The 112049-nt window shown below is 67.6% G+C and carries 110 protein-coding genes, 1 tRNA gene and 1 pseudogene (2 of these 112 cut by a window edge); 69 read left to right on the top strand and 43 right to left on the bottom strand.

Going from position 1 to position 112049, the window contains the following annotated elements; translation table 11 throughout:
- A protein-coding gene (locus CAL11_RS16925; protein ID WP_086093596.1) for a GNAT family N-acetyltransferase crosses the window boundary here: on the top strand, positions 1–733 show its 3' portion. 62 nt of this gene lie to the left of the window's left edge; the window shows 733 of its 795 coding nt (coding positions 63–795); its start codon lies beyond the left edge, outside the window; it ends in the stop codon at positions 731–733.
- Positions 734–904: 171 nt separating this feature from the next.
- On the opposite strand, the gene ppx is transcribed toward CAL11_RS16925, so the two are convergent.
- On the bottom strand, positions 905–2398 hold the full coding sequence (gene ppx / locus CAL11_RS16920; RefSeq protein ID WP_033460037.1) for an exopolyphosphatase: 1494 nt from the start codon (positions 2396–2398) through the stop codon (positions 905–907).
- A 235-nt stretch (positions 2399–2633) separates the two neighbouring features.
- On the opposite strand from ppx, the gene ppk1 reads away from it, so the two are divergent.
- The 6 genes from ppk1 (at position 2634) to CAL11_RS16890 (ending at position 8912) form a co-directional block, all read left to right on the top strand.
- A complete protein-coding gene (gene ppk1 / locus CAL11_RS16915) occupies positions 2634–4715 on the top strand; it encodes a polyphosphate kinase 1 (RefSeq protein WP_033460035.1) in 2082 nt (693 codons plus the stop codon).
- A gap of 194 nt (positions 4716–4909) precedes the next feature.
- Positions 4910–5950 (top strand): phosphate ABC transporter substrate-binding protein PstS, encoded by a 1041-nt coding sequence (pstS, locus tag CAL11_RS16910; protein ID WP_033460033.1) that lies wholly within the window; start codon positions 4910–4912, stop codon positions 5948–5950.
- Positions 5951–6084: 134 nt separating this feature from the next.
- Positions 6085–7101: a phosphate ABC transporter permease subunit PstC gene (gene pstC, locus CAL11_RS16905; protein ID WP_033460031.1), complete on the top strand. Its 1017-nt coding sequence runs from the start codon at positions 6085–6087 to the stop codon at positions 7099–7101.
- 21 nt (positions 7102–7122) lie between these two features.
- On the top strand, positions 7123–7980 hold the full coding sequence (gene pstA, locus CAL11_RS16900) for a phosphate ABC transporter permease PstA (protein ID WP_080699618.1): 858 nt from the start codon (positions 7123–7125) through the stop codon (positions 7978–7980).
- 44 nt (positions 7981–8024) lie between these two features.
- Positions 8025–8795, top strand: a complete 771-nt coding sequence (gene pstB / locus CAL11_RS16895) for a phosphate ABC transporter ATP-binding protein PstB (RefSeq protein ID WP_033460026.1) — start codon at positions 8025–8027, stop codon at positions 8793–8795.
- A gap of 40 nt (positions 8796–8835) precedes the next feature.
- Positions 8836–8912, top strand: a tRNA-Pro gene (locus CAL11_RS16890).
- A 68-nt stretch (positions 8913–8980) separates the two neighbouring features.
- On the opposite strand, the gene CAL11_RS24395 is transcribed toward CAL11_RS16890, so the two are convergent.
- Entirely contained in the window at positions 8981–9553 is a 573-nt protein-coding gene (locus CAL11_RS24395; protein ID WP_157668858.1) for a hypothetical protein, read from the bottom strand.
- Between the two features lie 403 nt (positions 9554–9956).
- Positions 9957–10904: a LysR family transcriptional regulator gene (locus CAL11_RS16885; RefSeq protein ID WP_086094609.1), complete on the bottom strand. Its 948-nt coding sequence runs from the start codon at positions 10902–10904 to the stop codon at positions 9957–9959.
- Between the two features lie 181 nt (positions 10905–11085).
- Between CAL11_RS16885 and CAL11_RS16880 the strand changes: the two genes are divergently transcribed.
- From CAL11_RS16880 to CAL11_RS16855, 6 genes are all read left to right on the top strand, one after another.
- Complete coding sequence (locus CAL11_RS16880) at positions 11086–13179, top strand: 3-hydroxyacyl-CoA dehydrogenase NAD-binding domain-containing protein (RefSeq protein WP_086093595.1); 2094 nt, start codon at positions 11086–11088, stop codon at positions 13177–13179.
- A gap of 31 nt (positions 13180–13210) precedes the next feature.
- On the top strand, positions 13211–14389 hold the full coding sequence (locus CAL11_RS16875; protein ID WP_086093594.1) for an acetyl-CoA C-acyltransferase: 1179 nt from the start codon (positions 13211–13213) through the stop codon (positions 14387–14389).
- Between the two features lie 30 nt (positions 14390–14419).
- Positions 14420–15595, top strand: coding sequence for an acyl-CoA dehydrogenase family protein (locus tag CAL11_RS16870; protein ID WP_086093593.1), 1176 nt, complete (start codon positions 14420–14422; stop codon positions 15593–15595).
- Between the two features lie 74 nt (positions 15596–15669).
- Positions 15670–16470: a crotonase/enoyl-CoA hydratase family protein gene (locus CAL11_RS16865; RefSeq protein WP_086093592.1), complete on the top strand. Its 801-nt coding sequence runs from the start codon at positions 15670–15672 to the stop codon at positions 16468–16470.
- Positions 16467–17624: a CaiB/BaiF CoA transferase family protein gene (locus CAL11_RS16860; RefSeq protein ID WP_086093591.1), complete on the top strand. Its 1158-nt coding sequence runs from the start codon at positions 16467–16469 to the stop codon at positions 17622–17624. Before CAL11_RS16865 ends, CAL11_RS16860 begins: the two co-directional genes overlap by 4 nt.
- Before the next feature lie 102 nt (positions 17625–17726).
- Complete coding sequence (locus tag CAL11_RS16855; RefSeq protein ID WP_157668857.1) at positions 17727–18710, top strand: tripartite tricarboxylate transporter substrate binding protein; 984 nt, start codon at positions 17727–17729, stop codon at positions 18708–18710.
- Here CAL11_RS16855 and CAL11_RS24665 read toward each other — a convergent pair.
- Positions 18707–18859: a hypothetical protein gene (locus CAL11_RS24665; RefSeq protein ID WP_432206087.1), complete on the bottom strand. Its 153-nt coding sequence runs from the start codon at positions 18857–18859 to the stop codon at positions 18707–18709. The two genes, CAL11_RS16855 and CAL11_RS24665, sit on opposite strands and share 4 nt — an antisense overlap.
- On the bottom strand, positions 18859–18978 hold the full coding sequence (locus CAL11_RS24650) for a TOPRIM nucleotidyl transferase/hydrolase domain-containing protein (RefSeq protein WP_347876358.1): 120 nt from the start codon (positions 18976–18978) through the stop codon (positions 18859–18861). Before CAL11_RS24650 ends, CAL11_RS24665 begins: the two co-directional genes overlap by 1 nt.
- A 20-nt stretch (positions 18979–18998) precedes the next feature.
- On the opposite strand from CAL11_RS24650, the pseudogene CAL11_RS16850 reads away from it, so the two are divergent.
- From CAL11_RS16850 to CAL11_RS16830, 4 genes and pseudogenes are all read left to right on the top strand, one after another.
- Positions 18999–19160 (top strand): annotated as a pseudogene (locus CAL11_RS16850) (integrase core domain-containing protein); the annotation flags it as partial.
- 369 nt (positions 19161–19529) lie between these two features.
- Complete coding sequence (locus tag CAL11_RS16840) at positions 19530–20228, top strand: gluconate 2-dehydrogenase subunit 3 family protein (RefSeq protein ID WP_086093589.1); 699 nt, start codon at positions 19530–19532, stop codon at positions 20226–20228.
- 3 nt (positions 20229–20231) lie between these two features.
- A complete protein-coding gene (locus CAL11_RS16835) occupies positions 20232–22001 on the top strand; it encodes a GMC family oxidoreductase (RefSeq protein WP_086093588.1) in 1770 nt (589 codons plus the stop codon).
- Between the two features lie 10 nt (positions 22002–22011).
- Positions 22012–23367: a cytochrome c gene (locus CAL11_RS16830; protein ID WP_086093587.1), complete on the top strand. Its 1356-nt coding sequence runs from the start codon at positions 22012–22014 to the stop codon at positions 23365–23367.
- A 78-nt stretch (positions 23368–23445) separates the two neighbouring features.
- Here the strand turns inward: CAL11_RS16830 and CAL11_RS16825 are convergent, their stop codons facing one another.
- Both CAL11_RS16825 and CAL11_RS16820 read right to left on the bottom strand, forming a co-directional pair.
- Entirely contained in the window at positions 23446–24084 is a 639-nt protein-coding gene (locus tag CAL11_RS16825) for a carbonic anhydrase (protein WP_244172823.1), read from the bottom strand.
- Positions 24085–24253: 169 nt separating this feature from the next.
- Complete coding sequence (locus CAL11_RS16820) at positions 24254–25192, bottom strand: LysR family transcriptional regulator (RefSeq protein ID WP_086093585.1); 939 nt, start codon at positions 25190–25192, stop codon at positions 24254–24256.
- Positions 25193–25355: 163 nt separating this feature from the next.
- Between CAL11_RS16820 and CAL11_RS16815 the strand changes: the two genes are divergently transcribed.
- The 9 genes from CAL11_RS16815 (at position 25356) to CAL11_RS16775 (ending at position 34513) form a co-directional block, all read left to right on the top strand.
- Positions 25356–26495, top strand: a complete 1140-nt coding sequence (locus tag CAL11_RS16815) for an iron-containing alcohol dehydrogenase (RefSeq protein ID WP_086093584.1) — start codon at positions 25356–25358, stop codon at positions 26493–26495.
- 40 nt (positions 26496–26535) lie between these two features.
- The gene (locus CAL11_RS16810; RefSeq protein ID WP_086093583.1) at positions 26536–28116 is read left to right on the top strand and encodes an aldehyde dehydrogenase (NADP(+)); all 1581 of its coding nucleotides are present in this window, start codon (positions 26536–26538) and stop codon (positions 28114–28116) included.
- A 98-nt stretch (positions 28117–28214) separates the two neighbouring features.
- Complete coding sequence (locus CAL11_RS16805; protein WP_086094608.1) at positions 28215–28673, top strand: cupin domain-containing protein; 459 nt, start codon at positions 28215–28217, stop codon at positions 28671–28673.
- Positions 28674–28747: 74 nt separating this feature from the next.
- Positions 28748–29491 carry a TenA family transcriptional regulator gene (locus tag CAL11_RS16800; protein WP_086093582.1) on the top strand — a complete coding sequence of 248 codons (744 nt, stop codon included), beginning with the start codon at positions 28748–28750 and terminating at the stop codon, positions 29489–29491.
- Positions 29492–29766: 275 nt separating this feature from the next.
- The gene (locus tag CAL11_RS16795) at positions 29767–30597 is read left to right on the top strand and encodes an ABC transporter ATP-binding protein (protein ID WP_086093581.1); all 831 of its coding nucleotides are present in this window, start codon (positions 29767–29769) and stop codon (positions 30595–30597) included.
- Positions 30590–31294 (top strand): ABC transporter ATP-binding protein, encoded by a 705-nt coding sequence (locus CAL11_RS16790; protein WP_086093580.1) that lies wholly within the window; start codon positions 30590–30592, stop codon positions 31292–31294. The genes CAL11_RS16795 and CAL11_RS16790 overlap by 8 nt, the downstream gene beginning before the upstream one ends.
- Before the next feature lie 3 nt (positions 31295–31297).
- The gene (locus CAL11_RS16785) at positions 31298–32185 is read left to right on the top strand and encodes a branched-chain amino acid ABC transporter permease (protein WP_086093579.1); all 888 of its coding nucleotides are present in this window, start codon (positions 31298–31300) and stop codon (positions 32183–32185) included.
- A 7-nt stretch (positions 32186–32192) separates the two neighbouring features.
- Positions 32193–33206 carry a branched-chain amino acid ABC transporter permease gene (locus CAL11_RS16780; protein ID WP_086093578.1) on the top strand — a complete coding sequence of 338 codons (1014 nt, stop codon included), beginning with the start codon at positions 32193–32195 and terminating at the stop codon, positions 33204–33206.
- A 104-nt stretch (positions 33207–33310) separates the two neighbouring features.
- Entirely contained in the window at positions 33311–34513 is a 1203-nt protein-coding gene (locus tag CAL11_RS16775) for an ABC transporter substrate-binding protein (protein ID WP_167382523.1), read from the top strand.
- Positions 34514–34541: 28 nt separating this feature from the next.
- Here CAL11_RS16775 and CAL11_RS16770 read toward each other — a convergent pair whose 3' ends face one another.
- The 5 genes from CAL11_RS16770 to CAL11_RS16750 are packed head-to-tail and all read right to left on the bottom strand — an operon-like array spanning position 34542 to position 39034.
- Positions 34542–35264 carry an ABC transporter ATP-binding protein gene (locus tag CAL11_RS16770; RefSeq protein WP_086093576.1) on the bottom strand — a complete coding sequence of 241 codons (723 nt, stop codon included), beginning with the start codon at positions 35262–35264 and terminating at the stop codon, positions 34542–34544.
- A complete protein-coding gene (locus tag CAL11_RS16765) occupies positions 35261–35995 on the bottom strand; it encodes an ABC transporter ATP-binding protein (RefSeq protein ID WP_086093575.1) in 735 nt (244 codons plus the stop codon). Before CAL11_RS16765 ends, CAL11_RS16770 begins: the two co-directional genes overlap by 4 nt.
- A complete protein-coding gene (locus tag CAL11_RS16760; RefSeq protein WP_086093574.1) occupies positions 35992–36939 on the bottom strand; it encodes a branched-chain amino acid ABC transporter permease in 948 nt (315 codons plus the stop codon). The genes CAL11_RS16765 and CAL11_RS16760 overlap by 4 nt, the downstream gene beginning before the upstream one ends.
- Positions 36936–37799, bottom strand: coding sequence for a branched-chain amino acid ABC transporter permease (locus CAL11_RS16755; RefSeq protein WP_086093573.1), 864 nt, complete (start codon positions 37797–37799; stop codon positions 36936–36938). The genes CAL11_RS16760 and CAL11_RS16755 overlap by 4 nt, the downstream gene beginning before the upstream one ends.
- A 26-nt stretch (positions 37800–37825) precedes the next feature.
- Positions 37826–39034, bottom strand: coding sequence for an amino acid ABC transporter substrate-binding protein (locus CAL11_RS16750; protein WP_086094607.1), 1209 nt, complete (start codon positions 39032–39034; stop codon positions 37826–37828).
- Positions 39035–39242: 208 nt separating this feature from the next.
- On the opposite strand from CAL11_RS16750, the gene CAL11_RS16745 reads away from it, so the two are divergent.
- The 19 genes from CAL11_RS16745 to CAL11_RS16655 all read left to right on the top strand — a co-directional run bounded on the left by CAL11_RS16745 (position 39243) and on the right by CAL11_RS16655 (position 59099).
- Positions 39243–40637, top strand: a complete 1395-nt coding sequence (locus CAL11_RS16745; protein ID WP_244172822.1) for an MmgE/PrpD family protein — start codon at positions 39243–39245, stop codon at positions 40635–40637.
- Between the two features lie 5 nt (positions 40638–40642).
- Positions 40643–41419, top strand: a complete 777-nt coding sequence (locus CAL11_RS16740; RefSeq protein ID WP_244172821.1) for an IclR family transcriptional regulator — start codon at positions 40643–40645, stop codon at positions 41417–41419.
- A 131-nt stretch (positions 41420–41550) separates the two neighbouring features.
- Positions 41551–42300, top strand: a complete 750-nt coding sequence (locus tag CAL11_RS16735; protein ID WP_033459997.1) for an SDR family NAD(P)-dependent oxidoreductase — start codon at positions 41551–41553, stop codon at positions 42298–42300.
- A gap of 66 nt (positions 42301–42366) precedes the next feature.
- Positions 42367–43341, top strand: a complete 975-nt coding sequence (locus CAL11_RS16730) for a Bug family tripartite tricarboxylate transporter substrate binding protein (protein ID WP_033459996.1) — start codon at positions 42367–42369, stop codon at positions 43339–43341.
- 48 nt (positions 43342–43389) lie between these two features.
- Positions 43390–44238: an alpha/beta fold hydrolase gene (locus CAL11_RS16725; RefSeq protein ID WP_086093570.1), complete on the top strand. Its 849-nt coding sequence runs from the start codon at positions 43390–43392 to the stop codon at positions 44236–44238.
- A 16-nt stretch (positions 44239–44254) separates the two neighbouring features.
- A complete protein-coding gene (locus CAL11_RS16720) occupies positions 44255–45769 on the top strand; it encodes a flavin-containing monooxygenase (protein WP_086093569.1) in 1515 nt (504 codons plus the stop codon).
- Complete coding sequence (locus CAL11_RS16715; protein WP_086093568.1) at positions 45766–46674, top strand: 3-hydroxyacyl-CoA dehydrogenase family protein; 909 nt, start codon at positions 45766–45768, stop codon at positions 46672–46674. The genes CAL11_RS16720 and CAL11_RS16715 overlap by 4 nt, the downstream gene beginning before the upstream one ends.
- 64 nt (positions 46675–46738) lie before the next feature.
- A complete protein-coding gene (locus CAL11_RS16710; protein ID WP_244172820.1) occupies positions 46739–47776 on the top strand; it encodes a Bug family tripartite tricarboxylate transporter substrate binding protein in 1038 nt (345 codons plus the stop codon).
- A gap of 36 nt (positions 47777–47812) precedes the next feature.
- Complete coding sequence (locus CAL11_RS16705) at positions 47813–48541, top strand: SDR family oxidoreductase (protein ID WP_086093567.1); 729 nt, start codon at positions 47813–47815, stop codon at positions 48539–48541.
- 298 nt (positions 48542–48839) lie between these two features.
- On the top strand, positions 48840–49607 hold the full coding sequence (locus tag CAL11_RS16700; protein ID WP_086093566.1) for an enoyl-CoA hydratase/isomerase family protein: 768 nt from the start codon (positions 48840–48842) through the stop codon (positions 49605–49607).
- Between the two features lie 37 nt (positions 49608–49644).
- On the top strand, positions 49645–50847 hold the full coding sequence (locus CAL11_RS16695) for a CaiB/BaiF CoA transferase family protein (RefSeq protein WP_086093565.1): 1203 nt from the start codon (positions 49645–49647) through the stop codon (positions 50845–50847).
- An 86-nt stretch (positions 50848–50933) separates the two neighbouring features.
- The gene (locus CAL11_RS16690) at positions 50934–52172 is read left to right on the top strand and encodes an ABC transporter substrate-binding protein (RefSeq protein WP_086093564.1); all 1239 of its coding nucleotides are present in this window, start codon (positions 50934–50936) and stop codon (positions 52170–52172) included.
- A 36-nt stretch (positions 52173–52208) separates the two neighbouring features.
- Entirely contained in the window at positions 52209–53084 is an 876-nt protein-coding gene (locus CAL11_RS16685) for a branched-chain amino acid ABC transporter permease (RefSeq protein WP_033459981.1), read from the top strand.
- Positions 53085–53984 carry a branched-chain amino acid ABC transporter permease gene (locus tag CAL11_RS16680; RefSeq protein WP_080699616.1) on the top strand — a complete coding sequence of 300 codons (900 nt, stop codon included), beginning with the start codon at positions 53085–53087 and terminating at the stop codon, positions 53982–53984.
- Positions 53985–53986: 2 nt separating this feature from the next.
- Complete coding sequence (locus CAL11_RS16675; RefSeq protein WP_080699615.1) at positions 53987–54748, top strand: ABC transporter ATP-binding protein; 762 nt, start codon at positions 53987–53989, stop codon at positions 54746–54748.
- Positions 54745–55470 (top strand): ABC transporter ATP-binding protein, encoded by a 726-nt coding sequence (locus CAL11_RS16670; RefSeq protein WP_033459978.1) that lies wholly within the window; start codon positions 54745–54747, stop codon positions 55468–55470. The genes CAL11_RS16675 and CAL11_RS16670 overlap by 4 nt, the downstream gene beginning before the upstream one ends.
- Entirely contained in the window at positions 55467–56849 is a 1383-nt protein-coding gene (locus CAL11_RS16665; protein WP_086093563.1) for an amidase, read from the top strand. The genes CAL11_RS16670 and CAL11_RS16665 overlap by 4 nt, the downstream gene beginning before the upstream one ends.
- Positions 56850–56928: 79 nt before the next feature.
- On the top strand, positions 56929–58323 hold the full coding sequence (locus tag CAL11_RS16660; RefSeq protein ID WP_033459974.1) for an NAD(P)/FAD-dependent oxidoreductase: 1395 nt from the start codon (positions 56929–56931) through the stop codon (positions 58321–58323).
- Positions 58324–58436: 113 nt separating this feature from the next.
- A complete protein-coding gene (locus tag CAL11_RS16655) occupies positions 58437–59099 on the top strand; it encodes a GntR family transcriptional regulator (RefSeq protein ID WP_230590178.1) in 663 nt (220 codons plus the stop codon).
- Between the two features lie 18 nt (positions 59100–59117).
- On the opposite strand, the gene CAL11_RS16650 is transcribed toward CAL11_RS16655, so the two are convergent.
- The 11 genes from CAL11_RS16650 to CAL11_RS16600 form a co-directional block, all read right to left on the bottom strand.
- A complete protein-coding gene (locus CAL11_RS16650) occupies positions 59118–59426 on the bottom strand; it encodes a Dabb family protein (protein ID WP_086093562.1) in 309 nt (102 codons plus the stop codon).
- Between the two features lie 19 nt (positions 59427–59445).
- Positions 59446–60225: an SDR family NAD(P)-dependent oxidoreductase gene (locus tag CAL11_RS16645; RefSeq protein ID WP_086093561.1), complete on the bottom strand. Its 780-nt coding sequence runs from the start codon at positions 60223–60225 to the stop codon at positions 59446–59448.
- 32 nt (positions 60226–60257) lie between these two features.
- Positions 60258–61040 (bottom strand): SDR family oxidoreductase, encoded by a 783-nt coding sequence (locus tag CAL11_RS16640; protein ID WP_086093560.1) that lies wholly within the window; start codon positions 61038–61040, stop codon positions 60258–60260.
- Between the two features lie 34 nt (positions 61041–61074).
- A complete protein-coding gene (locus CAL11_RS16635) occupies positions 61075–62355 on the bottom strand; it encodes a TRAP transporter large permease (RefSeq protein WP_086093559.1) in 1281 nt (426 codons plus the stop codon).
- On the bottom strand, positions 62355–62867 hold the full coding sequence (locus CAL11_RS16630) for a TRAP transporter small permease (protein WP_086093558.1): 513 nt from the start codon (positions 62865–62867) through the stop codon (positions 62355–62357). Before CAL11_RS16630 ends, CAL11_RS16635 begins: the two co-directional genes overlap by 1 nt.
- 78 nt (positions 62868–62945) lie before the next feature.
- The gene (locus CAL11_RS16625) at positions 62946–64007 is read right to left on the bottom strand and encodes a TRAP transporter substrate-binding protein (protein WP_086093557.1); all 1062 of its coding nucleotides are present in this window, start codon (positions 64005–64007) and stop codon (positions 62946–62948) included.
- Positions 64004–64399 (bottom strand): cupin domain-containing protein, encoded by a 396-nt coding sequence (locus tag CAL11_RS16620; protein ID WP_086093556.1) that lies wholly within the window; start codon positions 64397–64399, stop codon positions 64004–64006. Before CAL11_RS16620 ends, CAL11_RS16625 begins: the two co-directional genes overlap by 4 nt.
- A gap of 40 nt (positions 64400–64439) precedes the next feature.
- Positions 64440–65354, bottom strand: coding sequence for a fumarylacetoacetate hydrolase family protein (locus CAL11_RS16615; protein WP_086093555.1), 915 nt, complete (start codon positions 65352–65354; stop codon positions 64440–64442).
- 46 nt (positions 65355–65400) lie between these two features.
- Complete coding sequence (locus tag CAL11_RS16610; RefSeq protein ID WP_086093554.1) at positions 65401–66072, bottom strand: GntR family transcriptional regulator; 672 nt, start codon at positions 66070–66072, stop codon at positions 65401–65403.
- Positions 66073–66263: 191 nt separating this feature from the next.
- Positions 66264–66755, bottom strand: coding sequence for an Lrp/AsnC family transcriptional regulator (locus tag CAL11_RS16605; RefSeq protein ID WP_015064256.1), 492 nt, complete (start codon positions 66753–66755; stop codon positions 66264–66266).
- 234 nt (positions 66756–66989) lie between these two features.
- Positions 66990–68192: a diaminopropionate ammonia-lyase gene (locus CAL11_RS16600; RefSeq protein WP_086093553.1), complete on the bottom strand. Its 1203-nt coding sequence runs from the start codon at positions 68190–68192 to the stop codon at positions 66990–66992.
- Positions 68193–68564: 372 nt separating this feature from the next.
- Here CAL11_RS16600 and CAL11_RS16595 point away from each other — a divergent pair, with 372 nt between their 5' ends.
- From CAL11_RS16595 to CAL11_RS16570, 6 genes are all read left to right on the top strand, one after another.
- The gene (locus CAL11_RS16595; protein WP_086093552.1) at positions 68565–69749 is read left to right on the top strand and encodes a M20 aminoacylase family protein; all 1185 of its coding nucleotides are present in this window, start codon (positions 68565–68567) and stop codon (positions 69747–69749) included.
- Positions 69746–70756: an amino acid ABC transporter substrate-binding protein gene (locus tag CAL11_RS16590; RefSeq protein ID WP_086093550.1), complete on the top strand. Its 1011-nt coding sequence runs from the start codon at positions 69746–69748 to the stop codon at positions 70754–70756. Before CAL11_RS16595 ends, CAL11_RS16590 begins: the two co-directional genes overlap by 4 nt.
- 131 nt (positions 70757–70887) lie before the next feature.
- Entirely contained in the window at positions 70888–72099 is a 1212-nt protein-coding gene (locus tag CAL11_RS16585; protein ID WP_086093549.1) for an amino acid ABC transporter permease, read from the top strand.
- A gap of 14 nt (positions 72100–72113) precedes the next feature.
- Positions 72114–73268: an amino acid ABC transporter permease gene (locus CAL11_RS16580; RefSeq protein ID WP_086093548.1), complete on the top strand. Its 1155-nt coding sequence runs from the start codon at positions 72114–72116 to the stop codon at positions 73266–73268.
- A 77-nt stretch (positions 73269–73345) separates the two neighbouring features.
- A complete protein-coding gene (locus tag CAL11_RS16575; RefSeq protein ID WP_167382618.1) occupies positions 73346–74062 on the top strand; it encodes an amino acid ABC transporter ATP-binding protein in 717 nt (238 codons plus the stop codon).
- Between the two features lie 84 nt (positions 74063–74146).
- Entirely contained in the window at positions 74147–74491 is a 345-nt protein-coding gene (locus tag CAL11_RS16570; protein WP_086093546.1) for a hypothetical protein, read from the top strand.
- A gap of 19 nt (positions 74492–74510) precedes the next feature.
- Here CAL11_RS16570 and CAL11_RS16565 read toward each other — a convergent pair whose 3' ends face one another.
- The 8 genes from CAL11_RS16565 to CAL11_RS16530 are packed head-to-tail and all read right to left on the bottom strand — an operon-like array spanning position 74511 to position 82387.
- Complete coding sequence (locus tag CAL11_RS16565; protein WP_086093545.1) at positions 74511–75734, bottom strand: pyridoxal phosphate-dependent aminotransferase; 1224 nt, start codon at positions 75732–75734, stop codon at positions 74511–74513.
- 40 nt (positions 75735–75774) lie between these two features.
- Entirely contained in the window at positions 75775–76767 is a 993-nt protein-coding gene (locus tag CAL11_RS16560) for a hydroxyacid dehydrogenase (RefSeq protein WP_086093544.1), read from the bottom strand.
- Complete coding sequence (locus CAL11_RS16555; RefSeq protein WP_086093543.1) at positions 76764–78038, bottom strand: Zn-dependent hydrolase; 1275 nt, start codon at positions 78036–78038, stop codon at positions 76764–76766. Before CAL11_RS16555 ends, CAL11_RS16560 begins: the two co-directional genes overlap by 4 nt.
- Positions 78039–78042: 4 nt before the next feature.
- A complete protein-coding gene (locus tag CAL11_RS16550; RefSeq protein WP_086093541.1) occupies positions 78043–78840 on the bottom strand; it encodes a maleate cis-trans isomerase family protein in 798 nt (265 codons plus the stop codon).
- Complete coding sequence (locus CAL11_RS16545) at positions 78840–79634, bottom strand: HpcH/HpaI aldolase family protein (protein ID WP_033462143.1); 795 nt, start codon at positions 79632–79634, stop codon at positions 78840–78842. The genes CAL11_RS16550 and CAL11_RS16545 overlap by 1 nt, the downstream gene beginning before the upstream one ends.
- On the bottom strand, positions 79631–80425 hold the full coding sequence (locus tag CAL11_RS16540) for a creatininase family protein (RefSeq protein WP_086093540.1): 795 nt from the start codon (positions 80423–80425) through the stop codon (positions 79631–79633). Before CAL11_RS16540 ends, CAL11_RS16545 begins: the two co-directional genes overlap by 4 nt.
- Before the next feature lie 37 nt (positions 80426–80462).
- Positions 80463–81407: a tripartite tricarboxylate transporter substrate binding protein gene (locus CAL11_RS16535; RefSeq protein WP_244172817.1), complete on the bottom strand. Its 945-nt coding sequence runs from the start codon at positions 81405–81407 to the stop codon at positions 80463–80465.
- A 20-nt stretch (positions 81408–81427) separates the two neighbouring features.
- Positions 81428–82387, bottom strand: a complete 960-nt coding sequence (locus CAL11_RS16530) for a tripartite tricarboxylate transporter substrate binding protein (RefSeq protein WP_086093538.1) — start codon at positions 82385–82387, stop codon at positions 81428–81430.
- Between the two features lie 206 nt (positions 82388–82593).
- On the opposite strand from CAL11_RS16530, the gene CAL11_RS16525 reads away from it, so the two are divergent.
- A complete protein-coding gene (locus CAL11_RS16525) occupies positions 82594–83493 on the top strand; it encodes a LysR family transcriptional regulator (RefSeq protein ID WP_086093537.1) in 900 nt (299 codons plus the stop codon).
- Positions 83494–83661: 168 nt separating this feature from the next.
- Here the strand turns inward: CAL11_RS16525 and galU are convergent, their stop codons facing one another.
- Positions 83662–84495 carry a UTP--glucose-1-phosphate uridylyltransferase GalU gene (galU, locus tag CAL11_RS16515; protein ID WP_086093536.1) on the bottom strand — a complete coding sequence of 278 codons (834 nt, stop codon included), beginning with the start codon at positions 84493–84495 and terminating at the stop codon, positions 83662–83664.
- Positions 84496–84698: 203 nt separating this feature from the next.
- Here galU and CAL11_RS16510 point away from each other — a divergent pair, with 203 nt between their 5' ends.
- From CAL11_RS16510 to CAL11_RS16490, 5 genes are all read left to right on the top strand, one after another.
- On the top strand, positions 84699–85274 hold the full coding sequence (locus CAL11_RS16510) for a DUF4142 domain-containing protein (protein WP_086093535.1): 576 nt from the start codon (positions 84699–84701) through the stop codon (positions 85272–85274).
- A gap of 401 nt (positions 85275–85675) precedes the next feature.
- On the top strand, positions 85676–85942 hold the full coding sequence (locus CAL11_RS24390) for a DUF1488 family protein (protein WP_157668856.1): 267 nt from the start codon (positions 85676–85678) through the stop codon (positions 85940–85942).
- 169 nt (positions 85943–86111) lie between these two features.
- Positions 86112–87107 (top strand): SDR family oxidoreductase, encoded by a 996-nt coding sequence (locus CAL11_RS16500; RefSeq protein WP_086093534.1) that lies wholly within the window; start codon positions 86112–86114, stop codon positions 87105–87107.
- Between the two features lie 76 nt (positions 87108–87183).
- The gene (locus CAL11_RS16495; RefSeq protein WP_015064235.1) at positions 87184–88083 is read left to right on the top strand and encodes a manganese catalase family protein; all 900 of its coding nucleotides are present in this window, start codon (positions 87184–87186) and stop codon (positions 88081–88083) included.
- A gap of 234 nt (positions 88084–88317) precedes the next feature.
- On the top strand, positions 88318–90033 hold the full coding sequence (locus tag CAL11_RS16490) for an aspartate:alanine exchanger family transporter (protein ID WP_015064234.1): 1716 nt from the start codon (positions 88318–88320) through the stop codon (positions 90031–90033).
- Here CAL11_RS16490 and CAL11_RS16485 read toward each other — a convergent pair.
- Positions 90030–90920, bottom strand: a complete 891-nt coding sequence (locus CAL11_RS16485) for a LysR substrate-binding domain-containing protein (RefSeq protein ID WP_086093533.1) — start codon at positions 90918–90920, stop codon at positions 90030–90032. The genes CAL11_RS16490 and CAL11_RS16485 overlap by 4 nt on opposite strands.
- Before the next feature lie 107 nt (positions 90921–91027).
- On the opposite strand from CAL11_RS16485, the gene CAL11_RS16480 reads away from it, so the two are divergent.
- The 6 genes from CAL11_RS16480 to CAL11_RS16455 all read left to right on the top strand — a co-directional run bounded on the left by CAL11_RS16480 (position 91028) and on the right by CAL11_RS16455 (position 98956).
- Positions 91028–91618 carry a cysteine dioxygenase family protein gene (locus CAL11_RS16480; protein ID WP_015064232.1) on the top strand — a complete coding sequence of 197 codons (591 nt, stop codon included), beginning with the start codon at positions 91028–91030 and terminating at the stop codon, positions 91616–91618.
- Position 91619: 1 nt separating this feature from the next.
- Positions 91620–93221 (top strand): rhodanese-related sulfurtransferase, encoded by a 1602-nt coding sequence (locus tag CAL11_RS16475; RefSeq protein ID WP_086093532.1) that lies wholly within the window; start codon positions 91620–91622, stop codon positions 93219–93221.
- 30 nt (positions 93222–93251) lie between these two features.
- Positions 93252–94478: a cystathionine beta-lyase gene (gene metC, locus CAL11_RS16470; RefSeq protein ID WP_086094605.1), complete on the top strand. Its 1227-nt coding sequence runs from the start codon at positions 93252–93254 to the stop codon at positions 94476–94478.
- Entirely contained in the window at positions 94475–95506 is a 1032-nt protein-coding gene (locus CAL11_RS16465; RefSeq protein WP_015064229.1) for a M14 family metallopeptidase, read from the top strand. The genes metC and CAL11_RS16465 overlap by 4 nt, the downstream gene beginning before the upstream one ends.
- Before the next feature lie 53 nt (positions 95507–95559).
- Positions 95560–96555 (top strand): Bug family tripartite tricarboxylate transporter substrate binding protein, encoded by a 996-nt coding sequence (locus tag CAL11_RS16460; RefSeq protein WP_086093531.1) that lies wholly within the window; start codon positions 95560–95562, stop codon positions 96553–96555.
- Positions 96556–96616: 61 nt separating this feature from the next.
- Positions 96617–98956, top strand: a complete 2340-nt coding sequence (locus CAL11_RS16455; RefSeq protein ID WP_086093530.1) for a molybdopterin guanine dinucleotide-containing S/N-oxide reductase — start codon at positions 96617–96619, stop codon at positions 98954–98956.
- A 15-nt stretch (positions 98957–98971) separates the two neighbouring features.
- On the opposite strand, the gene CAL11_RS16450 is transcribed toward CAL11_RS16455, so the two are convergent.
- From CAL11_RS16450 to CAL11_RS16420, 7 genes are all read right to left on the bottom strand, one after another.
- Complete coding sequence (locus tag CAL11_RS16450) at positions 98972–99802, bottom strand: nitrilase family protein (RefSeq protein ID WP_086093529.1); 831 nt, start codon at positions 99800–99802, stop codon at positions 98972–98974.
- Positions 99803–99815: 13 nt separating this feature from the next.
- The gene (locus CAL11_RS16445; RefSeq protein WP_086093528.1) at positions 99816–100568 is read right to left on the bottom strand and encodes a branched-chain amino acid ABC transporter ATP-binding protein; all 753 of its coding nucleotides are present in this window, start codon (positions 100566–100568) and stop codon (positions 99816–99818) included.
- Positions 100561–101364 (bottom strand): ABC transporter ATP-binding protein, encoded by an 804-nt coding sequence (locus CAL11_RS16440; RefSeq protein ID WP_015064224.1) that lies wholly within the window; start codon positions 101362–101364, stop codon positions 100561–100563. The genes CAL11_RS16445 and CAL11_RS16440 overlap by 8 nt, the downstream gene beginning before the upstream one ends.
- Positions 101361–102365, bottom strand: a complete 1005-nt coding sequence (locus CAL11_RS16435; RefSeq protein ID WP_086093527.1) for a branched-chain amino acid ABC transporter permease — start codon at positions 102363–102365, stop codon at positions 101361–101363. The genes CAL11_RS16440 and CAL11_RS16435 overlap by 4 nt, the downstream gene beginning before the upstream one ends.
- Positions 102362–103234, bottom strand: coding sequence for a branched-chain amino acid ABC transporter permease (locus CAL11_RS16430; RefSeq protein ID WP_015064222.1), 873 nt, complete (start codon positions 103232–103234; stop codon positions 102362–102364). Before CAL11_RS16430 ends, CAL11_RS16435 begins: the two co-directional genes overlap by 4 nt.
- Positions 103235–103299: 65 nt before the next feature.
- Positions 103300–104439: an ABC transporter substrate-binding protein gene (locus CAL11_RS16425; RefSeq protein WP_086093526.1), complete on the bottom strand. Its 1140-nt coding sequence runs from the start codon at positions 104437–104439 to the stop codon at positions 103300–103302.
- A 149-nt stretch (positions 104440–104588) separates the two neighbouring features.
- Positions 104589–104909, bottom strand: coding sequence for a hypothetical protein (locus CAL11_RS16420; protein ID WP_086093525.1), 321 nt, complete (start codon positions 104907–104909; stop codon positions 104589–104591).
- Between the two features lie 359 nt (positions 104910–105268).
- Here CAL11_RS16420 and CAL11_RS16415 point away from each other — a divergent pair, with 359 nt between their 5' ends.
- Both CAL11_RS16415 and CAL11_RS16410 read left to right on the top strand, forming a co-directional pair.
- Entirely contained in the window at positions 105269–105472 is a 204-nt protein-coding gene (locus CAL11_RS16415) for a hypothetical protein (RefSeq protein ID WP_033462121.1), read from the top strand.
- 120 nt (positions 105473–105592) lie between these two features.
- On the top strand, positions 105593–106894 hold the full coding sequence (locus CAL11_RS16410) for a UDP-N-acetylglucosamine 1-carboxyvinyltransferase (protein WP_086093524.1): 1302 nt from the start codon (positions 105593–105595) through the stop codon (positions 106892–106894).
- A gap of 81 nt (positions 106895–106975) precedes the next feature.
- Here CAL11_RS16410 and CAL11_RS16405 read toward each other — a convergent pair whose 3' ends face one another.
- Both CAL11_RS16405 and CAL11_RS16400 read right to left on the bottom strand, forming a co-directional pair.
- Positions 106976–107509, bottom strand: a complete 534-nt coding sequence (locus CAL11_RS16405; RefSeq protein WP_086093523.1) for a YbaK/EbsC family protein — start codon at positions 107507–107509, stop codon at positions 106976–106978.
- A gap of 52 nt (positions 107510–107561) precedes the next feature.
- Complete coding sequence (locus CAL11_RS16400) at positions 107562–109394, bottom strand: ABC transporter ATP-binding protein (RefSeq protein ID WP_086093522.1); 1833 nt, start codon at positions 109392–109394, stop codon at positions 107562–107564.
- Positions 109395–109791: 397 nt separating this feature from the next.
- On the opposite strand from CAL11_RS16400, the gene CAL11_RS16395 reads away from it, so the two are divergent.
- From CAL11_RS16395 to CAL11_RS16385, 3 genes are all read left to right on the top strand, one after another.
- Complete coding sequence (locus tag CAL11_RS16395; protein ID WP_086093521.1) at positions 109792–110451, top strand: thiopurine S-methyltransferase; 660 nt, start codon at positions 109792–109794, stop codon at positions 110449–110451.
- 92 nt (positions 110452–110543) lie between these two features.
- A complete protein-coding gene (locus CAL11_RS16390; protein ID WP_086093520.1) occupies positions 110544–110690 on the top strand; it encodes a hypothetical protein in 147 nt (48 codons plus the stop codon).
- A 101-nt stretch (positions 110691–110791) separates the two neighbouring features.
- On the top strand, positions 110792–110959 hold the full coding sequence (locus CAL11_RS16385) for a hypothetical protein (RefSeq protein ID WP_003809770.1): 168 nt from the start codon (positions 110792–110794) through the stop codon (positions 110957–110959).
- Positions 110960–110970: 11 nt separating this feature from the next.
- On the opposite strand, the gene CAL11_RS16380 is transcribed toward CAL11_RS16385, so the two are convergent.
- Complete coding sequence (locus CAL11_RS16380; protein ID WP_086093519.1) at positions 110971–111651, bottom strand: DUF3313 domain-containing protein; 681 nt, start codon at positions 111649–111651, stop codon at positions 110971–110973.
- Between the two features lie 274 nt (positions 111652–111925).
- Here CAL11_RS16380 and CAL11_RS16375 point away from each other — a divergent pair, with 274 nt between their 5' ends.
- Positions 111926–112049, top strand: partial view of a flagellar brake protein gene (locus CAL11_RS16375; RefSeq protein ID WP_086093518.1) — the beginning only. It continues 593 nt past the right edge of the window; 124 of the gene's 717 nt are visible here — the first part of the coding sequence; it begins with the start codon at positions 111926–111928; its stop codon lies off the right edge, out of view.

Raw genomic sequence — 112049 nt, 5'->3', positions numbered from 1 at the left:
GCCGCGCACCCTGGCGGTCGGTCTGGCGCGCACCGCGGAGGAGGTCGAGCAGATCCAGCGTCTGCGCTACGACGTCTTCACCGAGGACATGGGCGCCGTGTTTCCCCAGGCGCAGGATGGCGTGGAGCAGGACCGTTTCGACCAGTGGTGTGAACACCTGATGGTGCGCGAACTGGACACCGGACGGGTGGTGGGCACCTACCGCATCCTGACGCCCGAGAAGGCGCGCGAGGCGGGCGGCTATTACTCGGAATCCGAATTCGACCTGTCCGGGCTGGGCGCCTTGCGCGAGCAGCTGGTGGAAGTGGGCCGCTCGTGTACGCATGCCGATTACCGCAACGGCGCGGTCATCATGCTGCTGTGGTCCGGCCTGGCCGAATACCTGCGCCGCGGCGGCTACGAATACGTGCTGGGTTGCGCCAGCGTCAGCCTGCGCGACGATGGCGTGACCGCCGCCGAAGTCTGGCGCAATGTCGCCCGCCACCTCGACGACCCGGCGCTGCCGCGCGTGCGGCCCCTGCACCGCTACCCGATCGAGCGACTGAACAGCACCCTGCCGGCGCGCGTGCCGCCGCTGATCAAGGGCTATCTCAAGCTGGGCGCCAAGGTATGCGGCGAGCCGGCCTGGGATCCGGACTTCAACGCGGCGGACTTCCCGGTGCTGCTGAGCATGGCCGGCATGGACGAGCGCTACCGCCGCCACTTCGGCCTGGACCGCGAAGCCAGGCGCTGACATGCGTCGCACGCTGCGTCGTCTGCGCATCAGGCTGGTGCGGCGGGTGACCCGCCAGATCCGCCTGGAGCTCAAGCAGCTGGAGCGGCAGACCGACCTGACCCTGGACTGAGCCGACGGGGTGCTCGGGAGCCAGTCCCCCTTCGGGGACAGGCTCCCGAAGATCGGGTTTCAGGTTTCCAGCAATTCGAACGAAAAACCGACCTTGCGCCATTCGCTGTCTTCGGCGCGCAGGGTGAAGTCGCTCAGGGGGTGGCGGTTGAGCCAGGCCTGCTGGGCGCGCACCACGATGGATGTGCCCTTGATGGACACGGCCAGCGGCAGCGGGGTGATGTCCTCGCGGCGGCGGAACAGCAGCGCGGCCAGGCGCAGGCACAGGATGGCGATCCACTGGCCGCGGTTGGCCACCAGCGGCTCCAGCTTGCTCAGCTTGCCGTGATGGCCCAGGGCCAGCAGCGCCAGCAATTCCTGTTCGTCGTTGGAAAAGCCCGGCATGTCGGCGTGCTCGAGCACGTAGGCGGTGTGCTTGTGATAGGCGTTGTGGGCGATGGACAGGCCGACCTCGTGCAGGTCGGCCGCCCAGCCCAGCGCCAGCCGCAGCTCGGCGCGTTCGTGGCCGTCGCCGTCGGGCAGCAGGACGTCGAACAGCGCCAGCGCCGCCTGGCGCACGCGCCGCGCCTGGTTGGCGTCGACGTGGTAGCGCTTCATGAATTGCTGCACGGATTCGTGCCGCTTGTCGTGCTCGTCGTCGCGGCCCAGCAGGTCGTACAGCACGCCCAGCCGCAGCGCGCCGTCGCCGGTGTGCATGACGTCGATGTTCAGCTCGTCGAACAGGGCGCTCATGATGGCCAGGCCGCCGGGCAGCACGTCGGCGCGTTCCAGCTTGATGCCGGGCAGCTCGGCCGGGATGACGCGGCCCGAACGGATGATGCGGTCTTTCAGCTTGGCCAGCCCGGCGCGCGTGATGCCGCGGGTGGAAAAGCCGCATTCGGTCAGGATGGCGTACAGCGCCTTGGCGGTGCCCGACGAGCCATAGGCTTCCTTCCAGCCGGTCTTGCGGTATTGCTTGGCGATGACTTCGATTTCGCGCCGCGCCGCCAGCTCGGCCTGCTTCATCTGGTGGCTGTCGACCACGCCGTCGCCGAAGAACTGGCGGCTGAAGCTGACGCAGCCCATGTACAGCGAGGACATCAGGTTGGGCTCGACGCCCTTGCCGATGATGACCTCGGTGGAGCCGCCGCCGATGTCGATCACCAGGCGGCGGTTCAGCGAGGGCGGCAGGCTGTGCGCCACGCCGGAGAAGATCAGCCGCGCCTCTTCGCGTCCGGCGATGACCTCGATGGGAAAGCCCAGCGCCTGTTCGGCGCGGGGCAGGAAATCGCGCGTGTTGCGGGCGACCCGGAACGTGTTGGTGGCGACCGCGCGCACCCGGCTGGGATGGAAACTGCGCAGCCGCTCGCCGAAGCGCTCGAGCACCGCCAGGGCGCGCGCCAGCGCGTCCTCGCCCAGGTTCTTGTCCTGGTCCAGGCCGGCGGCCAGGCGCACGGTCTCCTTGAGGCGGTCGATCTGGTAGATCTGGGCGGTGCCATCCTGCTGGACGACGCGGCCGATGGAAAGTCGAAAGCTGTTGGAGCCGAGGTCGACGGCGGCCAGAAGATGGTCCATGCGGCAGTTGTAATGGGCAGTCAGTTTGCTGGATTATAGAGATGCCATGTGACAGTCATGCCAATGCGGCGTTTTTCCCTTGCAGAACAAGGCATTGGGGGCGTACGCGGCCCTTCCATGCGTCCCCGGTTTGGCGTACGCTATGGGGCATGCCGGCACGCGCCGGGCAGAGCGTCACGGAACCGTCACGATATTGCAGTAAAAACAAAAGCTGTCTCCTTTGCCTGGGCCCTGTATGACCTCTCGACCGCCGTCCGAGCCGCTGCTCCTGAATCGTGAACTGTCGCTGCTGAAATTCAATGAACGCGTGCTGGCGATGGCCGAGAACCCGCGCGTTCCCCTGCTTGAACGGCTGCGCTACGTATGCATCGTCAGCTCGAACCTGGACGAGTTCTTCGAGATCCGCATCTCGACGCTGAAGGAGCAGCAGCGCCAGACCCCGACGCTGGTCGGGCCCGACGGCATGACGGCCGACGAAGCCTTCGAGCGGGTCCAGGTCAAGGTGCATGCGCTGGTTGCGAGCCAGTACGCGCTGCTCAACGACGATATCCTGCCGCGGCTGCAGGCCGAGGGCATCGTGCTGCACCACGCCTCCGAATGGAACGCGCAGCAGCAGGAGTGGGCGCGCGAGGTCTTCAACCGCGACGTCATGCCGCTGCTGACCCCGATCGGGCTGGATCCGGCGCATCCATTTCCGCGCGTCTACAACAAGAGCCTGAATTTCATCGTGGCGCTGTCGGGCGCCGACGCCTTTGGCCGCCAGGCGTCCATCGCCGTGGTGCAGGCGCCGCGCGCGCTGCCGCGCCTGATCAGGATGCCGCCCGAGATCTCCGGCCATCCCGACGGCTATATCCTGCTGACCTCGCTGTTGCGGGCCTTCGTGGGCGAACTGTTCCCCGGCCTGGAGATGCTGGGCTGTTACCAATGGCGCGTGACGCGCAACAGCGACCTGTTCGTCGACGAAGAGGAAGTCACCAACCTGCGCCACGCCCTGCAGGGCGAGCTGTCGCAGCGCAATTTCGGCGCGGCCGTGCGGCTGGAGATCGACAAGCTGACCCCGCCCGACCTGGAAGCCTACCTGCAGCGCGAATTCTCGCTGGCGCCCGAGGACACCTACCGGGTCAGCGGCCCGGTGAACCTGTCGCGCCTGATGCAGCTGTGCAATTCCAACACCCGGCCGGACCTGCTGTTTCCCGCCTACCTGGCGCCGGTGCCGGCGCCGTTCGACCGCGTGGGCGAGAAGCCGGCGGAACTGTTCGCCGCCGTGGCCGAGCAGGATCGCCTGCTGCATCATCCCTACCAGTCGTTCCAGCCGGTCATCGACTTCCTGACCGCCGCGGCGCTGGACCCGGACGTGATGGCGATCAAGCAGACCATCTACCGCACCGGCGAGGATTCCGAACTGATGCAGATCCTGCTGGCGGCGGCGCGCGCCGGCAAGGAAGTCACCGTGGTGGTGGAGCTGATGGCGCGCTTTGACGAGCAGACCAACATCAATTGGGCCGCACGCCTGGAGGAAGTGGGCGCGCACGTGGTCTACGGCGTGGTCGCGCACAAGACGCACGCCAAGATGGCGCTGGTGCTGCGCCGCGAGAAAGGACGGCTGCGCCGCTACGCGCACCTGGGCACCGGCAACTACCATCCGCGCACGGCCCGCCTGTACACCGATTTCGGCCTGCTGACCGCCGATCCGCGCCTGTGCGAGGACATGGACAAGGTCTTCACCCAGCTGACCGGCCTGGGGGCGCGGCGCTCGCTCAAGGCGCTGCTGCAGTCGCCGTTCTCGCTGCACGACGGCATGGTCAGCCTGATCCGGGCCGAAACGCGCGCCGCGCGCGCCGGCAAGCGGGCGCGCATCATGGCGAAGATGAACTCGCTGCTGGAAGTGCAGGTCATCGAAGAGCTCTACAAGGCCAGCCAGGCCGGGGTCAAGGTCGACCTGATCGTGCGCGGCGTGTGCGCGCTGCGCGCCGGCGTGCCCGGACTGTCGGAGAATATCCGGGTGCGTTCCATCGTGGGGCGCTTTCTGGAACACTCGCGCGTGTTCTATTTCTATGCCGATGGCGCCGAAACCGTGTACCTCTCCTCGGCCGACTGGATGGACCGCAATTTCTTCCGGCGCGTGGAGATCGCCTTTCCCGTCTACGACAAGGCGCTCAAGAAGCGCGTCATCGACGAGGCCTTCACCTACGCGCTGCGCGACAACCAGCTGGCCTGGCAGCAGCAGGCCGACGGTACCTATGCGCGGGTGCGCAACCGGCGCGAGGCCTACGACGTGCAGGAAGCGCTGATCCAGCGCCTGGGGCAGGGCGGCTGAGCCGGTCCGCCGCTGCCTGGCCGCCTTCGGGCGGCCATTTTATTTTGAAATATTTAGTTTCCTATGGATAAATTCAAGCTGAGTATGTGACTGTCACTATCCTGTCATTTTGGGCTTCTAAGATGCAATCGTTGGCCGAGACAGGCGCCTTGAAAGCCTGCCGGAATTCCTCAACGAGCACAGAAGGAACCCTGATGTTCAAACGTGTCTTCAAACAGATTTCGATCGGCGCCGCGCTGAGCGCAGCCGTCTTCGCCGCCCAGGCCGCCGATGTGACCGGCGCGGGCGCGTCGTTCCCGTACCCCATCTACGCCAAGTGGGCCTCCGACTACAAGGCCGCCACCAACAACGCCGTCAATTACCAGTCCATCGGTTCGGGCGGCGGCCAGCAGCAGATCAAGGCCAAGACGGTCGATTTCGGCGCCTCGGACGACCCGCTCAAGGCCGAAGACCTGGAGAAGAACGGCCTGCTGCAGTTCCCGGCCGTGATCGGCGGCACCGTGCCGGTGATCAACGTCGACGGCATCGCGCCGGGCCAGCTGAAGCTGTCGGGCGCCGTGCTGGCCGACATCTTCCTGGGCAAGGTCAAGAAATGGGACGACGCCGCCATCAAGGCGCTCAACCCCGATCTGAAGCTGCCCTCGGCCGATATCGTGGTGGTGCACCGCTCGGATGGTTCGGGCACGACCTTCGGCTGGACCAACTACCTGTCGAAAGTGTCGCCCGCCTGGAAAGAGCAAGTGGGCGAGGGCAAGGCCGTCAAGTGGCCCACCGGCCAGGGCGGCAAGGGCAACGAAGGCGTGGCCGCCTACGTGGGCCAGCTGAAGAATTCGATCGGCTACGTCGAGTACGCCTACGCCAAGCAGAACAAGCTGGCCTGGACGCAACTGCAGAACAAGGACGGCAAGTTCGTCCAGCCCGAGCAGAAGGCGTTTGCCGCCGCGGCCGCCAACGCCGACTGGAAGAGCGCGCCTGGCATGGGCGTGGTGCTGACCAACGAGCCGGGCGCCGATTCCTGGCCCGTGACCGCCGCCACCTTCATCCTGGTGCACAAGAACCAGGACAAGCCGGTCCAGGGCCGCGCGGTGCTGGAATTCTTCGACTGGGCATTCAAGAACGGCGCCAAGTCGGCCGAAGCGCTGGACTACGTGCCGTTGCCCGAGGCCGTGACCAAGGAAATCCGCGCCGCCTGGGGTGAAGTCAAGGGCGCCGACGGCAAGGCCGTGTGGCAGTAAGCCCGTATCGGCCAGGGCGCTGCGCGCCCTGGCCGGACCAGTGAACGGCGAGCGATCGCCGTCCTGTCTTCGCGGGGCGCCGGGCGCCCCGCCATTGCGCCGACCCCTGGCCCTATCTCAAGGAAAGCCTGTCCATGAGCGCGGTAATGGATAATAGTGTGCCGCTGCCGTCCTCCACGGCCGATTCGACCACTACCGGCACGCCTTCGCCTATGAAGCAAAACAATAACGCGCTGATGGATGCGCTGTTCAAGAACCTCACCCGGATCTTCGCCTTCCTGGTGTTCATCCTGCTGGCCGCCATCATGATCTCGCTGATCTATGGCAGCCGCGAATCGCTGGCCAAGTATGGCCTGTCGTTCCTGTGGCTGAACGACTGGGACCCGGTCCAGCAGAACTACGGCGCGGTCGTGCCCATCATCGGCACGCTGCTGACCTCGTTCATCGCCTTGCTGATCGCCGTGCCGGTGTCGTTCGGCATCGCCATCTTCCTGACCGAACTGGCGCCCACCTGGCTGCGCCGCCCGCTGGGCACCGCCGTCGAGATGCTGGCGGCCATCCCGTCCATCATCTACGGCATGTGGGGCCTGTTCGTCTTCGTGCCGGTATTCCAGCAATACGTGCAGCCCGCGCTGATCGCCACGCTGGGCAGCGTGCCCATCATCGGCGGCCTGTTCGCCGGCCCGCCGTTCGGCATCGGCATCTTCACCGCCGGCCTGATCCTGTCGATCATGATCATCCCGTTCATCGCCGCCGTCATGCGCGACGTGTTCGAACTGGTGCCCCCCATGCTCAAGGAGTCCGCGTACGGCCTGGGCAGCACCACCTGGGAAGTCATGTGGCGCGTCGTGCTGCCCTTCACCAAGTCGGGCGTCATCGGCGGCATCATGCTGGGCCTGGGCCGCGCCCTGGGCGAGACCATGGCGGTGACCTTCGTGATCGGCAACGCCTTCCGCTGGTCGGGCTCGCTGTTCTCGCCGGGCAACTCGATCGCCTCGGCGCTGGCCAACGAATTCAACGAAGCAGGCGGCATCCAGAAATCGGCGCTGCTCGAACTGGGCCTGATCCTGTTCCTGATCACCACCATCGTGCTGGCTTTCTCGAAAATGCTGCTGGTGCGCCTGTCCAGGGCCGAAGGCCGCCAGGCCTGATGCACGAGCAAGGATAACTACATGGCTCAATCGGCTATCTCCATGAACAACGGCGTCTACCGGCGCCGCCACCTGGTCAACAAGATCATGTTGACCATCTCGCTGGGCGCGCTGCTGTTCGGCCTGTTCTGGCTGTTCTGGATCATCGCGACCCTGCTGGTCAAGGGCGCGCCCGCGCTGTCGTTCACCCTGTTCACGGAAATCACGCCCCCGCCCGGGCAGGCCGGCGGCCTGCTCAACGCCGTGGTGGGCAGCGTGCTGATGGCCGGCGTGGGCACCCTGATCGGCACGCCGGTCGGCATCCTGGCCGGCACCTACCTGGCCGAGTACGGCCAGCGCGGCTGGCTGGCGCCGGCCACGCGCTTTCTCAACGACGTGCTGCTGTCGGCGCCGTCCATCATCATCGGCCTGTTCATCTATGCCGTGTACGTGGCCCAGGTCGGCCACTACTCGGGCTGGGCCGGCGCGCTGGCGCTGTCCATCCTGGTGATCCCGGTGGTGGTGCGCACCACCGACAACATGCTGCTGCTGGTGCCCAACAGCCTGCGCGAGGCCACCGCCGCGCTGGGTTGCCCCAAGTGGCGCATGATCACCCTGGTGTGCTATCGCGCCGCCAAGACCGGCATCATCACCGGCGTGCTGCTGGCGATCGCCCGCATCTCGGGCGAGACCGCGCCGCTGCTGTTTACGGCGCTGTCCAACCAGTTCATGTCGCTGAACATGAACGCGCCCATGGCCAACCTGCCGGTCGTCATCTACCAGTACGCCGCCAGCCCGTTCAAAGACTGGAACAACCTGGCCTGGGCCGGCGCCACGCTCATCACGCTGCTGGTGCTGGGCATCAACATCCTGGCCCGCAACCTGTTCCGCAAATCGTGATCGCCGCCGCCGGCGCCCGCGGGGCGCCGGCCATAGGAAGCAAAATGGAAAACACCGCTCCCAAAGCCAAGCTGGAAGTCAAGAACCTGAATTTCTACTACGGCAAGTTCCATGCGATCCGCAATGTGAACATGTCGATCCGCGAGAACAAGGTCACCGCCTTCATCGGTCCGTCGGGCTGCGGCAAGTCGACGCTGCTGCGCACCTTCAACCGCATGTTCGAGCTGTACCCCGGCCAGCGCGCCGAGGGCGAGATCCTGCTCGACGGCGAAAACCTGTTGACGTCCAAGACCGATATTTCGCTGATCCGCGCCAAGGTCGGCATGGTGTTCCAGAAGCCCACGCCGTTTCCCATGAGCATCTACGACAACATCGCCTTCGGCGTGCGCCTGTTCGAGCGGCTCAGCAAGGGCGAGATGGACGAGCGCGTCGAGTGGGCGCTGAGCAAGGCGGCGCTGTGGAACGAAGTGAAGGACAAGCTGCATCAGAGCGGCAACAGCCTGTCGGGCGGCCAGCAGCAGCGCCTGTGCATCGCGCGCGGCGTGGCCATCAAGCCCGAAGTGCTGCTGCTCGACGAACCCTGCTCGGCGCTGGACCCGATCTCCACCGCCAAGATCGAGGAACTGATCGCCGAACTCAAGCACGAGTACACGGTGGTGATCGTCACGCACAACATGCAGCAGGCGGCGCGCTGCTCCGACTACACCGCCTACATGTACCTGGGCGAGCTGATGGAGTACGGCGCCACCGACCAGATCTTCGTCAAGCCGGCGCGCAAAGAGACGGAAGACTACATCACCGGCCGCTTCGGCTGAGGCCGGCCGGCGGGCCGATTCTGGTATAGTTGCGATCCTTCGGGGCGTAGCGCAGCCTGGTAGCGCATCTGCTTTGGGAGCAGAGGGTCGCGAGTTCGAATCCCGCCGCCCCGACCAATAAAATCAAGGCCTTACAGAGATTGCTCTGTAAGGCCTTTGTCTTTTGTGGGTTTTTACCCCACCTTTTACCCCACCGGTTTGCTGGTGGGCATCGCTACGCCGTTGCGGCGCTTCATCTTTTCAAGCAATAGGTACTCCACGACCTCTTTCCTTGTCATGCGGCGATCTGCTGCAAGTTGGTCAAGCGCTGCCTTTGCTTCTTCCGACAGCAAAAGGTTGGTCTGCTTCTTTCCAACTTGATTTTTCTTTGTGAGTTGGATCTTCCAGTACTTCTGTATTCGCTCAAGATGGTATCGCCTTTCGTCCAAGCTCCAATTTTTAGCGTCCCGAAACGAGGCCACTTCCGCGTAGGTTTGGAAGGGCCGTAGGGTCGGTTGCTGTTCGCGGTAATCGCGGTACCAAGTCCAAGCGGCTACGCACCGTGCTTTCTCGTTGGTATTCCTTAGCCAGCAAAAATGTTGGTCATCTTGGAAGTGTCGAGCACATGTCCTCTCTAGCTTGGCGATCTCATATTGCTTGGAGTCCAGCCCACTGCCCGTGATGTCTATTAGTAGAACTAAAGTCTGCCACGGAGATAACTGCCTTGGGAGTTGGCGTGCGACGGGTGCCGGCGAGCGCTTTCTAATTTCGTCGATCATCCAGAGCACGGCTCTCTCGGAATGTTCAACATTCGGCAATCTGTCGACGGGGAGCGTTTCGTCTTGCTTCTTGTTGATGAGGGTCTGTGTACTGACCCAGTAAAAACCTGCTCACGTCATAATCAGGCATTTGCTTTAGCTGCTTAACCTGAGCAGGTTCTGCTGGGTCATTACAAGTTTGCGCGACGAACTTGAAACGTAACAAGTGTGTATAGGCTTGCCTGGGGCGGATTTGAGGCAGGTCGATGCGAAACGGCGTTTGCAAACAAAGAAATTCAAGTTGACAGGGGGGACCTTTACCGAGGGTTTGGGAAATCGCTAAAAATGAAAACCCGTGTGATGGGACCATCTAAGTTGAAATAGATGACGAATAATTCGTTTAAGTTGATGCTTAGGTGTTCGTTCAGCCGGGGATCTGGCCGGTCCAGGTGCCGTCGCGCACCTGCTCTTTGACGATCTCGACGATGAGAGCCTCTACCGCCAGCATCGCGCCGGAGGCGGGGACGTCCTGCAGGCGGCAGAGATAGACCTGTCGGAGTATCTGCGGATTCACGATGCGCGCTGCTGAAATCACGCCTTTGCGCAGATCGTCGCGCACCGCCGAATAAGTCAGGATGGTATACCCCAGCCCCTTGCCGACCAGTGCAACCAATTGCGCAATTCCGTCGAGCTCGGCCAGGACTTCCAGGGTGATCTTCGCCTGTTTCAAATAGCGCTCGATCAGTTGCCGCTGGCCTTGCCGGGGAGAGGGCAGGCAGAACTTCAGGCCGGCAAGGTCCTGGAACTTGATGGAGGGCATCCGGTTCAGGTCGTGGCCAGGGCCGAAGACGTCAACCGGCCCCAGAAGGACAAGTTCTTCTTCGATCAGCGAGCGGTAGCGCAGGCCGCTGTTCTTGTCTTCGAGAAACGTGAACCCCAGGTCCAGCGTCCTGTTCGCGAGCAGGGCAGGCGTGTGCCCGGTTGCGCTTTCGACGATCTGGAGCCGGAGCTTGGGCCATTTGTTCAGGGACTCCTGCACCAGCCTTACCGTCAGCGCGATGCCTGCGGATTGCGGCATGCCCAGCGCAAGCGTGCCCGTCGGCTCCGCACCCGTTTCTCGCACGTCCTCGCAGGCGGCCTTCATGCGGGCCAGGATGTCCCGCCCATGCGCCAGAAGCCGCAACCCGGCAGCGGTCGGCGATACGCCTTTTGCGGTTCGCTCCAGCAGTAGCACGCCGAGCTCGTCTTCCATCCTCTTGATATGCAGGCTGAGCGCAGGCTGGGCGACGTGCAGTTCGTCCGCGGCCTTGGTGATGGAGCCGATGGTGGCGATGGCGTTGAAGTATTTCAAGCTACGGAAATCGATGGTCATAGCGATGGCGATTGGTCTGCTGGTGAGGTGGCTGCAACCCATAACGACTAGATATGACTTTCATCTTAATTATGTATTGGATGTATGACTACCCGAATTTGATAATGGGCGTCACTTGGAACGCCGCTCTGGGCTCCAAGGCCGCGAATCGTAGGTACGTCTCTTCCCTTTGAGCCCACCAATGAGCACATGCCCGACCCGATACGAACTGCAGGATTCCATCGCAGTCGTCGTCCTTGACTCCCCGCCGGTGAATGCCCTGGGCCTGGCTTTGCGGACCGGCATCCTGGATGCGTTCGACCGTGCGATGCGCGACCCGGCCGTGACGGCCGTCGTGATTGCCGGAAGTGGGCGCGCCTTCTCCGCCGGCGCAGACGTCAACGAGTTCGGCACTGCCAGGTCGACCACGGAGCCGCGTCTGGCGACCCTGATCGAGGCCATCGAGGATGCGCCCAAGCCGGTAGTCGCGGCGGTCGCGGGCATTTGCATGGGGGGCGGCCTGGAGTTGGCGCTCGCTGCCCATTTCCGCGTGGCGCGCCGGGGCGCGCGGCTGGCCATGCCTGAGGTCAAGCTCGGATTGCTGCCGGGCGCCGGCGGTACGCAGCGCCTGCCGCGGCTGGTTGGCCTGGAGGCGGCCGTCAACTTCATCGTCGGCGGCGCCACGGCTCCTGCCGGTGAGTTCGCCGATACCCGGCTTTTCGACGAACTGACCGATGACGACGTGATCGCCGCTGCCGTGGCCTTTGCCGGCCGGGTGGTGAGCGAACGCCTGCCGTTGCGGCGGGTGCGGGATCTGAAAGTCGATGATCCTTACGGCGAACCCTATCTGCAGTTTGCGCGCAACTCGGTCGCGGCTTCCAGCAAAGGCTATCCCGCCCCGCTCAAATGCGTAGAGGCCGTGGGCTGGTCGTTCAGCAAACCTTTCGACGAAGCGCTGCAATTGGAGCGCGCCGCGTTCCTCGCGCTCATGGCCTCGCCCGAATCGCGTGCGCTGCGCCATGTCCGCGCGGCGGAACACCAGGCTGCGAAAATCGACGATGTTCCGCCGGGCACCGCCACGCGCGGCATACAACAGGTCGGGGTGGTCGGCGCCGGCACCATGGGCCGAGGTATCGCCATCAGCTTCCTGAATGCCGGATTCCGCGTCGCGATCGTGGAAACCGACGAACAGGCGCTGGACAACGGCTTGAAGGCCATCCGCGCCATCTACGAACAGGCGGACAAGAAGGGCAAGATCACGGCCGTGCAGGCCGCGGAGCGTATGGCGAGGCTCGTGCCCGGCCTGCATTACGGCGCCCTGGCCGACGCCGACCTGGTGGTCGAGGCTGTCTACGAGAACATGGACGTGAAGGCGCAGGTGTTCCGCGCGCTGGACGAGGTGTGCAAACCCGGGGCGATCCTGGCGTCCAACACGTCCTATATGGACATCGACCGTATCGCGACCAACACGGCGCGGGTACAGGACGTGATCGGCCTGCATTTCTTCAGCCCTGCCAACGTCATGCGGCTGGTCGAAGTGGTACGGGGCAAACACACCGCTATAGATGTGCTGGCTACGTGCATGGCACTGGCCAGGGCGCTGGGCAAGGTCGCCGTTGTTTCCGGTGTGTGCGACGGATTCATCGGCAACCGCATGCTGGCCCGCTACCGCGCCGCAGCGGATGAACTCGTGATTGCGGGGGCAATGCCGCAGCAGATCGATGCCGCCTTGCAGGACTTCGGGTTCTCGATGGGGCCGTTCCGGATGAGCGACCTGGCCGGCCTGGACATCGGCTGGGCGACCCGCAAGCGCAGGGCCGCGGAGGCCGGCGTCGAGATGCAGAGAACGGTGGCAGACAAGCTTTGCGAGGCCGGCCGCTACGGGCAGAAAGCGGGCGCGGGCTGGTACCGCTATGAACCGGGCAAGCGCGAGCCGCTGCGCGATCCCGCAGTAGAGGAGATCGTCCGGCAGCATCGGGCCGAAAAACAGGCCGTGCCCCGGGAGATCAGCAACCGCGAAGTGGTGGAGCGGTGTGTCTACGCGCTGGTCAACGAGGGGGCGCGGATCCTGGAGGAGGGCATCGCGGCGCGCGCCTCGGACATCGATACCGTGTACCTGAACGGCTACGGATTCTCCGCGCGGCGGGGCGGCCCCATGCACTACGCCGATGTGACGGGACTGCCGCTGATTGTGCGCAGCCTGCGCCGATTCGCGGCTGAGCCCGGCGCCGACCCCTGTTGGCAGCCCGCAGCCCTGCTGTCTCGCCTGGCGGACCAGGGCAAGAGTTTTACCTGAGCCTCCAACCCGTATTCCAGGATCGAATCCCATGACCGAAGCTGTCATCGTCGCGACCGCACGCACCGGCCTCGCCAAGAGCTGGAAGGGCGCTTTCAACATGACCTATGGCGCCACCCTCGCCGCCCATTCGATCGAGCACGCGGTGCGCCGCGCAGGACTCGATCCCGCCGAGGTCGAGGACGTCGTGCTCGGGGGCAGCATCTCGGAAGGCACGACGGGCGGCAATGTCGCCCGCGTGGCCGCGCTGCGGGCCGGCCTGCCGGTGAGCGTCGGCGGCGTGACGGTCAACCGCTTCTGCGGATCAGGGTTGCAGGCGATCGCCATGGCCGCCCAGCGGATCATCGTCGATCGCGTCCCGGTCATGGTGGCGGGCGGCGTGGAAAGCATCTCCTGCGTCCAGAACGAGACCAACAGGTATATGCGTATCGACCCCGCGATGCGGGAACGCAAGCCGGAAATCTATTGGAGCATGTTGCAGACCGCCGAACAGGTAAGCAAGCGGTATGGCATCGCCAAAGAGACCCAGGACGAGTATGGCGCCCGCAGCCAGCAGCGCGCGGCGGCGGCCCAGGCGGCAGGACGCTTCGCGGCCGAGATCGTGCCCATGTCCACGACCATGGGCGTGGTCGACCGGGCGACGGGGCAGATCACGCGCAAGTCCGTGACCATCGATGCGGACGAGGGCATCCGGCCGGATACCACCTTGGAGGCCGTGCGCCGCATCCGCCCGGCCTTGCCCGGCGGCGTCGTGACCGCGGGCAATGCGAGCCAGTTCAGCGATGGTTCTTCCGCCTGCGTGCTCATGGATGCCCAGCTTGCCGAGCGCCGGGGCCTGCAGCCGCTGGGCATTTTCCGCGGCTTTGCCGTGTCGGGCTGTGAACCGGACGAAATGGGCGTCGGGCCGGTGTACGCGGTGCCGCGCTTGCTGCAGCGGGCAGGCCTGGGCATCAAGGACATCGGGCTCTGGGAATTGAACGAGGCGTTCGCCTGCCAGGTGCTCTTCTGCCGCGACAAATTGGGAATTCCAGACGAGCTGCTCAACGTCAACGGCGGCGCCATCGCGGTCGGCCATCCCTACGGGGTGAGCGGATCCAGGATGACCGGTCACGCGCTGATCGAAGGCAAGCGCCGGGGCGTGAAGTATGTGGTCGTGACCATGTGCATCGGAGGCGGCCAAGGGGCAGCCGGACTGTTTGAAATCGCGTGATCAAGACGTTCTTAACTCAGGAGCCGAGAAATGGCAGTGGTTTGGGAAGATTGCCTGGATGAGGAAGCCCGCGAGTGGCGCGAGAAGGCCGTTGAGCTTTCCCGCAAGTACTTCGCACCCGCCGCGGACGCGATAGACCGCGAACAGCGCTATCCCGTGGAGCATTTGCCGCATCTCCTGGAAAGCGGCATCTGCGGCATGCTCGTGCCAAGGGAGTACGGCGGGGCTGGCGCGTCGCTGACCTCGATGGTGGCGGTGGTCGAGGCCATTGCCGAAAGCTGCGCCTCGACCTCCGCCATCGTCGCCGCCTTGTCGCTGGGCGCGTTTCCGCTGCTGCTCGGCGCCTCCGACGCGCAGAAGAGCCAACTGCTCGGCGGCCTGGCACGCGAAGGCAAGGCCGTCAATTTCGCGCTGAGCGAACGCAATGCGGGATCGGACGCGGGGGCGATCGAAACCGTGGGCGTCCGCGAGAAAGACGGGTGGCGCATCAAGGGCGAAAAGTGCTGGCTGGGTAACGGCGGCCACTCGGAAACCTTCATTGTCTTTGCGCGCACGGGCGAGAAAGGCGCCAGGAACAATATCTCCGCTTTCCTGGTCCCGCGTTCCACGCCCGGCGCCGTGGTCGATTTCTACGAAGACAAGATGGGAATCCGCGGGACGACGACCACCAATCTGAAGCTCGATGTCTGGGTTCCCGATGAAAGCGTGATGGGCCGCGAGGGCGACGGCCTGAAGCTGGCGCTGAAGACGCTGAGCATCGGCCGAGTGGTCGTCGCTGCGCAGGCCAATGGCATCGCGCTGTGCAGCTTCAGGGAGGCGAGCGAATTCGCGGTGGAACGCCAGACCTTTGGCCAGTCGATCATCGATCACCAGGGCGTAGGCTTTATGTTGGCGAATGCCGCGACCCGGCTTTCCGCGGCGCGGCTGATGACGTACGAGGCCGCCCGGGCATACGACCGCAATGGAGACATGGGCGTGCTCGGCATCATGGCCAAGCTCTTTGCGAGCGAGGTGTCTCATGATGTGGTGGACGATGCCCTGCAGATTCTGGGCGGCCGCGGCTACGTGAAGCCGAGCGCGGTCGAGCGCTGCTACCGCGACCAGCGCATCGTGGAGATCTACGAAGGTACGTCCGAGATACAGCGGGTGGTCCTGGCTCGCGCCATCAAGAAAGAGGTTGCGGAAAGGCGGAAGGTGGGCGCCTGACCTGAATTCAACCCTGTGGGCGCCCTTTCGGATCTTTCGTCGGTGGCATCGCATATCCTCGTTGGGACTTTTCCATGAGCTCAAAAATCATTATTGAACGGACAGGCGCGATCACCACGATCACGATCAATCGTCCTGCAGCGCGCAATGCGTGCGATCTCGAAACCTTGCATCTCCTGGTGGATGCCTTTGCCGAGTTCGAGCGCGATCCCGGCCAGCATGTCGCCGTGTTGACGGGCGCCGATGGCATGTTCTGCGCGGGCGGCGACCTGAAGGAGCTGTCCGTCGGCAAGGGCATCGGTTATGCATGGGCCGGCGACAAGGGGCCGCTGCAACGGCGCCCGAGCAAGCCGGTCATCGCCGCGGTGCATGGCCACGCCGTGGCGGCGGGCCTGGCGTTGGCGGTGTGGTGCGATCTGCGCGTGATCGACGACAGCGCCGTGTTCGGCGTGTTCTGCCGGCGCTTCGGCGCTCCCATGACCAACGGGGCCAGCGTGCGGCTGCCCCGGCTGATTGGCGAGTCGGCGGCCCTGGACATGTTTCTCACGGGGCGGCCGGTAGAGGCGCGCGAGGCCATGGAGATAGGGCTGGCCAACCGCCTGGCGCCCAAGGGGCAGACCGTGAGCATGGCGCAGGCACTGGCGGCCGAGATCGCTGCCTTCCCCCAGGTTTGCCTGCGTTCCGATCGCGAGTCGATGCTGGGGCAGTGGGGCATGCCCGAGGACGAGGCGATCCGGCGGGAGGTTCGGTTCGGACAGGCGGCCTTCCAGGAGGAAAGCCAGGCCGGCGCCGCGAGGTTCGTGCGGGGTGAGGGGCGGCACGGCGATTTTGGCGCGGCCGGGGGCGCATTGCCGCCTGGAGGGAATGGCGCATGAAGACCGAAGCATTCAACGAGAGGCGGGAAGCTGGCCACCAACCCTTGAAAGGCCTGCTTGTGGTGGCGGTGGAGCAGGCGGCCGCCGCACCCTATGCTTCGTGCCGCCTTGCGGATGCCGGCGCGAGAGTCATCAAGATCGAGAAAGCGCAGGGCGATTTTGCCCGCGGCTATGACGATGCGGTACGTGGCGAAAGCACTTATTTCGTCTGGCTCAACCGTGGCAAGGAATCCATCGTCCTCGACTTCAGCAAAGAGGCGGACGCCGCGCTCCTGCAGCGTTTGATAGCAAAGGCAGATGTGCTGATCCAGAACCTGGGGCCTGGCGCCGCGAAACGCTCCGGCTTCGGGTGGGAGGCCATGCGCCAGGCGCATCCCCGCCTCATCACCTGCGATATTTCCGGCTACGGCGAGGACGGCCCCTACCGCGACATGCGCGCCTACGACCTACTGGTGCAGGCGGAATCCGGGCTGGCCTCGGTCACGGGGACGCCGGACGCGCCCGGGCGGATAGGGGTTTCGGCGTGCGACATAGGAACCGGCATGTATGCCCACGCGGCGATCCTGGAAGCGCTGCTGCATCGGGAGCGCAGCGGTGAAGGAAGCGCCATCCACGTGTCGCTCTTCGATGCCATGTGCGACTGGATGACGGTGCCGCTGCTGCACTACGACTATGCGGACAGGGTATGGCCGCGAGTCGGTCTCAGCCATCCCACCATCGCCCCGTATGGCGAGTTCGCCACGGGCGACGGGCAGGGCATCCTGGTCGGTATACAGAACGATGGGGAATGGCTGCGGTTCGCGCGGGAGGTGCTTTGCCATGCCGGGTTGGCCGAGCGCGACGACTACAAGACCAATCTGTCGCGGGTGCGGCATCGGGCCGAACTGAACGCCGAAATTTCACGCGAGTTGGCAAAGCTCGACGGCAATACCCTGCGCGAGCGCATGGTCCGCGCCAAAGTGGCATACGCCAACATCAACGGCGTTGATGGCCTGTCCACCCACCCGCACCTGCGGCGGGCGCCGGTCCAGACGGAAAAGGGGGAGATCAACCTGGTTGCCGCGCCGGCCAGGTTCGCGGGCGTCGAGCGGCCGTTCGGGCCGGTGCCGGGCATAGGAGAGCATTCGGCATCGATCCGGACCGAATTCGCGTAGATTGCTGGCCGTGGTTTTCTGAGGTGGATGCAAACCTGTACTGGCCACCCGCTACGTCGAGGTGGCCGGTTTCGTAGTCAAACCAACGATCGAAGGACAATAATGAAAAAGCACTGGAGACATTTGCGCGCGTCCGCCGCGCTGGCGTTGGCGGCGGTTCTGGGCACGGCCCCATTGACCGCGCGAGCCGCGGACTATCCGAGCCGCCCCATCACCTTGATTATTCCTTCCGTGGCCGGGGGCATTCTGGATTCGATCGGCCGGTTCGTCTCGCGCGGGATGGCGACGATGGGGCAACCGATTGTCGTCCAGTACACGCCGGGCGCAGGCGGCTCGCTGGGGGACGCGGCGCTGGTTCGTGCGGCACCCGACGGCTATACCGTTGGCCTGGTGGCTTCCAGCCACGCGATCAACCCCTCGCTTTATTCCCGCCTGCCGTTCGATACCAAGCGGGACTTCATCGACGTGTCGCATGTGGTCGACCTGACCAATGTGCTGGTGGTGCATCCCTCGGTGCCGGCCAAATCGCTCGCGGAGTTCATCGCCCTTGCCAAGAAACAGCCCGGCGCGCTGAACTGCGGATCGGCAGGCAACGGCCAGTCGAACCACCTGTCGCTGGAGATGTTCAATGCCGAAGCCGGCGTCAAATTGCAGCACGTGCCCTACAAGGGCAGCGCGGCGGCTTTCAATGATGCATTGGCTGGCACGGTGAGCTGCATGTTCGTCGATATGCTGACCGCGAAACAGCACATCGCATCGGGATCCATCAGGGCCCTGGCCGTCACAAGCGCCAAGCGCCATCCCGACCTTCCCAACGTGCCGACGTTCGCCGAGCTGGGGATGAAGGACTTTTCAGGCAGTTCCTGGCTAGCCGTCGTCGTGCGGACGGGTACTCCGAAGGACGTCGTGGAGAGAATCAACGCCGTGGTGGGCCAGGTCATGAAAGACCCCGAAGTGGTGCGGCAGCTAACTTCGATGGGCGTGGTGCCCGTGGGTGCGTCGCTGGCGGATTCGCAGGCCTTCATGGAAGGCGAGATCGCCAGGTACGGCTTGGCCGTCAAGGCGGCGGGGCTGAAGGTCGATTAAACGTTCCGGTTCGTGCGGGGCCGCTCCAGGCTGTTGGTTTGCACTGGTGCCGCATGAACGACGTTCAGCGCATATTCGGCCATGTGATCCGCAATTTCACTTGCCGTCAGACGACCATGCGGGGAGTACCAGGTGTAGATCCAATTCATCATGAGTGCTCACGCAGCTTGATGCTCAACTTGGCTGCCATGGCGTCGACCAGAAAGCGCTCGGTCGCTCCTTCGACGAGGAGGAGCCGGCGCGCAAAGAGCAAGTCCGCTCGCGTCACGTCGAGGTAGCGCTGGAGCTAATGGTAAGGCAAAACGCTTCATCCAGTCGGCCGTGCGTGAGTGGGCCTACGACCAAACCTACCAGAACTCCCAACACCGAGCCGATGCCACGAAATCCTGGCTACTCCACTACAACTGGCATCGTCCCCACCAAGTTTGCCGGGCTTGGTCGGGTGCTTGAACTGGTGATGTGAACCCACGGTATGCACGCGATACGAGCCGTCGACCTTCAGTTGCCCGATCAGGTCTGCGCTGTTCATTTGTGTAAATCTACACAACACGCAAGCATGGACAATGCTTGGTTATCCACGCTTGCCCGACCTTGTACACCATTGCTTGCTGCGTGCCGGGCAGGCAGGGCTTCAGCGCCTTGTCAGGTCGCCCGGCGTGTATTCCTATATCCTGCACCTAGCCCATTGTTGCGTAGAAGCAGCGTTTCCCCGGGCAATTTGGTTGAGTTCCGAAAGCACATCCGTATACTGAAAAAGCAGGCACGCTATCGGTCCGCACGCGGGATCGATATCCCATGTCGCCAGACAGGAGCCGCAAGATGTCTGACTCGCCTCATTCAAGCCGCAGAGATTTTCTGCTCGCGTCCGGAGCCGGCGCCGCGCTCACCGGCATCGCGCTCACCTTCCATGCACACGCCAAGGCGCCGCCGGTCCAGCTGGCAGATTACAAGCCCGAATACTTCACGTCCGAAGAATGGGCGTTCGTGCTGGCGGCCACCGCGCGCCTGATTCCATCGGAAGGCGAGGGTCCGGGCGCGCTGGAGGCCCATGTGCCGATCTTCCTGGATCGCCAGCTGAAGGGCGATTACGGAAACGCCACCAATTGGTACATGCAGGGGCCGCACGATCCCACGGCCACGCCCGATCGGGGCTGGCAGACGCCCCTGAATCCGGCGCAGCTCTACCGCAAGGCGATTCCCGCGGTCAACGCCTGGTGCCAATCGAGGTGGAGCAAGGATTTCAAGGATCTGGCCCCCGAACAGCAGGACGAGACCTTGACGGCCTTGCAAAAGGGACAGGCCGGGATGGCGCCCGACATCAGCATTTTCTTTACGACCTTGCTGGCCAACACCAAGGAAGGCTACTTCGCCGACCCGATGCATGGCGGCAATTTCGGGATGCAATCTTGGGTCTATATCGGCTTTCCGGGCGCGCGCGCCAGCTATGCGGAATGGGTGGACCAGCACAACGTGAAGTACCCGTTGGGGCCGGTGTCCATCAAAGGCGAAAGGGCATGAACCATGGCACGTACCGAGAAAAAGAAGGACGTGGTCATCGTGGGCCTGGGCTGGACGGGCGCGATAGCGGGCATCGAGCTGGCGGCCGAGGGCCTGGAGATCGTGGCCTTGGAGCGCGGCCGCGATCAGAACACCGTGCCGGAATTCAAGTATCCCAATCAGATCGATGAGCTGACCTACGGCGTGCGGCTGGTGAACATGCAGCATCCCAGCCAGCAGACGGTGACGGTCCGGCGCAACGACGGTGAAACGGCGCTGCCGTACCGCTCCATGGGGTCGTTCCTGCCCGCCAATGGGGTAGGCGGGGCAGGCACGCACTGGAACGGCCTGCTGTGGCGACCCCAGCCGCAGGAGATCCAGCTGCGCAGCTATGTGAAGGAGAGGTGGGGCGAGTCCATCATTCCCGAAGGGATGAACCTCATGGACTATCCCGTCACCTACGACGAGCTCGAGCCGTTTTTCACGAGGTTCGACGAGGTCGCGGGCATTTCAGGCAAGGCCGGCAATCTCAAGGGCAAGATCCAGCCGGGGGGCAATCCGTTCGAGGGCTGGCGCTCGAGCGAGTATCCCATGCCCCCGATGCCGCCCACCTACGACGCCACCAAGTTCCGCGATGCCGCCCAGGCCATGGGCTACCATCCCTTCCCCGCGCCGGCGGGCGTCGCATCCACGGCCTATGTGAATCCTTATGGCATGCAGATGGCGCCCTGTAATTTCTGCGGTTTCTGCGAGCGCTATGGCTGTTATCAATATTCCAAGTCATCGCCGCAGACGGCCATCCTCGACGCGCTCAAGCGCAAGCCCAACTTCAGCTATCGCACGCACGCGGAGGTGCTGCGGATCGAAAGCTCGGCCGATGGCAAGACCGCCACGGGCGTGACCTATTTCGACGGCGCCACGCAGGAAGAGGTATTCCAGCCCGCGGACCTGGTCATTCTGGCCGCCTACCAGCTGAACAATGTCCACTTGCTGTTGCTGTCGGGCATAGGCGAACCCTATGACCCGGCCACCAACACCGGCGTGACGGGCAAGAACTACGCCTACCAGATGAACGGCGGCGTCACCATGTTCTTCAAGGACGCCAACTTCAACCCGTTCATCGGACACGGGTCCAACGGTTTCTGCATCGATGACTTCAGCGTCAACCAGAACGACTTCGGCGCGCTGGGCTTCATCGGCGGCGCTTACTGGCGTTCCGGCACGTTCAACGGCCAGCCGATCCGTTCCATGATCCTGCCGGCAGATACCCCGGTCTGGGGCGCGAGCTGGAAGAAGGCCATCGGCCAGTGGTATGGCCGTTCCATGGCCATCGGCACGCACGGCTCGCACATGGCATACCGGGTCAATCACCTGGACCTGGACCCCACCTACAAGGATCCGCATGGCCGCCCCTTGATGCGCATGACGTTCGACTGGCAGGACAACGACCTGAAGATGAACCAGTACATGAAGCTCAAGGCGGGGGAGGTGGGCAAGGCCATGAAGCCCGATCTGATGCAGCTGGGTTTCAAGGGCCCGGGGGCCAGGTACGACGTCAGGCCTTACCAGACCACCCACAATACCGGCGGCCACATCATGTCCAGGGACCCGCGCGAGGGCGTGGTGAACCGCTACTGCCAGGCCTGGGACAGGCACAACGTATTCGTCATGGGGGCGGGCAATTTCGTGCAGAACACCCAGTACAACCCCACTGGAATGGTGGGCGGCCTGGCCTACTGGACGATCCACGCGATCCGCACGCAATACCTGCGCGACCCGCGCCCCCTGGTTTGAGGAGCACGCCATGAAAAAGGCCCTTGCCGTCCTGGGCGCCCTGGTGTTACTGGCCGTGGTGGCGACGCTTGCCCTGATCTATGTGCCCGTCAGGCTGACGCCGCCCAATGAAGCGCTGGCGGCTGACTGGAAAGCGGAGCCGGGCCGGGGCAAGTACGTCATGCGCGCCGGCGACTGCATGGCCTGTCATACCGCCAGCGGCGGTTCGCCCCTGGCCGGCGGTCGCGGCATCGCCACCCCGATGGGCACGATCTGGTCGTCCAACATCACCCCCGACGAGGACACCGGCATCGGCAATTGGACCTTGGACCAGTTCCGCGCCGCCCTGGTCGACGGCATCGGCGTCAAGGAGGGCCACCTGTACCCGGCGATGCCCTACGAAAACTACCGTTTCATGAGCGAGAGCGACATTCGCGCTTTGTATGACTACCTCATGAAGGAGGTGCCGCCGGTCAGGAACGAAGTCCAGGTTACGCAGCTCAGTTTCCCGTTCAACCTGCGTTTTGGCCTGCGCGCGTGGAACTGGCTGGCCCTGAAGGGCGAGCCCGCGTTCAAGCCCGCCAGCGACGACAAGCTGCGGACCCGCGGCCAATACCTGGTGGAAGGCCCCGGCCATTGCGCCGCCTGCCACAGTCCGCGTACTGCCTACATGGCGCAGGACGGCACCGTCGCAAGCGACGCGGCGTTCCTGAGCGGCGGCGTGCTGGATGGCTGGACGGCGCCCGCGCTGCGCGGCGCCGACTCGGCGATCGCCGCGTGGTCCACCGCCCAGCTTGCCGACTACCTCGCCACGGGACGCAACACGTACGCGACCGCCAGCGGGGAAATGGCGCTGGCCATCGAGCACTCCTTGCAGTACCTGAGCGACGACGACCTGAACGCCATGGCCGCTTTCCTGAAAGGCATGGATGGCAAGCCGGTGCAGGACGTCCCCGCGCAGGTCGCCAAGCCCGGCCCCCGCGCCATGCCGGCGCTCCAGGCCGACCAAGCGGGGCAGGCGACCGCCAGGCTGCTGAGCGCCGCTTCGCCCGACATGCCCCTGGGCGCGCGCCTGTACCTGGACAACTGCGCCGGATGCCATTTCGTCACGGGAAAGGGCGCGGCCGAGATTTTCCCGCAGCTGCAGGGCAGCGCGGTGGTGCTGGGCAAGGATGCCAGCCCGCTGCTGTCGATCATACTGAATGGCACCGCCGTGCCATCGACAGACCGGCGTCCCATGAGGCTGGCGATGCAAGGCTATGCCGACCGCCTGAGCGACGAGGAAGTGGCGGCGCTGGCCAGCTTCGTGCGTTCGGGTTGGGGCAACCAGGCCGGCCAGGTTACGCAAGAGCAGGCGGCCGCCGCCCGCGCGGCCGGCCAGCACTGACCGGGATCCGCTCCGGTCGTGTTCGTCGCCGCCGCGGCCGGATGGGGCGATGCCGGCATCGCCCCATCCGGCCTGATCCTAAAGCCAGCTTACGCGCCCATCGGCCACGTCGTAGAGCGCCGGCAGGATCCGCAGCGCCCCCTCGTCGGCCAGTCTTGCCAGCACGGGCGAGGCCGAGCGCAGCAGCCGCGCCTGGTTGATGGCGTTCTGTCTTGTCATTTCGGCCAGGTCGGTGGGCGAACTGGCGTTGATCGCCGGACGGATATAGGGGTAGAGCGCGCTGATCTGCCCGGGCGCGCCCGTGTTCGCGGCCGCGGCCTTGACCGCGCCGCAATCGACGTGCCCCAGGACGACCATTGCCTTGACGCCCAGGATCGCGGCGCTGTATTCCAGGCTGGCGATGACGGCGGGGGTGGCGATGTTCCCCGCCACGCGGGTGACGAAGACCTGTCCGATCGATTGGTCGAAGACGAGCTCGACCGGCATTCTGGAGTCGGCGCACGCCAGGACGGCGGCGAACGGCTCCTGCTTCTGGGCCGTCCGACGCTGCAGAATGTCCAGGTCTTCCTGGAACGAGGTCATGGCGCGGCGGGCGAAGCGCTCATTGCCCTGCCGAAGTTTCTCCAGGGCCTGATCGGGCGTGAGCGTGCTTTGCGCCTGGGCGAGCGAGCCGATGCCCAGCCCGCCGGCCATGCCGGCCATCAGGCCAGCGCTCAACAGCCTCCGGCGGGATAGACGCAAGACTGCCTTTTCATCGAGCGGAAATTGATGCCGCAGGCAGCCGCATGCCTGCTTTGCTTTCTCGGACATGGAAACTCCTCGTTCGGCGGGGGGCTAAACCTATAGCACGAAGAGCGCGATGAATGGTAGGCCCCGCCCCGGGGCATCAATCGGCCTGGTGATCCTGCCGCTGCAACAGGCGCTCCTTCAGCAGGCGGGCGCCGATCGACATCAGCGAGCCGCGGCGGCGCACCAGTTCATAGGGCTCGCTGCGCAAGCTGAACTGGAAAGGAAGAATGCTGACCAGGCCGTTGCGGGCGAAAAAGGAAGCGACGTCGGTCGAGGCCAGCGCGACGAAGGACGAGTTCCTGCGCAGCAGGGCCAGCGTGGCGAACGGCGAGGTGGTTTCCAGCAGGTTGGTCGGAAACCGGATGCCGGCATCGTAGAACTCCCGTTCAAGCAGAATGCGCATCGGCATGTTGGCGCGGTAGACGATCCATTTGCACTGGGCAAGGTCCTGGAGGGTCAGTCCGTCGGCGAGCGCCAGCGGGCTGCCGATGCTGGCGATCACCCGCAATTCCTCGGGCTGCAGCATTTCGCTTTCGTATAGCTCGGGCGATTTGGTGACCACCGTGCGGCATATCGCCAGGTCCAGCCGGCCGCTGTCGAGCAGGCTGAGCAGCTCGGCGCTGGTGTCCTCGACGATCTCCACCGACATGCCGGGGTGGGTCTGCATCAAGTCCGAAACGGCGTCCGTCAGCAGCGGTATGGCTCCCATGATGGAGCCCACCGCCACCCGGCCGCCGTCGCCTTTCTGGATCGCGTCCAGCTCATTGCGAAGGTGGCCCAGGTCGGTGTAGATCATGCGCGCGTAGCGCACCACGCACAGCCCCAGGTCGTTGGCTTCCAGGCCGCGGTTGGTGCGCACGAAGAGCGCCGCGCCGAAGGTGGTTTCGATTTCCTGCAGCGCCTTGCTGGCCCCGGGCTGGCTGATCGACACTTCCTTGGCCGCGCCCAGCAGCGAGCCGTGCTCGTAGATCGCCAGCAGCAGGCGCAGGTGCTTGATGTGCAGGCGGGAAACGATGGACGTCAACGAGGGCGTCATGAATTGCCTTTTAGTTATAGCTGTATGAGCAGCTTTCAATATTCATTCCCCCCGGGCAGCCCTAGAATGCCTTCATAGAGCGGGCGCGGCCCTGCTGGCGGGAGGCGCCGGCGCGGGCGGTCTGTCCCGGTGTCGCTTCAATTATAACTTTCTCTCAATTCAGATGGCGCTCATCCAATATCTCACCCACATTCAGTTCGACTTCGGCGCGGTGCGCCTGCTGCAGGCCGAGTGCGATCGCATCGGGATCAAGCGCCCCATGGTGGTCACGGACCAGGGCATACGCGCCGCCGGCATACTGGATGAGGCCCTGTCGCATCTGGGCCGGGCGGACGCGGTGCCGGTCTTCGACGCGACGCCGCCGAACCCGAACGAGGAGGCTGTGCGCCAGGCGGTCGCGATGTTCGGCGCGCACGACTGCGACGGCATCATCGCCCTTGGCGGCGGCTCGTCCATCGACCTGGCCAAGGGCGTGGCCGTGTGCGCCACGCACGAGGGACCGTTGAAGCGCTTCGCCGTGATCGAGGGCGGGCTGAGCCATATCACGGCCGCCGCCGCGCCGGTCATCGCCGTTCCGACGACGGCCGGCACGGGCAGCGAGGTCGGGCGCGGCGCGATCCTGATTCTCGACGATGGCCGCAAGGTCGGGGTGATTTCGCCGTTCGTGGTGCCGCGCACGGCGATCTGCGATCCGGACCTGACGTTGCGATTGCCGCCGGCCTTGACCGCGGCGACCGGCATGGACGCCATCGCGCATTGCCTGGAGACGTTCATGTCCCCGCTGTTCAACCCGCCGGCCGACGGCATCGCGCTCGATGGCCTGGCCCGGGCCTGGCGCCATATCGAGCGCGCCACCAACGAGCCGGGCGACCGCGATGCGCGCATGAACATGATGAGCGCCAGCATGCAGGGCGCGCTGGCATTCCAGAAAGGCCTGGGCTGCGTGCACAGCCTGAGCCATTCGCTCGGGGGGATCGATCCGCGCCTGCATCACGGCACGCTGAACGCGATCCTGCTGCCGGCAGTCATCGAGTTCAACGCGCCGGCGCCCACGATGGCGCGGGAGCGCAAGCTGGACCGGATCGCCGCGGCGATCGGGCTGGCCGGCGGCGACGCGGTGGCCGGCGCGGTGGCCAAGCTGACCGCCAGGCTGGGCCTGCCCACGTCCCTGGGGCAGGTGGGGGTTGCCCGCGAGCGGTTTGCCCGGATCGTCGAGGGCGCGCTCAAGGACCACAGCCACAAGACCAGCCCCCGGGAGGCTTCGGCCGAAGACTATGCGCGGATGCTCGACGCCGCGTTTTGAGCGCCAGGCAGCCATGGCTCACGATGGAGGGGGACTGGACATGACAATCAGCGGCGAAATGATCATAGGGCGCGACATGGTGGCCGGCGACGGGCCACGGCTCTACGCCTTCGATCCCAACGAGAACCGCGAGATCGAGCCGGCGTTCTCGTCGGCCACCCGGGGGCTGGTCGATGCCGCCTGCGATCTCGCGGCGCGGGCGTTCGACCGCTACCAGGCGCTGCCGCTGCGGGCCAGGGCGGATTTCCTGGAGCGCATCGCGACCAACATCGAACATATCGGCGACGAACTGATCCAGCGCGCGCACAGCGAGACGGGGCTGCCGCGCGCGCGCCTGGAAGGCGAACGGGCCAGGACGGTCGGCCAGCTCAGGCTGTTCGCGGCGGTAGTCCGCAGCGGGCATTGGTTGCACGCCACGCTGGACAGCCCGCAGCCCGATCGCCAGCCGGCCCCGCGGCCGGACCTGCGCATGGTCAAGGCGCCCGTGGGGCCCGTGGCGGTCTTCGGCGCCAGCAACTTTCCCCTGGCATTTTCCGTGGCGGGAGGCGATACCGCCTCGGCGCTCGCCGCCGGCTGTCCGGTGGTCGTCAAGGCCCACAGCGCGCACCTGGGGACGTCCGAACTGGTTGCGCGGGCCGTGCGGCAGGCAGGCATCGAGTGCGATATGCCGGAGGGCGTGTTTTCGCTGCTGGTCGGACCGGGCGCCGAGGTGGGCGCCAGCCTGGTGGCCCATCCCGCCATCAAGGCGGTGGGGTTCACCGGCTCGCGGCAGGGCGGCCTGGCGCTGGCCGACGTGGCCGCCCGGCGCAAGGAGCCTATTGCGGTGTATGCGGAAATGAGCAGCATCAACCCCTTTTTCGTGCTGCCTGGCGCGCTGGCCAGGCGCGCGCCGGCGCTGGCGGCCGGGCTGGCCGATTCGATCGCCCTGGGGGCCGGGCAGTTCTGCACCAATCCCGGCTTGGTCGTGCTGCTCGATGGCGATGCGGCCAGGGGCTTCGTGGGCGAACTGGCGCAGGCGCTGGGCGGCAAGGCGCCGCAAACCATGCTGACCGCGGGCATCGCCAGGGCATACGGCGCGGCGCTCGAGCGCCGCCTGGACGAACCCGGCGTGGAGCAGGTCTTGCCGCCGGCGCGCGGCCCCTTGCCGTGCAGCGCCAGGCCGGCGCTTTTTGCGATCGATGCCGACGACTTCATGGCCGCCGCCTTGCATCGCGAGGAGATCTTCGGGCCGGCGTCCGTGGTCGTCTATTGCCGCGACTGGCCGCAGTTGCGCCGCCTGGCCGAGTCGCTGGAAGGCCAGCTGACAGCGACCCTGCATTTCGAGGACAGCGACCGGGACGAGGTCGGGCGGCTGTTGCCCATCCTGGAGAAAAAGGCCGGGCGCCTGATCGCCAACGGGTATCCTACAGGCGTCGAAGTCTCCCATGCGATGGTGCACGGCGGGCCGTTTCCCTCGACATCGAATGCCCGGGCGACGTCGGTGGGCGCCAGCGCCATCGACCGGTTCCTGCGCCCGCTCTGCTACCAGGATTTCCCGAGCGAGCTGATGCCCGCGGCATTGCAGGACGGCAATCCGCTTGCATTGTGGCGTTTGCGCGATGGGCGCATGCAGCAGGGCTGAGCGATGGCGCGGCCGTTCCATGGCCGCGCCGCGCACGAGACCCTGCACCGATTGAACGCAGCCTGACTGCTGCATTTTTGACTGGTATGGAGGATGACATGAGCGCAAGCAAGCAGAACGACAAGCAAGGCAAGGCCACCACCAACGATCCGCCTCCGCGGATCATGCACGTCGATGACATGGAATGGGAAACCATTCGCTGGCCGGGCGAAACGGGCAAGATGCTCAGCCACCCGACGCCGGAAGATCCGACGCTGCCCAATGCCGGCCTGCTGCGCCTGGAGCCCGGCGCCTACCACCCGTGGCACCGGCACGATTTCGCCCAGGTCTGGTACATCCTGGAAGGCGAATTCACCATCGGCGGCGTCAAGTGCGGGCCCGGCACCGTGCTGCAGCATGGAGACCCGCATTGCGAGCCCGAGCTGCATACCGAGTCCGGCGGCGTGATGTTCATCGTGCAATACCCCGGCCCCACCACCGGCGGGCGGGTGATCTATGACAAGCGCTTCAATATGGACAAGCGCGCGGCGGTCGAGGCCGAGCGCATCGATCTCTAGGCGCCGCAAGGGCGGGCGGCGTCCGCGGGCGCCGCCCGCTTCCTCACGTAAAACAACGAAGGCAGGAGGAAGAAATGACCGCTCTTCTTTCGAAGAACGATTTCCGCGCTGCGCTGCAGGAAGCCATCGTGGGCAAGGCCTCGGCGAAGGCGGCATTCAGCCAGGCGTGGATGGACGGGACGCTGCAACGCCATCATTTCGCCCGTTGGGCCGAGAACCACTATCACTACGTCGGCCCTTTCGCGGACTACCTCGGGTACATCTACAACAATGCCCGCGACGAGCAGGACGGGGTCAAGGACCTCCTGCTGCAGAGCATGTACGAGTTCCGGCATCTGCAGGAAGGCGAGGCCAATGTTTCCCACACGGACCTGCTGATCCGTTTCGCCGAGGCGTGCGGCACGACGCGCGAACGGGTCGAATCCCCGCAGGCCTGCAATCCGATCACCCGCGGCATGCAGGCATGGTGCTACGCCACGGCGATCCGCGAGTCCCCCGTGGTGGCGACGGCCGCCTTGCTGGTCGGCCTGGCCTCGCAGGTTCCGCAGATCTACGCCAGGCAGATCGTTCCGCTGCGCGACCCGCGCGTCTATGGGTTCAGCGAACATGAGGTCGCCTTTTTCGCCCTGCGGATCACTTCGGATGGCGCGCACGCCGAGCGCGGCTACCGGATCGTGCTCGATGGGGCGACCACGCCCGGGCTGCAGCAACGCTGCCTGCAGTTCGTGCGATGGGGCGCGGAAATGCGCTATGCCTATGCGCAGGCGATCTACGACCAGTATGTCGCGCCCGACCTTGGCGCCCGCCGCGTGGATTGATGCGCGCGGGCCCAGGCCGGCGGTGTCGCGGCCGCAATGTTATGGATTAGCTGCTGGTTATATCTGTATGAGCAGCTTTCAATATTCAGCCTCTTGAGAGCGGCCTAGAATCAACGCAAATTCAATAACAGCCCCAGCCGCTGGCTGGGCGCTGCGGGTCCTGGTGCCGCCTTGAATATAACTTTTATTCAATTCAAGACGCGTCGAACCCAGCGCTTCCCGGCGCCAGGCCCGGCCGCCGCAAAAAATACGATGACAAGACGGAGACAGATGTTGTGGAACACATTGCCAAACCAGATGAGAGCGCTTCCCCGGCCCATGCCCGGGATGGCGAAGCTCACGCAATGACCGCCGCGCACGGCCATGTGCTGGTTGCCCAGGGGCTGACGAAGGCATTCGGCGGATTCACCGCCGTCAACAACGTCGATCTGCGTGTGCGCGCGCAAACCATCCACGCGCTGATCGGTCCGAACGGCGCGGGCAAGACAACCTGTTTCAACCTGCTCAGCAAGTTCCTGCAACCCAGCTCGGGGCGCATCTACTACCAGGGCAGCGACATTACGCGCGCGGCGCCGGAGGACATCGCCCGCCGCGGGCTGGTGCGCTCGTTCCAGATTTCGGCGATTTTCCCCAAGCTGACGCTGGGCGAGAACGTACGGGTCGCATTGCAGCGCAAGCTGGGCACGTCCTGGCACTTCTGGAAGCCGCTGGCCAGCCTGCGCGTCCTCGACGAGCAGGTGGACCGCCTGCTGGAGTCGGTGGGCCTGGCCGAGCGGCGCGACGAGCCGGCGGGATTGCTGTCGTACGGACGCAAGCGCGCGCTGGAGCTGGCGACGACGCTGGCGCTGGAGCCGGATGTGCTGCTGCTCGATGAACCGATGGCGGGCATGGGCCGGGAGGACATCGAGACGGTCGCCACGCTCATCCAGAAAGTCGCCAAGGGGCGGACCGTGCTGATGGTGGAGCACAACCTGGGCGTGGTCGCGCGGCTGGCCGACACCATCACGGTGCTGTGCCGCGGCGAAGTGCTCGCGGAGGGCTCGTATGAAGCGGTGTCGAACAATCCCGAGGTCATCGCCGCCTACATGGGAGGGGCCCATGCCTGAGACGCATCTGCAGGTCAGCGATCTGCACGCCCAGTATGGCGAAAGCCAGGTGCTGCACGGCATGGCCCTCACGGTGGGGCGCGGCGAAGTCGTGACGCTGCTGGGCCGCAACGGCGCCGGCAAGACCACGACGCTGCGCGCCATCATGGGCCTGCTCGCCAGGCGGCGCGGCTGCGTGCGGTTCGAGGGACGCGAGCTGATGGGGCTCGCGCCGGAGGCGATCGCCCGCTCGGGCATCGCCTTGTGTCCCGAAGAGCGGGCGATCTTCTCGGGCCTGAGCGTCCAGGAGAACCTGATGCTTCCGCCGGTCGTGCGCGCGGGCGGGATGACGGTGCCGGAGATCCTGGCGCTGTTTCCGAACCTGGCCGAGCGCCTGAAAAGCCCGGGGACGAAGCTGTCGGGCGGCGAGCAGCAGATGCTGGCGATCGGCCGCATCCTGCGCACCGGCGCGACCCTGCTGCTGCTCGACGAGCCGAGCGAAGGGCTGGCCCCGGTGATCATCGAGCAGATCGGCCTGACCATCCGCAAGCTGAAGGACCGCGGCATCTCCATCCTGCTGGTGGAGCAGAACGTCAGTTTCGCCACCAGCGTCGCGGACCGGCATTACGTCGTCGAGCATGGAGAGGTGATCGACGCCTTTTCCAATGCCGAAATCGCAAGCAAGAGCGCTCGGCTGAGCGCCTACCTGAGTGTTTGAACCATGGGCATCGAATCCATCCTCGGCATTCCGAGCAACGCGTTCATGGGCCAGTTGCTGATGGGGCTGATGAACGGCGCCTTCTACGCCATGCTGAGCCTGGGCCTGGCGATCATTTTCGGGCTGCTCAACGTGATCAACTTCCTGCACGGCGCCCAGTTCATGGTGGGGGCCTTCATCGCCTGGATGCTGCTGGCGTGGGCGGGCCTGAGCTATTGGGTCGCCCTGCTGGTGGCGCCGCTGGTCGTGGCGATCGGCGCCGTGTTCGTCGAGCGCCTGTTCCTGCGGCACCTCTACCGCCTCGACCATCTCTACGGCATGCTGCTGACGTTCGGCCTGATGCTGATGGTCGAGGGGCTGTTTCGCAAGAGCTTCGGCTCGTCCGGGCTGCCGTATCCCAATGTCATCCCCGGCGGCATGGACCTGGGCTTCATGTTCCTGCCGTATTACCGCGCCTGGGTCGTGGCGGCTTCGCTGCTCGTCTGCCTGGCCATCTGGCTGCTGATCGAGAAGACGCGGCTGGGCAGCTATCTGCGGGCGGCGACCGAGAATCCGGACATGGTGCGCGCCTTCGGCATCAAGGTTCCCGTGCTGCTGACGCTGACCTACGCGTTCGGCGCCGGGCTGGCCGGCCTGGCGGGCGTCATGGCGGCGCCGATCTACCAGGTCAGCCCGCTGATGGGCTCCAACCTCGTCATCCTGGTTTTTGCCGTGGTGGTGATCGGCGGCATGGGCTCGATCCTGGGTTCGATCCTGACCGGCTTCTCGCTGGGCGCCATCGAAGGCCTGACCAAACTCTTCTACCCGCAGGCGTCGGCGACCGTGATCTTCCTCGTGATGATCATCGTGCTGCTCATCAAGCCGACGGGCCTGTTCGGCAAGGCGAAGTGAAACCACCATGAAAAAAGATACCTCTCCGATGCTGCGCCCGATGCTCGTCCTGCTGGCGTGCGCCATGGTGGCGCCGGCCATCGTCTATCCGATCTTCCTCATGAAGGTCATGTGCTTCGCGATCTTCGCCTGCGCCGTCAATCTGCTGGTCGGCTACGCCGGCCTGCTGTCGCTGGGCCATTCCATGTTCTTCGGCATGTCCGCCTACATCACGGCGCATACGCTCAAGGCGTGGGGCTGGCCGTTCGAGGCCGCGCTGCCGGCCGCGGTGCTTGGCTGCGCGGCGCTGGGCTTCATCGCGGGATCGATCGCCATCCGCAGGCAAGGCATCTACTTCGCGATGATCACGCTGGCCCTGGCCCAGATGGTTTATTTCTTCTGTCTGCAGGCGCCGTTCACCGGCGGCGAGGACGGCCTGCAGAACGTGCCGCGGCCCGTCATCCTCGGGCTGTTCGACACCGCCGACGACTGGACGCTCTATGTCGTGGTGCTCGCCATTTTCCTGGCGGCGGTGGCGGTCTATCACCGGGCGATCCATTCGCCGTTCGGCGAGGTGGCCAAGGCCATCCGCGACAACGAGCCGCGCGCCATATCCCTGGGCTACAAGGTCAATCGCCACAAGCTGCTGGCCTTCGTCATCTCGGCGGCGCTCACCGGCCTGGCCGGCGGCACGAAGGTGCTGGTTTTCCAGCTGGCTTCGCTGACCGACGTGGGCTGGCACATCAGCACCGAGGTGGTCCTGATGGTGCTGGTGGGCGGCATGGGGACGATCATCGGGCCGCTGGTCGGCGCCGTGCTCATTCTCGCCATGCAGTACTACCTGGCGCCGCTCGGAGAGTGGGTCATGGTCATCCAGGGGGCGGTCCTGGTCACTGTCGTGATGATCTTCCGGCGCGGACTGGTCGGCGAGTTCGAGGCATGGCGCGCCCGCATGGCCGCCAGGCCCGGCAAGCCGGCCCTGGCGCCGCGCCATGCGCCGGGCAGCTTTGTCGTGCATTCGGACGCGTGGTCCGGCAAATGAGCGCTTTTTTTCCTTCATCGCCAGGCACACGGCCGTGCCGCGGCTTGCCTGCTGTTTCCCTTTTCCATCGAGGATTCCACATGTCTGTGAACAAGAAAGCATCCATGAAATCCGCCGCCGCGCTCGCCATGCTCGCCGGCGCGCTATGCGCATCGCCCGCCGGCGCGCAGGTGTCCGGCGACGTCGTCAAGATCGGGATTCTCAACGACCAGTCGGGCCTGTATGCCGATCTGGCCGGCGCGGGCTCGGTACAGGCGGCGCGCATGGCGATCGAGGAGTTCGGCGGCCAGGTGCTGGGCAAGAAGATCGAGCTGGTCTGGGCCGACCACCAGAACAAGGCCGATATCGGCGCCGGCATCGCGCGCGCCTGGTTCGACCGGGAAGGCGTCGACGCGGTCGCGGACTTCTCCAACTCGAGCGTCGGGTTCGCGGTGCAGGGCCTGGCCAACGAGCGCAAGAAGATCACGCTGGTGGCGGCGGGGTCGTCCGATTTCACCGGCAAGGCCTGCAGCCCGTTCTCGACGCAGTGGGTCTACAACAGCTACAGCAACGGCTACGGCCTGGCGCGCCTGCTGGCCAGCCGGGGCATGGATTCGGTATTCCTGCTGACGGTGGACTATACCTTCGGCCACGCCTTCGCCAATGACGTGCGCAAGGCCGTGGCGGAGAACGGTGGCAAGGTGCTGGGCGAGGTGCGTTTTCCGTTGAATTCGTTCGACCTGAGTTCGTATCTGCTGCAGGCGCAGGCCTCGAAAGCCAAGCTGATCGTGACGGCAGCCGCCGGCAGCGACATGACGTCCACGGTGAAGCAGGCCAACGAATTCGGCATCACGCCCGGCCAGGCGCTGGCCGCGCCGGCGGTGTTCATCACCGATGTGCACAGCATGGGCCTGCAGGCCGCCCAGGGCCTGCAGTTCGTGACGGCATTCTATTGGGACCGCACGCCGGATTCACGGGCCTGGGCCGAGAAGTTCTTCGCGAGCCGCAAGGCCATGCCGTCCATGACGCAGGCCGGCGTGTATTCCGCGGTGCGCCATTACCTGAAGGCGGTGGAGGCCGCCAAGACGGACGACGCGGTGGCGGTGGCCGCCAAGATGCGCGAACTTCCGGTGCGCGACATGAATATCGAGAACGGGCGCGTTCGCGAGGATGGCCAGGTCATGCACGACATGTACCTGGTCGAGGTCAAGAAGCCCGGCGAGTCCCAGCGTGCGTGGGATTACTACAAGGTGCTGACGACGGTGCCCGCCGACCAGGCGTTCCAGACGCTGGCCGACAGCGCCTGCCCGCTGGTCACGAAGCCGTGAGCGGCAGGCCGTCCGGCGGACTGTGCGTTCAGATTCCCAGGTACGCCTGGCGGACCTTGGGATCGGTCAGCAGCGCGCTGGCCGGGCCGCTGTGCACGATGCGGCCCGTCTCCATGACATAGCCGCGGTCGGCGGTCGACAGGGCGAGGTGGATGTCCTGTTCGACCAGCAGCGTCGTCACGCCTTCGCGCCGTATGTCGGCCAGCACCGCCATCAGCCGGTCGACCACCACCGGCGCCAGGCCCAGGCTCATTTCGTCGATCATCATGAGCACGGGGGCGGCCATCAGCGCACGCGCCATGGCGCACATCTGCTGTTCGCCGCCGGACATGCTGCCGGCGAGCTGCCCGCGCCGCTGCGCCAGGCGCGGGAAAAGGCCATAGACCTTGTCCAGGTCGCGCGCGATGTCGGCGCGCGCGGTGCGCCGGTAGGCGCCCATCAGCAGATTGTCCTGCACCGTCATGCGGTCGAACAGCTGGCGGCCTTCCGGCACCTGCACCATGCCGCCGGCGAAGGCCTGGTCGGGGCTGGCCCGGGACAGCTGGCGGCCGTTCATCACGATGCTGCCGGTGCAGGGTAGCACGCGCGACAGGGCGCGCAGCAGCGTGGTCTTGCCCGCGCCGTTGCTGCCCACCAGCGCGACGATCTCGGTGCGCCGCACTTCGAGCGATACGTCGTGCAGCACGGGCAGCTCGCCGTAGCCGGCGCTCAGGCCTTCCACGGTCAGCAGCGGCGCGGCGGTGTCGTTCATGTGCGCCGCCTTCCCAGGTAGGCCCGCACCACTGCCGCGTCGGCCAGGACGACGTCGGGCTCGCCGTCGGCGATCTTCTCGCCGTGGTGCAGGACCAGCAGCCGGTCCGACAGGCTCTTGATGGCCTTGATGACGTGTTCGATGACCAGCACGCTGATGCCGGCGGCGCGCACCTTGCGGATCACGTCGATGACCTCGTCGATCTCGACCAGGTTCAGCCCCGCCATGACTTCATCGCACAGCAGCACCCGCGGCTGCATGGCCAGCGCCTTGGCCAGTTCCAGCCGCTTGCGGCCGGGCCCGCCCAGTTCCTCGGCGCGCTGGCCGGCCGCGCGGCCCAGGCCGACGAAATCCAGGCAGGCGCGCGCCTGTTCGCGCGCCTTGGCGAGATCGGGCTGGCCGCCGCCGCGGCCGAACAGCGCGCCGACCGCGACGTTGTCCAGCACGGACAGGCCCGGGAAGGGCCGCATGATCTGGAAGGTGCGGCCGATACCCAGCCTGGCCCGCCGATAGGCCGGCAGCGCGCCGATGGGCTTGCCCTGGTAGAGGATTTCGCCGTGGGTGGGGGCCAGGGTGCCGCTGATCAGGCTGATCAGGGTGGTCTTGCCGGCGCCGTTGGGGCCGATCAGGCCCAGGATCTCGCCTTCGGCCAGCGTGAAGCTGACCTGGTTCACGGCGACCAGGCCGGCGAAGCGCCGCGTGACGTCGCGGATTTCGAGGATGGCCGTCATAGCTTGTGCGCCCGGACGTTTTCGATGAAGTAGCGCCAGCCCGATTTCCGGTAGCGGCGCAGCAGGTCGCTCAGCCCGCGCGGCATGAGCACCACCGCCGCGACGATCACCACGCCGAAGAACAGGCCCGCGGCGCTGGTGATCTCGCTGGACAGGAGCTCCGAGATCGCCGACAGCGAGAAGGCGCCCACGACGGGGCCGAGCACGGTGCCCGCGCCGCCGAACACGGCCATGATGATCATCTTGACGTTCAGGCCGATGTCGAAGGCGCTTTCCGGGTCCAGGAAGGTGATCCAGTAGGCATGGATGCCGCCGGCCAGCGCGCTGAACACGCCGGACAGCGCGAACGCGGCGACCTTGTAGAGCGTGGTGTTCACGCCCATGACGGCTGCGCCTTCCTCGTTCTCGCGGATCGCGATCAGGCCGAAGCCGAACCTGCTGCGCGTCAGCCACGCCACGGTCAGGGTCGCCAGCACCAGCAGCGCCAGCGACAGTTCGTAGAACAGCGGGTCGTTGTTCAGCGGCGGCAACACCAGGCCGATATTCTGGCCGGCCAGCTCGATGTTGGACACGATGGCGGTCATGACCTGGGCCAGCGCCAGAGTGGCGATGGCGAAGTAATGGCCGCGCAGCCGCAGCACCGGCATGCCCAGCAGCAGGGCGAAGGCCAGCGCAAGCGCCACGCCGAACACCAGGCCCGCCGCGAAGGGCAGCTCCCATTGCACCATGGCGATGGCCACGCCATAGCTGCCCAGTCCATAGAAGACCGAATTGCCGAAGGAGGCGTAGCCGGTGTATCCGCCGATGATGTTCCAGCCCTGGGCCAGCACGGCCAGCAGCAGGGTATTGATGCCGAACTGCACCATGACGTCCGAGCCGTACCAGGGCAGGCCGGCCAGCGCCGCCACCGCCGCCAGCGCCAGCATCGCGCGCCAGGCCTTCATGCCGCTCTGCCGAGCAGCCCGCCGGGCCGCAGGAACAGCACCAGCACCAGGATGCCGAAGCTGGCCACGTCGGCGAAGGTCGGTCCCACGTACAGCGTGGTGAGCGATTCGATGATGCCCAGGAACAACCCCCCCACCATGACGCCCAGGGGGTTGTCCAGGCCGCCGATGATGGAAATGGCGAAGCACTTCGCGGTCAGCGTCGCGCCGATGTAGGGATTGATCTGCGAGACGGTCCCGTACAGTCCGCCGGCCGCGCCGGCCAGCGCCAGGCCCAGTCCGAACGTGACGGCATAGAGGTGGCGCGGCTCCACGCCGTACAGCCGCGCCGCGACCAGGTTCTGCGCGGTGGCGCGGATGGCGCGGCCCAGGCGGCTGTGCAGCAGGAACAGCCACATCCCCAGCGTCAGCGCCAGCGCCACGCCGAAGGCGGCCAGCCGCGCCACGGGCAGCGTCACCGGGCCGAGAACGTAGCTGTCGCCCGCGTAGGGCGGGTTGATGGTGCGGAAGTCGGCCGAGAACGCCAGTTGCGCCAGATAGGTCAGCACGACCTCCAGGCCGAAGGTGAGGAGCAGCGTATTGAACATGGGCGCGCGCACCACCAGGTTGAGCAGCCCGCGCTGCAGGGCATAGCCCAGCGCGAACAGCACGGCGGCCGTGGCCGGCAGGCCCAGGAAGGGGTCCACGCCCAGGTCGGTGTACAGATACCAGGAGACGTAGGCGCCCAGCATGATGAACGCGCCGTGCGCCAGGTTGACGATATTCAGCACGCCCCACACCAGCGCCAGGCCCTGCGCCATCACGGCATACAGCCCGCCCAGCAGGACGCCGTTGACGAGGATTTGCGCCAGCAGATCCATCGTGCTCTCCCGGTCCGTCCGCGCGCCTAGCGCGCGTCCCAGGCCGGCATCGGGTACTTGGGCGGCGTGATGAACCCCTTGGCGCCGTAGACTTCGGCCAGTCTGTCGCCCTGCACCTGGATCACCACCTGGGGCAGGTCGATCTGCCCCTGCGCGTTGAACGAGATGGGGCCGTACAGGCTGTCGAAGCGGCTCCTGGCCAGGGCGTCGCGCACCTTCCGCGGATCCAGGCTGCCGGCGCTTTCCATGGCGTGCGCCAGGGCTTCGACATCGGCCACGCCCGAGGCCGCGTGGTAGTCCGGGTCATAGCCGTACTTCGCCTTGTAGGCGCGGGCGAACTGCTCGGCGTCGCCGAACCAGCGGTCCTTCAGGGCCGCGGAAGGCAGCCATGCGGTCATGCCGAAGGCATAGTCCGCGTCGGCGCCGAGCGCCTTGCGGAAGTCTTCCGAGGGCACGCCGACCGTGAACGAATACATCTTGGGGGCGACGGCCAGGCTCTTGGCCTGGCGCACGAAATTCAGGATTTCGGTTTCGTGCCCGGCCACCAGCACCGCGTCGACCTTCTTGCTTTTGATCTGCGACAGCAGCGAGTTGAAGTCCGTGGCGTTGGTGCTGTAGCGCTCGTCCATCGCCACGTTCAAGCCGGCCGATTTCAGCAGCGGGCGGGTGCCCTGGGCAACCGACACGTCGAACGCATCGTCCGCGTACAGCAGCGCCACGCTGGCCGGCGCGGGCTTGAGCGCCTTGAGCATGTCGACCGTGCTGCCGAAGTAATTGCTGGCCGGCGCCAGGGTGCCGAAGATGTACTTGAATTTGCGCGCGAAGATCTGGTCCGATGCGCCGCCGCCCTGGACCATGGGCACCTTGTATTTTTCCGAGACCGCCGAATCGGCCAGCGCGAAGTTGCTGGCGAAGGGGCCCAGCAGCAGGTTGACCTTGTCCTGGGTGACGAGCTGCGTGTACTGGCGCACGCTCAGGTTCACGTCGGACTGGTTGTCGTAGATCTTGAGCGCCAGCTTGTGGGCCACGCCGCCGATCTGCACGCCGCCGGCGGCGTTGATCTGGTCGACCGCGATCTGGTAGGCGTCGCGGTAGTAGCGTCCGGTGTTGGCGACGGGGCCGGTCAGCTGGATGGAGGCTCCCAGGAGGACGGTTGGCGCCGGGGCGGCGGCCGAGGCGCCTGTGCATATGGCAAACGCCAGAGCGGGTAAGGCCCGCATTAGTTTTCGAGACATGATGATGTCTCCTTTCGACTTTATGCGATCCATTCTCTGACCCGCATGTTTACGTTAACCTGAATCTGAACATGGCAGAGGGGTTGTTGGCCGCCGCGCCGCATGTGCACATTGTGAACATGACGCCGCGCGCCGGTTGACATGGCCGCGGCTGCAACGCGATCGTTGGGCTCCCCGGCCGGGTCCGCGTACACGCGGCCCGGCAGCCATGCTTTCCAGCCCGATGCCGACTTCCACCATTTCCGCTTCCCCCGACCTTGCCGAGCAATATGCCGCCTGGGCCTGCGCGCTGCGCTACGCGGACGCGCCGCGCGGCGTCCGGCAGGCCTTGCGCAACTGCCTGCTCTACAACCTGACCATGGCGTTGGCGGTCGATCCGGCCGACGACCCGCTGGGCGATACCCTGGGCGCGGTCGCGCGCCAGGCCGGCGCCGCCCGCCTGTTCGGTGGGCGCGGCGCGCGTTCGGCCCAGGACGCCGCTTTCATCAACGCCGGCCTGGTGACCGCGCGCGGTCAGAACGATACGCATCCGGATGTGGTGGCGCATATCGGCTGCATCGTCATCCCGGCCGTGCTGGCGCTGGCCGACGAGGAGCAGGCCGCATGGCCGGATGTGCTGGATGCCTTGCTGGCGGGCTATGAGCTGATCCCGCGCCTGGCGCAAGGCACGGCCGAGGCGACCAGCCGCCGCGGCTTGCGGGCCACGCCGCTGTACGGCGTGCTGGGCGCCGCCGTGGCGTGCGCGCGCCTGCTGCGCCTGCCCGTGCCGCGGGCCGCGGCCGCGCTGTCGATCGCGACGCAATATGCGTGCGGGACCATGCAGCCGTGGGTGGATGGCTCGCAGGAGTGGCGGCTGCAGGTCGCCAAGGCGAGCCGCGACGCCGTGAGCGCGGCCTTGCTTGCGCGCGCCGGCCTGCAGGGCGCGCGGCGCGCACTGGAAGGCGACAGCGGTTTCGCCCGAGCCTATGCGGGCGGCGCAGCCGGCCCGGCGGATTTCTCCGGCTGGCGCCTGCCCGAGATGGCGTTCAAGCCCTATCCGGGCTGCGCCTTCAACCAGGCGCCGGTCCATGCGTTGCGCGAATTGCTGCAACGCACCGGCATCGACCCAGGGCAGGTCGCCGCGCTCGATGTGGCCATGCATCCGTTTGACGCCGGCTATCCCGGCATCGGCGCCTACGGGCCGTTCCCGTCGCCGGCGGGCGCCATCATGAGCGCGCCGTTCATGCTGTCCGCCACCTTGCAGGACGGGCAGCCTGGCATGGCGCATTTCGGCCGCGATTACGCCGGCGGCCCGTTGCACGCCAGGTCGGAGCGGGTGCGGATACGCGCCTGCGCAAGCGTGGCCCGCTGGGCCTGCCGCGTGGCCGCGACCCTGCAGGACGGTACGCGCCACGAAGGCGCCTGCGATGGTGGCTTCGTGCTGGATTGGGCGCAGACCGTGGCGCTGGGCCGCACCGTGTCACGGGAGAGGCCAGGCGCGGGACAGCCGCGCCGCTACGCGGCGCTGGCCCGGGCGGTGGAGGATCTGGAGACGAGGGCGCAGGCGGGCTGGCCCGCGTTGCAGGCCGCCGCCTATGATCAGACCGTGAACGATCACGCGTGAATGCCATGACAGCCACCATGAAAGGCGCCCAGGCGGTGTCCCGGGCGCTCAGCCTGCTGCGCCACATTTCGCACAGCCACCCGCACGGCATCGGGATCGCCGAGCTGGCCATCGCGGCGCAGCTGGACCGCACCACCGCGTACCGCCTGGCATCCAGCCTGGTCGAGTTCGGCCTGGTCGAACGCGATACGGCGCGCAACTACCGGCTCGGGGTCGAGGCCATGCAGCTGGGGCTGGCCGCGATGCGCTCGGCGCCGGTCGTCGAGCGCCTGCGGCCCATCATGCGCCGGCTGGCGCGGCGCACCGAAGACACGGTTTTCCTGGTCGTGCGCAACGGCGACTATGGCCATTGCCTGCATTCCGAGGAGGGCAGCTACCCGGTCAAGGCGCTGGTGCTGCAGGTCGGCGGCATGCGCGTGCTGGGCATCGGCTCGGCGGGCAGCACCTTGCTGGCCAACCTGCCGGATGATGAGATCGCCGCGCTATACCAGCGCCATCAGGACGAATTCGATCCACGCGGCCTGAGCCTGGGAAAACTGCGGCGGCTGGTGCAGCAGACGCGTCGCCGCGGCTACGCCGATACCGCCGATCTCGTGGCCGATGGCGTCAGCGGCGTGGGCATGCGCTTCGAGTTCTCCAGCGGCAGCCAGGCGGCGCTCAGCGTGGCTGCCATACGCAGCCGCATGCCGCCCGAACGCAAGGCCTGGATCGCGCAATTGATCGCCGAAGAGCTGCAGGTCGGCGACTTCATTCCCTCCTATCTGCAAGGCGTTTCCATCTAGCGCGGACCACTTGGTGAGCAATTTGTTCACATGGTGAATAAATCGGCAAGTCGCGCTAACCTCGCCCGCATCCGCCCCGTCACACTCCTCGCCGTACATGCAGACAAACCGCGCTGGCGAGGTGAGCAGAGATGGAACTGGGCATACAGAATCAGGTTGCGTTCGTCACGGGCGCGGGCAACGGCATAGGCTGGGCCTGCGCCCAGGCCCTGGCGCGCGAGGGTTGCCGCGTGGTCGTCGCGGATATCGATGCGCTCGCCGCCGAGCGCGCCGCGCAGGCCATCGAGCAGGCCGGCGGCAGCGCCCTGGCGCTGACCCTGGATGTGGGCCGGCCGCAGGCCGTGCGCGAATCCGTGGCGACCGTGCTCGCCCGCTGGGGCGGCATCGAGATCCTGCTCAATAACGCCGGCTTCTCGCGCGACAGCGCGATCGGGGCGATGAGCGATGCGCAGTGGTCCGATGTGCTGACGGTCAATCTGTCCGGCGCGTTCCACTGCATCCGGGAGATCGCGCCGCACATGGTGTCGCGCAAGTACGGCCGCATCGTGAACATGGCCTCGCGCGCGCACTTCGGCGACATCAACAAGGCCAACTATTCCGCCGCCAAGGCCGGCGTCATCGGCATGACCAAGGCCCTGGCGCTGGAGCTGGGCGAGCACGGCATCACGGTCAATGCCGTGGCGCCCGGCATCATCCAGACGGCGCGCGTGCGGAACCTGCCGCAGTTCGCCGGCATCGAATCGCGCTCGCTCGGCGCCATGCCGATCAAACGCATCGGCCGGCCCGAGGAAGTCGCCGACGCCGTCGCGTTCCTGGCCTCGGCCAGGGCCGGCTTCATCACCGGGGAAGTCCTGCATATCAGCGGCGGCCGCTATGGCTGATGGGGCGCCGCCGCCGCGCCCCGCTTTCCGACGATTCCACCACGATCCAGAAAATACGGAGACATCATGATCAAACCCTTGGGACTGTTCGCGGGCGCCATCGCCCTGTTGCTCGGCGCCGGTGCGGCGCATGCCGAGTCCTGGCCGCAGTCGCGCCAGCCGATCAGGCTGGTGATTCCCTTCGCGCCGGGCGGCACCACCGATATCCTGGGCCGCATGATGGCCGAGGGCCTGAGCCGGGAGCTGAAGGTTTCCGTCATTGCCGAAAACATCGCGGGCGCCAACGGCAACCTGGGCGCCCAGACGGTGGCGCGCGCCAGGCCGGACGGCAACACGCTGATGCTCGGCACGCCGGGGCCGATGATCGTCAACAAGTACGTCTACAAGAACCTGGCCTTCGATCCGAAGACGGCGTTCGCGCCGGTGGCGCTGGTGGCGGAGCTGCCCAACGTGCTCATGGTGCGGCCCGACCTGGGCGTCGACGACGTGGCCGGGCTGGTCGGCCTGGCCCGCAAGGAGAAGGACGGCCTGACCTTCGGCAGTCCTAGCGTGGGCTCCAGCGGCCACGTGTCGACCGAGCTGTTCAAGCTGCAGGCCGGCGTCAGCGCCGTGCACGTGCCGTACAAGGGCAGCTCGCCCATGCTGGTCGATCTGATGAGCGGCAATACGGATTTCACGATAGACCAGATTTCGTCGGCGATCGGCTTCATCCAGGGCGGCAAGATCAAGGCCCTGGCGGTCACCTCCAGGACGCGTTCGGCGCAGTTGCCGGACGTGCCCACCTTGCGTGAGGCAGGTTTCCCCGATTACGAGGTGTCGGTCTGGTTCTGCGTCGCGGCGCCGGCGGGCACGCCCGAGGACCGGATCCAGGCGCTCAACGCCGCGTTGAACAAGGTGCTGGCCGAACCCGCGGTGCGCGAGCGCCTGGCCTCGCTGGGCGCCCAGCCGCTGGGCGGGCCGGCGCAAGACCTGGCGCGCCAGATCCTGGCCGAGGAAAAGAACATCCAGGCGGTAACGAAAGTCGTCTCGTTCGACAACTGACGCGGTGCCCGCCGCGATCACTCATTCAATGATGGAAGACAGTCACTCATGACTTTGATGAAAGATGTACAGACGGACAGCGTGTCCGCCGGCGGGGTCCGGGTCGTGTACCACGACTCCGCGCCGCAGGCGGACGATGCGAAGACGGTGGTCTTGTTGCATGGTACCGGCGGTTCCGCGCAGAACAATTTCTGGGCGCTGTTTCCCATGCTCGCCATGCGCCATCGCGTGGTCGCGCTCGATTTCGTCGACCCCGAGGGCCCCGGGGTGCCTGACGCCCGGGCCTACGTGGAGCAGGCGCTGGCCGTGGTGGAGGCCGTCTCCCGGGGCCGCGCGGTGCACCTGGTGGGCTATTCGTTCGGCGCCGTGGTCGGCGCGTTGCTTGCGGCGCGCCACGGCCGCTGGGTCGAGTCCCTGACCCTGGTGGCGGGCTGGCTGAAGACGGATACGCAACAAAGGCTGCGCAATGCGGTCTGGCGCAGCCTTTACGAAAGCGGCCACGAGGCCCTCGCGCCGTTCTCGGTGTTCACCGGTTTCAGCCAGGCCTTTCTCAACGCCAGGAACGAAGCCGAACTGGAAGCGCTGATCCAGGGCGTGCGCAACGGCCCCGACCGGTCCAGGAAGATGGCATTCAACCGCGACGTGGACATCGGCGACGAAGTGGCCGGCATCGCCGTGCCCAGCCTGGTCATCGGCTGCACGCACGACCAGATGGCGCCGGTGCGCCACGCGCGCCTGCTGTTCGGCAGTATCCAGGACTGCCGCTACGCGGAAATCAATGCCGGCCACGCCGTGGTGCACGAGCGTCCGTCCGAGCTATTCACCATGATCGATACCTTCGTGCGCGAGCCGCAAGCCTGGCCGGCCGGCCACATCGTCCAGAACAGCCACGCCTGAAACGCGGGAGACAGCCATGAAAGAACACCACACCGCGCAAGGCGGCACGCGCACCGAAACCGAGGTGCTGCTCATCGGCACCGGCTTTTCCGGGCTGGGCATGGCCGTCGCGCTCAAGCGCGAGGGGCGGCGCGACTTCATCGTGCTGGAGCGCGCCGACGATGTCGGCGGCACCTGGCGCGACAACCATTATCCCGGGGCGGCCTGCGACATACAGTCCCATCTTTATTCCTACTCTTTCCGTCCCAATCCGCGCTGGAGCCGCGTCTACGCGCCGCAACCGGAGATCCTCCAGTACCTGCGCGACACCGCGCGCGACGAGGGCATCCTGGAGCACGTGCGCTTCGGCGCCAATGTCGTGCGCGCCGCCTGGGACGCCGCGCAGGCGGCCTGGCTGGTCGATACCACGGCCGGACGCTTCAAGGCGCAGGTGCTGATCTCGGCGGCCGGCCACCTGTCCGACCCGTCGTTCCCCGACATCGCGGGGCTGGCCTCCTTCAAGGGCGCGGTCTTTCACTCGGCCAACTGGGATCACTCGTATGACCTGGCCGGCAAGCGCATCGGCGTCATCGGCACGGGTGCCTCGGCGATCCAGATCGTGCCGGAGCTGGCGCGCGACGCCGGGCGACTGACCGTGTTCCAGCGCTCGGCGCCTTACGTGATCCCGCGGCGCGACCATGTCTACAGCGAGGCCGAGAAAGGGCTGTTCGCGCGCTTTCCCGAAGCGGCCCAGGAGCTGCGAGACGAGCTTTTCTGGGGCAATGAAAGCCGCTTTCCGCAGCGGCGTCAGGTGCCGGCCTTCATCGAGCAGATCACAGCCACGGCCTTGAGCCACCTGCGCAAGCAGGTGCCGGACGAGGCGCTGCGCGCGAAGCTGACCCCCCATTACGCCATCGGCTGCAAGCGCGTCCTAATTTCCAATGACTACTACCCGACCTTGCAGCAGCCGAACGTGGCCCTGGAGACCGCCGGCATCGCCCGCATCGACGAGCAGGGCGTGGTCCTGAAAAACGGCGGGCGCGTGGACCTGGACCTGCTGGTGGCGGCCACCGGCTTCGAGGCGGCGGAGCTGCCGATCGCCGAACGCATCCATGGCCGGCAGGGCCGGCGGCTCTCGGATCAGTGGCGCACCGGCGGGCAGGCCTTCGCCTGCACCGCGGTGGCGGGGTTTCCCAATTTCTTCCTCATGCTGGGGCCCAACACCGGCCTGGGCGCGGGATCGATGATCTTCATGGTCGAGACCCAGATCAATTACATCCAGGGCGCGGTGACGTTCATCTTCGAGCACGACGCCATCGTCGACCCGGACCCGGACGCGCAGCGCGACTATGTCGAGAGCATCTACCGGCGCAGCGCGGGCACCGTCTGGCTGGACGGCGGCTGCAGCAGCTGGTACCTGCACCCGCAAAGCGGCAGGCTGACCACGCTGTGGCCGGATTTCATGACCCAGTTCCGCAGGGAAAACGGCACGTTCTCACGGCAGGGCTACCAAGTGGCCGAGCGCACGCCGCAAACCGCGGAGCAGGCATGAGCGGCGCCGGCGAAACACGCATCGCCGTCGTCGGCGCCGGCCTGATGGGGCATGGCATCGCCCAGGCCTTCATGGTCGCGGGTTTTCCGGTTTCCATCTGGGATCCGGACGAGGCCGCCCGGGGATCGGCCACGCAACGCATCGCCGCGCACCTGGCGCTGCTGGGCATGGAGCAGCCGGTCACGGTCCAGGTATGCGGCACCCTGGCCGCGTGCGTGGCGGGCAGCCAGTTCGTGATCGAGGCCGTGCCGGAGAAGCTGGACCTCAAGCGCGAGCTGCTGGCCGCTCTGGACGAACTCAACCCCGACGCCATCGTCGCCACCAACACGTCGGTGCTGCGGATTACCGAGATCGCCGCGGGCAGCGCCCGTCCCGAGCGCGTGGTGGGCACGCATTGGTGGAATCCGCCGTATCTGATTCCCGTGGTGGAAGTGGTGCGCGGCGAGCGAACCAGCGAGGACGTGGCCCGGCGTGTTTCGGCATGGCTGGCGCAGGCCGGCAAGACGCCGGTCGATGTCTATCGCGATGTGCCGGGCTTCGTGGGCAATCGCATGCAGTTCGCCCTGCTGCGCGAGGCGGCCTGGCTGGTCGAGGAGGGCGTCTGTTCCGCCGAGACGGCGGATCTGGTGGCCAGGATGACCTTCGGCCGGCGCTGGGCCTGCGTGGGCCCCTTGCGCAACGCGGACTTCATCGGCCTGGACCTGACCTGCGACATCCTGGATTACCTCGCGCCCAGTCTGTCCGATTGCAGGCAGGCGCCGCGGCTTCTGCGCGACAAGGTGGCCGCCCGGCAACTGGGGGCCAAGTCGGGGCAGGGCGTATTCCAGTGGGAGGAGGGCGAACGCGATGAAACCGAGGCGCGCTTGCTCAGGCACCTGATCGCCGCCGCGGACAAGCCCGGGTAGGCAGGCGCCCGGCCGGCGCCGGGCGCCATCCGCCATTGATCCAAAGACCATCGAGGAGACGATCGTGCGCAATTCCCATCACGCAGTGGCCGGTACGCCGGCGCATCGCCGCGGCAGCCTGCCGCATCCCCTGCGGCGCCTTCTGCTGGCGCTGGCCGGCCTGGCGCTGGCGCTTGCCGGAGCGGGCGAGTCCGCGTCGGCGCAAGACTTTCCGGACAAGCCGATCCGGTTCATCGTTCCTTTCTCGGCGGGCGGGTCGACCGATATCACCGCACGAACCATCGGCGACGAAATGGGCAAGTACCTGCGGCAGAGCATCGTGGTGGAGAACCGCACCGGCGCGGCGGGCTCGGTCGGCGCCGCGATCGCCGCGAAGGCGCCGGCCGACGGCTATACCGTGCTGGTGGGCGGGGTGGGGCCGATGATGGTCGTGCCCGAGCTCGACCCGGCGCTTCCCTACAGCCCCAGGAAAGACTTCGATCCGATCGGGCAGGTCACCAACAACGATTATGGATGGGTGGTCAGCGCCGACAGTCCGCTCGAGAGCGCGGCGGATTTCATCGACGCCGCGCGGGCGCGTCCGGGACAGCTGTCGTACATGACGACGGGCATCGGCGGGCCATTGCATGTGAGCATGGAGTCGCTGGCCAGGAAGCAGGGCCTGCAGCTCAACCATATTCCCTACCAGGGAGAAAGCCAGGCCGTGGGCGACCTGCTCGCGGGACGGCTCGATGTGGCGGTGATGTCCATGACCGCGGCGGTTCCGCTGATGAAGGCGGGCAAGGTCCGGGTGTTGACGCTGCTGTCGGCCGGGCGCGCCTCGATGGCGCCCGAGGTGCCCACTATTGCGCAAGCCGGCTATCCCGGCAACGAGGTTCCGATCTGGCTGGGCCTGTTCGTTCCCAAGGGGACGCCGGAGCCGGTGGCCGAGAAGCTGTACCAGGGCATGAGCCATGCCTTGCGGCAAGAGGCGGTCCGCACGCGGATGCGCGACTTGGGCGCCGAGCCGGTGGGGAGCACGCGCGCGCAGTTCCAGGCATTCCTGGATTCCGAGACGGCACGCTGGAAGGCGCGGATCGCCGACACCGGCATTCGCCGCTGACAACGCGTGGCCAACGGATTTTCCTGGAGCGGATCGATGCAACGCCAACTTACGGCCCTCGTGACCGGGGGCAGCAACGGTATCGGACGGGCGACGGCAAACCGCCTTGCCGCGGACGGGTACCGGATCGTCACCGTCGATCGCGCCGCGCCGGCGAGCCTGGCGGACCGCGAAACCTTCATCCAGGCCGACCTGCTCGATCCGGCCGCCCGCGAAGGCGTCCTGGCGCGGCTCGCGGGCGAGTTCGAGGTGGACGTCCTGGTCAACAATGTCGCGATCGTCAGGCTGGCGAGCGTCGAGGCCGTATCGCCGGCCGACCTGCAGGTGAGCCTGGATCTCAACGTCGGCGTCGCGCTGCGCTTTGCGCAGACCGTGATCCCGGGCATGAAACGCAGGGGCTATGGCCGCATCGTCAACATCGCCAGCCGCGCGGCGCTGGGCAAGGAACTGCGGACCGCGTATGGCGCCACCAAGGCCGCGGTGATCGGCATGACGCGCACGTGGGCGCTGGAGCTTGCCGCGAGCGGGGTGACCGTGAACGGCATCGGTCCGGGTCCGATCGCGACCGAGATGTTCAGGCAGGCCAACCCTCCCGAGTCGGAACAGACCCAGGCCATTCTGCGCGCCATTCCGGCGGGCCGCCTGGGCGAGCCCGAGGAAGTGGCGCATGCCGTGGCGTTCTTCGCCGACCGGCGCGCGGGGTTCACGACGGGGCAGATCCTCTACGTCTGCGGCGGGATGACGGTCGGGCTGGCCCCCGCCTGATTGTGCCGGGCGCCGCCGGATTGCCGGCGCCCGGGAAAACCTCGCTGGATCAACGGGATGCCGCAAACCGCGCGGCATCGGACAGGGCATCGTGGCCGTTCGGCGGCTGCCGGGCCGTGGCTGGCCCGTCCTCCTGACATACCCTAATACCCATTCCTGCTTCGATAAATAATCATATGGATTGAGTTGCAAATGATCTTGCATGTATGATTGCATTCAATCGTGCATATGAAATATCATTCAATCTACAAAGACTAGTGCCAGCCACGGGCATGGTCGCGAAGAAGGGGGAGCAGAAATGGCTATCAGAGTCAGCCAGCCAGACAACGGGGTCGTCACCTTGCTGATGGACCGTCCGGCCAAGCATAACGCCTTTACCTGGGAAATGTACGAGGCATTCGGGGCGGCCTGCGATGCCCTGCAGGCCGACGACTCGGTGCGTTGCGTGATCGTGCGCGGGGCGGGCGGGGCGTTCTGCGCGGGCAGCGATATCGGCGGGTTCGACGAGAATCGCAGCGGCGTCGAGCAGGCCCGGGCCTACGCGGAATTCACCCTGGCCATGTTCGACAAGTTCAAGCACCTGCGCCACCCGACCATCGCCTGCATCGAAGGCGTCTGCGTCGGCGGCGGACTGGAGATCGCCGCGCTGTGCGACATCCGGATCGCCCGGGCCGATGCGCGCTTCGGCATCCCCGTCAACCGGATCGGTTTGACGCTGGACCACCAGGAGCTGGCGGACCTGGTGGCGGTCGTGGGGCACGGGGTGGCGCTCGAGATCCTGCTCGAAGGGCGCGTGTTCGGCGCCCAGGAAGCGCTGGCCAAGGGCCTGCTGTCGCGGGTGGTCGACGATGCCTGGAGCGACGCCGAGGAGACCGCGCGGCGCATCGCGCGGCTGGCTCCGCTGTCGAACCGGTGGCACAAGAAATTCATCCGCCAGTTGCAGTCGGGGCAGCCCCTGACGCAGGCCCAGCGCGACGAGGCCTATGCGTGTTTCGAGACGCAGGACTACCAGATAGGTTCCAGGGCGTTCCTGGAAAAACAACGCCCGCAATTCATCGGTCGCTGAACGATCGCCTCGACGACTCTTTTGTTGGAAGCATGCAATGACGAGTGACGCTGCAACTCCCCTGGCCGGCCTGAAAGTGCTCGATCTTTCCCAGATCATGGCCGGCCCCTATTGCACCATGGTGCTGGCCGACCTGGGCGCGGACGTGATCAAGATCGAGAAGCCCTCGGGCGGCGACGATTCGCGCCAGATGGGACCCTATGTGAAGGGCGAATCCACCTGCTTCGCGCAGATAAACCGCAACAAGCGCGGCATTGTCCTGGATTTGAAGGACCCGGAGGCCAGGGACGCGGTCTACGAGCTGGCCAAGTGGGCCGACGTGGTCGTCGAAAACTACCGGGTGGGGGTGACCGCCCGGCTGGGGGTCGACTACGACACGCTCAGCAAGATCAACCCGCGGCTGGTGTATTGCTCGATCTCCGGTTTCGGCCAGACCGGCCCCTACGCGCGCCATGGCGGTTTCGACCTGGTGGCCCAGGGGCTGAGCGGCATCATGAGCATGACCGGCGAGCCCAAGGGGCGCCCCCTGAAATCGGGGATCGCCGTCTACGACGTGGGCGCGGGCATCACGGCGGCCTACGCCATCCTGGCCGCCTACGTGAACCAGCTCAAGACCGGCAAGGGGCAGCACATCGACATCGGCCTGGCCGAGTGCGGCCTGCCGTGGTTCGTGTGGGAGGCGGCCGCGTACTTCGCCGAAGGCACGGTCCCCCAGGCGACCGGCAGCCGCCATCGCGTCGATGCCCCGTACCAGGCCATCAAGACCGGCGACGGGTACATGGTGCTGGGCTGCGCCAACCAGCGTACGTGGGAGAAGCTGTGCAAGGAAGTGCTGTTTCGCCCCGAGCTGACCGAAGATCCGCGCTTTCTGACCAATATGGATCGGCTCGAGAACATCGACCTGCTCGAGCCCTTGCTGGAAGCGTCCTTCGCCTCGGCGGGAACGCAGGAGTGGATCCGGCGCTGCAACGAGGCCGGCGTCCCGTGCGGGCCCATCAACAACTTCAAGCAGGCGGTGGAAGACCCGCACTACCGCGCGCGCGAGATGGTCGCCAGCCTTGACCATCCGGTGATCGGCCGGATGAACGTCATCGGGATACCGACGAAGTTCTCGCGCACGCCCGGCAGCCTGCGCAAGGCCGCGCCGCTGTTCGGCCAGGATACGGACGAGGTGCTGCGGGGTATCGGCCTGTCCGATGAAACGATCGAGCAACTCAAGGCCCGGGGAGCCGCAGCCTGATCCCCTGTTTTCCGCATGACTCTGTTGGCCACGCGAGCCCGTAAAGGGACTTGGACATTCTTAAAACAAACCTGACAGGAAGAGACATGACTACATCAATCAATGCTTCGCGCCGGCATTTCTCGCAGGCCATGATGGCCCTGGCCGCCATGGGCGCGGCAGGGCCGGTGTTCTCGCAGGGGCGCCCTGCGCCGTTCAAGGTGGGGGCCCTGAACTCGATCACGGGCGCGGGCGGCACCTACGGGCCGGGCATGCTGGAAGCGATCAAGATCGGCATTGCCGAAGTGAACGCCGCCGGCGGCGCCGCCGGGCGCGAGCTCAAGCTGTACGCCGAAGACGACCAGACGCGTCCCGACGCCGCCGTGCTGGCCGCCCGGAAACTGGTGGATATCCAGCACGTCGACGCCATGATCGGCATCTGGTCCTCGGCGGTGCAGCTGGCCACGCTGCCGATCACCAACGCCGCAGGCATCCTGTCGTTCAACACCTGCGGCGCGCCGGAGATCCGCACCGAAGACAAGCGCGACCTGGTATTCCAGTTCTATGCATCGAACGCCATCATCGGCGCCGCGTTCGCCGCCATCGGCCAGCGCCAGGGGTACAAGCGGGCCGCGGTGCTGGGCTACAACAACGCGACCATGTCGGCGCAGGCCAACCACTTCAAGGCGGCCTGGGAGAAAAAGGGCAACCAGATCGTCAGCTCGGCGATCTACGAACCCAACCAGGCCAGCTACCGCACCGAGGTCGAGAAGGCCGTCGCGGCCAAGCCCGACGTCATCGTCCTCAGCTCGTATACGCCGGACGCGACCATCCTGCTCAAGGAGTGGTACCAGACCGGCTACGAATGCAAGTTCATCATGCCCGGCTATTCGGCCACGCCGGCGCTGATCAAGGCCCTGGGGCCGGACGTGATGCGCAACATCGTGTCGACCGCGAACGTGCCGGCCAGCGACAACCAGGCCTACAAGACCTTTGTCGAGAAATTCCAGGCCGCGACCAAGAGCCCGCCGGAAATGTTCGCGGCCGCCGCCTACGACATGGTCATCACGCTGGCGCTGGCGATCGAGGCGGCCGGACCGGATGCCAAGCCCGCCGACCTGTCCGCGCTGGTCCGCGAGGTGTCCAATCCGCCGGGACAGAAGGTCAGCTCGTTCGTCCAGGGCCGCGACCTGCTGCGGCAGAAGGCGAAGATCGACTTCGACGGCGCGTCGTCCTCGCTCGATTTCGACGCCAACGGCGACACCGTTCCGGACTTCGGTATCTATGAATTCGATGGCAAGGCATTCGCCCTGAAGGACGTGGTACCCGGCGCATCGCTGCTGTAGTCGCCCGGCGACGCTTTCTTCAAGGATGAATACTGTATGGATACAGTGCTGTTCGCCAATGCCGTCATCAATGGCGTCATCGTCGGGTTGCTGCTGGCGTTACCGGCCTTGGCCATCACGCTGGTATTCGGCATAGCCCGGTTTCCCAACGCCGCCGCCGGCGACTACATGACCTTCGGCGCCTACGCGACCGTGGCCGCGCAGGCGTTCATGGGCGCGTCGCTGGTCGGCAGCGCCATCGTGGCGACGCTGGCCACCGGGCTGCTTTCCCTGTTCTTCTATTTCTGGGTCTTCCGGAAACTGGCGCAACGCTCGCTGGTGGCGCGCCTGATCGCCTCGATCGGCATCGCCTTCGCCGTGCGGGCCGCCATCACCTTCTTCGCCGGGCACGGGCAATACACCATCCAGGCGCCGCTGCAGCGGGCCTGGAACTTCGGCGGGATACGCATCCTGCCGCTGGATGCGTACATCCTCCTGGCCGCGCTGCTTGCCCTGGCCTTCATGTTCGGCCTGCTGTACCTGTCGCCGACCGGCCGGCGGATGCGGGCCGTATCGGACAACCCGCAACTGGCGGCCGTCGGCGGCATCGGCGTGCGCAAGGTGATGGTGATCCTCTGGGGCATCGTCGGGGTGTTCTCGGGGCTGGGCGGCGTATTGCTGGGCATCAAGGCGACGGTGCTGCCGGAGCTGGGCTGGGAGCTGCTGCTGCCCATGTTCGCCGCGGTGATCCTGGGCGGGGTCGGCAGCCCGGTGGGCGCCGTGCTGGGGATGATCGTGTTCGGCATCGCCCAGGAGGTCGCGACGCTCTATATCGGGTCCGCCTACAAGATCGTGATCGCTTTCCTGGTGTTGCTGGTCGTCCTGCTCTTCAGGCCCCAGGGCATCATGGGCCGCGTCCAGGCAGTGAGGTAAATGATGGAAGCCTATCTGATCGCTATTTTCATCACGGTGCTGATCTACATGCTGCTGGCGGGCGGGCTCGCCCTGCAGTACGGATTTACCGGCCTGATCAACTTCGGCCACGTCGGCTTCTACGCCATCGGCGCCTACACCTCGGCCTTGCTGTCGCTGCAGGGGGTGCCGCTGGCGGCCTGCTTCCTGGCGGCGACGCTGGTAAGCGGCTTGAGCGCCTATCCGCTGGGCGTGATCGCGCTGAGGTTGCGCGGCGACTACCTGGCCATCGTCACGCTGGGGTTCTCCGAGTCGGTGCGCATGATCCTGCAAAAGGAAGAGTGGCTGACGCGCGGCGTGCACGGCATACCGGGCATCCCGCGCCTGTTCGGCCAGTATGCGTCGGGCGCGACGGTGGATGTGCTGATCCTGGCCACCCTGCTGCTGACCAACATCCTGGTGTTCCTGGGCATACGCAAGATCATCGCCAGTCCGTTCGGCCGCACCATCAAGGCCATTCGCGACAACGAGGTGGCCGTCATGGCCCTGGGCAAGAACCCGGCCTGGTTCAAGACGCGTTCCCTGATGATCGGCGCGGCGCTCGCCGGCCTGGCGGGCGCCTTCACGGCGCACTACCTGACCTTCATCGCGCCCGAGCAGTTCGTGCCCTTGATCACGTTCTACGTCTGGATCGCGATCATCGTCGGCGGGGTGGGCAGCCTCAAGGGCGTGGTGGCGGGCACCGTCATCCTGATGGTGTTCCTGGAGGGTTCGCGCTTCGTCCGCGAGTTCCTGTTCTTCGACATTTCCGAAGTCCAGATGGCCAGCCTGCGCTTCTTCATCATCGGCGTGGGTTTGATCCTTTGCATCCTGTACCGGCCCAACGGCATCTTCGGCAGCGCGTCGGCGGAGGGAAAATGAACATGGCACAGCTTTCCGTCCAGAACATCCGCGCGGGGTTTGCCGGCCTGCTCGCGCTCGACGACGTCTCGATCTCCGTGGAGAAAGGCGAGCGGGTGGGGTTGATCGGCACCAACGGCGCAGGCAAGAGCACCCTGTTCTCCGTCATCGGCGGCTACGTGCCCGCGCAAGGCGGCAGGGTGCATTTCGACGGCCAGGACATTTCGCAGTTCGGCGTCCAGCGCCGGGTCAATCTCGGGCTGGCACGCACCTTCCAGGTGCCGCGCGAATTCGGCCAGCTGAGCGTGCTGGAAAACATGATGGCCGCCGCGCCGGACCAAAGCGGCGAACACCTCGGGACGCTGTTCCTGTCCCCGGGTCGCGTGCGGCGGCAGGAGGCCGAGATCCGCGAGCGGGCGCAGGACCTGCTGGAGTTCCTCAACCTCGCCAAGGTGGCCAATGTGCTCGCCGGCAAGTTGTCCGGCGGGCAGAAGAAACTGCTGGAGCTGGGGCGGCTGCTCATGATGAAGCCGGGCTTCATCATGCTCGACGAGCCGTTCGCCGGCGTCAATCCCGTGCTGGTCGACGAGCTTTCGCGGCGCATCGTCGAACTCAACGAGCAGGGCATCACGGTGCTGATCATCGAGCACAACCTGCAGGCGCTGTCGGAGCTCGTGCCGCGCATGTACATCATGGACCGGGGCAAGGTCTTGTGCGAAGGCACGCCGGAACATGTCCTGGCGGACGAGCGCGTCCGCGAAGCCTATATGGGCGGCACCGTATGAAGAAGATACTTGAATTGGAGAATGTGTCGGCCGGTTACGGCGACACGCCGATCGTCCAGGGCATCGACATGTTCGTGTCGGAGAAGGAGATCGTCACCATCGCCGGCACCAACGGGGCGGGCAAGTCCACGCTGATCAAGGCGGTCATGGGCCTGCTGCCCAGGGTGACCGGCGGCATCGTGCTCAACGGCAGGAGCCTGAAGGAGCTGCCGGTCGAGCGGCGGATCTTCCAGGGCATCGGCTACGTGCCGCAAGTCAGCAACGTCTTCGGCACCCTGACCGTCATGGAGAACCTGCAGGTGGTCGAGGCCGTCGACGACCGCAAGGCCATGATCGACCGGATGCTGACGCTCTTTCCGGTGCTGGCCGAGCGGCGCCGTACCCTGGCCGAGAACCTGTCGGGCGGCGAGCGCCAGCAGCTGGCCTTCGCCCGGGCGCTGATGTCCAAGCCCAGCCTGGTGCTGCTGGACGAGCCGTCGGCGGCCCTGTCGCCGGCGCTGACCGAGCAGGTTTTCCGGGAGGTCAAGCGCCTGCCCGAACTGGGCGTCGCCGTGCTGATGGTCGAGCAGCGTGCGCGCCAGGCGCTGGAATTCAGCGACCGGGGCTACATCCTCGACTCCGGCCGCATCGTGCTTGCCGATACGGCCCAGGCCCTGTTGCAGAACCAGGAAATGGCGGACCTGTACATAGGCCGGTCCGCCGCTTCCAGCCAAGACTCGTGAACGAGGCTTTTTCTACCCAAGGAGTGGTTTCGATGTCTGAAGAACGTACTGTGTCCCAACCGGCCGAGCGCCGGCCCGCCCCCTCCCGCATCGCCGCGCTGACGGTCGAGCAGGGGCTGCGCGAAATGGAGGCGGGCAAACTGAGCAGCGAGCAATGGACCCAGGCATGCCTGGAGCGCATCGCATCGCGCAATCCCGTCGTCAAGGCCTGGGTCTATGTCAACGCGGACAAGGCGCTCGAACGCGCCCGCCTGGTGGACCGCGAAGGGCGGCGCCAGCGCCTGGACGGCGTGCCGCTGGGGCTGAAGGACATCATCGATACCGCCGACATGCCGACCGAGCTGGGCGATCCGGAGATCTTCCCCTGCCGCCGTCCTGCCGAAGACGCGGCCGTCACGCGCCTGATGCGCGAGCTGGGCGTGGTGCTGCTGGGCAAGAACACGGTGTCCCGGCACTCCATCATGCTGCCCGGCCCGGCCCGCAATCCGCACGACCCGTCGCGCACGCCGGGCGCCTCCTCGGCCGGCTCCGCGGCGGCCGTGGCGGACTTCCAGACGCCCATTTCGCTGGGCACCCAGACCGGCGGCTCGATCGTGCGGCCGTCGACGTTCTGCGGGGCGGTCGGCTTCAAGCCGACCATCGATACGCTGCCCTATGCCGGGTTGCGGCGCTACTCCCGTCCGCTCGATACGCTGGGCGCGATCGCGCGTTCGGTGGCCGACCTGTCGATCCTGTTCGGCGAGGCGCTGGGCGACCCCCGCTTCGATAGCGAACTGGCGGTGAAGCGGGATTTCACCGTGGGCGTGTGGCGCCCGCTGGGCTGGGACGACGCGGAGCCCTGCGTGCGCGAGGCGTTCGACGACGCCGTCGCGCGCCTGCAGCAGGCCGGCGTGCGGGTCAAGGTGCTGGACATGCCGAAGATTTTCACGCAGATCGCCGACGACCACGACATCATCATGGCCTACGACCTGGCCCGCTCGTTCAAGGAGATCCGGCGCGACCACCACGACAAGTGCGACCCGGCGCTGCTCGAGTACCTGGACAAGGGCGACCGCGATACTGCGCAGGACTACGCCCGCACGCTGGACCTGGCCGACGCCTGCCGGCGCGCCTTCCTGGACGTCGCTCGCGACGTCGACGTGCTGGCCACGCCCGCCACCCTGGGCGAAGCGCCGGATATCAGCGATACGGGCAGCAACATCTTCATCCGCATCTGGACGCTGCTGCACAACCCGTCGCTGACGCTGCCGATCGCGCGCGGCCCGCGCGGCCTGCCGGTCGGCCTGCAGCTGGTGGGGTTCCAGAAAGAGGATGCGCGCTTCCTGTACTGGGCCCGCTGCGTCGAGAGCATCCTGGGAACACGGGTGCACGACGTCTGACCGGCCTGTCGCATCACGCGCCCGGCCGCCCGCCGCCGATGCGGCGGGTGGCCGCCCCCTTCTCCAGTTGGATTTTCCTATGAGTAGTCTCTGGCTAGACCAGGCAAGAGGCAGCGAGCCTGCCTGCCCCGCCCTGCAGGGGGCGGCGCGGGCCGACGTCTGTATCGTGGGCGGCGGGTACACCGGCCTGTGGACGGCCCTGCAGCTGCACGCGCAATCGCCCGCCCTGGACATCGTCCTGCTGGAGGCGCAGGAGTGCGGCGCCGGCGCCAGCGGACGCAACGGCGGCTTCATGCTGAGCTGGGCGGCGAAGTTCGAGACCTTGCTCAAGGTCTGCGGCACGGACGAGGCCTTGCGCCTGCTGGGCGAGTCGGAACGCATCGCCGCCGACGTGGCCGGCTACCTGGAGCGCCATGGCGTCGACGCCCAACTGCGCCAGGACGGCTGGCTGTGGACGGCCAGCAATACCGCGCAGGTGGATTCGTGGATGCCCTGCATCGAACTGCTGGCCCGCCATGGGCAGCAGGCATTCGTCGCGTTATCGGCCGACGAGGTGCGGCGGCTGTCGGGTTCCGCCGCGCACCTGGCCGGCGTGCTGTCGCGGTCCTCGGCGACGGTGCACCCCGGCATGTATGTGCGCGGCCTGCGCAGCATCGCGCTGGCCAAGGGCATCCGCATCTACGAGCATTCGCCCATGCGGTCGCTGCGCGCGCGCCCGGCGCTGAAGGTGGCCACCGCGCGCGGCGAAGTGCGCGCGGCCAAGGTCGTGCTGGCCATGAACGCCTGGAGCACCCGCTTTCGCGAGCTGAACCAGGGGATCGTGGTGGTGGGCAGCGATCTGGTCGCCACGGCGCCGCATCCCGAGGCGCTTGCGGAAGTCGGCCTGACCAGCGGCGTGGCGATCTCCGATTCGCGCCTGTTCACCAATTACTATCGCAACACCCGCGCCGGCGAGATGGTGTTCGGCCGAGGCGGCGGGGACTTCGCCTTCAACGGCGCGGTAGGGCGGCTGTACGAGGGGCCGTCCCGGTACGCCCGCGAGGTGGCGGCGATCCTGCACCGGTTCTATCCGGCCCTGGCCCCGCTGGGAATCGCGCGCAGCTGGTCCGGGCCCATCGACCGCAGCATGGACGGCCTGCCGTGCTTCGGCCATCTGGGCGGGCATCCGGATATCGTCTACGGATACGGCTATTCGGGCAATGGCGTGGGCCCGACCTATCTGGGCGGTAAATTCCTGGCGTCGATGGCGCTCGAAAACGATGACGCATGGCGTCATTCGGCCCTGGCGCGCGGGCTGCGCGGACGCTTTCCGCCGGAGCCGTTCCGCTATGTGGGGTCGCGCGTGGTGAAGGCGGCGCTGGTGCGCAAGGAAGCGGCCGAGGACCAGGGGCGGGCGCCGGCGCGCCTGGACACCATGCTGGCCGGGCTGGCGCCTGGCGGCCTGGTGCCGGTGGCCGGGAAGGAGAACGGGTAGCAGCCTGGCTGGATTGTGTTTTTCTTGATATACAAGATTGCATAAATTATTGGCTATAATCTGTGGCGAATTTTCAGGCAACAATACATAGCCGTCCTCTTTCCCCGGAATTTATGACCCAAGCCAGACGCCCGGCCAGCACGATCCAGGCCGTACTTACCAACCTGCGAGAGAAAATTTCCCTGCAATCGATTCTTCCCGGCGCCCGGCTCACGGAAGAAGAACTGGTCGACAACTACAGCATCCCGCGGGCGATGGCGCGGGAGGTACTGGCGGTCCTGGAAGACCGTGGCATCGTCCGGCGCATCCCGAACAAAGGGGCCGTGGTCGCGCACGTGGACATGCAGTGGGTGTATCACTATTACGATGCGCGCGAGGCGCTCGACGGCATGATGGTGCGGCTTGCCGCGCGCCAGACCCGTCCCGAGGACTGGGCGGACCTGGTCGAGCAGTTCGGCGAGCCCTTCCAGAAGGCGCTGGAGACGGGCGACGTGGATCGGCTCATTTCCCTGATCGAGACGTTCCGCAATCGCCTGCAGACGGCGGCCAACAATCCGGTCCTGTCCGACCTGGCGGAGCGCATCCATGAGCGCATCCGGGTGGTGCGGCAGCGGGTCGCGCTGCTGCCCGGGCGCGCCGAAACCATGGTGGCCGACTACCGGGCGGTGCTGGCGGCGCTGGCGCGCTCGGACGCCGAAGAGGCCGAACAGCTCATGGGCGTCCTGAACCGCAACAATCGCGCGGCGATCCAGAAATACGAGCGCTACGTCGTCTAGCGCGCGGGCGGCCGCGTTTCAGCCGATGGCCGGCACTTCGCCGTCGTACACCACCACCCGCTTGATGCGGGGGCCCATGAACGCCTTCATGGCCACGTGCGCGGGGCAAACCTGGTAGGCATCGTGGGCGGCCGAATCGACGAAGGCCGAACTGGTCGCGTGCGTATAGCCCTGCGAGCGGGCCGCCACGTTCTCGCCGAAGTGATAGAGCAGCAGGCCGTCGCACTCGCGCTTCATGCGGGCCACGTATTCGTCGACGGTCCGGAAGAACCCGGCGTCGATTCGATCGTCGAATTCCATCATCACCACATGCAGGAACATCTCCACTCCTTGTCGTCAGCTTGAATCACATGTGCGCCAGCAGCCCGCCGTCGATGGCCAGGACATGGCCATTGACGAACCGGCCTGCCTGCGACGCCAGGTAGACGACCGCCGGGGCGATGTCGTCGGGGTCGGCCCAGCGGCCCAGCGGCACCTGGCTTTTCAGGAAGTCATTGAATTGTTCGCGCTCCTGCAGCGCGGTGGTGAAGCCCGTGCGCACGAAGCCCGGCGCCAGGGCGTTGCAGGTGACGCCCTGACCGCCATACTCGACCGCCAGCGCCCGGGTGAACGCCGCCAGGGCGCCCTTGGCGGCGGAATAGGCGGCGATGCCGGGCATGCATGCCAGGGCCGCCACCGACGAGGTGATGATGATGCGCCCGCCGCCCCGGCCGATCATGCCGGGCAGCACCGCGCGCGCGCAATGGAAGGCGCCGTTGACGTGCACGTCGAAGATCGATTGCCAGACGGCCGGATCCTGCTCGACGACGGGGGCGCGGTTCTGGTTGCCGGCGTTGCTGACCAGGACGTCGGGCGACCAGCGCGCGGCGTCCAGCGCGGCCACGGCATCGGACACGGCCGCGGCGCTGGATACGTCGAACACCGCGGCGCGGGCGTCGATGCCCTGGGCGCGCAAGCCTTCCACGGCTTCATTGCAGGCGGCGTCCCGGACATCGTTGACGATGACGCGCGCGCCCGCCTGGCCTGCGGTGGCGGCCATGCACAGGCCCAGGCCCGATGCGCCGCCGGTGACCAGCACGGTGCGGCCTTGCAGGCCGAAAGTCGAAGTCAGGAATTGATGAGCCACATGATTCTCCTACGCCTCCTTCGGGGCGATGCTCAGCGCAGCGTCTGGACGCCCGCGCAAATATTCATGCACTGTCCGGTGATGCTGCGGCCGGTCCCGGAGGCCAGGAACAGCGCCGTGCGGGCGATGTCGGCCATGGGCACGGTGCGGCGCAGCGACACATGCTGCAGCACCTCGGCGCGCATGGCGGGTTCAGGGATGCCGCGCAGCCGGGCCTTGGCCGCCACCACCTGGTCGACCCGTTCGCTTTCCACGATGCCGGGCAGGATGGCGTTGACGGTGATGTCGTCCTCGCCCAATTCGATGGCCAGGCTTTGCGTCAGGCCGACCACGGCCCACTTGGACGCGGCGTAGGGCGTGCGCATGGGATAGCCCAGCCGTCCCGCCACCGAACTGAGGTTGATGATGGCCGCCCTGGGCGATTGCCGCAGCGGCGCGAGGGCGCGCCGCACGCACAGGAACTGCCCCCGTACGTTGACGGCCATGGTGCGGTCCCAGTCCTCGACGCCGAGGTCGCCGATGGCCGAGGTCGGCCCGGCGATCCCGGCGTTGTTGACCAGGACGTCCAGCCCGCCCAGTTCGGCCAGCGCATGCGCGAACCAGGCGTCGACTTCGCTCTCCGACGCGACGTCGGCACGATGGACGCCCAGGCCGGGCAGGGCGGCGCTGGCCGTCGCCAGCGCCTCGTCCGACACATCGCAGACCTGCACGCGCGCGCCCCGTTCATGGAAGGCGCGGGCGATGGCCAGGCCGATGCCGGCGGCGCCGGCGGAAATCATGACGCGGCAGCCGGTGAAATCGTCTTGATGGTCCATCGTGATGTCTCTCTTCTATGGCGAGGGCGGCGCCTCAATGCATGATCCAGCGATACGGCGCCAGCACCAGCTGCGGGAACAGGATCAGCAGCAGCAGGGTCGCGCATTGCGCCAGCAGGAAAGGCCAGACGCCCTTGACGAGCTCGACCATGCGGGTGCCCGTCACGCCGGCCACGACGTTGAGCACCGCGCCCACCGGCGGCGTGATCAGCCCGATGGCGCAGGCCAGCATGAAGACCACGCCGAAGTAGACCGGGTCGATGCCGGCGGCCGTCACCGAAGGCAGCAGCACGGGAATCAGGATCAGGACGATGGGAATCATGTCCATGGCCATGCCGATCACGATCACCAGGCCGATGATGACCAGCATCAGCAGGGTCGGCGTGTCGCTGAAGGGGCTGATGATGTCGGAGACCTGCGCCGGCAGCCCGGCAATGGTGATCATCCATCCCGAGACGAGCGCGCCGGCCACCAGGAACATCACCATGGCGGTCATCTTGGCGGAGGTAAGGAAGACCTCGTAGAGCCGGCGCAGGGGCAGTTCGCGGTAGATGCAGGTGGCCACGAAGATGGCGTACACCGCGGCCACCACGCCCGCTTCGGTGGGCGTGAAGATGCCGAAACGCAGGCCCACGATGATGATGACGGGCAGCATCAGGGCCCAGAAACTCCTCACCAGCGACTGCCTGACCTCCGCGCGTTCCACCCGCGGCAGGGGCTGGATCTTTTCCTTGCGCGACAGCAGCCACCAGGCCACGCACAGCGACATGCCCATCAGTATCCCGGGCACGATGCCGGCCATGAACAGGCCGGTAATGCTGATGTTGCCGGTGACGCCGATCAGCACCAGGCCGATGGAAGGGGGGATGACCAGCGCGATGATGCCGGACGAGGCCACCAGCCCGCTGGAGCGTGCGCGGCTATGCCCGGCTTTCATCATCATGGGCACCAGCAGGGCCGACAGGGCCGCCGCGTCGGCGGCCGCCGAGCCCGACAGGCTGGCCAGGATGCAGGCGGCCAGGATGGTGACGTAGCCCAGCCCGCCCTTGATGTGGCCCACCAGTTTCAGGGCCAGGTCGACGATCCGCGCCGACAGCCCGCCCGCGTTCATGACCGCGCCGGCAAGCATGAAGAACGGCACCGCCATCAGCGGAAAGCTGTCGGCGCCGTTGAGCAGGTTCTGCGCCACGATCTGGGCGTCGTAGAAGTCCAGCTGGTACATCAGCGCCACGCCCGTGAGGATCAGCGCGTACGCGACCGGCAAGCCGATGGCCAGGCCGGCGAGCAGCACGAAGACAAAGAGTGCCAGCGTCATTATTCGGCTCCCGACTCGGTGGGGGAAATGAGTTTGTCCAGCTCGGCCGCGGGAACGGTGAACAGCTGGTAGAGCTGGTACAGCAGGATCAGCCCGGTCGAGGCCGCGAAGACCACGCCCACGCCGAAGAACCAGGCCTGGGACAGGCCGCTGGCCGGCGCGCTGGCGCCCACGTTCAGGGTCGTCTGCTCGATGCTGCCCAGCAGGATCAGCCAGGTCGCGTAGATCATCAGCAGGTTGGCCACGATCAGGCATACCCTGCGCGCAAGCGGCCCGAGCACCTGCAGCACCACGTCCACGCCCAGGTGCGAGCGCTCATGCAGCACCAGGATGGCGCCCAGGAAGGTCAGCCAGACAAAGCTCCAGCGCGACAATTCCTCGGAAACGGGAATGCCTGAATTGAAGATGAAACGCAGCACCACATTGCTGAACACCATAACCACCATGGCTGCCAGGCAAATGACGATGACGGCTTTGAGCAGGGTGAAATAGGCGTGCACGATTCTTGACATCGTCGACGTCCTTGAAGAGAGCGGGCGGCCGTGGCGACCGCCTCCTTACATGAACCGGCGCTTTGCGCCGGCTTGTTGTCATTTACGAGCCTGGTTGATCGTCGCCAGGGTGCGATCGACCAGATCCGCGCCCAGCTCGGCCTTGTACTTGTCGGTCACGGCGGCGGTGGCCTGGGCCATGCGCGCCTTCTCCGCGGGCTCGATCTGGTTCATGGTCATGCCCGCGGCGGTCAGCTCGCCGACGACCTTCTTTTCCAGGTCGCGGCTGGTCGTGCGGAAGTACGCGACCGACTCATCGCACGATTGCTGGATGATGGCCTGCTCGTCCTTGCTCAGGCGGTCCCAGAAGCGCTTGCTGGCCATGACGACCGCCGGCAGGAACACATGATTGGTTTCCGTCATGTACTTCTGGATTTCCTGATAGCCGCTGCTCTTGGTCACCAGGTACGCGCTTTCCTGCCCATCGATCGCCTTGGTCTCCAGGGCGGTATAGGTTTCGGGGTAGGGCAGCGGCAGCGGGTTGGCGCCCAGGGCCTTGAACGTGTCGATGTAGATGCGGTTCTGCAGCACGCGCAGCTTCAGGCCGGCGAAGTCCTCGACCTTGTTGATGGGGTGCTTGCTGTTGGAGACCTGGCGAAAGCCATAGTCCCAGTAGCACAGGCCCACCAGGTTCTTCGCGGCGAACTTGCCCAGCAGTTCCTTGCCGACCGGGCCGTCGATCACGGCATCGGCCTCTTCGACCGAGTGGAACAGGAAGGGCAGGTCGAAAATGCCCAATTCCTTCACGTTGTTGGCGGCGCCCGCGGTCGAGACCACGGTCAGTTCGATGATGCCGCCCTGGGCCGACGACATGGCCTGGATCTCGTTGCCCAGCTGTGCGTCGGCATAGCCGGTGACCTTGATCTTGCCGCCGGTTTTCTGGCTGACCAGCTCGATGAACTTGTCGGTGGCCAGGCCGACCGGGTTGGTCTTGCTGACCGGGTAGCTGAACTTGACGCGGCGCTCCTGGATATCGGCGGCGGCGGCCTGCATCGCCACGCCGGCCCCGAGGGCAATCGCCAGCCCTGCCGCAATGCGCTTGTAATGGAACTTCATCTGTCTCTCCTGTCTGATTCTGGGAATGGTGTCTTGCCTGCTCACTTGAGCTCTTTGCCCGCCAGCTCGCCTTCCAGAAACTTGTTGGGTTTCAGGAAGAACGACAGCACCAGCGCGCCGTTGGGCGAGCGCGCGATGTGGCGATTGCCCTTCGGGCGCCATACATAGTTGCCTTCCCGGACTTCGCCTTCGTCGTCGACGATGCTGCCGCTGAGCACGTAGGTCTGCTCGATCTCGACGTGTTCGTGCAACGGCAGCGCGGTGCCCGGCGCCCAGCGGAACAAGGCGGTCAGCAAGCCGGTCTCGGGCACGTCGAGCAGGATTTTCATGTCGATGCCGGGGGTGGGCGTGGGCTTCCAGTCCAGCTCGTCCACGTTCACGTAGCGCGAGGCCAGCTCGCCGGTGGCATAGGGTTTCAGTGCGTCAGGGATGCTCATGGGTTTCTCCTCCAGGCGGATGCGCCAGGCGCGTCCGGAATCAAGCGACGATCTCGTTGGTCAATGTGCCGATGTGTTCCACGCTGGCGGACACCACATCGCCCACTTGCAGGCAGCGGGGGGGAGTCAGGGCGAATCCCACGCCCTTGGGCGTTCCGGTGGCGATCACGTCGCCCGGCAGCAGCGTCATGCCGGCCGACAGCTGGGCGATCACGGTGGCCACGTCGAAAATCATGTCCGAGGTGTTGTCCTGCTGGCGCAGTTCGCCATTGACCGACAGCGACACCGCCAGCCGGTTGGCGTCGGGAATCGCCGAGCGGTGCACGACCACCGGGCCCATGGGACAGCTCGTGTCCAGGCTCTTGCCCTTGAACCACTGGCCGTGGCGCGCCTGCAGGTCGCGCGCGGTGATGTCGTTGACGATGGTGTAGCCGAACACATGGTCCAGCGCCTGCTCGCGCGGGATGTCGGCGCCGGCGCGGCCGATCACGATGGCCAGTTCCACTTCGTAGTCGAGGCTGTCGGTCAGGCCGGCATGGCGCTTGACGTGGCCGCCGTGGCCGACGACGGCGGTGGGCGCCTTGGTGAAGAATTCGATCGCCTCGGGAAAGCTGTTGGCGGGCCGGCCGCGCGCCAGGTTTCCTTCGATGATGTGCTCGCGGTAATTGCGGCCCACGCAGAACACATTGCGCGCCATGGCCAGGGGAGGCAGCACGTGCACGGCATCCAGCGTCGGCAAGGCGCCGACGTCCACGCCGTCGAGCAGGCCGGGCTCGCGCAGGCGGGCAAGCGCCTCGTCGCCCAGGGCGATGAGGTCGCCGACGTTGCGCAACGCGCCGGGCAGCCCCAGCTCGGGGCGCGCGGCCAGCAGGGCGGTCAGGTCCAGCACGCGGTTGTCGTCCAGCAACATGCCGAGACGGGATTGCTCCTGTGCGGAGAAGGTCAGAAACTTCATTTCAGGCTCGAATCAGGGTTGAAGGCAAGGCTGGCCGGCGGCGGATTCACGCGCCGCCGCCCGACTGAAGGGCCTTGACGAAGGCGTCGTAAAGCGTGCGCACATGCTGCCGGGCCAGTTTTTCGGCCAGCTCGGCGTCGCGGCGCTCGATGGCGTCGATGATGGCCAGGTGCTCGCGCAGCGAGGTGCCGAAGCGGTGCAGGCGCTTGATGGTCTGGCGCCGGTAGGTGGTCTGGCGATGGCCGAACGCCGCCCAGACACGTTCGAGCAGGCGGTTGTTGGCCAGGGCGATGATCTCTTTGTGGAAGGCGACATTGGCCTGGCCGTAGGGCACCGGCGCGAAAGCGTCCTCGTCCAGGCCGATGAAGGGGGCGAACAGGGCGCGCAGCCGCTCGACGTCGCGCTGCGAGGCATTGAGCGCCGCCTCGCGCGTGGCGAAGCCTTCCAGCTGTTCGCGCAGCTGCAGCCACTCGATGTATTCGGCGTCGGTCACCGGCGTCAGCAAGGCCCCGCGCCCCGGCCGCAGGTGGACCATGCCCGTGCTTTCCAGGCGGATCAAGGCCTCGCGCACCGGCGTGCGGCTGACCCCCAGCTGGTTGGCGAGATCTTCCTCGCGTACCCGCACCGGCTCGGTGATGTCTTTCATCATGTCCCGCAAGAGGGCGCTGACGTCCTCGAACACGGACTGCGCACCCGCTTTCTTTTGTATGCCAGTCATCGTTTTGTATACAGGATTAATTTAAGTACGCAATATAACGATGCTGTGCACGGGATAACCATAGGGGTTTACGCTAGCGCACGCCGGCCGGCGCGCTGCGGCCGGGCGCGGGCCGGCCGTAGCGCGCGACGCGCGCCGGCTCAGTCGAATCAACGGGTTACGCCCGGTCGCGGGCAGCCTGACCGGCAGTCCTAGCCGCCGGGCGAGGCGGGGACGTCGCCCAGCGGCACCTGGAGCGTCGACTTGGCGACGTTCATGGCGACGACGGTCCTGAATTTCTTCACGTTGCCGGCGGTGAAGAACAGCTCCCGGGTCAGGCGCTCGTACTCGGTCATGTCCTTGCAGTTGAGCACCAGCAGGAAGTCGAAGTCGCCCGTCACGTAATAGACCTGCTGGATCTGCGGGCAACGGACGAACCGGTTGGTGACTTCGTCGAGCAGGTCCAGGCGCTCGTTCTCGATCTTGACTTCGACCATCAGCGTGATGGGCCGGCCGACCAGTTCGGGATCGACCAGCGCGACGTTGGCGCGGATGACCTTGTTGGCCTCCAGCGCGGCGATGCGGCGGTTGACGGCCGATGCGGACAGATTCACGGAATCGGCGAGTTCGCGCTGCGAGAGCCGGTTGTTTTCCTGGAGCAGTTCCAGGATTTTTCTATCGTACGCATCGAGGGTGATGGCCATGGTCGTCAACGCCGGAGGGCCGCCTCGGCATGCCGGGCGGCGCGGGTCAGGTGGCGGATGGGCGGCGCGGCGACGCGCCGGCCGGCATCCGGTGCGGACCGCGTGGCGCGGGCGCAATGGCGTGCGCCAGCGGCCGGCGCGGCCCCTGGCGGTAGTTTATTGCGTTGGCGGCGCGTTTTTTGCCCGAATACCTGGCTGTATCCGGGCCGGTGTTGCGTGGCGGCCGGCCTGCTTTCAGGCGCCGGCCAGGACGGCTTCGGGCGTGCGGCCCACGATGCGCTGGTACTGGGCGGGGTCGGTGGCGCCCTCGGTGTTGATGACGAAGACGTGCGCGTCGGCGTCGATGCCGAGGGCGCGGCGCATGCCGTCGTCGCGCGCGGCGGCCAGGAAGGCGGCCAGGCCGACGCCGCCGCTTTCGCCGGCCACGATGGGGGCGTCGCCGGCCGTCGGGGCGGCCAGGGTGCGCATGGCGCGCACGGCGTCATCCTCGTCGACGGTCATGAAGGCGTAGGCCGTGCGCGCCAGGATGCGCCACGCGACCATCGACGGTTCGTAGCATTCGAGCATCGCCATGATGGTGGGCTCCTGTTCGTCCACGCGCACCCGTTCGCCCAGGCGCGCGCTCTCGAACAGGCAGGCCGCGCGTTGCGGATCGACCACGATGAATTTCGGCGCCGCCGCGCCCGCCGCCTCGTAGGCCAGGCTCATGCAGGCGGCGGTGGCCGCGGCGATGCCGCCCACGCCGGCCTGGACGAAGACGTGGGTCGGCGGTTGCGGCATGGCCTGCATCGCTTCGCGCAGCAGGGTGGTGTAGCCCTGCATCACCAGCGACGGAATGTGTTCATAGCCGGGCCAGGAGGTGTCCGAGACGATGGTCCAGCCATTCTGTTGCGCGACCGCGGTGGCCTCGGCCACGGAATCGTCGTAGTTGCCCTCGACCCGGATGATCCGCGCGCCGAACTGCGCGATGGCGTCGACCCTGGCCTGGCTGACGCCGGCATGCACGAAGATGACGGCGCGCGCGCCCACCAGCGCCGCGCCCTGCGCCACCGACTTGCCATGGTTGCCGTCCGTGGCGCAGGCCACGACGATATCCGCCGCGGCGGCGCGCACGGCCTGCGTGTCCAGCTCGTCGAGGCCCGCCGCGCGCCCGAGCGCCTGCGAGGCGTGCTGCAAGGCCAGCCGGATCACGGCATAGGCGCCGCCCAGGGCCTTGAAGCTGCCCAGGCCGAAACGGGTGCTCTCGTCCTTGACCAGGATCGAGGCGACGCGTTGCGCCCGGGCAAGCCCGGGCAGCGCCACCAGGCGCGTCGGCGCGTAGCCGGGCCGCGCCTTGGCGAACCGCTCGGCCTCGTGCGCCGCCGATGCGTCGAAGACCTTCCGGTCAGGCTCGTCCAGCGGTTTGTTGCGATCGGGATGGGCGTTGATAAGGAGCATCGGTTCCTCGAATGTATGTTGCGAATTCCTGGGTGCCGTGCATCGGCACGCTGGAAATTCTAGGCCGGCCCGCCCGCGACAATCGCGCTAGTTCGCGCGCCTGGACGCAAGTTTGTACCGCTATGCACGCGCGCGGCGCGTGGCGCGCGTGGCCGATCTCCCGGGTAAACCCGCAACGTTTACCCGCCATCGGCGCAAAACGGGAAGATATTGCGCCCAGCCTCGCAACAACGCATCAATTGCGCGCATGCCCCTCACTAGAATTTTGCCTGTCCCGCCGTCATGTTCCGCCCGCCATCGGGCCGGTGGACGCACGGCACAGGCCGCGGCGCACGCGCCGCGACGAGATTCGCAGATTCGACGGAGACAGGTGTGGGAACCCCATTCAGCCACGACGCGCTATTCAGGGAACTGCGGGCGATCCGGCAGGACATCCATGCGAACCCGGAGTTCGGCTTCCAGGAGCGCCGCACCAGCGGGCGCGTGGCCGCCATGCTGCGGGCCTGCGGCATCGCGGTGACCGAGGGCGTCGGCGGCACGGGCGTGGTCGGCACGCTCAAGCGCGGCGCCAGCGACAAGGCCATCATCCTGCGGGCCGACATGGATGCGCTGCATATTGCCGAGGCGCCGGCCGAAGACCGTCCGCACGCGTCCAGGAACGACGGCTACATGCATGCCTGCGGCCATGACGGACACACCACCATGCTGCTGGGCGCGGCGCAGCTGCTGGCGCAAAGCCAGGAGTTCGACGGCACGATCCACTTCGTGTTCCAGCCGGCGGAGGAGTGGGGCAAGGGCATGCTGGCCATGCTGGAGGACGGCCTGCTGGAGCGGTTCCCGGCCAGCGAGGCGTACGCGCTGCACAATGCGCCCGGCCTGCCCGTGGGCAAGTTCGAGACGCGCGCCGGCGTGTTCAAGTCGGCCGAGGACAACTTCGAGATCCGGATCGCCGGCAAGGGCGTGCATTCGGCGCGTCCGCACCTGGGGCGCGATGCGCTGGTGGCCGCGGCCGGCGTCATCGTCGCGCTGCAGACCATCGTGTCGCGCGTCGTCGCGCCAGGCGAATTCGCCATCGTGTCCTGCACCGACATGACGACCTCCGGGACGCGTAACGTCAGCAGCGGCGAGGTCGTGATCAGCGGCGACTGCCGCTCGTTCAAGCCGGAAACCAGCGCCCTGATCGAGGCGGAAATGCGCCGGGTCGCCGATCACGTGGCGGCGGGCTATGGCTGCGCCGCCTCGGTGGACTACAGCCGGGTCTTCGTGCCCACGGTCAATGACGCGCGGATCACCGCCGCGGTCGGGGATATCGTCAAGGCCCGCTTCGGCGAGGACGCCATCGATGCGGCGGCGGCGCCCAGCAATGGCTCGGAGGATTTTGCGCAATTGCTCAGGCGCATCCCGGGCTGCTACGTCAATCTCGGCAACGGCGCGAGCGCGGCCTTGCACAACCCCGCCTACGACTTCAACGACGAGGCCATTCCCTACGGCGTCGGATTCTTTGTTGCCATCGCGCTTGCGCGCCTCCCCCAAGCCCAATTCAGGAGCGAAACGTGAAAAAAACCCTTACCTCCCTGTTTGTCGCCGCCGTCGCCTATGCGGCCGCGCCGGTCCACGCGGGAACCCTGGAGGATGTGAAGGCCAGGGGCAACCTGCTGTGCAGTTCGACCACCGGGTCGCCGGGGTTCTCGATGCCCGACGATACGGGCAAGCGGCACGGGCTGGAAGTCGATGTCTGCCGCGCCATCGCGACCGCCGTGTTCGGCGATCCCGAGCGGCACAAGATCGTCGTCCTCAATCCGACCCAGCGCTTCACCGCGCTGCAGTCCGGCGAGGTCGACGTCCTGTTCAACACCACGACGTGGACGCTGTCGCGCGAAGGCGCCGGCGCGTTGTACGCCGGGGTGACCTATTACGACGGCCAGGGCGTGCTGGTCCGCAAGGGAACGATCGCCAGCGCCAAGGAGCTGGACGGCGGCGCCATCTGCACCAACCAGGGTTCGACGACCGAGCTCAACCTGGTCGATTTCTTCCGCGCCAACAAGGTGCAGAACGAGGTGATCACTTTCGCGACGGTGCAGGAGGCGGCCAACGCCTATGAATCCGGCCGTTGCGACGCCTGGAGCGCCGACGCCGGCATCCTGGCGGCGCTGCGCAGCAAGATGAAGGCGCCCGACGACCATGTGATCCTGGCCGACCGCCTGTCGAAGGAGCCCCTGGGCGCGGCGGTGCGCAAGGGCGACGATGCCTGGTTCAGCGTGGTGCGCTGGTCCATCTTCGCGCTGCAGGCGGCCGAGGAACTCGGGTTGACGTCGAAGAATATCGCCGAGCAGGCCGCCAGCACGACCAACCCGGAAGTCCTGCGTTTCGTGGGCAAGGAAGGCAGCCTGGGCAAGGTGCTGGGCCTCAATGGCGACTGGGCATACCAGATCGTCGCGCAGGTGGGGTCGTACGCGGAGATCTTCGACCGCAACGTCGGCGCGGCCAGCCCGCTCAACCTCGAGCGCGGCATCAACGCTTCGTGGAAGAACGGCGGCCTGTTCTATACCCCGCCGTTCCGCTGAGCCGCATCGTGGCGCGGGGGGAGGGCGGCGCCGTCCCCCCGCCGTATCGAGGCTTGCGCCCAACCGCGCGGCCCCGGCCGTGGGCCGGCGGCCTCCAGCATTCCCGGCGAGGGAAAACGGATTCGTGATTTATGCAAGATTCCACCATTGCGCTCAAGCGCCCGGGCAAGCGCGCCGCCCGGCCGCTGCTTTCCTGGCTCCACGATCGCAAAGTCAGGGGCGTGCTGCTGCAGCTGCTGCTGGCGGCGGCGCTGCTCTGGCTAGGGTACGCGGGCGTCTCCAACGCCGTCGCCAACCTCAAGGCGGCCAATATCGCGTCGGGGTTCGGCTTCCTGGCCAACACGGCCGGGTTCGACATCAACCAGTCGCTGATCCCGTATAGCGGCGCGACCTCGACCTACGGCGACGCCTTTGTCGTGGGGTTGCTCAATACCTTGCTGGTGGCGGCCATCGGCATCGTGCTGGCCACGCTCATCGGTTTCGTGGTGGGCATCGCCCGGCTGTCGTCCAACGTGGTGGTCGCCGCGGTGGCCACGCTGTATGTCGAGACGCTGCGCAACCTGCCGCTGCTGCTGCAGATATTCTTCTGGTACTCGGCCGTGCTGGTGGCGCTGCCCGCGGCGCGCGAGTCCCTGCACCTGGCGGACTGGGTGTTCCTGAACAACCGCGGGCTGTACCTGCCGTTCGTGAGCGTCGACGGGCCGGCCTGGCCGCTCTGGCTGGTGCTGGCGCTGGCCGTGCTGGGCTATGTGCTGGCGCGCCGCCTGGCCTTGCGCGCCCGCCTGCGCGGCGGCCGGCCCTATCCGGCGCGGGCCATGGCGCTGGGGCTGTTCGCCGCGGTGCTGGGGGGCGGGCTGCTGGCCGTCGGTCCGGCGGTCTCGCTGGAGCTGCCCAGGTTCCGCGGCTTCGGCTTTTCGGGCGGCCTGCGGATCTACCCCGAGATGGTCGCCCTGGTCGTGGCCCTGTCCACCTACACCGCGGCCTTCATCGCGGAGATCGTGCGCGCGGGCATCGGCGCGGTGGGCCAGGGGCAGCGCGAGGCGGCGGTCGCGCTGGGCCTGTCGCCGCGGCAGACGCAATCGCTGGTGATCACCCCGCAGGCGCTGCGGGTCATCATTCCGCCGCTGACGAGCCAGTTCCTCAACCTGACCAAGAACTCGTCGCTGGCGGTCGCCATCGCGTATCCGGACCTGGTGCAGGTATTCATGGGCACCGTGCTGAACCAGACCGGCCGCGCGGTCGAGATCGTCAGCATCACGATGGCGGTCTATCTCGCCATCAGCCTGGTCACGTCGGCCCTGATGGGCGTCTACAACCGGCGCGTGCGGCTGGTTGAACGATAAAGGGACTGACCGCGATGAACAATTCGACGATAGAACAGCCCGCCTTCGTGCGGCAACAGGCGGTGCAGGGGCGGCCCCCGCCGCACCGGGCGGGCACGGTATGGGCCTGGGTGCGGCAATATGTCTTCGAGTCGCCCCGGACATTCGCGCTGACCGTGCTCTGCGCGGCCATTCTCTACTGGGTTTTCCGGGGGCTGCTCGATTTCCTGGTGCTCGACGCCACCTGGGCCGGCGACTCCGTGCAGGCCTGCCAGGCAACCATCGCGCAGGGCCGCTACGGCGCCTGCTGGCCCTTCATCGGCGCCAAGCTGGGCTACTTCGTCTTCGGCGGCTATCCGCCGCCGCAGCGCTGGCGGGTCGTGCTGTTTTTCGTGCTGGCCGCGGCCGGGATCGTCTGGCTGCTGGCCCGGCGCATCCGCGCCAAGCGCGCGGGCGCGGTGTATTTCTTCGTGGTGCTGCCGCCGCTGTCGTATGCCTTGCTGGTCGGCGCCGACGCACTGGGCCTGCCGCACGTCTCGACCGACCTGTGGGGCGGCATCCTCGTCACCCTGGTGGTCTCGCTGGTCGGGATCGTGTTCTCGCTGCCGATCGGCATCGCCCTGGCGCTGGGGCGGCGCTCGGAACTGCCGTTCGTCAGGCTGGCGTCCACCGCCGCCATCGAGCTGGGCCGCGGCGTGCCGTTGATCACGGTGCTGTTCATGTTCAACACGATGCTGCCGCTGTTCCTGCCCGAGGGGCTGCGGCCGGACCGCCTGCTGCGGCCCCTGGTCGGCGTCACGCTGTTCGCCTCGGCCTATATGGCCGAGGTGGTCCGCGGCGGCCTGCAAGCCCTGCCCAAGGGGCAGTACGAGGGGGCGCAGTCGCTCGGGCTGGGCTACTGGCAGACCACCTTCCTCATCGTGCTGCCGCAGGCATTGCGCATCGTCGTGCCGGGCATCGTCAATACCTTCATCGGGCTGTTCAAGGACACCACCCTGGTGGCCATGGTCGGGATCCTGGACCTGCTCAAGGTCGTCGAGGTGGCGATCAACGATCCGGTATGGGCCACGCCGGTCACGCGCTACACCGGCTATGCGTTCCTGGCTTTCTTCTATTGCGCGTGCTGCTACGCGATGTCGCGCTATTCACGTTCGGTCGAGCGGACCCTGGCCCGCTCGGACAAAAGGTAGGAATCATGAACCTTCGCAAGCTGTTCTCCAAGGACCCGGTCTCGGCCATCGATCTCGATCGCCATCCAGCGGTGGAAATGCGCAAGGTGTCCAAATGGTACGGCAACTTCCATGTCCTGCGCGATGTCGATCTCACGGTGGGCAAGGGCGAGCGGATCGTCGTCTGCGGGCCGTCGGGCTCGGGCAAGTCGACGATGATCCGCTGCATCAACCAGCTCGAGCGCCACCAGGAAGGAGAGATCCGCATCGGGGGCGCCGAGGTCGACGACAATCTGGAGCGGCTCAACGCGGTGCGCATGGAGGTCGGGATGGTGTTCCAGCATTTCAACCTGTTCCCGCACCTGACGGTACTGCAGAACTGCATGCTGGCGCCGGTCTGGGTGAAACGCAAGTCCGAGGCCGAGGCGCGCGATATCGCCATGCATTACCTGTCGCGCGTGCGCATCCCCGACCAGGCCGGCAAGTTCCCGGGCCAGTTGTCGGGCGGGCAGCAGCAGCGCGTGGCGATCGCCCGCTCGCTGTGCATGGCGCCCAAGATCATGCTGTTCGATGAGCCTACCTCGGCGCTCGACCCCGAGATGGTCAAGGAAGTGCTCGATACCATGACCACGCTGGCGCAGGACGGCATGACCATGCTGTGCGTGACGCACGAAATGGGTTTCGCGCGCCAGGTCGCCGACCGCGTCGTGTTCATGGACGCGGGCCAGATCGTCGAGGTCAACACGCCGGACGCGTTCTTCACCCATCCGCGGCACGAGCGCTCGGTGGCCTTCCTGCGGCAGATCGTGCATTGAGCGCGGCCCGGCGCGTGCCCGCGAGGTGACGGAACCTGGGGGTGTTGGCATAATCCGCCTCAATCCGGTCCAAGGGAGGGGGATATGTACGAGTCCAAGGGCGAACCGCTGTTGCCCACGCGGCATTTCATCTTGCGCCTGCTGGCCCACCTGCTGTGGGCCGTCCTGGTCATCGCGCTGGTGGTATTGGTCGGCGTCGTCGCGCACCTCTGGCTCGAGGACGTCAGCTGGCACGACGCCATGCTCAACACCGCGCTGATCATCGGCGGCATCGGACCGTTCATCATGCCGGCCACCGTGGCCGGCAAGATCTTCTTCGCGCTCTACGGCATGCTGATCGGGCTGCTGTTCGTGGCCACCCTGGGCCTGATCCTGGCGCCGGTGGCCCATCGCGTCATCCACAAGTTCCACCTGGACGACGACGACTGAGGCGCCGGCGCGGCGCGCGTCAGGCGCGGTAGCGCTCGATGAGTTGCACGGTGCGCTCGATGGCCTGCACGGCGGCGGCGTGGTTCTGCGAGAAGTTCAGGCGGATGCTGTCGTCGGCGTGGGGGCTGAATTCGGTGCCCGGGGTGACGGTGACGCCGGCCTGGGCGCGCAGGATGCGCACGAAATCGTGCAGCGATACGGCCAGCGCGGGCAGGCGGGGGAACAGGTAGCTGCCGGCCTCGGGCGCGCGCACGGCCACGCCGGGCACGCCGCGCAGGACGCGGATCAGGTCGTCGCGGATGGCCTGGTGGGCGGCGATGCGTTCGTCCATCCAGCCGGCGGGCTCCTCGAACCAGGTTCGCAGCACTGCCTGGCAGTAGCCGGGGGCGCGCAGCGAGACGATGGCCTGCAGTTTTTCCATGCGGTCGATCAGGTGTGCGGGGCCGAAGGCCACGCCCAGGCGGTAGCCGCTGAGCGATTCGGTCTTGGATGGTCCCATGATGGTGATGACGTTGGCCGGGGCCTGGGGCAGGGCGCGCAGGTGGGTGTAGCGGGTGCCGGCGTAGAGCAGGCGCGAGTAGAGCTGGTCGACGATGAGGGTGGCGTCGTAGCGGCGGGCGAGGTCGGCGATCCGGGCGATTTCCTCGGGCGAGTAGACCACGCCGGCGGGGTTGTTGGGGTTGGAGAACAGGAAGGTGCGCACGCCGGCCTTGAAGGCGGCTTCGAGCTGGTCGAGGTCCAGTCCGGCGCCGCTGTCGCGTTCGAGGTGGCGCATGTCGACGGGGACGATTTCGCCGCCGAGGAATTCGACCAGTTTGCGGTTGGCGAAGTAGTCCGGGCGCACGATGGCGACCTTGTCGCCGGCGGTGACCGAGGAGGCGATGGCCAGGAACAGGGCGCCCTGGGTGCCCGGGGTGATGATCAGTTCGTTGGCGCCGCTGACGGGCGCGCCGGTGAACTGGGCCAGGTGGGCGGCCACGCGTTCGCGCAGTTCGGCGGCGCCGCGGTATTCGGTATAGGCCTGTTCGCCGCCGCGCTCGACGCCTTGGACGAATTGCTGCAGCGAGCCGGGTGTGGGGGCGAAGGCGCTGGTGTTGACGTCGCCGTGGGAGAAGTCGACCGGGGTGCCGGGCAGGGTGTCGCCGCGCAGCAGGCCCTCGAGGCCGGCGTTGCCCTGGCGCACTTCCTGGCCGGGCGCGTGGTCGGTGGACAGGCGGGCGAACTTGGCTTCGATCGGGGTCATGCGGGGTCTCCTTGTAGCGCTGCGGCGCGGATTCGCGGGTTCATTGCGCGCCGCGTCGGCGCGGCCAGGCGTGCGGGGCGATCAGATGGGCCGGGCGCGCATCGCGCAGCACCTCGATCACCTGTTCGGCGACCGCGCGGGCGGTACGGGCCAGCGCCTGATCGGTGCTGCCGCCGGCATGCGGGGCCAGCACCACCTGCGGCAGGCGCAGCAGCGGATGGTCGGCCGACGGCGGCTCGCTGGAGAAGACGTCCAGTCCGGCGCCGCCAAGCCGGCCCGCCTCGAGGTGGCGCGCCAGCGCCGCTTCGTCGACCAGGTCGGCGCGCGCGGTATTGATGAGCAGCGCGCCCGGCTTCATGGCCTGCAGCAGCGCGTCATCGACCAGGGGGCCGGCGCCGGGGCGCGCGGGCCGGTGCAGCGAGACGATGTCGGCCTCGCGCACCAGCGCGGGCAGGCTGTCGGCCCGCTGGCAGCCGGCCGCGGCGATGTCCTGCGGCGCCACCGAGGGCGAATAGACATGCACCGGCATACCGAAACCGCCGGTCGCCATGGCCGCCAGGGCGCGGCCGATCTGGCCAAAACCGACGATGCCCAGCGACATGCCGGACAGCTCGCGCAGCCCGGGTTCGTAGCGGGCGTTCCAGTTGCCCTGGCGCACCGCCTGGTCCAGCGGTACGGTGCGCTTGAGCAGCGCCATCGCCATGGCCAGCGCCAGTTCGGCCACCGAGCGCGCGTTGGCGCCGGGCGTGTTGACCACAGGTATGCCGAGCCGCTCGGCCGTGGCCAGGTCGATCATGTTGGTGCCGGTGCCGTGGTTGCCGATGACGCGCAGGCGCAGGCCGGCCTCGATGGCCCGCGTATCCAGGCCGGCGTTGCGGGTGATGACCGCGTCGCAGCCGGCGATGGCCGCGGCGACGTCGGCCATGCCGGCGCTGGCCGGCGTGATGCATTCGATGCCGGCCTCGCGCAGCAGCGCCAGGCCTTCTTCATGAATCGGTTGGACGATCAGGCATTTCATTGTCTGGGTTCTCATGGGTGCGGCGTAACGGGCTCGTCGTCGGCCAGGATGTCCGACAACAATTGGGTGGCGCAAGCGAAGTCCGCCATGTCCATGGCTTCATGGGGGTTGTGCGAACCATGTTCGTTGCGCACGAAGATCATGGCGGTCGGTATGCCTTGCTGGGCGAAGATGGCCGCATCGTGGCCGGCGCCGCTGGGCATGGTCAGCGCGGCGATGCCGCGCTGCCGCGCCTGCGCCGTCAGCCGGGCGATCAGGCCGGGGTCCATGGCGGCCGGCGCCGAGCCGGTGCGCGGCCCGAAATCGACCCGGGTGCCGGTGGCGCGCGCCGCCGCTTCGCCGCGTTCGCGCAACAGGCGGTCGAAGCGCTCCAGCAGCGCGGCGCTGATGCTGCGCACGTCCACGCAGCATTGCAGTTCGCCGGCCACCTTGCTGAAAGCGTGCTGCCGCGGGTCGGTCGCCATTTTGCCCACGGTGACGACCAGGTCCTCGCCGAAGTCTTCCAGCGTCTCCCAGTCGCGGTCCACGCTGGCTATCCACAGGGCGGCGGCGCGCACGGCGTCGCGCCGGTGGGCGCGGCCGACGGCGCCGGAGTGGGCGTATTCGCCATGCCAGGCCATGTCCCGGTAGCGGAAGCTGCCGCGGATGCCGGTGACGATGCCCGCCGGCATGCCGGCCTGGACCAGGGCGGGACCCTGTTCGATATGCAGCTCGACATAGCGGTCGATGCCGGCCGCGCGCAAGGCAGGCTGCCCATAGCTTTGTGGATCGATCGACAGGTCGGCCAGATGGTCGCGCAGGCTGCGGCCGGTGTCGGCGCGCCGCAGGTCGAGCGCGTCCGGGGCGACCAGGCCGAAGGCCGCCTTGCTGCCCAGGTAGGAGTAGGGGAACCAGGTGCTTTCCTCGGCGCGGATCGCCATGACCGTGACGTCGGCGGCAGGGCGCCAGCCGGCCGCGCGCCAGCCGGCCAGCACGGCCAGGCCGGCGACCACGCCCGCCGCGCCGTCGAAATTGCCGCCGGCCGGCACCGAGTCCAGGTGCGAGCCGGTCATGCGCGCCGGCCGCGCCGGGTCGCGGCCCGGCAGGGTGATGTAGAGATTGCCGCTGGCGTCGACGCGGGTGGGCAGGTCCAGGTCCCGCGCGCAGGCGCGCGCCAGGTCGTGGGCGCGCTGCTCGCCCGCGCCGTAGGCGTCGCGCGTGACGCCCACGCCGTCGAACGACTGTGCCCGCAGGCTGTCGAACAGCCGCGCCGCCAGGCCCAGGTCGGGGTCGGGAGCAGAATGCATGGGCTCAGGCCGGCGAATAGCTGGCGCGGGTGATGGGCGCCAGGCAATCGGTCAGCAGCCGGCCGTAGCCGGGGATGGCGCAAGACAGCCCGAGCAGGCGCAGGCAGGCCCAGAAGGTGGCCTGGTTGCTGGTGACCACCGGCTTGCCCAGTTCGTTCTCGATCCGCTCGATCATGTCCAGGGTGGCGAGGTTGGTGCACGACAGGAAGATGGCCTCGGCCTGCGGGCGGTCGATGTCGCGCGCCAGCTGGAACGTGGATTGCGGCGGCACCCGGCCGATGTCGCGGCGCTCTTCCTGGGTATGGCCCAGGTCCAGCCCTTCGATGGACACGACCTCGAAGCCGTATTGCTCCAGGAACTCGCGTTCGCGCTGGTTGACGAAGTCGATGTAGGGCGTGCCCACCGCGACGCGCCTGACGCCCAGGGCGCGCAGCGCCGCGACCACGGCGCCCGCGGTGGCGATGGCCGGCACCCCGACCCGTTCGCTCATGCCGTCGCACAGCTCGTCGAGCGAGCACACGATGGAGCCCGAGGTGCAGCCGTAGGCCACCACGTCGACTTCGGCCGTCTTGATGAGGTCGGCCGCCTCCAGCACGCCGCGCGCCATGCGGTCGTAGTTCTCCTGCGTGGCCGGGCCGGCGTTGATGGCGCGGCCGGTATGGATGGTCACGCCGTCGGGGGCGAGGCGGTAGAACTCGGGCTCGTTGATGGTGTTGGTGGAGGGCACGATCAGGCCGATCTTGGCGCGCCACGCATACGGGCGGTAGCGCGCAGTGGTTTTCATCCGGGTAGTGGCGGACATCAGGCGGTCTCCTCGCGCGGGGCCAGGCGGTGCAGCCCCGCCGCGGCCTGGCTGAAAGTGTTGAACAGGGCGTTGACGTCATTGCTGAACGGCATCCAGCGTATGCCGCGCGCGATCCAGCGCTCGGCGGCGGCCAGGTCCTGGCAGCTGAAGCCCCAGGGCACGCCGTGGCGGTCGCAGGTGGCGATCACGTGTTCGACCGCTTCCTGGTAGAGCGGGTGCTGCATGTCGCCGGGTATGCCCAGGTCCTGGGTGAGGTCGTCCGGGCCGATCATGATGGCGTCCAGGCCGGGCACGGCGCAGATGCGGTCGAGGTTGTCCAGGCCGACGCGGGTCTCGGCCATCGCGATGGTCAGGGTATGGGCGTTGAGTTCGGCGGTCTGCGCCAGCGGCGAGGACAGCCTGACGTAGTCGGTGTGCGGGCCGCGCATGTTGAGGATGCGCTGGCCGTCGGGGTAGTACTTCGTCTGGTGCAGGATCCGGCTCAGCTGCTCGGGCGTCTCGACATTGGGCAGCAGCAGGCCCATGGCGCCGGCGTCCAGCGGCCGGGTGTAGTCGTGCGAGTCCGAGCCGGCCGGGCGCACGATGGGCACGATGCCGGCTTCGCGGGCCATCAGGCACAGGTTGGCGACTTCCGAGATGGAGAAGTCGCTGTGCTCCATCTCGATCAGCACGAAGTCCAGCCCGGTGACCGACAGCAGCTTCATGAAACGGGGATGGCGGACCATGGTGGCCCAGGTGCCGAACACCGGCTTGCCCTGCTGCCAGATCTGCTTGAGGGGATTGTGCTTCACGCCTTGGCTCCTTCGCTCTGGAACGACATGGCGCTGAACTTGCGCGCGGCCTCGCTCATGTAGTCCACGGTGGCGTCCCAGATGGCCTGGCCCTGCTCGGCGCTGGCCTGGGTGGGATCGCCCTGCGTGCCGATCGGGGAATAGTCGCTGATGTCGCTGAACACCGAGAAGCTGGAGCCGCCCAGGGTCACCTTGCCGCTGGACACTGTGTTGACGCCCTCGGTGAACGAGCGCAGCGATTGCGCGGCGCGCGCCCGCTCCATGAAGACCAGTTCGGGAAACTTCGCCAGCGCCACCGAGGTGACCATTTCGGAGGCATGGCCGCTGGGCGACTGGCGGGTCTTGAGGCGGCCCGCCGCCATGTCGCGCATGATGGAGAATACGTCGATCAGGCCGCCCACCGCGCCGTAGCGGCGGCGCAGGTGGCGGCACACGCTTTCTATCGGCCCCAGCGAGCCGGCGTGGATATTGATGAAGAAGAAGTGCCTGAAGCCCTGGCCCGCCAGGCTGTCGCCGATCTCCTTGAGATAGTCCTCGATGGTGCGCATCTCCACCGACAGCGTGCCGGGATAGTCCAGGAACATCGCCGAGTAGTTGACCGGCACGATGGGCGCGACCGCCAGTCCGGTGCGCGCGCCGATTTCGGTGGCGATGCCTTCGCAGATGCGCAGCTCGGTGCCGGTGGCCAGGTGGGCGCCGTACTGCTCGACGGCGCCGACCGGAATCAGGATGGTGTCGTGCTTGCCGAGATAGGCGCGGATATCGTCGTAGGGGTGTTGGTCTATTCGCATGGCGTAGGGGGTGTGGGTAAGGGGGGAATGGGCGGCGCTATTGCTGCCACGGGTTGACGGACCACAGCTTGCGCAGTTCGCGGTCCACGGCTTGCAGGTTCTTGATGTATTCGTCGCGCTTGAGGTAGCGCAGCGGCTGGTAGGTATTGCGGGCGCGCGTCAGGTAGGTGTCGTCGCGGTTGCATTCGTCCACGGCGCGCGTGAGCTGCGCCATGGCCTCGGCGGGGATGCCGCGCGGCGCGGCCAGGCCGCGCATCGATCCGCCCAGGACGGTATAGCCAGCCTCCTGGAAGGTCGGGATGTCGGGCGCCTGGCTGGAGCGCGCCGGGCTCATGATGCCGAGGATGCGCCAGGGCTTGCCGTTGGCGAACGTGATGGCTTCGCCCAGGTTGGTCATGGCGCCGTCGATGACCTTGCCCAGCAGCGCGACGCTGGCCGGCGAGGCCCCCTGGAACGGCACGGCGGTCAGCTTGATGCCGGCGGCCTGCTCCAGCGACAGCGCCGAGATGTGGCCGGCCGAGCCGATGCCCTGCGTGCCGACCGTAATGGCGCCCGGCTTGGCTCGCGCCGCCGCCACCAGGTCGGCGACGGTGCGGATCGGACTGTCGGCGTGCACGCTGACGGTGCCGGGGTCTTCGACCAGGTTGGCGATGAAATCGAAGCTGTCGAGCGTATAGGCGGTCTTGCGTTCGATCGGCAGGCTGATCACCCCCGGGGTGTTGACCAGCCCGATGGTGTAGCCGTCCGGCGCGGCCTGGGCCAGCGCGCTCAGCCCGATGTCGCCCGAGGCGCCAGGCTTGTTGAGCACCACGAAGCGCGCGGCGGGGATCTTGCTTTCCATGCAGGCGGCGATGGTGCGGGCGGTCAGGTCCGAGCCGGCGCCGGCCGGGAAAGGCACGATCAGGTTGATGGGGCGCTCGGGATAGGCGCCGAAACAGAGCGCGGGCAAGGCGAGCAGCGAGCAGAGCAGGGCTTTTTTCATGGTGGGGATTCCTGGAGGGTTCAACGGTTCCATGCGGAGGTCTGCCACAGGTTTTGCAACTGCGCGAGCTGGTCCGTCAACACCTTTGCATAGTCGTCGCCGGACACCACCCTGATTTCCTGCTCGGCCTTGCGCGCATCGTCGAGGAATTGCGGGTCGGCGGCGGCCCGCGCGACCAGCGCGGCCACTTGCCCGCGCCGCTGCGCATCCATGCCGGAGGGGGCGCCGATTCCGCGCAGCGAGCCGCTTTGCAGCGGATAGCCGGCTTCGCCGAAGGTCGGCAGCGCCGGCGCCATGCGCGAGCGCGCCGCGCTCATCACGCCCAGCGTGCGCCAGGGCGCGCCCTTGGCATAGGCCAGCGCCTCGCCCAGGTTGGCCGTCGCGACGTCGATCTGGCGGCCCATCAGCGCCGTGCGCACGTCGGCGGTGCCCTTGAAGGGGATGTGTTGCAGCTTTATGCCCGCCGCCTTCTCGAACATCAGCATGGACAGGTGCCCGGCCGAGCCGATGCCGGCGCTGCCATAGGTCAGCCCGTTGGGCTGCCGGCGGGCGGCCTCGACCAGGTCGGCGATCGTGTGGATCGACTGGTCGGCGTGGACGCTGAGCGTGGCCGGGTCATCGACCAGGTTGGCGATCAGGACGAACGAATCCAGGCTGAACTGGGCCCGGCGCTCGATCGGGATGCTGAGCACGTTGGGCGTGTTGATGATGCCCAGCGTGTAGCCGTCGGGCGCGGCGCGCGCCACCTGGGCCATGCCGATCTCGCCGCCGGCGCCCGGCTTGTTGATCACCGTCACCGGCTGGCCCGCCTGGCGCTCCAGGGCCCGGGCGAACAGGCGCGCCGTCAGGTCGGTGCCGCCGGCGGCGGTGAACGGCACCACCAGCGTGATCGGCTTGTCGGGATAGGGCTGGGCCGACGCCGGCGCGGCGATGGCCAGCGCGGCAAGCAGGCCCGGCAGGGCGCGAAACGGGAGCAGCATGGTTCATACCCCTTGCATTGTTCGGTCCGTCCGTCTGATGCGTCCGGTAAAAGCCTGTCGCCGCGGCGGCCCTGTACGGCCGGCCAGGCGTGGCGACGCCCACTGCAAACAACACTTTCGTTCAACTCCGGGGTCATGCTATACATAGATTTGATGTATGAAAAACTCTATTTTTTTGTGCCTCTTATAGATATTTTTTGTTATTCATGATCAAGGAACTTCGCACCCTGGTTGCCGTGGCCGAGCACGGCAGCATCACCGCGGCGGCGCAGCACATCGGCCTGACGCAGGCGGCGGCCAGCGCGCAGATCCAGCGCCTGGAGGAAAGCCTGCAGGTGCAGCTGTTCGACCGGGTGGGCCGGCAGGTGCGGCTCAACGCGGCCGGGGTGGACGCCGTGGCGCGCGCCGGGCACATCCTGCATCTCTGCGACGAGCTGCGCGATGCGCCGCAACGGGGCAGCCTGCGCGGGCACCTGCGGCTGGGCGCCATCCAGAGCATGCAGCGGCAATACCTGCCGCGCATCATCGAAGCGCTGATCGGCGAACACCCCGAGGTCAGCACCCACCTGGAGCTGGGCGGCTCGCTGCCGCTGCTGACGCTGGTGGACCACGGCAAGCTGGACGCGGCGCTGGTGGTCAAACCCTTCTTCGCGCTGCCGCCCGAACTGAAGTGGGTGCCGCTGCTGCAGGAGCCGTTCAAGGTCGTATGCCCGGCGGACGAGGCCGGCGGCGACTGGCGGCAGATCCTGAAGACGCTGCCGTTCATCCGCTACGACAGCGCCTCGTTCGGCGGCCGGGTGGTCGATCGCTTCCTGCAGACGCACCGGCTGGTGCCCCGCTGCCAGATCCAGTCGCAGGATGTGGACGCCATCCTGGAAATGGTGGCCTGCGGGCTGGGCGCGGCGCTGGTGCCCATCACCGACGGGGCGCGCCACCAGGGCCGCATACGCGCCCTCGACCTGGGCGAGCATTGCTTCTATCGCGAAGTGGGCATGGTGCATCCGGTGCATCCGCGCCAGGGCGGGCTGGCGATGGAGCTGGTGCGCGTCACGCAGGCGCAGCTGCGCGACGCGCCGTTCGCGCACCCCTTGCTCGAGGGCGAGTGAGTGCGGCTACCATCGGGGAACGATTCATCGCAGGAGGCTTGCAGGCATGGCGACCGCCCATGGCATCACGCGGCACCACGACGCGGATCCGGATGAGGATCCGTGGGTGCGGGGCCTGCGCCCGCTGCCATCCTGGTGAGGCCTCATGTTCCCGGTTGTCCGGCGGCGCTATTGCATGCCGTGGTATTTCCTGCCCAGGTCCATGGTGGCGCGGTAGAACCCTTCCTTGCTGCCGCAGTCGTAGCGCACGCCGTCGTAGGCGTAGCCGAACACGCCCGGGTCGTCCAGCAGGGTGGCGATGGCATCGGTAAGCTGGATTTCGCCGCCCACGCCCGGACGGGTGTTTTCCAGCGCAGCGAAGATGCGCCAGTCCAGCACATAGCGGCCGACGACCGCCATGTCCGAGGGCGCCTGCGCGGGCGCGGGCTTTTCGACGATCTCCTCCACTTGCATGATCGCGCCCGATACCGTCTTGCCCGCGACGATGCCGTACTGGCTGGTGCTGCGTGACGGCACGCGCTGCAGGGCCAGCACGCTGCCCTGGAATTCGCGCGCGACTTTCATCATCTCGCCGATGACCGCGCGCGGCGCGTCGATCAGGTCGTCGGCCAGCAGGACCGCGAACGGCTCGCGCCCGACGATGGGCGCCGCGCACAGGACGGCATGCCCCAGCCCCAGGGCCGCCGGTTGCCGCGTGTAGACGCACTTGACGTCGGGCGGGATGACGTGGCGCACCATGTCGAGCATGGCCAGCTTGTTCTTCTGTTCCAGGTCGCGCTCGAGCTCCGGCGCCCGGTCGAAGTGATCCTCGATGGCGCGCTTGTTGCGGCCCGTGACGAAAATCAGTTCGGTGATGCCGGCCGCCACGGCTTCCTCGACGGCGTACTGGATCAGCGGCTTGTCGACGACGGGCAGCATTTCCTTGGGCATGGCCTTGGTGGCGGGCAGGAATCGCGTGCCCAGTCCGGCGACGGGAAAGACAGCTTTGCGCACGGTATGCATGGTTTACCTCGATGGGTTGGGGCTGGCAGCGGGCGCTGCTATCCGTCACCCGAGCAGGTTGCGTGCCCGGTTCCGGCCGGGTTTACCCCCGGCGCACGGTGCGCCCGGGCGGGCGCGCCGCGGGCATGGGGATTGCGGGGATACGCGGGTTTACCACCCTGGCGCGCCATCCGGGCCGCGCCGCGCGACACAAGGAGCCTCGCATGAAATCCCTATTCATCACCGGCGCCGCCTGCATGGCGATGGGACTGGCCGCCGCCGGCGCGGTGCAGGCGCAGACACAGACCCAGACACAGCAGCCGCCGGTTTCGCCGGCGGCCGGCGTCGACAAGCTGGACAGCGCCGACCGCGATTTCCTGGAAGACGCCGCCCAGGCCGGCCACCTCGAAGTGGAGGGCAGCAAGCTGGCCCTGGAAAAGGCCCGCTCCACGCAGGTCAAGGATTTCGCCCAGAAGATGATCGACGACCATACCAAGGTCGGCGTGCAGCTCGATACCCTGGCGCGCGGCAAGGGGTACCAGGCGCCGGCGGAGCCGTCGCTGGTGCAGAAGGCCAAGCTGCAGGCGCTCAGCTTGCGCGACGAGGGCTTCGACAAGGCCTACGCCGATGAGATCGGCGTGGCGGCGCACGAAGATGCGGTCGAACTGTTCACCAAGGCCGCCAGCGAGGCCAAGGACCCCGAGGTCAAGCAGTTTGCCGCCACCACGCTGGAAAGCCTCAAGACGCATCTGGAAATGGCCAAGACCCTGCAACAGGCGGTTGCGCCGGCCAAGCAATGACATTGTCGGCCGTGCGCGCGTGCGGCTAGTCCAGGCGCGCGAGAACCGAGCCAACCAGGTACAGCACGGCCAGGCTCAGCAGCCACAGGGCGATCAGTGCGCGCGCCTTACGGCGTCTTGCGCGCCGGCTTTCGGGGGCGGCCATACGCGTCCTTGCCGGCGGGTGCCTGTTTGCCGCCGGCCGGGTAGCCGGAATTGCTGGCAGGGTCGGGGTTGTGCCTGCCGGTTGGCGGCTCGCTGGCCTCGGGGCCGCTGCGGTGGGCGCGCTGGCCCTGGGCGGGAGGGGGGCGGTTGGGCATGAGGAACTCCTGGGCTGGGATGAACGGGAATGACGGGCACGCGCCTTGCCGGCCGAAGCGGCAAGGCGGCCGCTCGCCGCCGGTCCTTGAAGGAGGTGCGAGATGACGAAATTCACCAGGCAGACCGACGCGCGGGTCCAGGAGGACAGCATCGTCTTCCGGATGGAAACCGCCGGCGTGTGGCGGGATTTCGAGATTTCCGGCGATGTGCTCAGGCGCCGCTTCGGCGCCCGCGACGGGAGCCCGCCCGAATTGCTGCAGGCCTTCGAGCGCGCGGCCGGGCCTTTGCGCGAGCTGGCGCACCGGGCGCAATGGGTGCCGTCGGACGGATGCATCGAGATCGGCGCCGGAGATTTCGAGGAGCGCTGAGGCGGCGCTCGCGTCGGGCGGGGCGTAGCGGTTCGTCAATGTCTACTCCATGCGGCGCGGCCGCGAGCGCGCCATGCAGCAACCGCCATGCCCGTGGGAATACCGCTTGCTGCTCGGGCCGGGCGGGCGCGCCGTCCCGGATGCGCCCCAGTCGACGAGGAGCAATGGCATGAAATACCGATTGAAGCCCATGCGCGACCAGGTGATGGTGATTACCGGCGCGGGCAGCGGCATAGGCGCGGCTACCGCGCGCCTGGCGGCCAGGCGCGGCGCCCGGGTGGTGCTGGCCGGACGCGGAGAGGAAGCCTTGGCCAAGGTGGCGGCGGAGATCGGCCGCGAGGGCGGCCAGGCCGTGGTGGTCAAGGCCGACGTGGGCGTGGAGGAGGATCACGAGCGCATCCTGGCCCAGGCGGTTTCCAGTTTCGGCCGGGTGGACACCTGGGTCAACAATGCGGGGGTGTCGATCTACGGCACGCTGGAGCAGGTGCCCATCGCCGACCAGCGCAAGCTGTTCGAAACCGATTACTGGGGCGTGGTCTACGGCAGCATGGCCGCGGTGCGCCACATGAAGACGGCTGGCGGCGGCGCGATCGTCAACGTGGGCAGCGAGGTGTCGGACCGCGCGGTGCCCCTGCAAGGGGCGTATTCGGCGGCCAAGCACGCCGTCAAGGGCTATACCGACGCCTTGCGCATGGAGCTGCAGCAGGAAGGGACGCCCATCTCCGTGACCCTGATCAAGCCCGCCTCGGTGGCGACAAGCTATACGGCCCATGCGCGCAACTACATGGACGTGCAGCCCGACCTGCCGCCGCCGGTCTACGCGCCCGAGGTGGCCGCGCAGGCCATCGTGCACGCCGCCGAGCATCCGGTGCGCGACCTGTATGTGGGCGGCGCCTCCAGCGCGATCGCGGCGTTCGGGCAGAGCATGCCGGGGCTGGCCGACCGCATGGCCGGATGGCTGGTGCGGCACCAGCGCGGCCGCCAGCCGGCCGGGCAAAGCGCCGATTCCCTCTATGACCCCGGCGGCGAGCCGGCCGCGCCCGCTACCGTGCATGGCAGGCGCAGCGTCTACACCCAGCTCGCCATGCACGGCCGCACCACGCTGGTGACCGGCGCCGTGCTGGTGGGCGGCGCGACCCTGTGGGCGCTGCGCGGCAGGCGCTGACGCATCGGGGCCGGCACGGCGATTGCGACCGTGCGCCGGTCCTGGCCACGGTGGCGAAATCATTCTGGAGAACACTATGTTTGCTCACAACAAGCGGCTGCAGTACACGGTACGGGTGGCGCAGACCAACCCCGGGCTGGCGAACCTGCTGCTGGAACAATTCGGCGGCCCCCAGGGAGAGCTTGCGGCCGCGTGTAGATATTTCACCCAGGCCCTGGCCGAGGACGACCCGGGCCGCAAGGACATGCTGCTCGATATCGCGACCGAGGAGCTCAGCCACCTGGAAGTCATCGGCACGTTGGTGGCGATGCTGAACAAGGGCGCCAAGGGCGTGCTGGCGGAGGCGACCGAATCCGAGGCCGAGGTATTTCGCCGGCTCAACGGACCGGGCAACGATTCGCACGTGACCCAGGTGCTGTATGGCGGCGGCCCGGCGCTTACCAATTCCGGCGGCCAGCTGTGGAACGCCGGCTATATCGATACCATCGGCGAGCCGACGGCGGATCTGCGCTCCAACATCGCCGCCGAAGCGCGCGCCAAGATCATCTACGAACGCCTGATCAACGCCACCGACGATCCCGGGGTCAAGGATGCACTGGGCTTTCTGATGACCAGGGAGGTATCGCACCAGCGCTCGTTCGAGAAGGCCCTGTATGCGATCGAACCCAACTTCCCGCCCGGCAAGCTGCCCGGCGATCCGCGCTTTGCCAACGTGTATTTCAACATGTCCCAGGGCGAAGGCGACATGCGCGGCTCGTGGAACAGCGATGCCAATTTCACCTACGTGAGCGAGCGGGACGACCAGCAGGCCATCGACGGCGACGGCCTGCCGCAGGTCGCGCTCAAGGGGGGCGAGAAGAAGGCGCTGCAGGCCATGGTGTCGCGCACGGCCTCCGACCCGCAGGCCGATCCGGTCACCGGCGCGGACCTTGGCGCCGGCGGCCAGCCCGAAGTGGGTGAAGACCGGGCCGGCTAGGCGCCCTGCGGCGGCCACGGCGCCCGTGCCGGCGGGCGCCGTGGCCATGCTCATCCGGCCCCCCTATTGGCGCGACGCGCACTCTGTGGGAATATGCTCTCCGCGCTACGGCATTTCGTGCCGGTCGGGCGGCCAGCCATGGCCGCCCGACCGGCCCGCGGTGACACGGATTCTCCTGCCTGACCGATGCCGGCCCAGTCCGGCCCATGCTTCTGACAGAGTGAGTGGGGCACCATGACTATAGAGGCTCTCGCGGATGTCGTTCGGCTGCACCCCGAACTTGCGTTGTTCGCCGCCATCGTATTCGGCCACTTCATCGGCAAGATCGAGATCCGCAAGGTGAGCCTGGGCACGGTGGTGGGCACCCTGATCGCGGGCATGATCCTCGGCCTGCTGTTCGAGCCCGAGATTCCCGACCTGCTGAAGTGGGCCTTCTTCGACCTGTTCCTGTTTGCCGTCGGCTACTCGGCCGGCCCGCAGTTCTTCGCCAGCCTCAAGCGCGAAGCCTTGCCCCAGATGGCGCTGGCGGTGGTCGTGTCATGCACCGGCCTGGCGGCGGCCATCGCCATGGTGGCGCTGTTCCGTTTCGATCCGGGGCTGTCGGCCGGGCTGGTGTCGGGGTCGATGACCCAATCGGCGGCGCTGGGCAGCGCGCTCAGCGCCATTGCGGCCATGGACGTGGACGAAGCGACCCGCGCGCTGCTGACCGCGCACGCCCCGCTGGCCGACGCCACGACCTACATATTCGGCGAGGTCGGCCTGATCCTGTTCGTGACGGTGGTGGCGCCGCGCCTGCTGAAGATAGACCTGCGGCAGGTCGCGCGCGAGGCCGAGGCCGAGCTGCAGGCGCGCACCGACGAGGACGACGCCGCGCTGTGGGACCAGGCGCCGCTGTCGCTGCGGACCTACCGGCTGGAAAACGCCGAGCTGGACCAGCGCACCGTGCACGAGTTCGAGCGCCGCTACGCGGCCGGCCGCCTGACGGTGACGGGAATACGGCGCGGCGACCAGCTGCTGCGCGACGTGGGCGCCGATGCCCGGCTGGCGCTGGGCGACATCGTGCTGGTGGCGTCGCGGCGCGCCGGCGTGGTGGGCGCGGCGCTTGAAGTGGGCACCGAGGTCGACGACCAGGAGCTGCTCAGCGAACCCATGGTGCGCGCCTCGATCGTGCTGACGCGGCGCGAAATGGCCGGCAAGACGCTGGGCGAGCTGGCGCGCGGGGCCGCGCGCGGCCTGTTCCTCGATTCGCTGCATCGCGGCGAGAGCACGCTGCCGCGCGCGATGGGCACGCGGGTGCAGCGCGGCGACGTATTCAAGCTGACCGGCAGCCGCGCCGCCATCGCGACCGCGGCCAGGAACCTCGGCTTCATCGAGCATGACCAGGGCCGCACCGACCTGGTCTACCTGGCCGGCGGGGTCGTGGTCGGCATTCTGTTCGGCTTGCTGCAAGTGCACCTGACCGGCGTGCCGCTGGGCCTGGGCACCAGCGGCGGGGTGCTGGTGGTCGGGCTGGTGGCGGGCTGGCTGTACAGCCGCTATCCGGTGGTCGGCCATATCCCCGAGCCCGCGCTGCGCCTGCTGTCGGACGTGGGCCTGATCGTGTTCATCGCCGCCATCGGGCTGGCGGCCGGCCCGCACGCGGTGCAGGCCATCCACGAGGGCGGCATCGCGCTGTTCGCCAAGCTGCTCGGCGCCGGCGTGGTGGTGACGCTGGCCGGCCCCATCGCCGGCCTGCTGCTGGGCCATTACGTGCTCAAGCTGCCGCCGATTGCGCTGCTGCCCGGCATCGCCGGCGCGCAGACCACCGTGGCTACGCTCAACGCGCTCAAGGAGCGCGGCGGCAGCGACGCCTACGCCATCGGTTTCACTGTGCCGTTTGCCGTCAGCAATGTGCTGATCACGCTGTGGGGGCCGGTCATCGTGGCGTGCGCCGTGGCGCTGTCGCGCTAGCCCAGGTCGGCGCGAAAGCTGCGCTCGCTGCTGCGCAGCAGGCGCATGTTGCTCTTGAGCATGTCGAACACGCGGCGGGTCAGCGGCCGCACGACGTTCTTGCGCACGAACAGGTAATAGGCCACGTCGGGCAGGCGGGGCAGGCCGTCGGCCTCGCCCAGCACGCGGAATTCGGCGTCGAGCAGCTCCACGCCGCGCGCGGTCACGCCCAGCCCGGCGCGCAGCGCCGCCTTGATTCCTATCAGGCTCGATGATGTATAGCTGGGCGACCAGCGGATTCCCGCGTCGTCCAGGGCCTCCTGCGCCAGGCGGCGGAACAGGCTGGGCCCGTCGGCCAGCACCAGCGGGATGGGCTTGGTGCTGTCGAGCAGATAACTGGCCGAACAGAGCCACACGGTGGGCGAGCTGCGCAGCACCACGCCTTCGAGCGTCGGGTCGTGGCGGTTGGAGATCGTCATGTCGATCTCGCCGCGATGCAGCGACTCCATCAGGAAGGGGCTGCGCCCGACATGGATGTCGATCTGCAGCAGCGGCGAGACGCGCGCCACCTGCGCCAGCAGCGGCGGCAGCATGTTGTCGGCGACGTCGTGGGGCGCGCCGATGCGCAGCACCCCCTCCAGGCTGCCTTGCTGCAGGCTGCGCAGGGCCTCGTCGTTGACCGCCAGCAGGTGCCGCGCGTAGTCCAGCAGGCGCAGGCCGAGCGGCGTCAGGCGCTTCTGCCGCCCGCGGCGTTCGAAGATCGCCCGCCCCAGCTGGCTCTCCAGCCGTTGCATCTGCTGCGTGACGGCGGACTGGGTCTTGCCGATATGGACCGCGGCCGCGGCGAAGCCGTCCTTCTCCTGTATGACGACCAGCGTCCTGAGCGCGTCCAGATCCAGTGTGTCCATTTATCAGTTTCGCTAATTGATTTTGGCTCGATTCTAGATTGTTTCCCCCTGCCCGGGTGCCTATATTTTGAACTCTCACAGTTTGGCGAAACCATAGGGAGTGAATCATGACAGCAGCGGCAGAACGCGAGCAGGTTGTGCAGGGCGCGATGCAGCGCATCAAGCAGATCGCCGAGGCGGGCGAATTCGATCGCGCGGCGCTCGACGGCATCCTGGCCGAGCTCAATCAACTGGCGGCGCGCGCCTCGCTGTGGAGCGAAGCGGATTTCGCGGCGCCGCAGGACGGCGAGCTGCAGGCCCGTTACCTGATCTCGGAAGACGCCGACCAGAGCTATGCGCTCTATCTCAACGTCATGCGTCCGGGCAAGCGCATCGTTCCGCACAACCATACGACCTGGGCGTGTATCAGCGCCGTCGACGGCGTCGAGCTCAACCGCGTCTATGAACGCCTGGACGACGGCAGCGTGCCGGGCAAGGCGCAGCTGCGCGAGATCGACCAGGTCACGGTCGAGCCGGGCACCGGCATCGCCCTGATGCCCGACGACATCCATTCGGTGGAAATCCTGCCCGGGCAGGTCATCCGCCACCTGCACCTGTACGGACGCGCGCTCGAGACGCTGACCGAGCGCATCGGCTACGACCTGGAGAAAGGCACCTGCGAAATCATGTCGATCGGCGTCCAGACGCGCCGCCACTGACGTGCCCAGTATCCATCCCACCCCTCCTACCGTGGCGGACATGCATTTCATCAACGCGCAGACCCTGAAGTCCTGGCTGCATGACGGCGCCGAGATCGCGCTGTTCGACGTGCGCGAGCACGGGCAGTACGGCGAGTCCCATTTGTTCCACGGCATCACGCTGCCCTACAGCCGGCTGGAAGCCGACGTGCAGCGCCTGGCGCCGCGCAGGCAGGTGCGCCTGGTCGTCTACGACGATGGCCAGGGCGTCGCGCAGGCGGCCGCGCGCCGGCTGGCGGCGCTGGGCTATGGCGACGTGCACGTGCTCGAGGGCGGCACGCCGGCCTGGCAGGCCGCGGGCTACGCGTTGTTTGCCGGCGTGAACGTGCCGTCCAAGACGTTCGGCGAACTGGTCGAGCAGGTCTATGACACGCCGCACGTCACCGCCGTCGAACTGGACGCCATGCTGAGCGCCGGCGAGGATGTCGTCGTGCTGGACGGACGCCCTTATGCGGAATACCGCAAGATGGCGATTCCCGGCGCGACGAACTGCCCCAACGGCGAGCTGGCCTATCGCATCGGCAAGCTGGTGCCCAGCGACAGGACGCGCATCGTGATCAATTGCGCCGGCCGCACGCGCAGCATCATCGGCGCGCAGACGCTGATCAACCTGGGCCTGCCCAATCCGGTGGCGGCGCTGCAAAGCGGCACGCAGGGCTGGATGCTGGCCGACCTCGAACTGGAACACGGCGCCAGCCGCCGCTATGGCGGACCGTCCGATGACATCGAAGCCGCACGCGACGCGGCCGCGGCGCTGGCGCGGCGCCACGAGGTGCCGGCGGTCGACGCCGAGACGGTGCGGGGCTGGGTGCGGGACGGGCAGCGCACGGTATTCCTGTGCGATGTGCGCACGCCGGAGGAATACGCCGCGGGCACGCTGGCCGGCGCCCAGCACACGCCCGGCGGCCAGTTGATCCAGGCCACCGACCAGTACGTGGGCGTGCGCCGCGCGCGGCTGGTGCTGTTCGACGCCGACGGGGTGCGGGCCCGGGTGGTGGCCAGCTGGCTGTGCCAGATGGGGCACGAGGCCTATGTGCTCGATGGCGGGCTGGCCAGCGGGCTGGTCCTGCCGGCGCCGGCGCCGGCCCTGCCGCGGCCCGAAGAGGTCGACCCCGCGACGCTGGCGGCCTGGCTGGACGAGGGCCGGCCGCTCGCGCTCATCGACGTGGGCGCCAGCATGCGCTACCGCCAGGCGCACATCGCGCAATCGCGCTGGTCGATCCGGCCGCTGCTGGCCGAGGCCCTGGCCGGCTGCGCCGATCCCGTGGTGCTGGTGGCCGACGAACCCGGCGTGGCCGCCTGCGCCGCGGCGGAACTGGCCGGGCTGGGCGTGCCTGCGCGGGTGCTGGCGGGCGGGCTGCAGGCGTGGATCGACGCGGGCTTTCCGGTGCGGTCCAGCCCCGACACCCCCCCCGACGACGCCTGCATCGACTATCTGTTCTTCGTGCACGACCGCCACAGCGGCAACAAGGCCGCGGCGCGCCAGTACCTGGAATGGGAAGTCAACCTCATCTCGCAACTGGACGAACGCGAACTGGGCGAATTCCGCCTGCCGCGGCGTTGAGCCGCGACGCACTCCACCTTGGCCATGACCATGACAGACACCTCACCCCCTCGCCACCTGCAGACCCGCTTGCTGCATGCGGGCAAGAAGCCCGCCTACGACGGCGGCGCCCCGGTCAATCCGCCGGTCGTGCGGGCCAGCACGGTGATATTCGACAACGTCGCGCAACAGCGCGACCTGCGCGCGCGGCGCTCGGGCGAACGGCTGTTCACCTACGGCGCGCGCGGCAACCCGACCGGCTTCGCGCTGGAGGACGCGGTCAGCGAACTGGAAGGCGCGTATCGCACCAAGCTGTTTCCCACAGGCCTGGCCGCCATCGCCATGGCGCTGCTGTCGTACCTCAAGCCGGGCGACCATCTGCTTATGTCCGACGCGGTCTACGAGCCGGCGCGCAAGCTGGTGCATTCGTTCCTGGCGCCGTACCAGATCCGCTGCACCTTCTTCGCCGCGGACGGTTCGGACGTAGAGGACAAGCTGGAGCCCGCCACGCGCATGATCTACGCCGAGTGCCCCGGCTCGCTGGTGTACGAGATGTGCGACCTGCCGAGGCTGGCCGAGATCGCGCACCGCCACGGCGCGCTGCTGGCGTGCGACAACACCTGGGGCTCGGGCTGCCAGTACCGGCCGCTGGCGCTGGGCGCCGACGTGTCCATCATGGCGGCCACCAAGTACCTCAGCGGCCACTCGGACGTCATGATGGGCACGGTGGCAACCACGCAAGCCGCCTGGCCGGCGCTGTCCGAGCGCAGCGATGCGTTCGGCATGACGGTCAGCCCGGACGACGCGTACCTGGTGCTGCGCGGCATACGCAGCCTGGCGGCGCGCCTGGCCATGCACGAACGCCACGCGCTGCGCATCGCCGGCTACCTGCAGGAACGTCCCGAGGTGCGCACGGTGTTCTGTCCGGCGCTGCCCGGCCATCCCGGGCACGACATCTGGCGCCGCGACTGCAGCGGCACCAACGGCCTGCTGTCGTTCGAACTGCAGCCGGGGTTCGAGCGCGCCGCCGCCGAGCATTGGATCGACAGCCTCGCGCTGTTCGGCCTGGGCGCCTCCTGGGGCGGCTACGAAAGCCTGGTGACGCTGGCCGACCTGGGCGCCGCGCGCAGCGTGGCCGACTGGTCCGGGCGCGGCGTCGTGGTGCGGCTGCACATCGGCCTGGAAGACCCGCAAGACCTGATCGCCGACCTGGACCAGGCGTTCGCCGTCCTCGGCCCGGCCGGCAAGCACAACACCGTATCGAGGAGCGAAGCGTGAACATTGGTCAATGGCTTGAAGAGGACGGCGGCGCGGCGCGCCGCAGCGGCCGGCTGCGGGTCGGCTCGATGGCCTCGGGCGTCGAGATATTCCTGCCCTATATCGCCTTGCGCGGCGCGCGCCCCGGCCGCACGCTGTGGCTGCACGGCCAGGTCCACGGCGACGAGATCAACGGCATGGTGGCGGCGCTGCGCTTCGCCAACAGCCTGGATCCGGCGGCCATGAGCGGCAACCTGGTGGTCACGCCCACCGGCAACCCGCAGGCGCTCGACGCGCGCCGCAAGCGCAACCCCTACGACGAGCTGGACCTGGACCAGAGCTATCCGGGCAAGGCCGATGGCATGATCACCGAACGGGTCGCGCACGCGCTCATCGAGCAGGTACGCGGCGTGGCCGACGTGCTGATCAATCTGCACACCATGAACCCGCTGTTCGACTCGCGTCCGTACTGCGTGTACAAGACGCCGCCCAACGACCGCGTGCGCGAGGACGACCTGCTGGCCGCGATGGCGCCGTTCTTTCCGGTGCTGGCCTGCCGCCAGGACGTGGGCGGCAAGGGCGAGCTGCCCGGCAACATCGCCGGTGCACTGGACTACCAGTGCCTGGCGGCCGGCGTATGCGCCTTCATGCTGGAGCTGGGCGCGGGCAACCGCTACCAGCCCGAGCATATCGAGCGCGCCGAGATGGGCTTTCGCACGCTGGCGCGCAGCATGGGCATCCTGCCCGGCGCGCCGGCGGCCGAGGACCATGCGCCGGCGCTGCGCCAGGTGTCGCGGCGCGGCTGGATCACGGCCGACGAAGGCGGACTGTTCGTGCCGCGCTACTGCGCCGGCGACCGCGTGCCCGAAGGCGCGTCGCTGGGCGAGGTGATCGCCCTGGACGGCACGGTCACGCCGGTTGCGCCGATGCCGCGCGAAGGCATCCTGATCGGCCTGCGTTCGGACCCGGTGGTGCACACCGGCGAGCGCCTCGCCTTCGTGGCCTGGGAGTGGCGCGACGCGCCGACCCCGGCTCCGTCCTGGCGCTGAGCCACGCCGGCGCCGCCATATCTACTCCAATACCTGGACAAGGGAACTGCATCATGACCATTCTGGCGAAGTTCACCCGCCGGCTGACGCTGGCCGCCACGACCCTGGCCACCGCGCTGGCGGCCTTCGGGCCCGGCGCGCAGGCCGCCGGCTTTCCGGCCGAGGGGCGCCCCGTGCGCATCGTGGTGGGTTTTCCGCCGGGCGGCGGGGCGGACGTGCTGGCGCGCGCCATTGCCCCGGGCCTGGCCGGCAAGCTGTCGGGCAATGTCATCGTCGAGAACCGCCCGGGCGCCGGCGGCCTGACCGCCACCGAGTACGTCGCCAAATCGGCCCCCGACGGGTACACCCTGTACATCGCCACGCCGGGCTCGTTCACTATCTGGCCCAACCTGCGCAAGCTGAACTACGACCCCAGCAAGGACTTCGCGCCCATCAGCACGCTGGTGACCATGCCCAACCTGCTGGTGGTCTCGCCTTCCACGCCGTACCAGTCCGTCAAGGACGTGATCGCGGCGGCCAAGGCGCCCGGCGGCCAGATCGACTACGCCTCGGGCGGCGTGGCGACCATCGGGCAGATCGCCGGCGAACAGTTCAAGCTGATGGCGGGCTTGAAGATGACGCACGTGCCCTACAAGGGCACCACGCCGGCGCTGACCGACGTGATGGGCGGCCTGGTGCCGCTGACGTTCTGCGATCCTTCGGCCAAGGGCATGATCGATTCGGGCAAGCTGCGCCTGCTGGCGGTCACCACCGCCAAGCGTTCGCCGCTGTTTCCCGATACGCCCACGATGGATGAGGCCGGCGTTCCCGGCTACGATCTGATGAACTGGTATGGCATCGTGGCGCCGGCCGGCACGCCGGCCGAGGTGGTCCAGCGCCTGAACGGGGCGCTGGTCGAGGTGATGGCCCAGCCGGAGGTTCGCCAGCGCCTGGCGGCCGCGGGCATGGAAGCCACCTCGAGCGCGCCCGACGGTTTCGGCCGCCTGATGGCCACCGAACGCGCCAAGTGGGGCAAGCTGGTCGAGCAGGCCGGCATGCGCGCGGAATAAGGCGCCGGGCGGCGCGGCCCTGGCCGCGCCGCCGCTGTTTTTCTTCTTTCGTGGATACGCGATGAGCTCTGCTTCCGATTCCGCGCCACCGGCCAGCCGGCCCGGCGACGCCGAACGCCCCCACAGCGCGCACTGGGGCGCGTTCTACGCCGCCTTCGACGGCCAGGCCGTGCGGGTGCGTCCGCATCCGGACGACCCGGACCCCAGCCCGCTCATCGACAATTTCACCAATGCGCTGCGCCACCCCGTGCGCGTGACCACGCCCATGGTGCGGCGCGGCTGGCTCGAGCGCGGGCCGGGGGCGGACCCGGCGCGCGGCGCCGACGAGTTCGTGGCCGTCTCGTGGGACGAGGCGCTCGACCTGGTGGCGCGCGAACTGGCGCGCGTGCGCGACGCGCATGGCCCGCAGGCCGTGTTCGGCGGCTCGTATGGCTGGTCCAGCGCCGGCCGCTTCCATCATGCCCAGAGCCAGGTGCACCGCTTCCTCAACACGGCGCTGGGCGGCTACGTGCGCTCGGTCAACAACTACAGCGCCGGCGCCTCGGCGGTCATCCTGCCGCATGTGCTGGGCCCGCTGGACGACGTGGCGCGGCGCAACGTCACCTGGCAGCAGATCGTCGAGCATACCGATGTGGTGCTGGCCTTCGGCGGCATGGCGCTGCGCAATACCCAGGTGGCCAGCGGCGGCGTCAGCAGCCACACCGAGCGCGGCGCCATGCGCGCGGCCGCCCGGCGCGGCTGCCGCTTCGTGTGCATCAGCCCCTTGCGCGGCGACCTGCCGCAGGAGGCCGCGGCGCGCTGGCTGCCGGCGCGCCCTGGCACCGACGCGGCGCTGATGCTGGCGCTGCTGCATGTGCTGGTCGACGAGGGCCTGCACGACCGCGCGTTCGTGGCGCGCTATTGCGCGGGCTGGGAAACCTTCGAGGATTACCTGATGGGCCGCGCCGATGGCCAGCCCAAGGATCCGGCCTGGGCCGCCGCGCTGACCGGCCTGGCCGAGGCCGACATCGCCGCGCTGGCGCGCATGCTGCCGTCGCGGCGGGTGCTGGTGGTGGTGTCGCATTCGCTGCAGCGCGCCGAGCATGGCGAGCAGCCGGTCTGGCTGGGCGCGGTGCTGGCCGCGGCGCTGGGGCAAGTGGGGCTGCCCGGCGGGGGCTACAACTACGCGCTGGGCACGCTGGCGCATTACGGCAAGCGCAACAACGCCGTGCCGATCGCGGCGCTGCCGCAGGGCAGAAACGGCGTGGACGCCTACATCCCGGTGGCGCGCATCGCCGACATGCTGCTCAAGCCGGGCGAGCCGTTCGACTACAACGGCCAGCGCCTGCGCTACCCGCATGTGCGGCTGGCGTACTGGGCTGGCGGCAACCCCTTCCACCACCACCAGGACCTGGCGCGGCTGCGCGCGGCGTTCCGGCGCCTCGACACCCTCATCGTGCACGAGACCGTCTGGACCGCCACGGCGCGCCACGCCGACATCGTCCTGCCTTGCACCATGACGCTGGAGCGCGAGGATATCGGCGGCACGCCTACCGACCCGCTGCTGGTGGCGATGCATCGCATCGCGCCGCCGGTGGGGCTGGCGCGCGACGACTACGACATCTTCGCCGACCTGGCCGGACGGCTGGGGCGGCGCGCCGCCTTTACCGAAGGGCGCGACAGCCGCGGCTGGCTGCGGCATATCTACGAAACCACCCGCGCGGCCCTGGCGGCGCGCGGCGACGAGGCGCCGGACTTCGATACGTTCTGGGCGCGCGGCGAGCTGCGCCTGCCGCAGGCGGACGACGACGGCGGGCTGTTGCGGGCATTCCGCCAGGATCCCGAGCGCAGGCCGCTGCCCACGCCCAGCGGCAGGATACAGGTCAGTTCGCCCACGGTGGCATCGTTCGGCTACGCCGACTGTCCGGGGCACCCGGCCTGGATCGCGCCGACCGACGCGCCCGATGCCCAATGGCCGCTGCACCTGGTCGCCAACCAGCCGGCCACCAGGCTGCACAGCCAGCTGGATTTCGGCGCGCACAGCGCCGCCGCCAAGCGCCGCGGCCGCGAGGTATGCCAGGTGCATCCGGCCGACGCCGCCGCGCGGGGGATTGCCGACGGCGACGTGGTGCGGCTGTTCAACGCGCGCGGCGCGTGCCTGGCCGCGGCGCGCGTCACCGATGACATCATGCCGGGCGTGGTGCAGCTGCCCACGGGGGCCTGGTACGACCCGCAGGACGTGCACGCCGAGCGGCCGATGTGCGTGCACGGCAACCCCAATGTGCTGACGCGCGACGTCGGCACCTCGTCGCTGGCCCAGGGATGCACGGGCCAGCTGACCGCCGTGCAGCTGGAGCGCTACGACGGCCCATTGCCGCCGGTGCGCGCCTACGAGCCGCCGGTGCCGGCGGCTCGCGCGTAGCGGGCGCGGCGGCGCCTAGCGCGCCACCGGGTAGACGGCGGGCTGGCGCTGGCCCAGGTGCGGGCCGCCCTGGGCGCGGATCGCGGCGATGTCGGGCCAGTCGGCCAGCAGGATCTGCTCCTCGCCGCGGCTGGCGGCGGGGCAGAGTTCCTCGCCGCTGGGGCCGAAGATGCAGCTCGTGCCCAGGAAGGCGACGCCGCGCTCGGTGCCGACGCGGTCGGCCGCCACCACGACCAGCTCGTTGCTCACCGCCGTGGCCGCCATCAGGTGATAGCCCTGCGGCAGCCCGTAGGCGTCGAACGCGTCGGCCGTGCGGATGCTCTTGCTCCAGTTGGCCGGCGCCGCCACCACATCGACGCCGTCCAGGGCGTAGTTGCGGCACACCTCGGGAAACCACATGTCATAGCAGATGGCCAGGCCGATGCGGCCCAGCGGCGTATCGACGCGGGTCAGCGCATCGCCCACGTCGAACAGCCGCTGCTCGTTGCCGCGCACGTGCAGCTTGCGATGCCGGTGCAGCTCGCCGCCGGGCCCCACCAGCACGGCGGTGTTGTAGATTTTCTCGCCGTCGGTCTCGGACAGGCCGGCCACGATCCAGGCGCCGGTTTCGCGGCTGACCTGGCTCCAGGCCCGGGTGGACGGGCCCGGCACCGTTTCGCTGACGGCGCGGATTTCGTCGCGGCTGTCGAAGACCAGGCCGCCGATGCAGCACTCCGGCAGCACGATCAGCCTGGCGCCGGCGGCCGCGGCCTGGCGCGCCAGCGCGCAGCTCCTGGCGCGGTTGGCGTCGTTTTCTCCCTGCCGCACATCGAACTGGATGGCGGCGATCTTTCCGGTCGGGGTCATGGATTTGCTGTCCTCAATGCACGGTCGCGAGCGCCGTTTCGTCTTCGGTGGCGCCCAGGTAGGCCCGCTTGATATCGGGGTCGTTCATGATCTGGCGCGCCGGTCCTTCCTTGAACTTGCGGCCGGTTTCCAGCACCACGGCGGTGTCCGAGATCAGCAGCGCGCCGTGCAGGTTCTGCTCGACCATCATCACGGTCAGGCCGGCGCCGCGGATCTCCTGCACCGAGTCGAACACCTCCTGCTGCATCTTGGGCGACAGCCCCAGAGAGGGTTCGTCCAGCAGAAGCAGGCGCGGATGCATTTCCAGCACCATGGCGGTTTCCAGGATCTGCTGTTCGCCGCCGCTGAGATTGCCCGCCAGGCTGTGGTATTTGCGCTTGAGCATGGGAAACAGCGCCAGGACTTCCTCCATGGCGCGTTGCTTGTCGGCGCGGCCCAGCAGGTAGGCGCCCATTTCCAGGTTTTCGCCCACGCTCATGCGCGGAAAGTTGCAGCGTCCCTGCGGCACGATGCCGATGCCGGCGCGCAGGCGGGCATCGCAGGCCAGCCGGTCGATCGGCCGGCCCTCGAAGCGGATCGCGCCGCCGAACTGGCGCACCATGCCGAAAATGGCCTTCAGCAGCGTGGACTTGCCCGCGCCGTTGCCGCCCAGCAGGGTGGTGACCGTGCCGGCGGGAATGGTCAGCGAGATGTCGCGGACGATGGGCGTGTCGGTGTAGCCGGCCGAAAAGCCGGCAAGCTCCAGGCACGGGGCGGTATCAGGCATGGTGGCTTTCCTCCTGCGGCGCGCTGCCGAGATAGGCGTTGACGACGCGTTCGTCGCTGCGGATGATCGAGGGCGCGCCTTCGACCAGCTTGCGGCCGGATTCCATCACCACCACCTGGTGGCAGCGGCGCATCACGAAATTCATGTTGTGCTCGACGATGAGAAAGGTCTGGCCGGCGCGATTGAGCTCGTCGATGATGCGCTCGATGTTGGCGATCATGGTCGGGTTCACGCCGGCCAGCGGCTCGTCCAGGATGGCCACGCTGGGGCGCGACATCAGGCAGGCGGCCAGGGCCACCAGTTTCTTCTGGCCGTACGACAGGATGCCGGCCGGCAGGCTGTCGTAGCGGCTCAGGCCCACCTCGGCGATCAGTTCGCGGGCGCGCTCGCCGGCCGCGGCTTCGCTGTCGCGCAGCGCGCGGCGGTTCAGGAACGCGTCCAGCCAGCCGTGGCCGTCGTACTCCTGCGCGGCGATGAGCAGGTTCTCGCGCACCGTCAGTTCGTCGTACAGCCGGATGTTCTGGAAGGTGCGGGTCAGGCCGCGCCGCGCGATGGCGTGCGGGGGCAGGCCGCCGATATCCGCGCCGGCCAGCAGCACCCGGCCGGCGTCCGGCGGCTGGAAGCCGCTGATGCAATCGATCGAAGTGCTCTTGCCGCAGCCGTTGGGGCCGATCAGCCCGGTCACCGAGCCGGCCGGCACGTCGAAGTCCAGGCCGTCGACCGCGCGCACGCCGGCAAAGGCCTTGGCCAGTCCGCGCACCGACAGGGCGGGGGTGTTGGGGGTCGGGGCCTTCATCGCAGGGTCCTCCTGATGCGTTCGAGCCGGCGCTCGCGGAAATAGCCCGCGATGCCTTGGGGCAGGGCCAGGATGGCGGCAACCAGCACGCAGCCCAGCAGCACCAGCCGCAAGTCCGGGCTGACGCGCAGCAGTTCCGGGATGATGGTGAAGACCGCGCTGGCCGCGATCACGCCCCAGAAGCTGCCGGTGCCGCCGATGATCACCATGATGAGGATCATCTGCGTGTAATAGAAGTCGAAGATCGACGGGTCGACCACGCTCAGGTAGAACACGAACAGCCCGCCGGTCATGCCGGCGACCAGCGCCGAGACGGCGAAGGCCAGCAGCTTGTAGCGCAGCGTGGCGACGCCCTGCGATTGCGTCAGCGGCTCGTTCTGCTTGATGGCCAGCAGCGTGCGTCCGATGCGCGATCCGACCAGCCGGTGCACGCCGGCCAGGGCCAGCGCGGCGAAGGCCAGCATGATGAAATAGAACACCACCGGGTTGGCCGAGCTGACCCGGCCCAGGCCGGGCAGGGTCAGCTCCAGCGTGGGCAGGTTGGGAATGCCCAGCGGCCCGCGCGTGAGATCGACCCAGTCCTTGGCCACCAGCTGCATCAGCAGCACCAGGCTCAAGGTGACGATGGCGAACGAATGCCGCGACAGGCGCAGCGACGCGTAGCCGATCACCAGCGAGGCGGCCACCGCCACCGCGCCGCCGGCCAGCACGCCCAGCCAGGGCGACCAGTGGGCGTCGACGGCCAGCAGCGCGGCCGTATAGCCGCCGATGCCCCAGAACGCGATCTGCGCGAACGACAGCAGGCCGGTAAAGCCGTAGATGAGGTTCAGGCTGGTGGCCAGCACCGCGAACACGATGGCCATGATCGCCACCTTCAGGGCGTAGCCGCCCAGGCCGGCGAACGGCAGCGCCAGCAGCACCAGCGCGCCGGCCAGCAGCCACGGGGCGGCGCGCCGCCGCGGCGCAGCGCCCAGCGGCAGGTCGAGGGTTTGTTCTCTCATACTCGCATCCCCTTGCCGAACAGGCCCAGCGGGCGCACCAGCAGGATAAGAATCATGATGATGAAAGCCAGCGCGTCCTGCAGCACGACCGAGCCGAAGCCGCCGGCCAGGCTTTCGGTCATGCCCACGATCAGCGCGGCGATGATGGCGCCCCAGATGTTGCCCAGGCCGCCGATGATGATGATGGCGAACGCCTTGAACACGAACGGCATGCCCATGAGCGGATGCACGGTGTACAGCGGCGCCAGCACGCCGCCGGCCAGCCCGCACAGGGCCGCGCCCAGCACGAACACCGTGCGCGCGATGGTGCGCGGGCGCATGCCGACCATCAGCGCGGCCTCGCGGTTCTGCGCCAGGGCGCGCATGGACTTGCCGCTGCGGGTCCATTTCAGGAAGGCGTGCAGCAGCACGATGGCGGCGATGGCCAGGCAGAAGGCGATCAGCCGCAGCACGCCGATGCTGAGATTGCCCACCTGCAAGGCGTCGAAGCCGTACTCCGTGGTGATGGTGCGCGGCGTGGCGCGCAGCAGGTAGAGCGCGCCGTTCTGGATGATCATGGCCAGGCCCAGCGTCAGCAGGATGCCTTTCTGGAAATCGTCCGATTTGAGCGTGAACAGCACGCTGTCAAACAGCAGCAGGCCCGCCGCGGCCACCAGCAGCGTGGCCACCAGGATGCTGGGCCAGTAGCCGAAGCCCAGCGTGGAGACGGCGAAAAAGGCCGCGAAACCGCCCAGCATGACGAGCTCGCCATGCGCGAAGTTGACGATTTCCAGCACGCCGTAGATCAGGGAAAGGCCGACGGCCACCAGCGCGTAGATGGCGCCGATGGCCAGGCCGTTGATGATCAGTTGAAGAATGAAGTCGGTCATGGAGTCATCCGAAGAAGTCGATGCCTGCCGGGGCCGCCGCGCCAGGCGGCGGCCGCCGACGGGGATCAGGTGCCCGGGGTGGCGACAACCTTGACCTTGCCGTCCTCCACCTTGAGGATGACCGCGTTGTTGTGCGCCTGGTTGTTCTTGTCGAAGGCGACGCGCCCGCCCATCATCGAGGCGTAGTCGCTGGCCTGGATGGCGTCGCGCACCGCCTTGCGGTCGACCGACCCGGCGCGCTTGATGGCGTCGGCCAGCAACTGGATGTTCTCGTACGAGATGGCGCTTTGCAGCAGCGGGTCTTCCTTGTACTTTTTCTTGTACGCCTTGACGAACGCCTGGTTGGCGGGCGTGTCGAGCTCGGCCGCGTACTGGAACACGCTGGTCGCGCCGTTGATCGCGCCGCTCTTGATGCCCTCGGCCTGCAGGCCGCCCAGTTCGATGCGGCCGGTCAGCGGCACCCGCATGCCGAAGCCGCGGTACTGGCGGATGAAGTTGATCTGGTCGGCGCCCACCGTATACAGCGCGATCGCGTCCGGGGCGGCCAGCTTCAGGCGCGTCAGCACGGTGGTGAAGTCCTGCGTGCCCTTGTCGTAGTACTCGGACGAGGTGACGGTCACGCCCAGCGGCTTAAGCGCCTTGGCGATGGCGGCGGCGCCGCCCCGGCCGTAGTCGGTGTTCTCGCCCAGCACGGCGATCTTCTTGAAGCGCGCCTCGTCCTTGAGATAGGTGGCCAGCGCCACCGCCATGCTGTCGTCGCTGGGGCCGGCCCGGAACGTCCAGATATTGCCGCCCGCGCCGGCCTTCTCGGTAATGCTGCTGGCCGACGACGAACTGACCAGCATGGGCACGCCGGCGCGCTCGACGATGGGCATCAGGGCCAGGGTGACCGAGCTGCACATCGCGCCGCTCACGGCGACCAGGTCGCGGTTTTCCAGCATCCGCCCGACGCTGTTGACGCCTTCGGCCGGGTTGCAGGCATTGTCCTGGACATTCAGCTGCAAGGGGCGCCCCAGCACCCCGCCGGCGGCGTTGATCTGCTCGACCGCCAGTTCGGCGCCCCAGCGGTCATGCTGGCCCTGGAAGGCCGCGCTGCCGGACAGCGGCGTGGAAACGCCGACGACGATGGGTTGGGCCATGGCGCCGGACGCGGCCAGGGTGGCCGCCAGCGTGGCGACCAGGGCCAGCCGTTTGCTTGCATTCATATGTCTTCCCCTTGTTGTGAGAGTGTCGGAAACTGCCGCGAATCAGTCTAGGAAACCCGACGGGTGGCAACAAGGCGAAGCGTCAACGAAAGTGATTAGTTTCGCTAATCTATTGGTTGGGGGCAGGGGGGCGGCGGGCCGGCCGCGGGCTAGTGGCGCGAGGCGGCCGCCTTGCGCGCGAGGATCTCGGCCTCCTTGCGCCAGGCGGCGCAATCGATTTCCTCGACCACCACGCCGGTGGTCTTGTCGATCACGTTGGCGGCGCGCTTCTGCCCGCCCGGGATGCCGCGGTCCACGCATTGCTGCTGCGCGGCGCCGGTGGCGATCTGCAGGTTGGTCAATCCCACGGCGTTGGGGTCGGCTTTTTTCCAGATGCCGTTCATGTCCTGGACGTCGATGACGTACTGGGCGCCGGCGCTGGCCGCGGCCGCCATCAATGCCGCGGCGAGCGCGGCCTGCATCGTCTTCATGCGAGTCTCCCTGTCTGCTCGTGCCGAGCAGGCTAGCAGTTTCGCGGCCGCGGCGAACTCGGCCAAACGGATGCCGCACTTTGCCCGACCCGCCCGTGGCGGGCGATTGGGCCGTCGTGGTTGCCGTACCACAATGGACGGATCCCGGGGCATCGGCAAGGAGGGCGGCAATGGGCGGGAACACGGCGCACGCGCTGCGGATCGTGGTGGGGGCATTACGGCGCTGGACGCGTACGGCGCGTCTTGACAATGTTTGACGGTACGGCGCGGCGCGCTGCGGTAGTCTTGCGCTCGGCGGATGCGGGCCGTCGCGCGCATCCGCCGATTGGCGCGTCCGCGGCCGGTCCAAGAGAGCAGTCATGACAGCATCCGTATTGAGCTACACCCTGAGGCAAACCAGCCAACCCACCGAGGCGCAACGGCGCGCCCTGCGCACCCTCGAAACCGCGCGCCAGCTGATGGCCGAAAGCGGCGCGACCCCGCCCGAGGCCGAGCCGGTATCGACCGAGGCCGAACTGGTCGCATACCTGAACGAACGCTACGCCAGGCCGGGAAAGCGTTGAGGCGCGCGCGGCAGGCCGCGGCCGGGATGTAACGCAGCGATAGCTTTGTATTCACGGTGTTACGAGTGGGATCCGGCCGCCGGGTACACTGCTGGCGATCGAATTTCTTCGCCTTCAGCCATGTCCAATCTCATCGTGCACGGCGGCAAGCCGCTGCGTGGCCGTATTACGCCTTCCGCCAACAAGAACGCCGTCCTGCCCGTGCTGTGCGCCACGCTGCTGACCAGCGAACCCTTGCGCCTGCATCGGGTGCCCGACATCACGGATGTGCGCAAGATCCTGGACATCTTCCGCATGCTGGGCAGCGAAGTGCGCATGGACCATGCCACCGACACGCTGGAGCTGCATCATCGCGCCACGCGCTTTGACGCCGCCACCCACCGGCTGCCGGAGGAAATGCGCTCGTCCATCATGCTGGTGCCGCCGCTGCTGGCGCGCTTCGGCGTGGCGCGGCTGGAAGACAACGTCAAGGGCTGCACGCTGGGCGTGCGCGAGATCGACCCGCACGTGGATGTGTTCTGCCGTTTCGGCGGCGCGGTGACGCGCGCCGAAGGCTCGCTGCTGGTGCGTTGCGCCGGCGACCTGGTTCCCAACGACCACTGGCTCGATTATGCCTCGGTGACCACCACCGAGAATTTCGTGCTGTGCGCGGCGGCGGCCCCGGGCGTTTCGACGCTGACCAATGCGGCGTCGGAGCCGCACGTGCAGGAGTTCTGCCGCTTCATGACGCTGATGGGCGTGCGCATCGAAGGGATCGGCACGTCGCGCCTGACCGTGCACGGCGGGGGCGCCCTGGGCGGCGGCGAGTTCACCTTCGACGAAGACTTCCACGAAATCACGACCTTCCTGGCGCTGGGCGCCATCACCGGCGGGGACGTGGCGGTGCGCAACAGCGCGCCGGGCAACTTCCCCCTGATCGACCGAACCTTCGCCAAGTTCGGCGTGCGCATCACGCACGAGGACGGCTGGTCGCGCGCCGGCACGCCGGGCAGCCTGCAGGTGCAGACGCCGTTCACCAGCAATGTGCTGACCAAGGTCGAAGCGGCGCCGTGGCCGTACTTCCCGGTGGACCTGCTGCCGATTTTCATCGCGCTGGGTGTGCGGGCGCGCGGCAACGCCATGTTCTGGAACAAGGTGTACGACGGGGCGATGGGCTGGACGGGCGAACTGTCCAAGTTCGGCGCGCACGTGTTCCTGTCCGACCCGCACCGCCTCATCACCTTCGGCGGCAGCCCGCTGACGCCGGCGACCGTCGAAAGCCCGTACATCATCCGCGTGGCGATCGCGCTGTTCATGGTGGCGGCCAGCATCGAAGGCCGCTCGGAAATCCGCAACGCCACGCCCATCCGCCGCGCCCACCCGCGCTTCGTCGAAAACCTGCGCAGCCTGGGGGTGGAAGTGGAGTGGGAGAGCGAAGAGTAACCCCTTCCGGTGCCTGTCCCCACGCGGACAGGCACCAGCCGAACCCACAGGTGCCTGTCCGCACACGGACAGGCGCCCGCGTCAGACGCTCAGCGCCGCCACGTCCACGCCCGGCAGCGTGCGCAATTGCGCCGGAGCAAGCAGCAGCTTGGCGGTGCGCACGCCGGCGCCCATGACGACATGGGGGCGCTGCATGACGGCCTCGTCGACCAGGATCGGCCAGCCGGCCGGCAGGCCGAAGGCGGTGATGCCGCCGAACTCCATCCCGGTCAGGGCGGTCGCGTCTTCGCGCCTGGCGAACGACAGGCGCTGCGCGCCCAGCCGGGCCTTGACCGCGCCGTTGACATCCAGCCGCCGGTCGCCCAGCGCGACCACGGCCGCGTAGTGTTCGCCGCCGTCCTTCTTGTAGCGCAGCACCAGGGTGTTGGCGCAGTCCTGCAGGCCGAAGCCGTAGCGTTCGCTGAACTGCGCGGTGTCGGAGTGCGCGTCGTCCACCGCGAACACCAGCAGGCCGTCGGGCAGCCCCGCTGCCACGCAGGCCGGCAGGCGCGCGGCGCGCTGCTCGGCGGCGATGATGTCGAAATTGAACTTCTCGGCGTGGGCGGACAGGGACATGGGCGCATCGATACCAGGAAACAACGATGCGCGCCATTGTAGCGGCGCGGCGCTAGCTGGCCGCCGCGCCGCCCAGCTCCCACTGCGACAGGCCGCGCGTCAGTTCCAGCGCCTGGCGCTCGAACAGGCGCCGGTACACGCCGCCGTGCAGGCGGACCAGGGCTTCGTGGCTGCCTTCCTCGATGACGCGGCCCCGGTCCATCACCAGCAGGCGATCCAGCGCGCGGACGGTGGACAGGCGGTGCGCCACCACCAGCGTGGTGCGGCCTTCCATCAGGCGCTCCATGGCCCGCTGGATGAGCACCTCGCTTTCGCTGTCCAGGCTGGAGGTGGCTTCGTCCAGGATGAGGATGGGCGCATCGGCCAGGAAGGCGCGCGCGATCGCCACGCGCTGGCGTTCCCCGCCCGACAGCTTGACGCCGCGTTCGCCCACCAGCGTGTCGTAGCCCTTGGGCAGCGCCATGATGAAGTCGTGCGCGCTGGCCAGCCGGGCGGCGCGTTCGATCTCGGCCTGCGTGGCCCCGGGCCGCCCGTAGGCGATGTTCTCGGCCAGCGAGCGGTGGAACAGCACGGGATCCTGCTGCACGATGGCGATCTGGCCGCGCAGCGACGCCTGCCGCACCGTGGCGATATCCTGCCCGTCGATGGTGATGCGCCCGCCGTCCACGTCGTACAGCCGCTGGATCAGCTTGATGAACGTGGTCTTGCCCGAGCCGGAGTGGCCGACCAGGCCGACCCGTTCGCCCGGCGCGATGCGCACCGAGAAGTCGCGGTACAGCGGCTGTTCGTGCGGACCATAGCGGAACGTGACGTGCTCGAAGCGGATCTCGCCCGCGCCGATGTCGATCGGCCCGGCGCCGGGCACGTCCTCGACATCCAGCGGCTGGCGTTGCAGCGAGACCAGTTCCTCCATGTCGTTGATCGAGCGCTGCAGGTTGCGGATGTTCATGCCCACGTCGCGCAGGTAGCCTTGCAGCATGAAGAAGGTCGTGAAGGCGAAGGTCACGTCGCCCACGCTGGCCTGGCCGCGCTGCCACAGCAGCAGCGCCACGCCGAGGATGGCCGCCTGCATGGCCACCAGCATCGCGCCCTGCACGCCGCCGTTGATCGTCCCGCGTACCCAGCCGCGCCGGGTGCGGTGGCGCCATTTGCCGGTGACGCGGGCCAGCCGGGCTTCCTCGCGCCATTCGGCGCCGAAGGCCTTGACCACGGCGTTGCAGCTCACCGCGTCGGCCAGCGCGCCGCCCATGCGGGTGTCCCACGCGTTGCCCAGGCGCGCCGCCGGCGCCACGTAGCCCAGCGACAACGCCATCGTCACCGCCACGTACAGCAGCGAGCCCAGCCCGACCACCAGCCCCATGAGGGGCCAGTGCCAGCCCAGCAGGGCGGTGGCGCCGGCCAGCATGGCCAGCGAGGGCAGCAGGGCGATCAGCAGCGTGTCGTTGAGCAGGTCCAGCGCCCACATGCCGCGCGTGATCTTGCGCACGGTCGAGCCGGCAAAGGTGTTGGCGTGCCAGTCGGACGACAGCCGCTGCACCTGGTGGAACGCCAGGCCGGCGATGTCGTGCATCATCTTCAGCGTCAGCGCGATGATGTTCATGAAGATGGCCTGGCGCAGCAGGGTGGCGCCCACGCCCAGCGCGATCAGCAGCCAGAAGGCGGCGAGCGCGGCGTTGCGCGCCACCATGTCGGTGGGCGCGCCGCCGGCCACGGCGTCGATCAGCCGGCCGACATACAGGGGCGTGAGGATGTCGGCCAGCGCCGAGAGCAGCGCCAGCGTGGCGATGAGGCCGATGCGCCAGGGCTGTCTGGCCCAGTGCCTGAAAGTAAAGCCGAGAACGGCCTTGAACGCGGATCCGCGCAAGTCGAGTTTATTGCGAGCCATTTGCCAGGGTCCGGCTGCGCGGCGCGCGCCAGGACGTCAGTAGAAAGTGAATGCCAGCCAGCGCGGGCCGCCCATGGGGGGCCGGCAGGCTACGGATTGCGTAGGAGAGGGCGCGTGAGCCGCGATGCGGCCCGGCGCGGGCTGCGACCTAACGGCGCGGCGGGGTCACGCGCGGAGCGGCGGTGTGCGGTACGAGCATGGGGCGCCTCCGGGTGAGTGATCGTGGATGGGAACAGGGCCCGTGAGCAGGGCCCGAAGTGCGATCCTAGCAGCGGGCCCGGATCGCGCGCAAGATTCGCCGCGGCCGGCGTTGCGTAATCGACACGGAAGGCGCGCGCCGGACCGGGCCCGCCAGGTCTCTACAATATGTCCCGACATGATCGATGGAGGTTGGGGCATGGACGCGGATTTCTGGCTGGATCGCTGGCGCGAAGGGCGCACGCATTTTCATCAGACGCGGGTGACGCCGCTGCTGCAGAAATACTGGCCGACGCTGGAGGTGCCGGCCGGCAGCCAGGTGCTGGTTCCGCTGGCCGGCAAGTCGCTCGACATGGTGTGGCTGGCGGGGCAGGGGCTGCGCGTGCTGGGCGTGGAACTGTCGCAACTGGCGGTCGAGCAGTTCTTCGACGAAAACGGCCTGCGCCCCGAGGTCCACGAGTCGGCGCAAGGCCGCCACTATGTGGCGGGCAACCTCGAGCTGATCTGCGGCGACGTGTTCGCGCTGGAAGACGCCACGCTGGCCGCCTGTGCCGGCGTGTACGATCGCGCCGCGCTGGTGGCGCTGCCCGGGCCCATGCGCAAGCGCTACGCGCGCGAGGTCTATGGCCGCCTGGGCCGGGGCTGCCGGGGCATCCTGATCACGCTGGACTATCCGCAGGACCAGATGGAAGGCCCGCCCTTTTCCGTGGACGATGCCGAAGTGCAGGCGCTGTATGCCGACCATACCGAGGCCCGCCTGATCGACCGGCGCGACATCCTCGACAAGGAGCCCAAGTTCAACCAGCGCGGCGTGGCGCGGCTGGACACGCTGGTATACCGGCTCGAGCGCCTGGGCTGAGCGCGCCGCTGCGCCTTGTTACCGACAACCATGCCTTGTTGCCATGGGCGGGCCTACACTTGCGCACGTCACCAACAACAGGACTGTCGGACATGAAATCGATACTCGGGCTGCTGCTGGCGGCGGCGCTGCTGGGCGGCTGTGCCGTCTATACCCCGCACGGCGCGGTCGTGGTGGACCCGTCCGATCACGGCGGCGGCTTCTGTCCGCCCGGCCAGGCCAAGAAGGGCAACTGCTGACCGGCCCGCGGGCGGCCCCCGCGCGCCGCATGCGCGGCGCAGAATCGCTACACTGGACGCACGGGCGCGCCGGCGCATCGGCCGCGCCCAAGGAGGCGATCATGAAATTCTGCATGGCGACATTGATGCTGGCGGCCAGCCTGGCGCTGGCCGGCTGCGCGGGCGGGCAGGGCTCGCAACCCGGCCCGCCGCATCCCGGCGCGGTCAACCCCTACAGCAGCGGCGGTTTCCACGACGCCGGGCCGGACTACCCCGATACCGGCCGCTGAACCGCACGGCCTTACCTGGCGCGCACATAGTTGCGTATTTCGCGCGCGACGTTATCGGTCCACTCGTCGATCAGCGGCTTGAGCGCCGAGGCCGGCACCGAGGTCTGGCCCTGGGCGATGGCGCGCACGCGCTCGCCGGTGCCGCCGCGCACCGACGCCCACAAGAGCTGGCCCGTCTGGCTGTCGGTGACCTTGCTTTCGATCGCGATGGTGGCCTGCTGCGGCCGGCCGCCTTCCAGCACGGCCCTGGCGCCGGTGATGGCCAGCGCCACCGGGATGTACTGGTAGGCCGCCAGCGCCTCGCTTTCGCTGCCGACCGCGGTGATCGCGATGCGGGCCTTGGCCACGCCCGGACCGGGGCCGTTGACCAGGCGGATCTCGCGGCCGATCTTGCGGCGCAGCGACTGGTCCAGGTAGTTCTGCAGTTCGGTCAGCGTTTCCATCGACACCTGCGCCGACGGTTGCGGGGTGGGGTAGTACTCGACCGGCGACAGCCACATGGCGGTGTACTGGCGCGGCTTGAGCGCGGCGTCGCGGTAGATCAGCCGCGCGCCGCCGGGCACTTGCTCCTCGCGCAGCTGCGAGTAATCGCCGAGAAAGCCCGACTCCTTCGGGGTATGCTGGTTGGCGCAGCCGGCCAGCAGCAGGGTTGCGGCGCCGAGCGCCGCGATGCGATACAGGGACGACTTCATAGCGGGTTTCCCTACAAAAGAGACGTTGGCCCAGGAGACGGGTGGCCCAGCATACGCGGCGCGGCACCCCCCTGCAACGCGGGCGGGCGCGCAACGGCGCCGCTCATCCGTCGGGACGGCTGCCGATGGGCGAACCCGGCCATGCCTGGCCTGGCGGCATGGTCTGGTAAAATAATAAAGATTTTGTAACAAATCGACAATTTTCGGCGCTGCCCGGCGCCCCGCCGGCTTCCCGGCTGCGTGCCGGCAGTCCTGCCTTGCCCCGACATTCCCTATGCTCGATGCTCACGACCCGTACCTGGTAAGCGGCAGGCTCGAAATCGCCAACCTGCTGCAGACCCTCCAGGCCCGCCAGTGCCTGCTGCTCATGCGCATCCCGGGCCGCCCCTTCAACAGCG

It is taken from the genome of Bordetella genomosp. 6 (genome assembly GCF_002119705.1).
GTDB lineage: Bacteria > Pseudomonadota > Gammaproteobacteria > Burkholderiales > Burkholderiaceae_B > Bordetella > Bordetella bronchiseptica_F.
Note: the sequence above shows the minus strand (reverse complement) of the source record. Positions and strands in the feature narration are given on the sequence as shown.

Excerpts from the sequence above, each read along its gene's own strand:
- ppx (WP_033460037.1), bottom strand. The coding sequence starts at position 2,398 with ATGGACCATCTTCTGGCCGCCGTCGACCTCGGCTCCAACAGCTTTCGA.
- ppk1 (WP_033460035.1), top strand. The coding sequence starts at position 2,634 with ATGACCTCTCGACCGCCGTCCGAGCCGCTGCTCCTGAATCGTGAACTG.
- pstS (WP_033460033.1), top strand. The coding sequence starts at position 4,910 with ATGTTCAAACGTGTCTTCAAACAGATTTCGATCGGCGCCGCGCTGAGC.
- pstC (WP_033460031.1), top strand. The coding sequence starts at position 6,085 with ATGAGCGCGGTAATGGATAATAGTGTGCCGCTGCCGTCCTCCACGGCC.
- pstA (WP_080699618.1), top strand. The coding sequence starts at position 7,123 with ATGGCTCAATCGGCTATCTCCATGAACAACGGCGTCTACCGGCGCCGC.
- pstB (WP_033460026.1), top strand. The coding sequence starts at position 8,025 with ATGGAAAACACCGCTCCCAAAGCCAAGCTGGAAGTCAAGAACCTGAAT.
- CAL11_RS24395 (WP_157668858.1), bottom strand. The coding sequence starts at position 9,553 with ATGATCGACGAAATTAGAAAGCGCTCGCCGGCACCCGTCGCACGCCAA.
- CAL11_RS16885 (WP_086094609.1), bottom strand. The coding sequence starts at position 10,904 with ATGACCATCGATTTCCGTAGCTTGAAATACTTCAACGCCATCGCCACC.
- CAL11_RS16880 (WP_086093595.1), top strand. The coding sequence starts at position 11,086 with ATGAGCACATGCCCGACCCGATACGAACTGCAGGATTCCATCGCAGTC.
- CAL11_RS16875 (WP_086093594.1), top strand. The coding sequence starts at position 13,211 with ATGACCGAAGCTGTCATCGTCGCGACCGCACGCACCGGCCTCGCCAAG.
- CAL11_RS16870 (WP_086093593.1), top strand. The coding sequence starts at position 14,420 with ATGGCAGTGGTTTGGGAAGATTGCCTGGATGAGGAAGCCCGCGAGTGG.
- CAL11_RS16865 (WP_086093592.1), top strand. The coding sequence starts at position 15,670 with ATGAGCTCAAAAATCATTATTGAACGGACAGGCGCGATCACCACGATC.
- CAL11_RS16860 (WP_086093591.1), top strand. The coding sequence starts at position 16,467 with ATGAAGACCGAAGCATTCAACGAGAGGCGGGAAGCTGGCCACCAACCC.
- CAL11_RS16855 (WP_157668857.1), top strand. The coding sequence starts at position 17,727 with ATGAAAAAGCACTGGAGACATTTGCGCGCGTCCGCCGCGCTGGCGTTG.
- CAL11_RS24665 (WP_432206087.1), bottom strand. The coding sequence starts at position 18,859 with ATGAATTGGATCTACACCTGGTACTCCCCGCATGGTCGTCTGACGGCA.
- CAL11_RS16840 (WP_086093589.1), top strand. The coding sequence starts at position 19,530 with ATGTCTGACTCGCCTCATTCAAGCCGCAGAGATTTTCTGCTCGCGTCC.
- CAL11_RS16835 (WP_086093588.1), top strand. The coding sequence starts at position 20,232 with ATGGCACGTACCGAGAAAAAGAAGGACGTGGTCATCGTGGGCCTGGGC.
- CAL11_RS16830 (WP_086093587.1), top strand. The coding sequence starts at position 22,012 with ATGAAAAAGGCCCTTGCCGTCCTGGGCGCCCTGGTGTTACTGGCCGTG.
- CAL11_RS16820 (WP_086093585.1), bottom strand. The coding sequence starts at position 25,192 with ATGACGCCCTCGTTGACGTCCATCGTTTCCCGCCTGCACATCAAGCAC.
- CAL11_RS16815 (WP_086093584.1), top strand. The coding sequence starts at position 25,356 with ATGGCGCTCATCCAATATCTCACCCACATTCAGTTCGACTTCGGCGCG.
- CAL11_RS16810 (WP_086093583.1), top strand. The coding sequence starts at position 26,536 with ATGACAATCAGCGGCGAAATGATCATAGGGCGCGACATGGTGGCCGGC.
- CAL11_RS16805 (WP_086094608.1), top strand. The coding sequence starts at position 28,215 with ATGAGCGCAAGCAAGCAGAACGACAAGCAAGGCAAGGCCACCACCAAC.
- CAL11_RS16800 (WP_086093582.1), top strand. The coding sequence starts at position 28,748 with ATGACCGCTCTTCTTTCGAAGAACGATTTCCGCGCTGCGCTGCAGGAA.
- CAL11_RS16790 (WP_086093580.1), top strand. The coding sequence starts at position 30,590 with ATGCCTGAGACGCATCTGCAGGTCAGCGATCTGCACGCCCAGTATGGC.
- CAL11_RS16785 (WP_086093579.1), top strand. The coding sequence starts at position 31,298 with ATGGGCATCGAATCCATCCTCGGCATTCCGAGCAACGCGTTCATGGGC.
- CAL11_RS16780 (WP_086093578.1), top strand. The coding sequence starts at position 32,193 with ATGAAAAAAGATACCTCTCCGATGCTGCGCCCGATGCTCGTCCTGCTG.
- CAL11_RS16775 (WP_167382523.1), top strand. The coding sequence starts at position 33,311 with ATGAAATCCGCCGCCGCGCTCGCCATGCTCGCCGGCGCGCTATGCGCA.
- CAL11_RS16770 (WP_086093576.1), bottom strand. The coding sequence starts at position 35,264 with ATGAACGACACCGCCGCGCCGCTGCTGACCGTGGAAGGCCTGAGCGCC.
- CAL11_RS16765 (WP_086093575.1), bottom strand. The coding sequence starts at position 35,995 with ATGACGGCCATCCTCGAAATCCGCGACGTCACGCGGCGCTTCGCCGGC.
- CAL11_RS16760 (WP_086093574.1), bottom strand. The coding sequence starts at position 36,939 with ATGAAGGCCTGGCGCGCGATGCTGGCGCTGGCGGCGGTGGCGGCGCTG.
- CAL11_RS16755 (WP_086093573.1), bottom strand. The coding sequence starts at position 37,799 with ATGGATCTGCTGGCGCAAATCCTCGTCAACGGCGTCCTGCTGGGCGGG.
- CAL11_RS16750 (WP_086094607.1), bottom strand. The coding sequence starts at position 39,034 with ATGTCTCGAAAACTAATGCGGGCCTTACCCGCTCTGGCGTTTGCCATA.
- CAL11_RS16745 (WP_244172822.1), top strand. The coding sequence starts at position 39,243 with ATGCTTTCCAGCCCGATGCCGACTTCCACCATTTCCGCTTCCCCCGAC.
- CAL11_RS16740 (WP_244172821.1), top strand. The coding sequence starts at position 40,643 with ATGACAGCCACCATGAAAGGCGCCCAGGCGGTGTCCCGGGCGCTCAGC.
- CAL11_RS16735 (WP_033459997.1), top strand. The coding sequence starts at position 41,551 with ATGGAACTGGGCATACAGAATCAGGTTGCGTTCGTCACGGGCGCGGGC.
- CAL11_RS16730 (WP_033459996.1), top strand. The coding sequence starts at position 42,367 with ATGATCAAACCCTTGGGACTGTTCGCGGGCGCCATCGCCCTGTTGCTC.
- CAL11_RS16725 (WP_086093570.1), top strand. The coding sequence starts at position 43,390 with ATGACTTTGATGAAAGATGTACAGACGGACAGCGTGTCCGCCGGCGGG.
- CAL11_RS16720 (WP_086093569.1), top strand. The coding sequence starts at position 44,255 with ATGAAAGAACACCACACCGCGCAAGGCGGCACGCGCACCGAAACCGAG.
- CAL11_RS16715 (WP_086093568.1), top strand. The coding sequence starts at position 45,766 with ATGAGCGGCGCCGGCGAAACACGCATCGCCGTCGTCGGCGCCGGCCTG.
- CAL11_RS16705 (WP_086093567.1), top strand. The coding sequence starts at position 47,813 with ATGCAACGCCAACTTACGGCCCTCGTGACCGGGGGCAGCAACGGTATC.
- CAL11_RS16700 (WP_086093566.1), top strand. The coding sequence starts at position 48,840 with ATGGCTATCAGAGTCAGCCAGCCAGACAACGGGGTCGTCACCTTGCTG.
- CAL11_RS16695 (WP_086093565.1), top strand. The coding sequence starts at position 49,645 with ATGACGAGTGACGCTGCAACTCCCCTGGCCGGCCTGAAAGTGCTCGAT.
- CAL11_RS16690 (WP_086093564.1), top strand. The coding sequence starts at position 50,934 with ATGACTACATCAATCAATGCTTCGCGCCGGCATTTCTCGCAGGCCATG.
- CAL11_RS16685 (WP_033459981.1), top strand. The coding sequence starts at position 52,209 with ATGGATACAGTGCTGTTCGCCAATGCCGTCATCAATGGCGTCATCGTC.
- CAL11_RS16680 (WP_080699616.1), top strand. The coding sequence starts at position 53,085 with ATGATGGAAGCCTATCTGATCGCTATTTTCATCACGGTGCTGATCTAC.
- CAL11_RS16675 (WP_080699615.1), top strand. The coding sequence starts at position 53,987 with ATGGCACAGCTTTCCGTCCAGAACATCCGCGCGGGGTTTGCCGGCCTG.
- CAL11_RS16670 (WP_033459978.1), top strand. The coding sequence starts at position 54,745 with ATGAAGAAGATACTTGAATTGGAGAATGTGTCGGCCGGTTACGGCGAC.
- CAL11_RS16660 (WP_033459974.1), top strand. The coding sequence starts at position 56,929 with ATGAGTAGTCTCTGGCTAGACCAGGCAAGAGGCAGCGAGCCTGCCTGC.
- CAL11_RS16655 (WP_230590178.1), top strand. The coding sequence starts at position 58,437 with ATGACCCAAGCCAGACGCCCGGCCAGCACGATCCAGGCCGTACTTACC.
- CAL11_RS16640 (WP_086093560.1), bottom strand. The coding sequence starts at position 61,040 with ATGGACCATCAAGACGATTTCACCGGCTGCCGCGTCATGATTTCCGCC.
- CAL11_RS16635 (WP_086093559.1), bottom strand. The coding sequence starts at position 62,355 with ATGACGCTGGCACTCTTTGTCTTCGTGCTGCTCGCCGGCCTGGCCATC.
- CAL11_RS16630 (WP_086093558.1), bottom strand. The coding sequence starts at position 62,867 with ATGTCAAGAATCGTGCACGCCTATTTCACCCTGCTCAAAGCCGTCATC.
- CAL11_RS16620 (WP_086093556.1), bottom strand. The coding sequence starts at position 64,399 with ATGAGCATCCCTGACGCACTGAAACCCTATGCCACCGGCGAGCTGGCC.
- CAL11_RS16615 (WP_086093555.1), bottom strand. The coding sequence starts at position 65,354 with ATGAAGTTTCTGACCTTCTCCGCACAGGAGCAATCCCGTCTCGGCATG.
- CAL11_RS16610 (WP_086093554.1), bottom strand. The coding sequence starts at position 66,072 with ATGACTGGCATACAAAAGAAAGCGGGTGCGCAGTCCGTGTTCGAGGAC.
- CAL11_RS16605 (WP_015064256.1), bottom strand. The coding sequence starts at position 66,755 with ATGGCCATCACCCTCGATGCGTACGATAGAAAAATCCTGGAACTGCTC.
- CAL11_RS16600 (WP_086093553.1), bottom strand. The coding sequence starts at position 68,192 with ATGCTCCTTATCAACGCCCATCCCGATCGCAACAAACCGCTGGACGAG.
- CAL11_RS16585 (WP_086093549.1), top strand. The coding sequence starts at position 70,888 with ATGCAAGATTCCACCATTGCGCTCAAGCGCCCGGGCAAGCGCGCCGCC.
- CAL11_RS16580 (WP_086093548.1), top strand. The coding sequence starts at position 72,114 with ATGAACAATTCGACGATAGAACAGCCCGCCTTCGTGCGGCAACAGGCG.
- CAL11_RS16575 (WP_167382618.1), top strand. The coding sequence starts at position 73,346 with ATGCGCAAGGTGTCCAAATGGTACGGCAACTTCCATGTCCTGCGCGAT.
- CAL11_RS16570 (WP_086093546.1), top strand. The coding sequence starts at position 74,147 with ATGTACGAGTCCAAGGGCGAACCGCTGTTGCCCACGCGGCATTTCATC.
- CAL11_RS16565 (WP_086093545.1), bottom strand. The coding sequence starts at position 75,734 with ATGACCCCGATCGAAGCCAAGTTCGCCCGCCTGTCCACCGACCACGCG.
- CAL11_RS16560 (WP_086093544.1), bottom strand. The coding sequence starts at position 76,767 with ATGAGAACCCAGACAATGAAATGCCTGATCGTCCAACCGATTCATGAA.
- CAL11_RS16555 (WP_086093543.1), bottom strand. The coding sequence starts at position 78,038 with ATGCATTCTGCTCCCGACCCCGACCTGGGCCTGGCGGCGCGGCTGTTC.
- CAL11_RS16550 (WP_086093541.1), bottom strand. The coding sequence starts at position 78,840 with ATGTCCGCCACTACCCGGATGAAAACCACTGCGCGCTACCGCCCGTAT.
- CAL11_RS16540 (WP_086093540.1), bottom strand. The coding sequence starts at position 80,425 with ATGCGAATAGACCAACACCCCTACGACGATATCCGCGCCTATCTCGGC.
- CAL11_RS16535 (WP_244172817.1), bottom strand. The coding sequence starts at position 81,407 with ATGAAAAAAGCCCTGCTCTGCTCGCTGCTCGCCTTGCCCGCGCTCTGT.
- CAL11_RS16530 (WP_086093538.1), bottom strand. The coding sequence starts at position 82,387 with ATGCTGCTCCCGTTTCGCGCCCTGCCGGGCCTGCTTGCCGCGCTGGCC.
- CAL11_RS16525 (WP_086093537.1), top strand. The coding sequence starts at position 82,594 with ATGATCAAGGAACTTCGCACCCTGGTTGCCGTGGCCGAGCACGGCAGC.
- galU (WP_086093536.1), bottom strand. The coding sequence starts at position 84,495 with ATGCATACCGTGCGCAAAGCTGTCTTTCCCGTCGCCGGACTGGGCACG.
- CAL11_RS16510 (WP_086093535.1), top strand. The coding sequence starts at position 84,699 with ATGAAATCCCTATTCATCACCGGCGCCGCCTGCATGGCGATGGGACTG.
- CAL11_RS24390 (WP_157668856.1), top strand. The coding sequence starts at position 85,676 with ATGACGAAATTCACCAGGCAGACCGACGCGCGGGTCCAGGAGGACAGC.
- CAL11_RS16500 (WP_086093534.1), top strand. The coding sequence starts at position 86,112 with ATGAAATACCGATTGAAGCCCATGCGCGACCAGGTGATGGTGATTACC.
- CAL11_RS16495 (WP_015064235.1), top strand. The coding sequence starts at position 87,184 with ATGTTTGCTCACAACAAGCGGCTGCAGTACACGGTACGGGTGGCGCAG.
- CAL11_RS16490 (WP_015064234.1), top strand. The coding sequence starts at position 88,318 with ATGACTATAGAGGCTCTCGCGGATGTCGTTCGGCTGCACCCCGAACTT.
- CAL11_RS16485 (WP_086093533.1), bottom strand. The coding sequence starts at position 90,920 with ATGGACACACTGGATCTGGACGCGCTCAGGACGCTGGTCGTCATACAG.
- CAL11_RS16480 (WP_015064232.1), top strand. The coding sequence starts at position 91,028 with ATGACAGCAGCGGCAGAACGCGAGCAGGTTGTGCAGGGCGCGATGCAG.
- metC (WP_086094605.1), top strand. The coding sequence starts at position 93,252 with ATGACAGACACCTCACCCCCTCGCCACCTGCAGACCCGCTTGCTGCAT.
- CAL11_RS16460 (WP_086093531.1), top strand. The coding sequence starts at position 95,560 with ATGACCATTCTGGCGAAGTTCACCCGCCGGCTGACGCTGGCCGCCACG.
- CAL11_RS16455 (WP_086093530.1), top strand. The coding sequence starts at position 96,617 with ATGAGCTCTGCTTCCGATTCCGCGCCACCGGCCAGCCGGCCCGGCGAC.
- CAL11_RS16450 (WP_086093529.1), bottom strand. The coding sequence starts at position 99,802 with ATGACCCCGACCGGAAAGATCGCCGCCATCCAGTTCGATGTGCGGCAG.
- CAL11_RS16445 (WP_086093528.1), bottom strand. The coding sequence starts at position 100,568 with ATGCCTGATACCGCCCCGTGCCTGGAGCTTGCCGGCTTTTCGGCCGGC.
- CAL11_RS16440 (WP_015064224.1), bottom strand. The coding sequence starts at position 101,364 with ATGAAGGCCCCGACCCCCAACACCCCCGCCCTGTCGGTGCGCGGACTG.
- CAL11_RS16435 (WP_086093527.1), bottom strand. The coding sequence starts at position 102,365 with ATGAGAGAACAAACCCTCGACCTGCCGCTGGGCGCTGCGCCGCGGCGG.
- CAL11_RS16430 (WP_015064222.1), bottom strand. The coding sequence starts at position 103,234 with ATGACCGACTTCATTCTTCAACTGATCATCAACGGCCTGGCCATCGGC.
- CAL11_RS16425 (WP_086093526.1), bottom strand. The coding sequence starts at position 104,439 with ATGAATGCAAGCAAACGGCTGGCCCTGGTCGCCACGCTGGCGGCCACC.
- CAL11_RS16420 (WP_086093525.1), bottom strand. The coding sequence starts at position 104,909 with ATGAAGACGATGCAGGCCGCGCTCGCCGCGGCATTGATGGCGGCCGCG.
- CAL11_RS16415 (WP_033462121.1), top strand. The coding sequence starts at position 105,269 with ATGACAGCATCCGTATTGAGCTACACCCTGAGGCAAACCAGCCAACCC.
- CAL11_RS16410 (WP_086093524.1), top strand. The coding sequence starts at position 105,593 with ATGTCCAATCTCATCGTGCACGGCGGCAAGCCGCTGCGTGGCCGTATT.
- CAL11_RS16405 (WP_086093523.1), bottom strand. The coding sequence starts at position 107,509 with ATGTCCCTGTCCGCCCACGCCGAGAAGTTCAATTTCGACATCATCGCC.
- CAL11_RS16400 (WP_086093522.1), bottom strand. The coding sequence starts at position 109,394 with ATGGCTCGCAATAAACTCGACTTGCGCGGATCCGCGTTCAAGGCCGTT.
- CAL11_RS16395 (WP_086093521.1), top strand. The coding sequence starts at position 109,792 with ATGGACGCGGATTTCTGGCTGGATCGCTGGCGCGAAGGGCGCACGCAT.
- CAL11_RS16390 (WP_086093520.1), top strand. The coding sequence starts at position 110,544 with ATGAAATCGATACTCGGGCTGCTGCTGGCGGCGGCGCTGCTGGGCGGC.
- CAL11_RS16385 (WP_003809770.1), top strand. The coding sequence starts at position 110,792 with ATGAAATTCTGCATGGCGACATTGATGCTGGCGGCCAGCCTGGCGCTG.
- CAL11_RS16380 (WP_086093519.1), bottom strand. The coding sequence starts at position 111,651 with ATGAAGTCGTCCCTGTATCGCATCGCGGCGCTCGGCGCCGCAACCCTG.